99 protein-coding genes, 6 tRNA genes, 1 other RNA gene and 1 pseudogene (2 of these 107 only partly in view) are annotated in these 115,343 nt (G+C 59.8%); 60 read left to right on the top strand and 47 right to left on the bottom strand.

Annotated features, from left to right (window positions below):
* From IM764_RS02055 to IM764_RS02040, 4 genes are all read right to left on the bottom strand, one after another.
* Window positions 1-627, bottom strand: the 5' portion of a protein-coding gene (locus IM764_RS02055) for a LamB/YcsF family protein (protein ID WP_194186688.1). It extends 147 nt beyond the left edge of the window; the window shows 627 of its 774 coding nt (coding positions 1-627); its start codon is at window positions 625-627; its stop codon lies off the left edge, out of view.
* 135 nt (window positions 628-762) lie between these two features.
* Entirely contained in the window at window positions 763-1,443 is a 681-nt protein-coding gene (locus IM764_RS02050) for a DUF3239 domain-containing protein (RefSeq protein WP_312099664.1), read from the bottom strand.
* The gene (locus IM764_RS02045; protein WP_312099663.1) at window positions 1,440-3,170 is read right to left on the bottom strand and encodes a DNA repair helicase XPB; all 1,731 of its coding nucleotides are present in this window, start codon (window positions 3,168-3,170) and stop codon (window positions 1,440-1,442) included. The genes IM764_RS02050 and IM764_RS02045 overlap by 4 nt, the downstream gene beginning before the upstream one ends.
* A 92-nt stretch (window positions 3,171-3,262) precedes the next feature.
* Window positions 3,263-5,545: a helicase-associated domain-containing protein gene (locus IM764_RS02040; RefSeq protein WP_194186687.1), complete on the bottom strand. Its 2,283-nt coding sequence runs from the start codon at window positions 5,543-5,545 to the stop codon at window positions 3,263-3,265.
* Between the two features lie 201 nt (window positions 5,546-5,746).
* Between IM764_RS02040 and IM764_RS02035 the strand changes: the two genes are divergently transcribed.
* Entirely contained in the window at window positions 5,747-5,935 is a 189-nt protein-coding gene (locus IM764_RS02035; RefSeq protein ID WP_099299084.1) for a hypothetical protein, read from the top strand.
* Between the two features lie 201 nt (window positions 5,936-6,136).
* Here IM764_RS02035 and IM764_RS02030 read toward each other — a convergent pair whose 3' ends face one another.
* On the bottom strand, window positions 6,137-6,784 hold the full coding sequence (locus tag IM764_RS02030; protein ID WP_099299085.1) for a resuscitation-promoting factor Rpf1 domain-containing protein: 648 nt from the start codon (window positions 6,782-6,784) through the stop codon (window positions 6,137-6,139).
* A 497-nt stretch (window positions 6,785-7,281) separates the two neighbouring features.
* Between IM764_RS02030 and IM764_RS02025 the strand changes: the two genes are divergently transcribed.
* Complete coding sequence (locus tag IM764_RS02025) at window positions 7,282-7,665, top strand: cold-shock protein (RefSeq protein WP_099299086.1); 384 nt, start codon at window positions 7,282-7,284, stop codon at window positions 7,663-7,665.
* A gap of 5 nt (window positions 7,666-7,670) precedes the next feature.
* On the opposite strand, the gene IM764_RS02020 is transcribed toward IM764_RS02025, so the two are convergent.
* Both IM764_RS02020 and IM764_RS02015 read right to left on the bottom strand, forming a co-directional pair.
* Window positions 7,671-8,282: a DUF2771 domain-containing protein gene (locus IM764_RS02020; RefSeq protein ID WP_234990881.1), complete on the bottom strand. Its 612-nt coding sequence runs from the start codon at window positions 8,280-8,282 to the stop codon at window positions 7,671-7,673.
* A 25-nt stretch (window positions 8,283-8,307) separates the two neighbouring features.
* Window positions 8,308-9,141 (bottom strand): glutaminyl-peptide cyclotransferase, encoded by an 834-nt coding sequence (locus IM764_RS02015; RefSeq protein ID WP_194186686.1) that lies wholly within the window; start codon window positions 9,139-9,141, stop codon window positions 8,308-8,310.
* Between the two features lie 39 nt (window positions 9,142-9,180).
* Here IM764_RS02015 and IM764_RS02010 point away from each other — a divergent pair, with 39 nt between their 5' ends.
* The 4 genes from IM764_RS02010 (at window position 9,181) to thiD (ending at window position 13,430) form a co-directional block, all read left to right on the top strand.
* On the top strand, window positions 9,181-9,918 hold the full coding sequence (locus IM764_RS02010) for a DUF3027 domain-containing protein (protein WP_194186685.1): 738 nt from the start codon (window positions 9,181-9,183) through the stop codon (window positions 9,916-9,918).
* 257 nt (window positions 9,919-10,175) lie between these two features.
* Complete coding sequence (locus IM764_RS02005) at window positions 10,176-11,582, top strand: NCS2 family permease (protein WP_370551512.1); 1,407 nt, start codon at window positions 10,176-10,178, stop codon at window positions 11,580-11,582.
* 76 nt (window positions 11,583-11,658) lie between these two features.
* Window positions 11,659-12,594: an RNA methyltransferase gene (locus IM764_RS02000; RefSeq protein ID WP_194186731.1), complete on the top strand. Its 936-nt coding sequence runs from the start codon at window positions 11,659-11,661 to the stop codon at window positions 12,592-12,594.
* A 2-nt stretch (window positions 12,595-12,596) separates the two neighbouring features.
* Window positions 12,597-13,430, top strand: coding sequence for a bifunctional hydroxymethylpyrimidine kinase/phosphomethylpyrimidine kinase (gene thiD / locus IM764_RS01995; protein WP_194186683.1), 834 nt, complete (start codon window positions 12,597-12,599; stop codon window positions 13,428-13,430).
* Between the two features lie 46 nt (window positions 13,431-13,476).
* Here the strand turns inward: thiD and IM764_RS01990 are convergent, their stop codons facing one another.
* The 3 genes from IM764_RS01990 to serC form a co-directional block, all read right to left on the bottom strand.
* On the bottom strand, window positions 13,477-14,427 hold the full coding sequence (locus IM764_RS01990; RefSeq protein WP_194186682.1) for a hypothetical protein: 951 nt from the start codon (window positions 14,425-14,427) through the stop codon (window positions 13,477-13,479).
* A 12-nt stretch (window positions 14,428-14,439) separates the two neighbouring features.
* The gene (gene sepH, locus IM764_RS01985) at window positions 14,440-15,648 is read right to left on the bottom strand and encodes a septation protein SepH (protein WP_194186681.1); all 1,209 of its coding nucleotides are present in this window, start codon (window positions 15,646-15,648) and stop codon (window positions 14,440-14,442) included.
* A 117-nt stretch (window positions 15,649-15,765) separates the two neighbouring features.
* Window positions 15,766-16,896 carry a phosphoserine transaminase gene (gene serC, locus IM764_RS01980; protein WP_194186680.1) on the bottom strand — a complete coding sequence of 377 codons (1,131 nt, stop codon included), beginning with the start codon at window positions 16,894-16,896 and terminating at the stop codon, window positions 15,766-15,768.
* A 451-nt stretch (window positions 16,897-17,347) separates the two neighbouring features.
* Between serC and IM764_RS01975 the strand changes: the two genes are divergently transcribed.
* Both IM764_RS01975 and fkpA read left to right on the top strand, forming a co-directional pair.
* A complete protein-coding gene (locus IM764_RS01975) occupies window positions 17,348-18,628 on the top strand; it encodes a citrate synthase (protein ID WP_099299095.1) in 1,281 nt (426 codons plus the stop codon).
* Between the two features lie 340 nt (window positions 18,629-18,968).
* Complete coding sequence (gene fkpA, locus IM764_RS01970) at window positions 18,969-19,331, top strand: FKBP-type peptidyl-prolyl cis-trans isomerase FkpA (protein ID WP_194186679.1); 363 nt, start codon at window positions 18,969-18,971, stop codon at window positions 19,329-19,331.
* A gap of 102 nt (window positions 19,332-19,433) precedes the next feature.
* Here the strand turns inward: fkpA and IM764_RS01965 are convergent, their stop codons facing one another.
* Genes IM764_RS01965 through IM764_RS01950 form a run of 4 tightly spaced genes read right to left on the bottom strand, consistent with a single transcriptional unit; the run spans window position 19,434 to window position 22,529 of the window.
* A complete protein-coding gene (locus tag IM764_RS01965; RefSeq protein WP_194186678.1) occupies window positions 19,434-20,723 on the bottom strand; it encodes an ABC transporter permease in 1,290 nt (429 codons plus the stop codon).
* Window positions 20,720-21,601 carry an ABC transporter ATP-binding protein gene (locus tag IM764_RS01960; protein ID WP_194186677.1) on the bottom strand — a complete coding sequence of 294 codons (882 nt, stop codon included), beginning with the start codon at window positions 21,599-21,601 and terminating at the stop codon, window positions 20,720-20,722. Before IM764_RS01960 ends, IM764_RS01965 begins: the two co-directional genes overlap by 4 nt.
* A 52-nt stretch (window positions 21,602-21,653) precedes the next feature.
* Window positions 21,654-22,244, bottom strand: a complete 591-nt coding sequence (locus IM764_RS01955; protein ID WP_194186676.1) for a hypothetical protein — start codon at window positions 22,242-22,244, stop codon at window positions 21,654-21,656.
* Between the two features lie 9 nt (window positions 22,245-22,253).
* A complete protein-coding gene (locus tag IM764_RS01950; protein ID WP_099299100.1) occupies window positions 22,254-22,529 on the bottom strand; it encodes a helix-turn-helix transcriptional regulator in 276 nt (91 codons plus the stop codon).
* Between the two features lie 119 nt (window positions 22,530-22,648).
* Between IM764_RS01950 and IM764_RS01945 the strand changes: the two genes are divergently transcribed.
* On the top strand, window positions 22,649-23,407 hold the full coding sequence (locus IM764_RS01945; protein ID WP_194186675.1) for an enoyl-CoA hydratase: 759 nt from the start codon (window positions 22,649-22,651) through the stop codon (window positions 23,405-23,407).
* A 9-nt stretch (window positions 23,408-23,416) separates the two neighbouring features.
* On the opposite strand, the gene IM764_RS01940 is transcribed toward IM764_RS01945, so the two are convergent.
* Complete coding sequence (locus tag IM764_RS01940) at window positions 23,417-24,250, bottom strand: class I SAM-dependent methyltransferase (RefSeq protein ID WP_194186674.1); 834 nt, start codon at window positions 24,248-24,250, stop codon at window positions 23,417-23,419.
* A 62-nt stretch (window positions 24,251-24,312) separates the two neighbouring features.
* Between IM764_RS01940 and IM764_RS01935 the strand changes: the two genes are divergently transcribed.
* The 3 genes from IM764_RS01935 to IM764_RS01925 all read left to right on the top strand — a co-directional run bounded on the left by IM764_RS01935 (window position 24,313) and on the right by IM764_RS01925 (window position 27,742).
* Window positions 24,313-25,470 carry a CE1758 family FMN-dependent luciferase-like monooxygenase gene (locus tag IM764_RS01935; RefSeq protein ID WP_099299103.1) on the top strand — a complete coding sequence of 386 codons (1,158 nt, stop codon included), beginning with the start codon at window positions 24,313-24,315 and terminating at the stop codon, window positions 25,468-25,470.
* Between the two features lie 7 nt (window positions 25,471-25,477).
* Window positions 25,478-26,146 (top strand): CE1759 family FMN reductase, encoded by a 669-nt coding sequence (locus IM764_RS01930; RefSeq protein WP_099299104.1) that lies wholly within the window; start codon window positions 25,478-25,480, stop codon window positions 26,144-26,146.
* Between the two features lie 168 nt (window positions 26,147-26,314).
* Window positions 26,315-27,742 carry a lamin tail domain-containing protein gene (locus tag IM764_RS01925; protein ID WP_099299105.1) on the top strand — a complete coding sequence of 476 codons (1,428 nt, stop codon included), beginning with the start codon at window positions 26,315-26,317 and terminating at the stop codon, window positions 27,740-27,742.
* Between the two features lie 58 nt (window positions 27,743-27,800).
* On the opposite strand, the gene IM764_RS01920 is transcribed toward IM764_RS01925, so the two are convergent.
* From IM764_RS01920 to IM764_RS01900, 5 genes are all read right to left on the bottom strand, one after another.
* Window positions 27,801-27,873 (bottom strand) — tRNA-Arg (locus IM764_RS01920).
* A 220-nt stretch (window positions 27,874-28,093) separates the two neighbouring features.
* Complete coding sequence (locus IM764_RS01915; protein WP_099299106.1) at window positions 28,094-28,387, bottom strand: hypothetical protein; 294 nt, start codon at window positions 28,385-28,387, stop codon at window positions 28,094-28,096.
* A 189-nt stretch (window positions 28,388-28,576) separates the two neighbouring features.
* A complete protein-coding gene (locus IM764_RS01910) occupies window positions 28,577-29,413 on the bottom strand; it encodes a GDSL-type esterase/lipase family protein (RefSeq protein WP_194186673.1) in 837 nt (278 codons plus the stop codon).
* 327 nt (window positions 29,414-29,740) lie between these two features.
* Window positions 29,741-31,357 (bottom strand): cation acetate symporter, encoded by a 1,617-nt coding sequence (locus IM764_RS01905; protein ID WP_194186672.1) that lies wholly within the window; start codon window positions 31,355-31,357, stop codon window positions 29,741-29,743.
* 11 nt (window positions 31,358-31,368) lie between these two features.
* Window positions 31,369-31,758 carry a DUF485 domain-containing protein gene (locus IM764_RS01900; RefSeq protein ID WP_194186671.1) on the bottom strand — a complete coding sequence of 130 codons (390 nt, stop codon included), beginning with the start codon at window positions 31,756-31,758 and terminating at the stop codon, window positions 31,369-31,371.
* Window positions 31,759-32,202: 444 nt separating this feature from the next.
* Here IM764_RS01900 and bioB point away from each other — a divergent pair, with 444 nt between their 5' ends.
* Window positions 32,203-33,228 carry a biotin synthase BioB gene (gene bioB, locus IM764_RS01895; protein ID WP_288801490.1) on the top strand — a complete coding sequence of 342 codons (1,026 nt, stop codon included), beginning with the start codon at window positions 32,203-32,205 and terminating at the stop codon, window positions 33,226-33,228.
* A gap of 275 nt (window positions 33,229-33,503) precedes the next feature.
* Here bioB and IM764_RS01890 read toward each other — a convergent pair whose 3' ends face one another.
* The 3 genes from IM764_RS01890 to IM764_RS01880 all read right to left on the bottom strand — a co-directional run bounded on the left by IM764_RS01890 (window position 33,504) and on the right by IM764_RS01880 (window position 35,824).
* Window positions 33,504-34,130 carry a dihydrofolate reductase gene (locus IM764_RS01890; RefSeq protein ID WP_194186670.1) on the bottom strand — a complete coding sequence of 209 codons (627 nt, stop codon included), beginning with the start codon at window positions 34,128-34,130 and terminating at the stop codon, window positions 33,504-33,506.
* Window positions 34,130-34,924: a thymidylate synthase gene (locus tag IM764_RS01885; RefSeq protein ID WP_194186729.1), complete on the bottom strand. Its 795-nt coding sequence runs from the start codon at window positions 34,922-34,924 to the stop codon at window positions 34,130-34,132. Before IM764_RS01885 ends, IM764_RS01890 begins: the two co-directional genes overlap by 1 nt.
* 135 nt (window positions 34,925-35,059) lie before the next feature.
* Window positions 35,060-35,824, bottom strand: a complete 765-nt coding sequence (locus tag IM764_RS01880; protein WP_194186669.1) for a 3'(2'),5'-bisphosphate nucleotidase CysQ — start codon at window positions 35,822-35,824, stop codon at window positions 35,060-35,062.
* A 34-nt stretch (window positions 35,825-35,858) separates the two neighbouring features.
* On the opposite strand from IM764_RS01880, the gene IM764_RS01875 reads away from it, so the two are divergent.
* The 4 genes from IM764_RS01875 to IM764_RS01865 all read left to right on the top strand — a co-directional run bounded on the left by IM764_RS01875 (window position 35,859) and on the right by IM764_RS01865 (window position 42,628).
* Complete coding sequence (locus IM764_RS01875) at window positions 35,859-40,775, top strand: DEAD/DEAH box helicase (RefSeq protein WP_194186668.1); 4,917 nt, start codon at window positions 35,859-35,861, stop codon at window positions 40,773-40,775.
* A gap of 30 nt (window positions 40,776-40,805) precedes the next feature.
* Complete coding sequence (locus IM764_RS01870; protein WP_194186667.1) at window positions 40,806-41,690, top strand: Fpg/Nei family DNA glycosylase; 885 nt, start codon at window positions 40,806-40,808, stop codon at window positions 41,688-41,690.
* A 155-nt stretch (window positions 41,691-41,845) separates the two neighbouring features.
* Entirely contained in the window at window positions 41,846-41,977 is a 132-nt protein-coding gene (locus IM764_RS10440; protein ID WP_255510423.1) for a hypothetical protein, read from the top strand.
* Between the two features lie 24 nt (window positions 41,978-42,001).
* Window positions 42,002-42,628 carry a hypothetical protein gene (locus IM764_RS01865; protein WP_194186666.1) on the top strand — a complete coding sequence of 209 codons (627 nt, stop codon included), beginning with the start codon at window positions 42,002-42,004 and terminating at the stop codon, window positions 42,626-42,628.
* 134 nt (window positions 42,629-42,762) lie between these two features.
* Here IM764_RS01865 and pgi read toward each other — a convergent pair whose 3' ends face one another.
* On the bottom strand, window positions 42,763-44,454 hold the full coding sequence (gene pgi, locus IM764_RS01860) for a glucose-6-phosphate isomerase (RefSeq protein ID WP_370551507.1): 1,692 nt from the start codon (window positions 44,452-44,454) through the stop codon (window positions 42,763-42,765).
* 158 nt (window positions 44,455-44,612) lie between these two features.
* Here pgi and IM764_RS01855 point away from each other — a divergent pair, with 158 nt between their 5' ends.
* Window positions 44,613-46,124 carry an NAD-dependent succinate-semialdehyde dehydrogenase gene (locus IM764_RS01855; RefSeq protein WP_099299115.1) on the top strand — a complete coding sequence of 504 codons (1,512 nt, stop codon included), beginning with the start codon at window positions 44,613-44,615 and terminating at the stop codon, window positions 46,122-46,124.
* Between the two features lie 83 nt (window positions 46,125-46,207).
* Window positions 46,208-46,765, top strand: a complete 558-nt coding sequence (locus IM764_RS01850) for an NADPH-dependent FMN reductase (RefSeq protein ID WP_099299116.1) — start codon at window positions 46,208-46,210, stop codon at window positions 46,763-46,765.
* Window positions 46,766-46,786: 21 nt separating this feature from the next.
* Here the strand turns inward: IM764_RS01850 and hisN are convergent, their stop codons facing one another.
* Both hisN and IM764_RS01840 read right to left on the bottom strand, forming a co-directional pair.
* The gene (gene hisN, locus IM764_RS01845) at window positions 46,787-47,608 is read right to left on the bottom strand and encodes a histidinol-phosphatase (RefSeq protein WP_194186727.1); all 822 of its coding nucleotides are present in this window, start codon (window positions 47,606-47,608) and stop codon (window positions 46,787-46,789) included.
* Window positions 47,609-47,725: 117 nt separating this feature from the next.
* Window positions 47,726-48,595, bottom strand: a complete 870-nt coding sequence (locus IM764_RS01840) for an inositol monophosphatase family protein (RefSeq protein WP_228073201.1) — start codon at window positions 48,593-48,595, stop codon at window positions 47,726-47,728.
* Between the two features lie 39 nt (window positions 48,596-48,634).
* On the opposite strand from IM764_RS01840, the gene prfB reads away from it, so the two are divergent.
* Together prfB and IM764_RS01830 are read left to right on the top strand one after the other, a co-directional pair.
* Window positions 48,635-49,762: a peptide chain release factor 2 gene (prfB, locus tag IM764_RS01835; RefSeq protein WP_194186665.1), complete on the top strand. Its 1,128-nt coding sequence runs from the start codon at window positions 48,635-48,637 to the stop codon at window positions 49,760-49,762.
* Window positions 49,763-49,877: 115 nt separating this feature from the next.
* Entirely contained in the window at window positions 49,878-50,987 is a 1,110-nt protein-coding gene (locus IM764_RS01830; protein WP_194186664.1) for an alkene reductase, read from the top strand.
* Window positions 50,988-51,260: 273 nt separating this feature from the next.
* Here the strand turns inward: IM764_RS01830 and IM764_RS01825 are convergent, their stop codons facing one another.
* The 3 genes from IM764_RS01825 to IM764_RS01815 form a co-directional block, all read right to left on the bottom strand.
* Window positions 51,261-54,743 carry a proline dehydrogenase family protein gene (locus IM764_RS01825; protein WP_370551511.1) on the bottom strand — a complete coding sequence of 1,161 codons (3,483 nt, stop codon included), beginning with the start codon at window positions 54,741-54,743 and terminating at the stop codon, window positions 51,261-51,263.
* Window positions 54,744-54,918: 175 nt separating this feature from the next.
* Window positions 54,919-55,089, bottom strand: a complete 171-nt coding sequence (locus IM764_RS01820; RefSeq protein WP_159460971.1) for a hypothetical protein — start codon at window positions 55,087-55,089, stop codon at window positions 54,919-54,921.
* Window positions 55,090-55,267: 178 nt separating this feature from the next.
* Window positions 55,268-57,034: an AbgT family transporter gene (locus IM764_RS01815; RefSeq protein WP_228073200.1), complete on the bottom strand. Its 1,767-nt coding sequence runs from the start codon at window positions 57,032-57,034 to the stop codon at window positions 55,268-55,270.
* A 157-nt stretch (window positions 57,035-57,191) separates the two neighbouring features.
* Here IM764_RS01815 and ftsE point away from each other — a divergent pair, with 157 nt between their 5' ends.
* The 5 genes from ftsE to ssrA all read left to right on the top strand — a co-directional run bounded on the left by ftsE (window position 57,192) and on the right by ssrA (window position 61,093).
* Entirely contained in the window at window positions 57,192-57,881 is a 690-nt protein-coding gene (gene ftsE / locus IM764_RS01810) for a cell division ATP-binding protein FtsE (RefSeq protein ID WP_099299122.1), read from the top strand.
* A 2-nt stretch (window positions 57,882-57,883) separates the two neighbouring features.
* Entirely contained in the window at window positions 57,884-58,786 is a 903-nt protein-coding gene (gene ftsX / locus IM764_RS01805) for a permease-like cell division protein FtsX (protein WP_194186663.1), read from the top strand.
* A 98-nt stretch (window positions 58,787-58,884) separates the two neighbouring features.
* Window positions 58,885-59,436: an SsrA-binding protein SmpB gene (gene smpB / locus IM764_RS01800; protein WP_099299124.1), complete on the top strand. Its 552-nt coding sequence runs from the start codon at window positions 58,885-58,887 to the stop codon at window positions 59,434-59,436.
* A 134-nt stretch (window positions 59,437-59,570) separates the two neighbouring features.
* Window positions 59,571-60,668 carry a hypothetical protein gene (locus IM764_RS01795; RefSeq protein WP_194186662.1) on the top strand — a complete coding sequence of 366 codons (1,098 nt, stop codon included), beginning with the start codon at window positions 59,571-59,573 and terminating at the stop codon, window positions 60,666-60,668.
* Window positions 60,669-60,718: 50 nt separating this feature from the next.
* Window positions 60,719-61,093: a transfer-messenger RNA gene (gene ssrA / locus IM764_RS01790) on the top strand.
* A gap of 146 nt (window positions 61,094-61,239) precedes the next feature.
* On the opposite strand, the gene IM764_RS01785 is transcribed toward ssrA, so the two are convergent.
* Both IM764_RS01785 and IM764_RS01780 read right to left on the bottom strand, forming a co-directional pair.
* Window positions 61,240-62,730 (bottom strand): glutamate--cysteine ligase, encoded by a 1,491-nt coding sequence (locus tag IM764_RS01785; protein ID WP_194186661.1) that lies wholly within the window; start codon window positions 62,728-62,730, stop codon window positions 61,240-61,242.
* Between the two features lie 206 nt (window positions 62,731-62,936).
* Window positions 62,937-64,376: a sodium:alanine symporter family protein gene (locus IM764_RS01780; protein ID WP_099299136.1), complete on the bottom strand. Its 1,440-nt coding sequence runs from the start codon at window positions 64,374-64,376 to the stop codon at window positions 62,937-62,939.
* 207 nt (window positions 64,377-64,583) lie between these two features.
* On the opposite strand from IM764_RS01780, the gene pgm reads away from it, so the two are divergent.
* The 4 genes from pgm (at window position 64,584) to IM764_RS01760 (ending at window position 68,062) form a co-directional block, all read left to right on the top strand.
* Complete coding sequence (gene pgm / locus IM764_RS01775) at window positions 64,584-66,263, top strand: phosphoglucomutase (alpha-D-glucose-1,6-bisphosphate-dependent) (protein ID WP_194186660.1); 1,680 nt, start codon at window positions 64,584-64,586, stop codon at window positions 66,261-66,263.
* A 150-nt stretch (window positions 66,264-66,413) separates the two neighbouring features.
* Window positions 66,414-67,148: a thioredoxin domain-containing protein gene (locus tag IM764_RS01770; RefSeq protein WP_194186659.1), complete on the top strand. Its 735-nt coding sequence runs from the start codon at window positions 66,414-66,416 to the stop codon at window positions 67,146-67,148.
* A 195-nt stretch (window positions 67,149-67,343) separates the two neighbouring features.
* A tRNA-Ala gene (locus tag IM764_RS01765) sits at window positions 67,344-67,416 on the top strand.
* A gap of 430 nt (window positions 67,417-67,846) precedes the next feature.
* On the top strand, window positions 67,847-68,062 hold the full coding sequence (locus IM764_RS01760; protein ID WP_194186658.1) for a hypothetical protein: 216 nt from the start codon (window positions 67,847-67,849) through the stop codon (window positions 68,060-68,062).
* 1,241 nt (window positions 68,063-69,303) lie between these two features.
* On the opposite strand, the gene nadE is transcribed toward IM764_RS01760, so the two are convergent.
* Window positions 69,304-70,212, bottom strand: coding sequence for an ammonia-dependent NAD(+) synthetase (gene nadE / locus IM764_RS01755; protein ID WP_194186657.1), 909 nt, complete (start codon window positions 70,210-70,212; stop codon window positions 69,304-69,306).
* A gap of 193 nt (window positions 70,213-70,405) precedes the next feature.
* On the opposite strand from nadE, the gene ykgO reads away from it, so the two are divergent.
* From ykgO to nrdE, 6 genes are all read left to right on the top strand, one after another.
* Window positions 70,406-70,528 carry a type B 50S ribosomal protein L36 gene (ykgO, locus tag IM764_RS01750; protein ID WP_012732041.1) on the top strand — a complete coding sequence of 41 codons (123 nt, stop codon included), beginning with the start codon at window positions 70,406-70,408 and terminating at the stop codon, window positions 70,526-70,528.
* A 159-nt stretch (window positions 70,529-70,687) separates the two neighbouring features.
* Window positions 70,688-71,257, top strand: a complete 570-nt coding sequence (locus tag IM764_RS01745) for a vitamin K epoxide reductase family protein (protein ID WP_228073199.1) — start codon at window positions 70,688-70,690, stop codon at window positions 71,255-71,257.
* 335 nt (window positions 71,258-71,592) lie between these two features.
* Entirely contained in the window at window positions 71,593-71,823 is a 231-nt protein-coding gene (gene nrdH / locus IM764_RS01740) for a glutaredoxin-like protein NrdH (protein ID WP_099299142.1), read from the top strand.
* Between the two features lie 142 nt (window positions 71,824-71,965).
* A complete protein-coding gene (locus tag IM764_RS01735; protein WP_194186656.1) occupies window positions 71,966-73,309 on the top strand; it encodes an MFS transporter in 1,344 nt (447 codons plus the stop codon).
* A 7-nt stretch (window positions 73,310-73,316) separates the two neighbouring features.
* The gene (nrdI, locus tag IM764_RS01730) at window positions 73,317-73,760 is read left to right on the top strand and encodes a class Ib ribonucleoside-diphosphate reductase assembly flavoprotein NrdI (protein ID WP_099299143.1); all 444 of its coding nucleotides are present in this window, start codon (window positions 73,317-73,319) and stop codon (window positions 73,758-73,760) included.
* 122 nt (window positions 73,761-73,882) lie between these two features.
* Window positions 73,883-76,048: a class 1b ribonucleoside-diphosphate reductase subunit alpha gene (nrdE, locus tag IM764_RS01725; protein WP_099299144.1), complete on the top strand. Its 2,166-nt coding sequence runs from the start codon at window positions 73,883-73,885 to the stop codon at window positions 76,046-76,048.
* A 125-nt stretch (window positions 76,049-76,173) separates the two neighbouring features.
* Here the strand turns inward: nrdE and IM764_RS01720 are convergent, their stop codons facing one another.
* The gene (locus IM764_RS01720; RefSeq protein WP_099299145.1) at window positions 76,174-76,671 is read right to left on the bottom strand and encodes a ferritin; all 498 of its coding nucleotides are present in this window, start codon (window positions 76,669-76,671) and stop codon (window positions 76,174-76,176) included.
* A gap of 318 nt (window positions 76,672-76,989) precedes the next feature.
* On the opposite strand from IM764_RS01720, the gene nrdF reads away from it, so the two are divergent.
* The 3 genes from nrdF to serB all read left to right on the top strand — a co-directional run bounded on the left by nrdF (window position 76,990) and on the right by serB (window position 81,372).
* Window positions 76,990-77,985, top strand: a complete 996-nt coding sequence (gene nrdF, locus IM764_RS01715; protein ID WP_099299146.1) for a class 1b ribonucleoside-diphosphate reductase subunit beta — start codon at window positions 76,990-76,992, stop codon at window positions 77,983-77,985.
* A gap of 190 nt (window positions 77,986-78,175) precedes the next feature.
* Window positions 78,176-79,876 (top strand): cytochrome c oxidase subunit I, encoded by a 1,701-nt coding sequence (gene ctaD, locus IM764_RS01710; RefSeq protein WP_194186655.1) that lies wholly within the window; start codon window positions 78,176-78,178, stop codon window positions 79,874-79,876.
* 191 nt (window positions 79,877-80,067) lie between these two features.
* On the top strand, window positions 80,068-81,372 hold the full coding sequence (gene serB / locus IM764_RS01705; protein ID WP_194186654.1) for a phosphoserine phosphatase SerB: 1,305 nt from the start codon (window positions 80,068-80,070) through the stop codon (window positions 81,370-81,372).
* Here serB and IM764_RS01700 read toward each other — a convergent pair.
* Window positions 81,369-82,946 (bottom strand): AMP-binding protein, encoded by a 1,578-nt coding sequence (locus IM764_RS01700; protein ID WP_194186653.1) that lies wholly within the window; start codon window positions 82,944-82,946, stop codon window positions 81,369-81,371. The two genes, serB and IM764_RS01700, sit on opposite strands and share 4 nt — an antisense overlap.
* A 273-nt stretch (window positions 82,947-83,219) precedes the next feature.
* Between IM764_RS01700 and IM764_RS01695 the strand changes: the two genes are divergently transcribed.
* Together IM764_RS01695 and IM764_RS01690 are read left to right on the top strand one after the other, a co-directional pair.
* Window positions 83,220-85,817, top strand: a complete 2,598-nt coding sequence (locus IM764_RS01695) for a YhgE/Pip domain-containing protein (RefSeq protein WP_194186652.1) — start codon at window positions 83,220-83,222, stop codon at window positions 85,815-85,817.
* Window positions 85,814-88,159 (top strand): YhgE/Pip family protein, encoded by a 2,346-nt coding sequence (locus IM764_RS01690; RefSeq protein ID WP_370551506.1) that lies wholly within the window; start codon window positions 85,814-85,816, stop codon window positions 88,157-88,159. Before IM764_RS01695 ends, IM764_RS01690 begins: the two co-directional genes overlap by 4 nt.
* Here IM764_RS01690 and IM764_RS01685 read toward each other — a convergent pair.
* Both IM764_RS01685 and IM764_RS01680 read right to left on the bottom strand, forming a co-directional pair.
* Entirely contained in the window at window positions 88,149-90,197 is a 2,049-nt protein-coding gene (locus tag IM764_RS01685; protein WP_194186651.1) for an ATP-dependent DNA helicase, read from the bottom strand. The two genes, IM764_RS01690 and IM764_RS01685, sit on opposite strands and share 11 nt — an antisense overlap.
* The gene (locus IM764_RS01680; protein WP_370551505.1) at window positions 90,194-91,540 is read right to left on the bottom strand and encodes a nicotinate phosphoribosyltransferase; all 1,347 of its coding nucleotides are present in this window, start codon (window positions 91,538-91,540) and stop codon (window positions 90,194-90,196) included. Before IM764_RS01680 ends, IM764_RS01685 begins: the two co-directional genes overlap by 4 nt.
* 84 nt (window positions 91,541-91,624) lie before the next feature.
* Here IM764_RS01680 and clpS point away from each other — a divergent pair, with 84 nt between their 5' ends.
* The 9 genes from clpS to IM764_RS01635 all read left to right on the top strand — a co-directional run bounded on the left by clpS (window position 91,625) and on the right by IM764_RS01635 (window position 99,296).
* Window positions 91,625-91,930: an ATP-dependent Clp protease adapter ClpS gene (clpS, locus tag IM764_RS01675; RefSeq protein WP_099299151.1), complete on the top strand. Its 306-nt coding sequence runs from the start codon at window positions 91,625-91,627 to the stop codon at window positions 91,928-91,930.
* An 80-nt stretch (window positions 91,931-92,010) separates the two neighbouring features.
* Complete coding sequence (locus IM764_RS01670; RefSeq protein ID WP_194186650.1) at window positions 92,011-92,649, top strand: DUF2017 domain-containing protein; 639 nt, start codon at window positions 92,011-92,013, stop codon at window positions 92,647-92,649.
* Complete coding sequence (locus IM764_RS01665; protein WP_194186649.1) at window positions 92,649-93,785, top strand: P1 family peptidase; 1,137 nt, start codon at window positions 92,649-92,651, stop codon at window positions 93,783-93,785. The genes IM764_RS01670 and IM764_RS01665 overlap by 1 nt, the downstream gene beginning before the upstream one ends.
* Complete coding sequence (locus IM764_RS01660) at window positions 93,772-94,470, top strand: rhomboid family intramembrane serine protease (protein WP_194186648.1); 699 nt, start codon at window positions 93,772-93,774, stop codon at window positions 94,468-94,470. Before IM764_RS01665 ends, IM764_RS01660 begins: the two co-directional genes overlap by 14 nt.
* Window positions 94,460-95,344, top strand: a complete 885-nt coding sequence (gene murI, locus IM764_RS01655; RefSeq protein ID WP_194186647.1) for a glutamate racemase — start codon at window positions 94,460-94,462, stop codon at window positions 95,342-95,344. Before IM764_RS01660 ends, murI begins: the two co-directional genes overlap by 11 nt.
* 151 nt (window positions 95,345-95,495) lie before the next feature.
* Window positions 95,496-96,293 carry an MBL fold metallo-hydrolase gene (locus IM764_RS01650; RefSeq protein WP_194186646.1) on the top strand — a complete coding sequence of 266 codons (798 nt, stop codon included), beginning with the start codon at window positions 95,496-95,498 and terminating at the stop codon, window positions 96,291-96,293.
* Between the two features lie 71 nt (window positions 96,294-96,364).
* Window positions 96,365-97,111, top strand: a complete 747-nt coding sequence (gene rph, locus IM764_RS01645; protein WP_194186645.1) for a ribonuclease PH — start codon at window positions 96,365-96,367, stop codon at window positions 97,109-97,111.
* Complete coding sequence (locus IM764_RS01640) at window positions 97,111-97,752, top strand: non-canonical purine NTP pyrophosphatase (RefSeq protein WP_194186644.1); 642 nt, start codon at window positions 97,111-97,113, stop codon at window positions 97,750-97,752. The genes rph and IM764_RS01640 overlap by 1 nt, the downstream gene beginning before the upstream one ends.
* A gap of 164 nt (window positions 97,753-97,916) precedes the next feature.
* Window positions 97,917-99,296 carry an amidohydrolase gene (locus IM764_RS01635; RefSeq protein ID WP_194186722.1) on the top strand — a complete coding sequence of 460 codons (1,380 nt, stop codon included), beginning with the start codon at window positions 97,917-97,919 and terminating at the stop codon, window positions 99,294-99,296.
* Between the two features lie 55 nt (window positions 99,297-99,351).
* On the opposite strand, the gene IM764_RS01630 is transcribed toward IM764_RS01635, so the two are convergent.
* Together IM764_RS01630 and IM764_RS01625 are read right to left on the bottom strand one after the other, a co-directional pair.
* Window positions 99,352-99,702 (bottom strand): DUF3817 domain-containing protein, encoded by a 351-nt coding sequence (locus IM764_RS01630; RefSeq protein ID WP_194186643.1) that lies wholly within the window; start codon window positions 99,700-99,702, stop codon window positions 99,352-99,354.
* A gap of 54 nt (window positions 99,703-99,756) precedes the next feature.
* Window positions 99,757-100,194: a hypothetical protein gene (locus IM764_RS01625; protein ID WP_194186642.1), complete on the bottom strand. Its 438-nt coding sequence runs from the start codon at window positions 100,192-100,194 to the stop codon at window positions 99,757-99,759.
* 108 nt (window positions 100,195-100,302) lie between these two features.
* Between IM764_RS01625 and IM764_RS01620 the strand changes: the two genes are divergently transcribed.
* Window positions 100,303-100,387, top strand: a tRNA-Leu gene (locus tag IM764_RS01620).
* Between the two features lie 185 nt (window positions 100,388-100,572).
* On the opposite strand, the gene bcp is transcribed toward IM764_RS01620, so the two are convergent.
* Entirely contained in the window at window positions 100,573-101,076 is a 504-nt protein-coding gene (gene bcp / locus IM764_RS01615; RefSeq protein ID WP_194186641.1) for a thioredoxin-dependent thiol peroxidase, read from the bottom strand.
* A gap of 134 nt (window positions 101,077-101,210) precedes the next feature.
* Between bcp and IM764_RS01610 the strand changes: the two genes are divergently transcribed.
* Window positions 101,211-101,489: a DUF3618 domain-containing protein gene (locus IM764_RS01610; protein ID WP_099299161.1), complete on the top strand. Its 279-nt coding sequence runs from the start codon at window positions 101,211-101,213 to the stop codon at window positions 101,487-101,489.
* Window positions 101,490-102,632 carry an AbrB family transcriptional regulator gene (locus IM764_RS01605; RefSeq protein WP_370551504.1) on the top strand — a complete coding sequence of 381 codons (1,143 nt, stop codon included), beginning with the start codon at window positions 101,490-101,492 and terminating at the stop codon, window positions 102,630-102,632. It begins immediately after the preceding gene.
* Window positions 102,633-102,692: 60 nt separating this feature from the next.
* Here the strand turns inward: IM764_RS01605 and IM764_RS10320 are convergent.
* The 3 genes and pseudogenes from IM764_RS10320 to IM764_RS01595 all read right to left on the bottom strand — a co-directional run.
* Window positions 102,693-102,986 (bottom strand): annotated as a pseudogene (locus tag IM764_RS10320) (M20/M25/M40 family metallo-hydrolase); the annotation flags it as partial.
* Between the two features lie 102 nt (window positions 102,987-103,088).
* The gene (locus IM764_RS01600; protein WP_194186640.1) at window positions 103,089-104,078 is read right to left on the bottom strand and encodes an LLM class flavin-dependent oxidoreductase; all 990 of its coding nucleotides are present in this window, start codon (window positions 104,076-104,078) and stop codon (window positions 103,089-103,091) included.
* A gap of 133 nt (window positions 104,079-104,211) precedes the next feature.
* A tRNA-Lys gene (locus IM764_RS01595) sits at window positions 104,212-104,287 on the bottom strand.
* Window positions 104,288-104,645: 358 nt separating this feature from the next.
* Between IM764_RS01595 and IM764_RS01590 the strand changes: the two genes are divergently transcribed.
* A complete protein-coding gene (locus IM764_RS01590; protein ID WP_194186639.1) occupies window positions 104,646-105,857 on the top strand; it encodes an Ig-like domain-containing protein in 1,212 nt (403 codons plus the stop codon).
* A 78-nt stretch (window positions 105,858-105,935) separates the two neighbouring features.
* Here the strand turns inward: IM764_RS01590 and IM764_RS01585 are convergent, their stop codons facing one another.
* The 4 genes from IM764_RS01585 to cmrA form a co-directional block, all read right to left on the bottom strand.
* A complete protein-coding gene (locus tag IM764_RS01585; protein ID WP_099299165.1) occupies window positions 105,936-106,475 on the bottom strand; it encodes a flavin reductase family protein in 540 nt (179 codons plus the stop codon).
* A gap of 165 nt (window positions 106,476-106,640) precedes the next feature.
* Window positions 106,641-106,716: transfer RNA gene (locus IM764_RS01580), tRNA-His, on the bottom strand.
* Between the two features lie 164 nt (window positions 106,717-106,880).
* Window positions 106,881-107,558 (bottom strand): oligoribonuclease, encoded by a 678-nt coding sequence (gene orn, locus IM764_RS01575; protein ID WP_370551503.1) that lies wholly within the window; start codon window positions 107,556-107,558, stop codon window positions 106,881-106,883.
* On the bottom strand, window positions 107,555-108,385 hold the full coding sequence (cmrA, locus tag IM764_RS01570) for a mycolate reductase (RefSeq protein ID WP_194186638.1): 831 nt from the start codon (window positions 108,383-108,385) through the stop codon (window positions 107,555-107,557). The genes orn and cmrA overlap by 4 nt, the downstream gene beginning before the upstream one ends.
* 270 nt (window positions 108,386-108,655) lie before the next feature.
* Here cmrA and IM764_RS01565 point away from each other — a divergent pair, with 270 nt between their 5' ends.
* Entirely contained in the window at window positions 108,656-109,033 is a 378-nt protein-coding gene (locus IM764_RS01565; RefSeq protein WP_194186637.1) for a helix-turn-helix domain-containing protein, read from the top strand.
* 26 nt (window positions 109,034-109,059) lie between these two features.
* On the opposite strand, the gene IM764_RS01560 is transcribed toward IM764_RS01565, so the two are convergent.
* Window positions 109,060-109,132, bottom strand: a tRNA-Arg gene (locus IM764_RS01560).
* 141 nt (window positions 109,133-109,273) lie between these two features.
* Between IM764_RS01560 and IM764_RS01555 the strand changes: the two genes are divergently transcribed.
* The 5 genes from IM764_RS01555 to IM764_RS01535 all read left to right on the top strand — a co-directional run.
* Window positions 109,274-111,466 carry a cytochrome c oxidase assembly protein gene (locus IM764_RS01555; RefSeq protein WP_194186636.1) on the top strand — a complete coding sequence of 731 codons (2,193 nt, stop codon included), beginning with the start codon at window positions 109,274-109,276 and terminating at the stop codon, window positions 111,464-111,466.
* A gap of 214 nt (window positions 111,467-111,680) precedes the next feature.
* Window positions 111,681-112,283 (top strand): single-stranded DNA-binding protein, encoded by a 603-nt coding sequence (locus IM764_RS01550; protein WP_194186635.1) that lies wholly within the window; start codon window positions 111,681-111,683, stop codon window positions 112,281-112,283.
* 199 nt (window positions 112,284-112,482) lie between these two features.
* Window positions 112,483-114,153 carry an energy-dependent translational throttle protein EttA gene (ettA, locus tag IM764_RS01545; protein WP_099299170.1) on the top strand — a complete coding sequence of 557 codons (1,671 nt, stop codon included), beginning with the start codon at window positions 112,483-112,485 and terminating at the stop codon, window positions 114,151-114,153.
* A gap of 175 nt (window positions 114,154-114,328) precedes the next feature.
* On the top strand, window positions 114,329-114,790 hold the full coding sequence (locus IM764_RS01540; protein ID WP_194186634.1) for a thioesterase family protein: 462 nt from the start codon (window positions 114,329-114,331) through the stop codon (window positions 114,788-114,790).
* A 33-nt stretch (window positions 114,791-114,823) separates the two neighbouring features.
* On the top strand, window positions 114,824-115,343 hold the 5' portion of the coding sequence (locus IM764_RS01535) for a hypothetical protein (protein ID WP_194186633.1). It continues 185 nt past the right edge of the window; only the first 520 of its 705 coding nucleotides appear in the window; its start codon is at window positions 114,824-114,826; its stop codon lies beyond the right edge, outside the window.

Raw genomic sequence — 115,343 nt, 5'->3', positions numbered from 1 at the left:
GCCACTGGTGGCCATGCGCAACACTCGCTCGGCAACCACGGATGGATCGTGGATGACTGCGCCTTCTTCCCGACGGGAAACCAGTGTGCCGTCTGGGTTGTACGCGCGATCCGCGAAGACTTCCTGGATCACCCGCAATCCCTGGGATGTGGCGTACTCGGCCGCATACGCGCCGGGCAGGAGCATGACGGGGAGATCACCGAAAGCCTTGATGCCATCAATGACCGCGCGGGCCTGCTGCTCGTGGTGGACGATGGTGTTATACAGCGCGCCGTGGGGCTTGACGTAGCGCACGGATGTGCCGCGGGACTTGCACAGAGCTTCGAGAGCGCCGATTTGGTACAGGGTTTCATCGGCGAGTTCGGCCGGTGCGTAGTCGATGAATCGACGCCCAAAACCGGCGATGTCGTTATAGCCCACGTGGGCTCCGACTGTCACTTGGTTTGCTTGAGCTGCGGCGATGGTCTGGGAGATCGCGTGTGGGTCTCCTGCATGAAAGCCGCAGGCCACATTGGCGCTGGAGACGATCTTGGCCATCGCGGCATCGTCGCTGACGGGATTTCCCGCGGTGGTTTCTCCCAAATCGGCATTGAGATCAATGCGCAACGGTGAGTTATTCTGAGCCATTGCTTCACTCCTTATGCGGGAATGGTCCCCATGTGGAATTGTTCAACAATCTAAAGCCATGGTAGCCGTTGACTACAGAATGTGTGTACTCCGTCACGTTTTTGGTGGCAGGGGCATGTACGGCACATAACCTGCCTAGTCCCGAGTGCCGTGCTTTTCCGGATCCAGCAGCAACAAATTGCGCTTGGTCTCACACACTTCATCGACCAAGTCCACAAAGCCTTCCAAAGCAGCCCACTGATCAGCAGGAATCGCCTTCTCCGCTGCCTCCCATACGGCCGGATCATCGGTACCCCACGCCACCGGCATGGGCGAAATCTCTTCGAAAAGCCCCTTGGAATGCATCGTCTGCACCCCGGTGACAGCCATCGACGGAACTTTTGCGCCGACCTCGCGAGGAACACCCGGGATAGAAGTAACAGGGCGCGCAGCCAAGGCTGGGCGGGAAGGATTATCGGGATTCGCCGTGGCGTCGACCAAAGAAAGAAGGACCACATCCCGCGCGTTGACTTTGGCCACCACCGCGGGAGCCAGATCGTACATGTTGTAGTAGTGCTGCGGGGCGCCCATCTTTCGCGGCAGGATCGGGATGATAATCAGGCACATCAGCGCAAAAAAGCCGAAGGTGATGCCCAGCGCGAACGAGGTGACGGTGGGGCCGAGGAACACAAACAGCGCAACCACAGCCAGGATCATCAGGGCAGCGAGGATGGCTGCCGAGATCTGGAGGCGCTTGGCGTCGCGGAAGAACTCGTTGTGCTTGCGCGCGTAGTCCTCATCGACGTCAAAGTGGAAGGGGGTCATGAAAGAACTCATGGTAATTCCTTAGCATTGTTTGAATCGGCGGTTTCGGAGGACTCAGAAGACTCAGAAGGCGCAGCTTCCTCGGGCGCATCCGGCAGGTCGAAGGAATCGACGATTCGGTAGCCGTACCCCTGTTCCGCCAAGAACCGCTGGCGATGCGCCGCATAATCAGCATCCAAGGTGTCCCGGGCAACGATCGAGTAGAAGAACGCTCCGCCGCCGTTAGGCTTCGGGCGAAGGATGCGGCCCAAACGCTGCGCCTCCTCTTGGCGGGAACCAAACGTGCCGGAAATCTGGATGGCAACGGACGCGCCGGGCAAATCCACCGAGAAATTCGCCACCTTGGACACAGCCAGCACCGGCACCTCACCGTCGCGGAACTGCTGGTAGAGCTTCTCGCGCGTGGCGTTGCCGGTCTTTCCGTCGATGACGGGAATGTCCAGCTCCTCGGCGATCTCCTGCAACTGATCCAAGTATGCGCCGATGATCAGCGTTGGCTCATCCGGATGCATCGCCATGATCTTGCGCACCACCTTATTCTTGGTGGGTGTGGTGGCGGCCAGGCGGTACTTGTCCGTCTGCTCGGCGGTGGCGTACACCATCCGTTCTGCGTCTGTGAGCTGCACGCGCACCTCGGTGCAATCCGCGGGGGCGATCCAGCCCTGGGCCTCGATGTCCTTCCACGGTGCATCGAAGCGCTTCGGCCCGATGAGGCTGAACACGTCACCTTCGCGGCCGTCCTCGCGCACCAGGGTGGCGGTCAGGCCGAGCCTGCGCCGGGACTGCAAGTCGCTGGTCATGCGGAAAACGGGTGCGGGCAGCAGGTGGACTTCGTCGTAGATGATCAGGCCCCAGTCGCGGGAATCGAACAGCTCCAGCGCCCGGAACTCGCCCTTCGTCTTGCGCGTGACCACTTGGTACGTCGCGATCGTGACGGGGCGAATTTCCTTGCGCTCGCCGGAGTACTCGCCGATTTCATCCTCTGTCAAAGAGGTACGGCGGATCAGTTCGTCCTTCCACTGCCTGCCGGCCACGGTGTTGGTCACCAAGATCAACGTGGTGGCCTTGGCCTTGGCCATGCTGGCCGCGCCCACCATCGTCTTGCCTGCGCCGCAGGGAAGAACGACCACACCAGAGCCACCTTCCCAGAAGCTATCTGCGGCCATCTCTTGGTAATCGCGCAGCTCCCACTGCTCCAGCTCCTGGCTGAGCTCGATGTGGTGCGCCTCGCCGTCCACGTATCCCGCGAGGTCCTCGGCGGGCCAACCCACCTTGAGCAGCTCCTGCTTGAGGCGGCCGCGCTCCGACGGGTGCACCACCACGGTGTCCTCGTCTAGGTTGCTTCCCAGCATCGGCTTGATCTTCTTGTGGCGCTGAATTTCGGTCAGCACCGCGCGGTCCGTGGTCTCCAGAATCAGCCCGTGAGCCGGGTGTTTCTGCAGTTTGAGCCGCCCATAGCGGTCCATCGTCTCGGCGATATCGATAAGCAGTGGCTGTGGCACGGGGAAGCGACTGTAGCGCTCCAGCACGTCCATGACCTGCTCCGCGTCGTGTCCCGCCGCGCGTGCGTTCCACAGCGCCAGCGGAGTGATGCGGTAGGTGTGGATGTGCTCCGGTGCCCGCTCCAGCTCGGCAAACGGTGCCAGCGCGTTGCGGGCCTCGGTGGCCTGCTCGTGGTCGATTTCCAGCAGCACCGTTTTGTCCGATTGCACGATGAGTGGTCCGGTTCCAATGCTCACGCGTGGTCCCTTCTTCCTCTGTTTTTAGGTGTGTGTCTTCTTCTTTTCCGACGCCAGCGCGCCGAAATTTTCACCCAATCTACCAAGTTTACTCACACTGGCACTTCCACGGCGGCCACGCGATGTGGCTGCACAGTGAAGCTTTCTCCGGTGTCCTCCATGACCGCGGAGATCACAGAGGGGCTCATCATGATCACCGAGATCCATTCCTTAGCCCGGGCTCCTGCGTAATCCACGTAGTGAAGGCGCACCTTCGTTCCCGCGGAGTATGCCTGCCGCAGCTCGGTCATGATTTCGCGGGTGGCACGGACAGTGCGGGTATCAGAGTTGTGGGAGCCGGTGTCTGGGTCGTCGTTTTCTGCGGTAGACAGTGCACGACGAAAACCTTCCACCGCTTCCGCGAGTTCCCTCGCGAAGTCTGCGCGCGGGTCCACTGAAGGGTCGAGCTCGTGCCGGCGCGGGGTGGGGACTCGGTGAGGAGTGGAACCGCGACCGCTTCGCTCAGTGGCTCCAGAGATCTCCGGGGCTTGGCTGGAATCTGAAAGGGCGCGGGTGGCGTCGTCGATAAGATAACGCAAGGACTGCGGAACGGACTCGATCCCGCCGGGGGCCATGCGACCGAGGAAATCGGAGATGCTAGCGGGGGTTTCGCCGATCGAGAGGGCGCGGAGGAATGAGCTTTTGCTGACGCGCCACACGCTGGCCATGCCGGTGGATTCCGCGTTTGCGATGCGAGACAGAGCGCGGTGGTCTTCCGCGGTGAGCAACCCGGGCGCCATGATGGTGTGGTCGCCTTGGATGATCAGCATGTCTACGGGGTCGGGGAGAACGGACTCCAGTTGGGTGGCGAGTTGTGCGACCACGTGGCGAAACGGCATAGCCTCGCCCGAGGCAAGGGCGCGGTGCCACTGACTGATGACGGTGCCCAACGCACGGGTGGCCGATGTGGCGGTGACCTCTGGAGAGCCTGTGTGCTCCTGCTTCGGAGGGAGTGACGAGGTAGGTGCGGCGAGACCCAGGTGATGAGCCTCCTCTACAAGTTCCTTCCACGCGACGCGAGTGGCGTGCGTGGCCAAAGCCGGGCGGAGTGCCCAGAGATATGTCTCCGGGTTAGGAGCCGTGAAAACCGCAGGGAAGAAACGACGGAGCTCTGCGGCATACGTGGCATGCAGGTGCGGCTCGAAGGGGCGCTGCTCAGAATCTCGAGTGAGCCAGGACTGGTAGTTAGCGCCGGCCCAACCCAACAGAAGCATGGCCCACTGGGTGGCAAGTGGGGCTTCTGCGAAATCCAAGGCGTGCTCGGTGAGAGCCCAGTAAGTACCGCCGTTGTCTTCTGCCGGGGTGGGCTCGGGAAACTCCCGGGCGAGGAAGTTGCACAGGTACAGGAGGGTGAGCTGGTGGGTCACGGTCTCCGGAGAGGTGTTGAGGCGACGGGCGATCTTGCCGATCTCGCGAGTACCAATGCCTCCACTGGTCAGGGGTTGAATGGGATGGGCGCTAAGGTCCGTGATGAGTGCAGTGAGCTCTTGGATCGTCTGTACCGCGGTGGAAGCGGCTGCGGCATCCGGACGAGCTGAGGCCTGGAAATCGGGGTGTGGGGCGAGCGCATCTTCTGCCGGAATCCAAGGGAAATCGCCTCCAGGCTCGGAGATGAAGCCGCCCTTGAGATGCATGGCAACCCGCCCCGATAGGCGCGCGGTGGATTCGTCCAGCTGATCCAGTACTCCCAGGCGCACCATGGTGGGCAGTGGAGCGGCAGGGTCCGCATCGGGCCGCAGAGAGGCGGAATTCCCGACGCCTCCTGCGCGCGAAAGCGTTCCGAGCAAGCGACGTTGACGAGGGGGAAGACTATTGACTACCTCGGGGAGTTCCGCAGTGGGGATGGGGCAGCGATGGCAATCAGCCAAGCGCCACAGTTCCTCGGTGGCTGGCTCGAATAGGGGAGGAAGGTGTGCGGGGATGCGCAGTTCAGAGTCGCCCTGGGATTCAGAATTAAGACGCAGATGAGGGGAAAACATCAGGCCCCATCGCGCCAAGCTGGCAACCGCGGACTGTTGCTCTTCACGGCTGGGACGTTTGTCCGCAGGGGTGCCTGCGATGTCGAACAGTTCAGTGAGAGTGTCTTCGAGATCTGTGGAACTCACTGGATGAGAAGCTGCGCCAATTTCACAGGCGGCGTGCACGGTGGCGAGCTCCAAGGCGGTGAGCTGGTGGAGTGCAGGTTCGGGAATCGTCGTGCCGCGGAACTGCTCTGCCAGAGCCGACGAACCCTCCGCGTGAAGGCGCCACAGCAAAGCGGCGATCTCTTCATCGGAATGTTGGGAAAGCCACACCGGGTAGGTGAGGGCTGGTTCCGTACTTGCGGAGGTATTCATAACCGTTCTATTTTAGCGTTCTTCGTGGACAGATCTTGCAGCGTGCATTTCCTGCTATGGGATAAAACCCCAGCAGAGGGCGCGGGGCACAGGCGGGTTGGCTATGACGCGGGACCGATGGGGGTTGATGAGGGGTTACTGGGGGATCCAAAAGCCGGCAAAGTATGTGGTTTTGAGCCGTCTTATGCAAAGATGTAAGGCATGTCTAACGTTTCAAAAAAGGGCTACGTCGATGCAGGCTGGCCGACTGATATCCCTGAAGGTAAGCACGCCGTCACGGAGCTGGTGGCTGACACCGCGGGCGCCCTGAGCCCTTATGGTGACGTGGAATTTCCTGTGGATCCTTCCACTTTGAACTACGTGCACCCTTACACGGTGATCAACAAGTAGCTCTTCGGCTATCAATCCCACAGTGTGTGGTGATTCGCCGATTCGGCATATGTCCGAGTGAGGATTTTCATACGCCTTGCGCCGGACCCCGCCTTCACAAGCAAAAGATCCGCCGTTCCAGAAGGTGATTCTGGAACGGCGGATCTTTTATTGATCCAGCTGCATCTAGGCAACCAGGTGGTTGCCTAGATCAGACTGACATTAGCGAGGCAGAACAGCGTTGATCTGTTCCGAGTACTTGTCGGCCTGCTCAGCAGCCTGCTGAACCTGAGCGTCGACGCCCTTGTACTGAGCGTTCAGCTCGGCGCGGTGAGCCTTGTAGTAGTCGGTGACCTGCTGAGGAACTTCGTAGCCCTCTGCTTCAATGCGATCCACGATCTGGTTGTACACCGTGTCGATGGCCAGCTCGTCCTTCTGCTGTGCCAGCTGGCTCACTGCCTGCTGAGGTGCAGGAGCAGGAGTAGCGCCAACGTTGCGTGGGGTTGGAGCGGAGTTCAGACCCAGCTGCTGGGAGCAAGAAGGCCATGCGCCCCAGCCCTGTGCGGCGAGAACCTTCTCGGCAACAGCGATCTGCTGCTCGCGGGAAGCCTGGTTAGCGGTTGGTGCGTACTGCTGGCCGCCGAAGGCGTTCCAGGTGGACGCGGAGAACTGCAGGCCACCGTAGTAACCGTTGCCGGTGTTGATGGCCCAGTTGCCGCCGGACTCGCACTGTGCGAGGCGGTCCCAGTCGGAGTCTGGTGCAGCCTGTGCTGCTGGTGCGAGGATGGCGGAGGCTCCGGCCAATGCCACGCCTGCAACTGCGAGGCGGGAAGAAGTGGAGAAAGAGTTGCGCTTCTGGTGGCGTCCCATGGTCTGTGAGTATTCCTTCCGAGGATTTCTTCGCGATTGTCGCGAGATGTAGATCCTCGATCGTTGGTGTTTCTCTCTGATTTCTGAAACCGCCACCACTGGCTGTGGTGGGGTGTTGGTGTTCGTCCTCAATCTGAAGGCCGAACGGCTTTGTCTTGGCTACGGTAGCGGTTTATTACGATTGAGTCACGTTTATGCCAATTTGTGGCCATAGCGCCGTGGGGTACGCATATGAGGAAATCCCCGCTGGCCTGCCGTTTATCTAAAAGTAACCAAAACGTTATGCTTTTGTGATGTGAGTAAAATCACATTTTGCAGTCAGGGCAATGAGGCGGGTGGGACATTTGGGACTTGCGCCGTGCTTGGGTAATCTAACGATTCACTTATCGCCCGCATGGAAAGTTTTTGACCACAACTACAGCGGTACCCACCACGGAATGCCGCGCCAAGTAGCCCATGTAGACGTACAAAATACGACGGAAGTTGAAGGTGAACTGATGCCTACCGGCAAAGTGAAGTGGTACGACTCCACCCGAGGATTTGGATTTGTATCCAACCCAGGGGATGAGGACGTCTATGTGGGATCCCAAGTTCTGCCCGAGGGAGTTTCAGAACTGGTTCCTGGCCAGCGCCTGGAATACGATTTCGCCGCTGGACGTCGCGGTCCGCAGGCTCTGCGCGTCACCGTCTTGGATGAAGGTCCGCGCCGAGCCAAGCACAAGTACAAGCCAGCTGAGCTGCGCGGAATGGTTCAAGACACCATTACCGTGTTGGACTCTCGGGTGTTGCCTGTCCTGGAGGCCGGTCGCAGGCCAGAGCCGAAGGAAGCACGACAGATCGCAGAGATCCTACGCACGATCGCTCGGGAACTAGATAGCTAGACGGCTCAAGGCTTCGGCGTGATGGACCAGACCGCATTGTATGGGGTCTGGTCCCCATTGCTATCTAGGCCAATGAGCATGGAGTGAATCTCCACCACAGCCACCTGCGGGGTGGTGTTGTCTTCAGCAGTTCGTTCAGATTCCAGCTTGACGGTTACTTCCTGCGCCTCGTCAGCAGCGAAGTACTTCTCCGTATTCGCACCCGGATCGTCGAAGATTTGCAGCATCGCCCAGTCATGGTCGTAGACGTCCTTGGGCAGCTTCAGCGTGAACTCCTTCGCGCCCTGCAAATCCAGTTCGAATGGCTGACCCTCTTGCTGCTGGCAGTCTGCGTCGTCGATCTCGCACGCGCTATACGGCGCGATCTCGGTTTCCTGCCCGTTGACCACAGCGGTGATCCGTTGCTCGGAAGGCAGCGTCTCCACGTGCCCGTCCTTCCATCGGTTGTAGCCGACCACTGCGGCAACCACCACAGCGACCATCGCAACCAAGGCCAGCACGGTCAGCAATTGCCGGCGCTGTGCCTTCCGTCGTTTCTGCTTCTTCGAGAGCTTCTTCGGCGCTGCCGCATCCGGGTTCGGCTTTTCGTTGTTGGTGCTCGCGGAGTCTTCAGTCACGCCCTTCATGCTAGGACACGGACGTTCAGAAGCGAACTTCGTACGCGGTGTCCCAATACTTGCCGGTCAGCAGATAGTGGTCCGTACCTGGGATTTTTGCAATGCCGTTGAGCACGTCCGCACCGGGGCTATCGGCGGCGGGAAAAGCGTCTACGGTGTCTATCATTTCGGTGACTTCACCGGAAGATGGGTCGATCTTGTAGATCAGGTCTGTCTGCCACACATTGGCAAACACTGAACCGTCGTCAGCGCACTCCAGCTCATTGAGCTGCGAAGTGGCCTCGCCGCCGAGGGTGACATCGACAGTTCCCGTGGGCGCGAAAGTTTCTGGATCGCGGAACGTCAGGGTTCCGGAACCGTTGGACATGACGAGTTGCTCGTCGGTGGAGCATATGCCCCACCCTTCGCCCTCGTAGTTCACCGTGCCCTTTTCCTCGAGGGTTTCTAGGTCTCGACGAAAAGCCGTGCCCTTTTTCCACGTCAATTGCCAGACATCATCGCCATGAATTGTGATGCCTTCGCCGAAGTACTCGCTATCCAGCTTCTGGGAATCACTCTGCTGATTATCCAGTGTGGTGCGATAGATCCGCGACTCTCCGTACATTCCCGTACCCACCACCAGCGTTCCGTCCGGGGCCATTTCCACGCCTTGCGTAAACGAGCTGGCATCCCACGGATGTTCGGCCACGATCTCCGGAGTAGAAACCGGTACGGCACGCTCCGACGCGCCAGAGGAGAGTTGATCGCTGGAACCCCCGGGCGAGGCGTCTCCGCAGCCGCTTGCACCCACGGTGACCACCGATGCGAGGGCAAGAGTCGCGATTGTTCGAGCAAGGCCAGAGGACGTCACAGACAACATGTGACCAATAGTGCCTTGTCGATAGGCATAATAGGGTGCGTGAGTAGACAGCAATCCAGAAAAACTAAGGCAGACCCCATCCTCTTTAGCCAGCAAGCGGTGGACATTGCCTTGGAAGCGCTGGGGGAAATTGCTGACGACCCAGCAAGCCTGGGGGAGCACATCGGCGCGTCAAAGGTGGGCGAGCTGGTAATTCATCGCTTCCTCAGCCAAGCAACCGGATATAAGGGATGGGAGTGGATCGCAGCGCTGGCCAGCGTGCCAGGTTCCGGAGCCATCACCGTCAACGAAGTGGGCCTGCAGGCGGGAAAGAAAGCCACTCGGGCACCGGAGTGGATTCCCTACGAGGATCGCGTACGTCCGGGGGATCTGGGCCCTGGCGATACTTTGCCGCCGCGCGTGGATGACGAGCGCCTGACGTCCTGGAAAGACCTGGGCAACAACGATGGGTTCCCACGCAACCCATCGGCTCCACAAACTTTGTCGCAACGGGGTTTGAATGAAGCCCTACAACGTTGGCGCACGGGGGCTTTTGGCCCTAACAGCGAATTTGCGGAGCTGGCACCGATGATGTGTCGCACCTGCGCGTTCTACCTGCCGTTCGGCAACGAGGAATCGAACTTCGGCGTGTGCAGCAATGAATTTTCCGCCGACGGACGAGTAGTGCACGCCACCTACGGTTGCGGTGGGCACGCAGAGACAAAGGACGATACGGAGATCGCGAGCACGCGAGCCTACGGCGCATTCGACGACGAAGGCATCCAGCGGTTCAGCTAGAACTTAGTGTTCTGTTCGGCGAGGCTAACCCCCGTCGGGGTGGCACACGGTTGTAAAAACTCATTGTTTAATGGGAATCTCTATCTGTTCCATCTGTGACGTTTCGCCGTTCCCATACAAAGTAAGGTCTTAACACCTTGGCTGAGCCAGATTCTACGACCACGCCCGCCTCCGCGACTGAGCCCACTCCAACGACTAAGCCCGACTCATCGTCCGCCAGTCCCACTAAGTTCGGCGCTTTCGACCGTTATTTCCACATCTCCGAGCGCGGCTCCACCTTCGCCACGGAAATCCGCGCTGGCGTGGTTACCTTCTTCGCGATGGCATACATCGTAGTGCTCAACCCTCTGATCCTGGGCACCGGCGCGGATGTCAATGGTGACGTGCTGGGTGGCTCTCGCGTAGCGGCGGCCACTGCCTTCGCCGCGGGTGTGATGACCATTTTGTTCGGCGTGATCGCCAAGTACCCATTCGGTATTGCCACGGGCTTGGGCATCAACACGCTGGTGGCTGTGACCTTCGTAGCCACCGAGGGGCTGACCTGGCCGGAGGCCATGGGCTTGGTGGTGATCAATGGCCTGGTCATCGTGGCTTTGGCGCTGACCGGCTTCCGCGAGGCCGTATTTAACTCCATTCCTTCGTCACTGAAGGCCGCCATCGGCGTGGGCATTGGTTTGTTCATCGCGATGATTGGCCTGGTGGACGCAGGCTTTGTCCGTCGAATCCCGGATGCAGCACAAACCACCGTGCCGGTCGGCCTGGGCATCAACGGCTCGTTGGCTACTTGGCCGACGTTCGTATTCGTGATCGGCCTGATCATTTGCGGCACGATGGTTGTCCGAAACGTCCGCGGCGGCCTGTTCATCGGCATCGTGTTGACAACTATCATCGCCATGATCGTGGAAGCGATCACCGGCGCGGGCCCTTCCTTTAAGGACGGCGAGCCCAACCCCGCCGGATGGAATCTCGCTGTTCCATCTATCCCGGACAGCCTGGGTGGAATGCCGGACTTGTCCTTGCTGGGTGCGGTGGATCTGCTGGGCGCGTTCAGTCGCGTCGGCGTGCTGGCCGCGACCTTGCTGCTGTTCACCCTGGTTCTGGCGAACTTTTTCGATGCGATGGGCACCATGACGGCGCTGGGCAAGCAGGCGAAGTTGATGGATGAGCAGGATCGCCTCCCCGGCTTGAAGAAGGCGCTGGTCGTGGAAGGCATAGGTGCTGTAGTGGGTGGTGCGTCCTCCGCGTCCTCGAACACTGTGTACGTGGATTCTGCTGCAGGCATCGCCGATGGCGCTCGCACCGGCTTGGCCAACGTGGTCACCGGCGTGCTGTTCCTGCTGGCCATGTTCCTCACGCCTCTCTATGAGGTGGTGCCTATTGAGGCCGCCGCTCCTGTGCTGGTCATCGTGGGTGCGATGATGATGGCGCAGATCACCGAGATCGACTTCTCCTCCTTCCACGTGGCCCTGCCCGCGTTTTTGACCATCGTGATCATGCCGTTTACCTACTCCATCGCCAACGGCATTGGCGTGGGTTTTGTGGCCTACGTGCTGATGGGCTTGGTGGCGGGCAACGGCAAGAAGATCCACCCGCTGCTGTACGTGGTGGCCGCGCTGTTCGTGATCTACTTCGCCGTTGATCCGGTGATGGACGCGCTGCAGTAACCTGCTACTCATGACCGACGAACCATCCAGCACTGCTTCGGTTGCCACCCAGTTATCTGCTGGTGTGGCACAGCCGATGTCCATCGATGACCCCGCCGATCCGCGCCTCGATGATGTCCGTCACCTCAACTCCTCCGATTCACGCCCTGACCTGCCCGGCGGCAAGGGCTTCGTGATCGCGGAGGGCACGCTGGTTGTGCCCCGCCTGCTGACCTCGCGTTACCCGGTGCGGTGCGTGGTCGGTTTTCCGGAAAAGTTGCGGCTTCTTCTCGATGCCACCTCGCCCGATTCCGCGCATTTCCATCCTGATCTGGCAGAAAACCTTTCCGGGGTTCCCTTGTACGCCGTCAGCCGGGAGACTCTTCGCGAGGTCGCCGGCTTCGATATGCACCGCGGGCTCGTGGCTGCGGCGGATCGGGTAGAAGAATCTAGCGTCACTGAAGTCTTGGATCAGATTGATGCCGACCACGACAATAGCTCTGCTGATCCCCACGTGATCTGTGTGCTCGAAGGTGTGGGGGATCACGAGAATATCGGATCCATCTTCCGCAATGCCGCAGGCCTAGGCGTGCGTGCGGTGCTGTTTGGCGCTGGCACTGCGGACCCGCTGTATCGGCGCAGTGTGCGGGTCAGCATGGGGCATGTGCTCGGCGTTCCCTTTGCGCGCTTTCCCGGGACGCCCACCACCTGGCAGCGAGACCTCACTGAGCTGCAAGAGCGGGGATACACCGTGGTGGCTCTCACTCCGAACACGGACAATGACTTGGCGAGTATCGTGCGTGGCGTCGGGAAAGAAGACGGTACACACACCCATCGCAACAAGGTGGCCATCATGGTGGGGGCGGAAGGACCCGGCCTCACCGAACATGCCATGCGGGCGGCGGACGTGCGCGCCAAAATCCCGATGCAGCCGGGCACGGACTCGCTGAACGTAGCTACGGCGGCGGCCATCGGATTCTATGCGGCCAGCGAGGCCCTACGTACCTCAAATAACAGCAACGAAGGACACTGATCATGGACACAATTCCCCGCGTACTATCGATCGCCGGCACCGACCCTACGGGTGGAGCGGGCGTACAGGCGGACCTGAAATCCATCGGTGCCGCTGGTGGTTACGGCATGGCGGTAGTGACGGCGCTGGTGGCGCAGAATACTCAGGGAGTGCGGGAAATCCACACCCCGCCGCAGTCCTTCCTGGACGCTCAGCTGCAGTCTGTGTTCGATGACGTGCAGGTGGATGCGATCAAGATCGGTATGCTCGGCGACGTGGAAACCACAGAGACCGTGGCCAACTGGTTGCTGCGCGTGGGCGTGCCCGTGGTGGTGCTGGACCCAGTAATGGTCGCGACCAGCGGAGATAGGATGCTCTCCGAGGAGGCAGAGCAGGCCGTGCGGGAGCTCACGCGTTTGGCCACCGTGGTAACCCCCAACTTGCCCGAGCTGGCGATGTTGGTGGGAGAGCCCGTGGCCACCACCGTGCGCCAAGCTGTGGAGCAGGCGCAGCGCTTTGCGAAAGAGATGAACGTCAGCGTGCTGGCCAAGGGCGGGCACTTGAGCTCCAGCCAAGCGGACAATGCGCTGGTTACCCCGGCGGGCGAGGTCTTCAACGTGGCCGTGGAGCGCGTGGAGACAAAGAATACGCACGGCACGGGCTGCTCGCTGTCCTCGGCGCTGGCGACGCGCCTGGCTGCGGGAGATTCTCCGCAGCGCGCCGTGGAATGGGCTAGCGAATGGCTACGTGAGGCCATCGAATACGCCGATGACCTGCACGTGGGCCAGGGCAACGGTCCAGTGGATCACTTCCACCGGCTGCGTCGCCTGGCGCGCAGCAACGGCCGCGACATCTAGCCCGTACAGATCCCGCGCACAGATCTCGTGCAGGGATCCGCGCCAGCTACTTGTCGCGCTTTGCGCGAGGAGGAGTGGGGCGGTCCACATTCCGCGCCCGCTTGCGCACTTCGTCGCCGATCTTGCCCGCCAGCGAGCCGAGTTTCTTCGTCCCCGTGCTGACTGCCCGGCCCGTGGACTTCACGATGTCCTTGGCCAGCTGCTTGTTGCTGGTCTCCGCGCCGGGAGCAGTGGTGCGGGCTTCGGAGTAATCGTCGTAGCCCTGCTCGTCGGAGAACACGGACACCTTGTCCACTGCGGGCCGCACGTGGCGATCCGTAGTCTCTGACTTCGCCTCGGGGCGGCCGTCGATGGCAAAGGCACTCACCGGCACGGCCAACTGGGAATCAGACAGTGCAAAGCCGAGCCACTCTGCTTCCGCAGCGTGGGCCAGTTCCGCGGGAATGAATGGTAGCTGAATGCCCGTCGCCGGGGTGTTGCCGGCCCAGTAGGAGCTTTCGAAGGCGTAGGGCAGGCCTTGATCTTCAAAGACGATCTCGCGGGTGGCAGAGAAAGCCCTCTTGAGGGTGCCACCGGACCAGTGCGCGAAGGCGCCGTATTCAGTGGTGATGGGGTTGTCTACCTCGTCCACAGTCGTGGGAGAGCCCGCGCCGTCCGCCTGCCCCGCTTCAGCTGATACCGCTACTGCATAGACATCCGCGGCGCTGACCAGGGAGCGGAAACGCTCGGGGATCTCGGAGATCTTCGGCATGTCCGTGAACACCGACTGCACCACGGACAGCTCCGGGTAGCCACCGATGTAGAACTCGTCAGTGCCGGGAGGGGCGCTGCGGGACATGTCGAAATCGCCGATATGTGTCAGAGGCCACGAGGGGTTGTACTGCGCCAAGTACTTGCGCGCGAAGCCCCGATCCGGCTGCGGTTCAGCCTCCAGCACCGTGCGTGGCTGGGCTGCGGAAATAAACCAGAGTGTCACCAGGGTTTTTTGAGCCTGCATGACAGTGTCCGCCTACTTCTTCTTCCGTGGGTTGGTGCGCACACCCAGCAGCACGTCTTCCCAGTGCGGGGTGACGGCCTTGCGCTTGCGCTTGGTCTTGCGATCGTCCTGCTCATCGGAAGGGTGCAACAGGAAGTCTTCGCCTTCGCGATCCTCGCCGCTGTTATCCCGTTGGCCGCCGCGGCCGCCCTGGGGGTTGCGCGGGTTGCCGTTATCGTCGTACTCGTCGTATTCGGAGAAGTCGTCCTCGTCCGGATCAGAGCCCAGAAGCGGAGTCACTGCAGAGATGCGACGCACCGGCTGGCCATAGCGCGGATCGATGAGATCGCTGGCCACGGAGTTCAGTGGGTGAGCCAGAGATGGAGCAGAGGTGGATTCTTCGAACAGGAACTCCGCCTCGTGGGCAGCCACCTGACCTGCAGCTTCCTTCTCCCACCGCACTGCAATGACCCACCGGCGGGACGGGTCCTGGTAGGCCACCCACTCGGTATCGCTGACAGTGGATCCGCGCGCAGCCAACGCCGTGGCCAGCACCTCCCACAGGGTTTGCTTCGACGGACCTTCGCCCGTCACAGGGTGCGAGGCTCGCGCCAGCTCTGCGATGCGCGCCCGCTCCTGCAGGATTGGCCACGCGTAGGGCTCGATGCGCGCCTCGTCCGTATCAGCCTCTTGCGCCAGCTCAGCGATGGACGCACCGTGTCGTACGCGGTCCTGGATGGTGCGCGGGCTCATGTTGATGCGGATGCGGTGCCGTCTTTTCTTATCGACGTCATGCTGGGCCACCACACCACTATTGGACCAGTCGGCCCGCTTGTTCTCTGGCTCTGCGTCACCGGTTACAGGGCTGGATTTAGCGTCAGATTCAGTCGTGGCATCGTCGGAACTGGAATCGCTCGTGTCTTCTGCATCGGAAGCGCTTGCCACAAGCTGGGACACGGTGGCCTCTGGCTCGTCAGCAGCAGCCGCAGAATCCTCCGTGTCTTCCTGCTCTGAGGCTGGTTGCACAGCATAAACGGACGTAAGGTGCCCACCCGTGGCTGCCGAGCTGACAGAAGGCAGAGTAGGTACGTCCTCAGAGCTGGATGGCTCGGGGTTGGCGTCGGAAAGAAGAGAACATAACTCCTCGGTCACCGGCAGGAAGAAATCCTCGCCGGATTCCACCCCGCGAAGAACCAAAGAGGCGGAATCGCTCTCGGCAAGGATCAGCTTGAGCTCCTGCAACGGGGGCCTCCTAGGGAAAGTTTTCAGTGGTGGGTATTTGCTACAGCCTAGTAAACGCACAACGCGCGGCGTGGGAACAAGCGTCCCGCACCGCGCGTCGTAAGTCTCAAGAAAAACTTAAGCCTTGGCGTGGCCGCTGTCGATGATGAAGTCGATGGCGCCGGTCAGCTTGCGCACGTCCTCAGGATCGATCGCTGGGAACATGCCGATGCGCAGCTGGTTGCGGCCCAGCTTGCGGTAAGGCTCTGTGTCCAGGATGCCGTTGGCGCGCAGGATCTTGGCGATCTTGGCTGCATCGATGTCATCGGTGAAGTCGATGGTGCCGACCACCAGGGAGCGAGAATCTGCATCTTCCACAAACGGGGAAGCCTCTGGGCGAGTCTCTGCCCACTGGTACAGGATCTGGGAAGACTCGTTGGTGCGCTTGACCATGCCGTCCAAGCCACCGTTGTCATTCATCCACTTGACCTGGTTGTCCAGCATCAGCAGCGTGGCGACAGCCGGGGTGTTGTAGGTCTGGTTCTTCAGGGAGTTATCCACGGCGGTCTTGAGATCCAAGAATGCAGGGATGTAGCGATCAGTAGCGGCGATCTCCTCGACGCGCTCCAGCGCAGCGGGGGAGAAGGCAGCCAGCCACAGGCCACCGTCAGATGCGTAGCACTTCTGCGGGGAGAAGTAGTAGACGTCTGCTTCCTTGATATCGACAGGCAGGCCGCCGGAGCCGGAGGTGGCATCGATGAGAACCAAGGCGTCCGTGTCAGGTCGCTTGACAGGCACCATTGCGCCGGTGGAGGTCTCGTTGTGAGCCCAAGCGACGACGTCAGCGTCCGTGCCATCCAGCTGGGAAGGATCCGGAGCGGTGCCCGGCTCCGCTGCGACAACCTGTGGCTCGTCCAGCCAAGGAGCCTTCTTGGACACGGTGGCGAACTTGCCGGAGAACTCGCCGTACGTCAGGTGAGCAGACTTATTGCGGATCAAGCCGAAAGAAGCGGCATCCCAGAAAGCGGTGGCGCCACCGAGGGACAAGATGATCTCGTAGCCCTCAGGAAGCTGGAAGAGATCAGCGAGGCCGGAGCGGATAGAGCCCACAACATCCTTAACGCCAGGCTGGCGGTGGGAGGTGCCCATGATGTCCGCGTGCTCTTGGATGGCCTGCAGCTGCTCGGGGCGCACCTTGGATGGTCCGCAGCCGAAGCGTCCGTCAGATGGAATCAGTTCGGATGGGATGGTGGGAAATTCGTTGCTCAATGCTCTCGATACTTTCTGTGTGGAGGAACAGAACTCAACTAACAGGATAGACAATGCGCGTCCGTGCACCAGCGGTCGGTGGAAAATACTTCAAAAAATATAAGGAAACATTGGTGGCCGGGGGTAGCGCCTGCCCTTCAGTTCCCGCCAACTCTATGTCGCTCAGCTCACAAGTTCGCTAACATGTGGGGCATCCCACGAATCGTCCGCGCGGAAAACTGCGTGGAGCTGGCGAACTCGTAGCCATACATATGAGCAAACCGGCACAACCGATTCGCCAACCTTGCGCGCAGCGCATCACCGAGAAGTGAAATCAGCGGCCGTGTCTGCGTCGGAAAAAGAAACAACAACGACGCACGGCAGCGAGGTTAGGGAAAACAGGGCTAAGCACTAAGCGCTACACTGGAACGCGCTTAGAGACTTAGCAAGCGAGCATCAGAAAGGGATGTCAATGGCTACCGAAAATCCAGACAAGGCCGTCCTCCACTACCCCGGTGGCGAGTACGAAATGGACATCGTCCGTGCAACCGAAGGAAACGACGGTGTCGCACTGGGCAAGATGCTGGCTGAAACCGGCCTGACCACGCTGGACCCCGGCTACGTCAACACGGGTTCCACCAAGTCCGAGATCACCTACATCGACGGCGGCGAAGGCATCCTGCGCTACCGCGGATACGACATCGCGGACCTGGCCAACAAGGCCACCTTCAACGAGGTCTCCTACCTGCTGATCAACGGCGAGCTGCCAAGCTCCGAAGAGCTGGAAGACTTCAACACCAACATCCGCAAGCACACCCTGCTGGATGAGGACTTCAAGTCCCAGTTCCGCGTATTCCCACGCGACGCTCACCCAATGAGCGTGCTGGCATCCTCCCTGAACATCCTGTCCACCTACTACCAGGACAGCCTGGACCCACTGGACAAGGACAACCAGAAGCTCAACACCTACCGCCTCATGGCAAAGGTGCCAATGCTTGCCGCATACGCATACCGCGCGTCCAAGGGTAAGCCATACATGTACCCAGACAACGGTCTGAATGCGCGCGAGAACTTCCTGCGCAACATGTTCGGCTACCCAACCGAGGAATTCGAGCAGGACCCAGTCCTGACCCGCGCCCTGGACAAGTTGCTCATCCTGCACGCAGACCACGAGCAGAACTGCTCCACCTCCACCGTGCGCATGGTTGGATCTTCCCAGGCCAATATGTTCGTCTCCATCGCCGCAGGCATCAACGCCCTGTCCGGCCCACTGCACGGTGGCGCCAACCAGGCCGTTCTGGAGATGCTGGAGGAAATCCACAACAACGGTGGCGATGCAACCGACTTCATGAACCGCGTGAAGAACAAGGAGCCAGGCGTCAAGCTCATGGGCTTCGGACACCGCGTGTACAAGAACTACGACCCACGCGCTGCCATCGTCAAGGAATCCGCACACGAGATCCTCGAGCACCTCGGTGGCGACCACCTGCTGGACCTGGCCATGAAGCTGGAAGAGATCGCGCTGGCTGATGACTATTTCATCGACCGCAAGCTCTACCCGAACGTGGACTTCTACACCGGCCTGATTTACCGCGCCATGGGCTTCCCAACGGACTTCTTCACCGTCCTGTTCGCCATGGGCCGCCTGCCAGGCTGGATCGCTCACTACCTGGAGCAGGTCAACGATCCAACCGCGAAGATCAACCGTCCTCGCCAGATCTACACCGGATACCCAGAGCGCAAGCTGCCTTAATTCTTCGGTGGCTTGAGCCTGACCGGTTCGGCTGACCTGGCTGATTCGGGTGATTGAACTGGACCGAAGGGCTACTTCGATACCGCGAAATTCGGCTGAGAATTAAAGTCCCGCTGCTCCCTTCTGCATTAAGTTGCAAGGGGAGAGCGGGACTTTTTGTTACCCTTGATGAGATTCGTGTTCACAACTTCAGAACTGCCCGACGAAGCCGACTGGCCATTTCTGGTGGCTGAAGTTGCAATGACGGGTGCCCAGCCTGCTTGATCGAGAATGCATCGAGCGGGGCAAACACGCAGGGTACCGGACGCGTAAAACGTCTTATGACAAAAGGAGTAATCCCATGAGCAAGCCACAGATTGAGCCACAGTCCGGACCCGCCCCAACGGATCTTGTGATCGAAGACATCACCGTGGGCGAGGGTCCAGAGGCTCTGGCCGGTGGCATGGTGGAAGTGCACTACGTGGGCGTGGACTATGAAACCGGCGAGGAGTTCGACTCCTCCTGGGACCGCGGTCAGTCCATCAAGTTCCCGCTCAACGGCCTGATCCAGGGCTGGCAGGACGGCATCCCCGGCATGAAGGTTGGCGGACGCCGTCAGCTGACCATCCCTCCAGAGATGGCATACGGCCCCGCCGGCATGGGTCACCCGCTGTCTGGTCGTACGTTGGTCTTCATCATCGACCTTCTCGACGCCGAGGGCTAGGCCTTCCAATTATTTTGCCGCTATCTGGTTCCCATGTGGACCAGATAGCGGCATTTTTCGTTCTGCGATGCGCATCGTCCTGGGATGCGCCGTTCCCCGACGCTAAGCGCCCTTGATTGCCTTCACCCACGTCAGCTTGGAGCCGTTGTGCAGGATCGCATTGCGGTAGATCCTCGAGACGAACAGCATCACCAGCAGAGTCGCCACCAAGGCGACAGCGAAGGAGGCCAGCACCATCGGCAGGGTCATGTTGCCGCCTGCCATCTGCACCGGCGCCACCGTGAGGCTAAAAGGTGGAACCCATGCGAGCACCTGCATCACCGTGGAATCCAGCATGGACCAGCCGAACAGCGGCGCGTAGACCATTCCGAATACGAACAACATGATCGGTGCCTGTGTGGATTGCAGGTCTTCGGTGCGCGAGACCATGGATCCTGCAGCGGCGTACAGGCTGCCGAAGAACAACAGGCCGATGATGAAGGAGAGCAACATCAGCGGCAGAACTGCCGTGTCCAAGTGGAAGTCCTTGAGCAGACCCGTCGCCGAAATGGCGATTGCGCCCGAGCCCAGGATCAGCAGGCTGGAGACCACACCGAGTATGACGTTGGCGATCAGCTTGCCACCCAAGAAATCCAGCGGGCGCACTGTGGCCAGAATGATCTCGACCACGCGGGAGGACTTCTCTTCGGTTACGCGCGAGCCGATGTTTCCGGCGAACAGCATGATGAAGAAGCTCATCAAGCCCACGGCAATCAGTACTGTTACCACCGCGCCGATGTTGGCCTCGCTGGAATCGTCCTGACTGATGTCCACTGTGTTGTAGGTGCTCGGTGGCATAGCATCCGCGAATTCTTGAGGGTTCACGTTCAGGGATTCCAGCGCGGTGTTCTGCGCATTCGCGCTCAGTGCGGCTCCCACCACGGCGACGATGGAGGGATCGGCGGTGCCGTCGCTGACCAGCTCGTACTTCACATCGGAGCCTTCACCGGTGGCGACAAGGGCGGCGTCGGCCCCATCACGAACAGCCTGCTCGGCCGCATCCCCGGTATCAGCGTCCTCAATCGCGATGCCATCCGTACCACCGAAACCCATGCCGGCGATGGGCCCTGCACCTTCGGTGGCGCCCTCGTTACCTTCCTGCATGAAGGATTCGTTGACGGAGTAGAGAGTCTGGGTGTCCATGCCGGAGACAACAAGAGTTGGTTGACCCTCATCTTTGCCCATGAAGATGCTTGCGGCGATAACACCGCCGACAGTGACTATCAGTGTCAGGATCACGGAAATGATGATCCCCTTGGAGCGCAGGAGCACCGATAGCTCGCGCGCCGCGACGGTCTTGATGGTGTTATTGCTGGAGTATTTTGCGTTGGGAGTGTGCGTGCTGGTGCTCATGCCTGGACTACCTCTCGGAACAGTTCGGTGAGATCGGGAACATTGCGGCCGAAACCGTGGACGGGGCCTGCGTTCAGCGCGGAGTGCAGGAGCTCCTGGTCGCGTTCGGAAGAATCGACTTCTAGCAGCACGGAGTGCTCGGTCTCTCCAACGAGGCGAGCCCATTCCGGGTACCAATTGCGCGCCGGGGTGGCGACCTCGAAGCGCACCGGTCCGCGTGTGCGCAGCTCGTTGACGGTTCCTTCAGCTTTCATTGCGCCATGCGCCACGATGCCCACTCGGTCGCATAGTCGCTGCACCAGGTCTAGCTGGTGGGAGCTAAATACCACGGGCACGCCGGCTCGGGCGCGTTCCTGCAGCATCTCGCTCATCACGTTGACGGCCACGGGGTCGAGTCCGGAGAACGGCTCGTCCAGAATCAGCAGTTCTGGATCGTGGATTAGTGAGGCTGCCAGCTGCACGCGCTGCTGGTTGCCGAGAGAAAGCTCATCGAGTTTGTCGTCCATCCTTTCCGCAAGTCCTAGGCGTTCCAGTAGGCCTTCGGCGTTTTTCTGTGCGCGGGACTTGTCCATGCCGTGGAGCCTGCCGAAGAATGCCAGCTGGTCAGCGAGCTTTTCCTTGGCGTAGAGTCCGCGTTCTTCGGGCATGTAGCCGATGAGGCGGCGAAGGTCGTCATTCATCGGGGTGTCGCCGATGCGCACCGCGCCGGAATCGCTGGAGAGCACACCCAGCGCGATGCGCATGGTCGTTGATTTGCCGGCGCCGTTGGATCCGACGAATCCGTAGATTTGGCCGGGTTGCACGCTAAATGTCATGTCCTTGAGCACGTGCTTGTCGCCGTAACTCTTGTTCAGATGGTCAATGTGGAGGGCTTCCATGGTGGGGAATCCTTTGCGGGTGGAGGTGTGTTTCTTTATTTTAGACGCCACTTCATTGTGGCCCACTGTGGGCCAACCGTGTGGGTTCGTCTTCGGGGTCATCGGCGAAGGTGATGGAGTAACCGATCGCTGGGAGTGCCGTGATAGCCAATAGGACCGTCAGATACAGAAGCGTTATCCAGTAGACCCAGCGCATGGTGTCGTTTCCGAGGATGAGCGCATCTGCGTTGTCCATATACCTGGTGGAGAAGAAAATCATGATGAGAGCAAAGACTGTGCTGGCGGCTGTGCTGAAACCGTAGGCAATCTTGCGCCACGAGTTGACGGTAGCGGCTTCGTATTCGTCGAGCACTTCCAAGGGCGCATCGTCTTTGAGGTGGATGGACCAGCGGAGCATGACCCATGCCACCACGATGATCAGCGTTCCAACCAACCACAAAAGGATGCCCAGGAAGTTGAAAATCGACGCAAGGAGGGCCACTAGTTCCACGGCGATTCCTATGAAGTACCAGCGGATATAGAGGTGGTCCCGGCCGGAGGGTGGGGATTTCTTTTCGATCCAGCGGACGCTTTTATGCCAACGCTCGGCTTTCTTGGCTTCCCTGCGCGCCGCCCAGGAAGCGAATGCGGTGCTCGCGGACATGGCTTCTCCTTAGGAGTTTCTAGCGGAGTGGTGTGGGGAAAACTCGGCGGATAGTGGGCGGAATTCGGTGAGGCTAAAAACTGCCTCAACCGGAAGTTGGAACACTTCACAGATCCGGAATGCGAGGTCGAGGCTGGGGGAGTGATCGCCTCGTTCGAGTGCTCCGATGGTTTGTGGGTTGACGTCCACGAGTGATGCTAATTCGGTGCGAGACATGCCCCGGTCGGTACGCAGAAGGCGCACCCGGTTGTAGATGAGCCGCGAGGGCTTTTTCTTTGGGGACATAACACGAACTGTTGTATAAACCCAACGTTTTGTCAAGAGTTCCTAGCAATAGCGACGTTTTTTAATGATTGCGAACACAAACGCCGCCGTAGCTTCGGACGCGGACTAGCTTTATAACTATGAGCGTGGAATTGTCGCAGCACGGGAATGTGGCTGTCGTGACTTTAGATAACCCGTCCAAGCGCAATGCGCTGACGGCGGAGGTGGCGCGAAGCATCGCCGCGGCGGTGCGAGAGGCTTCTGCAGGCGAGGCTGTGGAAGACCGCGCGGCCCGGGCAATTCTCATTCGCGGAAAAGGACCCGCATTCTGTGCGGGTGCAGACCTTTCGGGCGGAGTGTATGCCGACGATTTCTGGGGCAGCTTGTCTGACATGCTGCAGGCCATTACCGCTTCTCCAGTGCCGGTCATCGCAGATGTGCAAGGCCCTGCGGTGGGTGCGGGATGCCAGCTGATTCTTGCCTGTGATCTGCGTATTTTCGGCGATCGCGGAGAGAGTTGGATTCCTGTCGCACAGCATGCATTTGCGATGGATACGTGGACGATCCAGCGGGCGCGGGAGCTGGTGGGAGGCTCGTTTGCGCGTAATTTGTTGCTCGGTAGTGCCCGCATTTCAGTAGATCAGGCTGTTGCTACTGGATTTGCCATGGCGCGCGCAGCGGTCACTGAGCAGCATGATGAGCCTATGGAGATTGCGCAGGCGATAGCCGCGAGCGCACCGCTGAGTATGGAGCACGCCAAAAGGGTTCTAAATAGTCCGGACCCACATAACGACGAATCGCTGGACAAGCTGTTCTTCGCCGCGTGGGCCAGCGAAGACGCGCAGGAAGCGCGCGCCGCACGGGCCGAAAGGCGGGTGCCTGAATTCAAGGGCCGCTAAACCAGCGTCCTACTGGCTCACGCGCGCGATGACCTCGAAGTGCGGCATGACGAAGATCGCGCCGGGCGTGGATGCCCACTCGTTCCATCCGTCCTGCCCCTGCTTGATGGCCTCCCGTGCCAAATCGCCGGGAGTTCCGTCCTCGCGGACGTCGCCTAGCGCCTCGGCGGCCTTGCGTGCGTATTCCTCGCCGGACATCCGGTCGATCCACACGTCCGCCATGCCCCGGCGGTCCTCGGTGGAGGCATAGGACCAGGTGGACGAGGAAAAGTTGGCGTCGGACAAAGAAGCACGATGGAACCAGGACAACAATTGCCTGCCGGAAGTGGTGTGCAGGCCGTCCAGCTCGGCGATTACCGTGAACACAGCACGCCAGCGGGACATTCCGGGGGATGGCGGGTACCAGGTTTGGGTGCCGAAATCGAGCTCTCGGGCGGCGATGAGGCCACCGGGACGCACGACGCGGGCGAGTTCTCTGAGGGCGGCGATGGGGTCGTCCATGTGATGCAGGGATTGGGAGGCGTAGGCGACGTCCACGGAATTGTCCGGCATGGGCAGCGATTCCGCGCTGCCGGTGATGAAATTGACGGCGAGCCCTGCATCCGCAGCATGAGAGCGGGCCGTGTTGAGGGCCTCTTCGGAGACGTCCATTCCTTGGACTTGGATGGCCTTGCCGCCGAGGGATTCGATGTGGCGCGCGAGGCCGAGCGTGATGTTTCCGGCGCCACATCCGACGTCGAGAATCTCCATCGAGCTCGTGAGGTGCGGCAAAAGGAACGCTGCGGAGTTTTCTACCGTGGGAGTGACAGCCTGATGGTGGGTGTGATCATGGTGTTCATGCATGCCTTATAGGGTAACCGCCCCAGGTAGTTGATGTGTCACCTATTTGGGTGCATAATGAAGTCATGCAGTTCGGAATCTTTACAATCGGAGACGTAACCACCAACCCCGTGACCGGAGAAACTCCTTCGGAACACGAACGAATCATGGCCACAGTAGAAATCGCCAAGAAAGCCGAGGAAGTCGGCCTCGACGTATTCGCAACGGGCCAGCACCACAACCCGCCCTTTGTGGCCCCCGCTAACCCGCCGATCCTCATGGCACATTTAGTGGCGCAGACGGAAAAGCTGCAGTTTTCCACTGCGACCACGCTTATTACCACCACTGACCCCGTGCGTATCGCCGAGGATTACGCCTACGCACAGCACCTTTCCGGAGGGCGCGTTGACCTCATGATGGGCCGCGGAAATACCGGCGCGGTCTACCCGTGGTTCGGCAAGGATATCCGCAAAGGGATCCCGCTAGCCGTCGAGAATTACCATCTGCTGCGTCGTTTATGGCGCGAAGAATCCGTGAATTGGCAAGGCGAGTTCCGCACTCCGCTACACCAGTTCACCTCTGCTCCGCGTCCGTTGGACGGAACCCCGCCCTTCGTATGGCATGGATCGATTCGCTCCCCGGAGGTTGCGGAACAGGCAGCGTTTTATGGCGACGGATTCTTCCATAACCACATCTTCTGGAACGTCGAGCACACCGAACAGATGGTCAACCTCTACCGCCAGCGCTTCGAGCACTACGGCCACGGCTCCGGTGACCAGGCGATCGTGGGACTCGGCGGGCAGTTCTTTGCCGCGAATTCCGAGGCCGAGGCCAAGAAGTACTTCCGTCCGTTCTTCGACAATGCCCCCGTGTATGGCCACGGCCCGTCCTTGGAGGAGTTCAGCGAAATGACTCCGCTGACTGTGGGCACGCCAGAGCAGATCGCCGAGCGCTACGTGGGCTATGCCGATCGAGTGGGCGACTACCAGCGTCAGCTGTTCCTGCTGGACCACGCGGGCCTGCCACTTGATGTGGTGCTGGAGCAGGTGGAGATCCTGGGCAAGGAGATCGTCCCCATCATGCGCAAGGAGATGGATCTGCGCCGCCCATCGCATGTGCCAAGCGATCCGCCAACCCATGCCTCTCTGGTGGCCGCTGGTCCGGATAGCCCGCACCACCTGGTGCAACCTGCTCGCATCCCAGAGCAGGCCGAGCAGACCAACGACTCTGTTTTCGAGGAGTGACGCAACGATGAAGAATCTAGTGGTTCTCACGGCCGGACTGTCTAACCCGTCCACCACACGTCTGCTGGCGGATCAGATTTCCGCCGCGGTGCGCTCTCAGGTCGGCAAGCGTGGGGAAGGCCTGGAAGTGGAGTTCGTAGAGATTCGCGAATACGCCCAGGACTTGGCCAATTTCATGACCTCGCACGTGCCGAGCGCACACTTGCAGGCGGCGCAGGAAAAGATTTCGGCCGCCGATGCGTTGGTCGCGGTGACCCCCGTGTTCTCGGCCAGCTATTCGGGTTTGTTCAAGATGTTTATCGACGCCCTTTCGCCCGACTCGCTCAATGGCATGCCCGTGCTCATCGCGGCCACCGCTGGCACCGCGCGCCATCAGTTGGTGCTTGATTTCGCGATGCGCCCGCTATTCACTTATCTGCGCGCCACCGTGATGCCGACCGGCGTGTTCGCTGCGACCGAGGACCTTGGCGGCGGAGACGGCGGCCAAGGCATGGTTCCGCGCGTGGAGCGGGCAGCGTCCGAGCTGGCGGGATACATCGTGCGCACCGAAGGCGAAGTGGCTGGTTTGGGGCCTGCGGAATATCGCGGCGGTGCGTTGAAGCGGGACGCGGGTACACGCGTGCAGTCCGGAGGGCTGGACTTTGCCTCCATGCTGAAGGGGCACACGGGCGAATAAACGTTTCGGTCCTGCTTCCCGGGGGAGGGCAGGACTGCGACAGGATAAGGAGGGCAGGGCGCGAGTGTGGTGGGTTCTTTCTGAATTCACCTTGTGGCTAATGAGGGTTAACTGAGCCTGGATAGCTTGAGAAGGTCGTTTTCAGGAAAACTTAGGAATGGGAAGCCCATGTCTCGTCGTACCTTCACTGCTGCACTGACGGCAGCTGTCGCCGTTACCGCTTTCGCTGTGCCTGCTCAGGCTCAGGATGCAATTCCTGCCGGTAACCAGGTTGTGATCAACGAGGTGGAATCCAACGGCGATTCTGTTGGTGACTGGGTCGAACTGGCAAACACCAACCCTAACGAAACTTTGGATATCAGTGGTTGGAGCATCGTGGATAACGATCCTGACCACGAGCGCATCGTTTTCCCAGAAGGCACAACCATCGAGTCCGGTGGCTACTACAGCCTGTACACCGATATCGACAATGGCTTTGGGCTCGGCGGCAATGACTCGGTGAGCTTGTTCAATCAGGCTGGGGAACTGGTCGACGAAACCACGTGGGACGGTCACGCAGCAACCACCTGGGGCCGTGTTCCGGACATGACCGGTGAATTCGCGGTCACGGGTGAGCCAACGCGCGATCAAAAGAACGCAGGCGCAGGAGACTCTGAGGATATTGCCACCGAGCCGTGGCCGTTCGATCCGCAAGAGATTCAGAACCTGGACTTGGGGGAAGAGTTCCAGGTAGAGGACATGTCTGGCGTCGACTTTGATGACAACGGACGCGCATGGATCGTGAACAACGGCGAGAGTCGTTTGTTCGTCTTGGACTACAAGGACGGCGAGTACACCCTGGCCGGTTCGTGGGACTTGAAGTACGCCGACGGATCCGGCTTGCCTGATACCGAAGGAATCACGGCGACCGGAGACGGCCTGTACGTCTCCACCGAGCGCAACAATGCGGACAAGTCCGTTTCCCACCCCTCGGTGTTGCGTTTCGATTACCCCACGGAGACTAGCGAGACGCTGTCCGCAACCTCCGAGTGGAACTTGGCTGAATTCTTGCCGGAGAACCTGGGTGCCAACGCTGGCCTAGAGGCCATCGAGGCTGTTCCAGGCGGTTTCGCAGGAGGCGTAGAAGGAACGGGCGAGGTTTTGTTCGTTGACCTTTCCGGAGATCAGCCACAACTGGTGCAGAGCTACCAGTCGCCATTTACCGGCGTGATGGCACTGGATTACAGCGGTTCCCAGTTGCGCGTGATGTGCGACGAAGCATGTGAGGGAGCCTCGATCGTGTTGGAGAAGGGGACTGAGTGGGCACCAGTTACGGGGATCCAGGCGCGTCCAGCGGCCATGGAAAACTTCGCCAATGAGGGCTATGCGTCCTTCAGCGACGAGTGCACCACTCGCTTCCTCTGGGCAGATGACGCAGGTGCCAATGGCACGTCGCTGCGCGCCGCTTCCTCCACGGACGCAGATTGTGGTGTGGATGAACAGCAGCCCGGCGTATTTGGAAGCTCCCGTGAGAGCTTCCTCGTGTGGGCCGGAGCAATTCTCTCTGTCATCGGTGGAGCGGCACTGTTCGGATGGATCGCATCGAACTGGCGCTAGCCGGTGGAGCTGGCCAGGTGGATAATCTGGCTAGGTAAGCGCCAACAAAGAGTAGATGTGCCCCAGGCAGGAATCGAACCTGCGACACCCGCTTTAGGAGAGCGGTGCTCTATCCACTGAGCTACTAGGGCAAAAGTGCAGAACATCGAACAAGCGATGAAAAGCACTTCCAGCAGTCTACTAGGTGGCGGGGTTCACCAGAAAACAACTACCCGTCAGAGCCGGAGTTGTGCGCGAATGATCGCGTGATGCTCAACGATCCCCCGGAAGTGCCACCGAGTTTGGAAACCTGCAGGTCGGGAAACAGGGTGTGGCACTTCCGGGGGATCATTGTGCAGATGAGGCGGTTAGCTAGACGCAGGCTTGTGTGTTGAGCATGCTGCAGACGCTGGATCCGGGGATGAGGGAGATGGCATTAACAGCGAGGAATGCCACCAAGAAGAACGGTGCGACGACCCAAGACAACGGCCCCGTCAGCATGAAGGGGTTGAAGTTGGAGCTGTTGATGTTGACTTCATCCGCAGCGTAAGTGGTGGTTACCGGGGCTGTAGAACTGGTAGCCGCGGACGCTGCGGGAGTTACTGCGCCGATAGTGAGAGCGGCTGCGGTGGCGATGGACACGATAGAAGCGGAGACACGTTTCATGTGAGACACTTTACCTTTTGGTCGGCTATGTATTAGCGCGCCCAGAGATGACGGAGTTTTAGCCCCAAACGAAGAGTGCCCCAAACGGAAACCTTCAACGGAGATGCTCCAACGGAAAGTCCTCCAAACGCAAAGTGCCCCTGCAATTTATTTCGCAGGGGCACTAGCGGAGGAAGAAGGCCAGAACGCTTACTTCTGAGCCGCGTTGGTAGCTAGGGCGCGCAGACCAGCGTTGGTCATGTGCACAATCAGATTGTGAGGCTGAGGGCTGGTGTCCACCGCGCCCATGATCCAGCGCTGGTTCGCAGGAGCGCAGATATCGTGGCCCTGGCTGATTGCCTTGGAATCCACGAAGGTCGCGCCCGCGCGGTTTGCAGCATTGATGCCCGCACGCTGCAGGATGTTCTCGGAATCGCGCACAGCCGGGATAGCGCCCAGGGGCATGGTGTTATCGCCCAAGTTGATAACACACACATCGCCATTAGGTGCGGAGATCTGGCTGTAGCCAACCAACTTCACACGCGCGTTAGGAGCCAGACGGTGCGCATGGTTGATGGTTTTGGCAAAGCCGTTAGTGAGATCGGTCTCGATCTGGTTTAGAGGCACCTTGTTGAGGATGTGCGGGTAGGTGTCATTGGCACCAGCCATGATCACAACCTCACTGGTGGAAGCATTCAGCTTGCCAGCTGCCGCAGCGTGATTGAGCTGAGTGGTGACCAACTCGCCACCAGAGCGGACGGAAGCGCCGGCACACGTGTAATCGAATGTTTGTTTGCCTGCAGCCTGGCCATAAGCGCTTGGCATCTGTCCATCGGAACCGCATCCGTTGGCGTTCACGTGCGTGCCGGGAAGCGGAGAGCCCGTCTTGCCTGCAAGGTAGCTCAACGGCGTGGGGTTGGAGGGGATGGAATCTCCGACAAACACTGTTGTTCCGCCAGGAGCAGCCGTGGCTGCAGGAGCAGCGACAGCCAGGGGAGCGATAGCCGCGATGGCGGCGATGGCCAGGTGGGAGATCTTGCGCTTCATGATTGACTACCGTTTCCGTCGTCTAAGGGTTGCTCTTACTGAAAACCGCAGGTGGGTAGACGGTGCACACCTGCGAAAATCAATCAAACTCAATGAGTCATTTCTTAACCGAAACTTACCTTACGTTAAGTCTCCGGCTTTTGGTACACTTTGTACATCTCGCTGCAAGGTAGTGGCGTTACCGAAAGTTTCCAAATCGCCATCAGTAGCCCTTCCATACGAGAAACCGTGCGGGGCGTTTGAAAATCGGCCCGCACGGTGGCGTCGAACAAAAAACTGTTAGCCTGCAACCAGGCCCCACCAAGGAGATCCTAGTTGGGAAACGAACTAGTGGTCCACGGCAGCTTCCACGCCCACACCAGTCAGGGAGCGAACTTCCATCTCCGCCTGGAGATCATCGAAGTTGTCCGGCTTGCCGATGTAGGTGCCCACGATGCCAGCCAAGAAGCCCAGCGGAATGGTAATCAAGCCCGGGTTGGACAGCGGGAAGATCGCGAAGTCCGCGTTCGGCAGCATGGAGGTCTCGGCACCGGAAACAGCGGGGGATAGGAGGATGAGGATCAGAGCGGAGAGCAGGCCGACCCACAGGGAACATACGGCGCCCGTGGTGTTGAAGCGCTTCCAGTACAGGGAGTACAGGATGGTCGGCACGTTCGCGGAGGCCGCGATACAGAATGCCAGGGACACCAGGAAGGCCACGTTCTGCCCCATCGCGCCAATGCCCAGGACGATTGCGACCAGGCCGATGATGACCACGGTGATGCGAGAAACGCGCACCTGCTCTTCTTCTGTAGCCTCGCCGTTGCGCAGCACGGAGTTATAGAAATCGTGCGCCACGGAAGCAGAAGCCGTAATAGCTAGGCCTGCCACCACCGCCAGCACGGTGGCGAAGGCGACCGCAGAAATCAGCGCCATGAAGATGGGTCCTGCCAGCTCCAACGCGAGCAGCGGCGCCGCAGCGTTAGCGCCACCTGGAGCGTTCTTGATGGTCTCTGGGCCCACCCACGCAGCAGCTGCGTAGCCCAGGAACAGGGTCAGGAGGTAGAAGCCACCGATGAGCACGATGGCCCAGGTCACGGACTTACGAGCTTCCTTAGCGGTAGGCACCGTGTAGAAGCGCATCAGTACGTGTGGCAGACCGGCAACGCCGAGGGCCAAGGAAAGACCCAGCGCGATGAAGTCCAGCTTTGAGGTGTCGGACTCGGCGTACTTCATGCCTGGTTCGAGGATGGCCTCATTGCCACCGTGGGCCTGCACGGCCTCGGTGAGCAACTGGGAGAAGTTACCCTTCACTGCTACGAAGATGATGATCGTCATGATGATCACGCCGCCGATGAGCAGCACGGCCTTGATCATCTGCACGTAGGTGGTGCCCTTCATGCCGCCGATCAGCACGTAGGCGATCATGATGATGCCCACGATGGCCACGACGATAGCCTGGCCCGACTTCTCGTGAATGTCCAGCAGCACGGAGACCAACGAGCCGGCACCGGCCATCTGTGCCACCAGGTAGAACAGGGACACGAAAAGGGTGGCGAATGCTGCCGCCACACGCACGGGGCGCTGCTTAAGTCGGAAAGACAGCACATCCGCCATGGTGAATTTTCCGGTGTTACGCAGTGGTTCGGCGACCAACAGCAAGGCGATCAGCCAGGCAACGAAGAAGCCGATGGAGTAGAGGAAGCCGTCGTAGCCGGTCAGAGCGATGGCGCCCACGATGCCCAGGAAGGACGCAGCGGAGAGGTAGTCGCCCGCGATGGCCAGGCCGTTTTGTGTACCGGAGAAGGACGCACCGCCGGTGTAGAACTCCGATGCGGACTTCTGCGGCTTGCGGCTCACGCGGGTCACGATGGTCATGGTGACCACGATGAATGCCACGAACACCGAGATGTTGAGGATAGGGTTGCCGCCCGTTGATTCAGCGGCGAGGTAATGCAGATTCACGAGTTACTCCTTTATGCCCGCGCCGTGGGGTCGGTCGGCTGGTCGTTCGTGGCTGGGGGCAGGCCCTCGAGCTTTTCGCGCAGGGCGCGTGAGCGGGGTTCGAGTTCCTTGTCTGCGAACTTCACGTAGATCCAGGTGATGGCGAACGTGGTGACGAACTGCAGGAAGCCAAAGGCAATGCCGAGGTTGATGTTGCCGAAGAGCTTGATGCCGAAAAAGCCTGGGGTGTACATGGCCGTGAAGATGTAGATGACAAACCAGACCACGCCGGCGATCGCCAGCGGGAATGTCATGCCGCGCTGCTTGGACCGTAGTTCCTGGAACTCGGGGCTGCGTTGCGCCGCCTTGAATTCTTCAGGAGTGGGGGTGTGCCGCTGCACTGAATGTAAAGGCTGGCTCAACGGTCTCTCCCTTTCTCTTTGTTGGTGTTCTGTTGAAACTGCGGGCGTCCGTGTGTGGACGGTTTCCCGTGAAGATCGTCACAGGCAAGCTGTGATTGCGATTCAACCTACAGAGCAAAACCATTTTATTTTCTAAAGTGAATTAATTGCTCGCGGTTGGCAGGGGTGAGCTGCGGTGGCGTTTGCGGCCTTGAGCTGCAGTTATGAATTTTTTGCAGTCTAGAGGGGAGGGGTGATGCGTTGTGAAGATCGTGGGAGCAGGCTGAGAATTTTCCCACTCTTTATGTATGCGTTCATGTTCTTTTTGTTATCGACGCCAAGCTCGCGGGCTATCGGGGGTGTGGATTCGTACTCACCCGAGGCGATTCTTGCGAAATTGTACTGCGTTCAATTATGGGCACTAAAGTGGAATTGAACACCATTCAATAGACGAAAGATCCCCGCGTGACTCCTTCTTCCTCCTACCTCATCCCCGCAGATCGCCTGCTGCAGATCGCTCAAGATAAAGTCCTCGGTCGCGGAGAGGGGCTCAACTTCCACGAGACCCTCTCCGCGCTGTCCTTAGACGAAGACCACCTAGACGACCTCCTCGAGCTCGCCCACAAAGTGCGGTTGAAGTGGTGCGGAGATGCCGTGGAAGTGGAAGGGATTATTAGCCTGCAGACCGGCGGGTGCCCGGAAGACTGTCACTTCTGTGCCCAATCCGGACTCTTTGAATCCCCTGTCCGCGCCGTGACGCTGGACATCGCCTACTTAGTGGAAGCCGCCAAACAGACGGCCAAGACGGGTGCCACGGAGTTCTGTATCGTCGCTGCGGTCAAAGGCCCGGATGAAAACCTGATGCAGCAGATCGAGGCAGCTGTGGAGGCTATTCGTGCAGAGGTGGATATTCACGTGGCAGCGTCGGTCGGAATCCTGACCCAACAGCAAACCGACCGGCTCAAGGCGGCCGGGATCCACCGCTACAACCACAACCTGGAAACCGCACGCAGCTACTTCCCCGAGGTAGTGACTACCCACACGTGGGAGGAGCGCATCGCCACGCTGCAGCAGGTGGCCGCAGCTGGCATGGAGGTCTGCTGTGGCGGAATCGTGGGCATGGGAGAAAGCCTGGCGCAGCGCGCGGAATTCGCGATGGACCTGCAGGAGCTCAACCCCACCGAGGTACCGCTGAACTTCTTCGATCCGCGCCCTGGCACACCGTTTGCGGACATCGAACCGATGGAGGCAAAACAAGCGCTGCAAACGATCGCTGCATTTCGCCTGGCTCTGCCACGCACCATCCTGCGCTTTGCGGGAGGCAGGGAACTGACGATGGGAGACTTCGGGGCGGAGCGCGGGATGCTTGGTGGCATCAACGCGATCATTGTCGGCAACTACTTGACCACGCTGGGGCGGCCTGCCGAACGAGATATCGACATGCTCGGCAAACTGCAACTGCCCATCAAGGCACTCAATGCCTCGATGTGAGCACAGCGAGGCCAGTGGGCCCGCCCGTTTCGATGTCTACTCCGGCAAGGCGCTCAGCGAGGACGGGCAAGACAGCAGGGGAGCGGTAAAAGCCTCTCGGGGCGCGCTGGCAGGGTTGGAACCACCGCGGTTTTGCGCCCACTGTGGCCGGAGAATGCAGGTCCAAGTTCACCCGATGGGATGGACTGCAACCTGCTCGCGGCATGGCCACTTCAGTAGCGAGGACCTGCCGGACGGGCCACTGTAGCGCTCGGGTTTGTACGGGGTAGCGCGCACTACTTCTTCCGCGTCCACTCCACGATGCGATAGCGCAACGGCTGGTCATCGTCTACGGCGTGACCTTTGGCAGAGGCATTCCACTCGGTTGCGGTGGACTCGAAAATATCCCCGGGGATGCTTGGTGCCTTGACCTGGAACCGCTCCGGGGCGTGCATCTCGATCTCCGTGATGACAATGCGATCCGCCACGTCCATGCACTGCTGGTACACAGTTCCGCCGCCGAGGATCCACACGGTATTGCTCAGCTCATCCGCGGAGTGCTCTTCCATCCAATCGGCCGCAGCACCGATAGCTGTAGACAGCGAGGTGTACACGTGGCCGCCCGGTGCGTCATAGTCCGCGTTGCTGGTCACCACGAAGTTTTCCCGCTTGGGCAGCGGACGGTAGGCATCGCCCAGCGCCTCCCAAGACGTCCGCCCCATCACCACGGCGTAGCCCTCGGTGGACTGCTTAAAGTGCTGCAGATCCTCCGGCAGATACCACGGCATATCGTCGCCATCGCCGATTACGAGGTCGGTGGTCTGCGCCCAGATCATCGCCACTTCCACGCCCTCATCGAGCCGTTCGTGCAGCTCCGCGAGGGTGAGGTTCGGGTAGTCCTTGGCTGGTTGTGCGTCGGCCATTAGACGGCCACCTTTCCCTTGATTACAGGATGTGGGTCGTACCCAACGAAGTTCACGTCGGAGAAGTCATAGCCGAACAGATCTGCGGCCTTGTTTAATTCCAGCTGTGGGTACGGGCGTGCCTCGCGGCTGAGCTGCAGGCGAACTTGCTCCTGGTGGTTGTCGTAGATGTGGCAATCGCCGCCGGTCCAAATGAATTCGCCCACTTCCAGACCTGCCTGCTGCGCAAACATGTGCGTGAGCAGCGAGTAACTGGCGATGTTGAATGGCACGCCTAGGAACATGTCCGCGCTGCGCTGGTAGAGCTGGCAGCTGAGCTTGCCATCGGCCACGTAAAACTGGAACAGCAGGTGGCACGGTGGCAGAGCCATGTTGGAGATCTCGCCGACGTTCCAGGCAGAGACGATGTTGCGCCGGGAATCAGGATTATTGCGCAGCATGTCCAAAGACTGGGAAATTTGGTCGATGTGCCGACCATCGGGGGTGGGCCAGGAGCGCCACTGCACGCCGTAGACCGGGCCGAGTTCGCCGTCCTGATCCGCCCATTCGTTCCAAATGCGGATCCCGTTATCCTGCAGCCACTTGACGTTGGAATCGCCGCGGAGGAACCACAGCAGCTCGCCCACCACGGACTTCACGTGAACCTTTTTGGTGGTCAGAAGAGGGAAAGAATCCGCGAGGTTGTAACGGATCTGGCGGCCGAACAGGCTGGTAGTGCCGGTTCCCGTTCGGTCGCCGCGGTGGGCGCCAGATTCCAAAATCTCTCGCAGCAAATCCTCGTACGGGGTGGGGATGGGTGCGCCCGTGGCCTGTGGTTCTGAGTCCTTGATATCCGCCGTCAACCTCTAACTCCCTAAAACTTATTCCCGGTGGTGATCAGTGTGCCTACAGCCTAGTAGTCAGGGCCTCCGGACCACACAAGGCCTGCTCTAACCTGCGAAGTCGCCGTGCTCTTCTTCGAATTTTGCCGCTGCCACGAGGATGTCGTGGGAGATGTTGGGGCGGCATATCAGCAGATCCGGCATGTAGGGAGACTCGTTGTTGTAGGTGATCGCTGAGCCATCGAGGCGGCTGGTGTGCAGGCCTGCGGCTATGGCGATGCCTACGGGCGCGGCGTTGTCCCACTCGTACTGGCCACCAGCGTGGATGTAGGCATCGTTGTCACCCAAGATCACGGACACTGCCTTGGCTCCGCAGCTGCCCATGGTCACCAACTCCATGCCGAGCGCATCGGCGATGTACTGGCCGATCTTTGGAGGAGAGTTTCGGCTGACCACCAAACGGTTGGTTGCCGGGCCATCGACAGCCTTGACCTCGGCGGTGTGAAAGGACTTGCCCAGGTCTGGGATACCCACGGCGGCGTGGGTGATCTTGCCGTCCTCGGCCAAGGCGATGTGTACAGCCCAATCCTGGCGCCCCGAGGCGTACTCCCGGGTTCCGTCCAGGGGATCGATGATCCACACGCGCTTTTTGCCCAAGCGATCTGGGGTATCAGTGGCTTCTTCGGAGAGCATGCCATCGTCTGGACGATGCAATTCCAGGCAGCGGGCGATCCAGTCCTGTGCCTGCGCATCGCCGGCTGCCCCCAAGTTGGAATCGCGTAGGAGGCCTACGTTTCGTACTCCTTTGAGAATTTCTCCGGTGCCTTGCGCAAGGCGCAGCGCCAAGGTTTCATCATTGAGATCAGCCGTCATAGCACCGATTTTAGCTGTCTGTTTAGATAGGCACATGCCCTGCGAACCCCTAGACAAATTTCATGCCCCCGTATCGGCGTGGTTTAGGGATGTGTTTACGGAACCGACTGTGGTGCAAAACCAAGCGTGGGACGCCATTTCCGAAGGCAACAATGCGCTGGTTGTAGCGCCGACCGGCTCAGGAAAGACCTTGGCCGCGTTCCTCTGGTCACTGTCTGAACTCACTAAACAATCCCTGCTCACGGACACAGCGCAGTCCGGAACGCGTGTGTTGTACGTTTCGCCGCTGAAGGCATTGGGGGTTGACGTCGACCGAAACTTGGCCGCACCGCTGGCAGGCATCGCCCGCACTGCCTCGGCAATGGGGGAGACGGTGGCGCCGGTACGGGTGGGTGTACGCAGCGGTGATACCCCATCCAACGAGCGGGCCAAGATGCTTCGCAACCCACCGGAGATTCTGATTACCACGCCGGAATCGCTCTACCTCATGCTGACGTCCAAGGCAGCGGGGACTCTTCGTGGAGTGGAGACCGTCATCGTGGACGAAGTGCACGCCGTGGCGGGAACCAAGCGGGGAACGCACTTGGCTCTCAGCTTGGAACGGTTGGAGATGGTCACGGGCGCGCCGGTGCAACGCATTGGGCTCTCTGCGACGGTCAATCCGATCGATACCGTGGCCAGCTTCCTCGGCGGTGACCGACCGGTAACGGTGGTGAATCCGAAGATCATGAAGTCCTGGGACGTGCACGTTCGCTCCGTGGTGGAGGATTTCCAAGATCCACCCGTATACGAAGACGTTGCTGCAGCGCGCTACGAAAACGCAGACGAGGAGTTCGGGGAATCCGAGGAAGAGTCGCTCATCGATGAGGCGTTGGTGGGCCCGTCGCTGATGGGCGAGGGGCTGGGTGGAAACACCCAAGTGGGATCCGGCGCCCGCGTGGCCAGCGGCGTGGACAAAGAATCCGCCCTGCCGCAGCAAAAGAGTGTGTGGCCGCACGTGCAGCGGTCGGTCTACGAGCAGGTGATGAACAACCGCTCCACGCTGGTGTTCGTCAACTCGCGCCGCAGCGCTGAACGCCTCACGGGCGCGTTGAATGAGGAGTGGGCCAAGGAGAATGACCCAGACGCGCTGGCCACCCCCACCCGGCGTGATCCTGCTCAGCTCATGGCGCAATCCACGGCTGTCCGCGGGGTGGAACCCATCATCGCTCGCGCGCACCACGGGTCAGTTTCCAAGGACGAACGCGCAGACATTGAAGAGGCGCTCAAGGCAGGGCACCTCAAGTGCGTGGTGGCCACCAGCTCGCTGGAGCTGGGCATCGACATGGGTTTGGTGGATCACGTGATCCAGGTGGGCGCGCCACCGTCCGTGTCTGCGGCGATTCAACGCTGTGGCCGCGCTGGGCATACCGTCGGCGCTACCAGCGCGGCGACCATCTATCCGCTGCACAAGCAGGATGCAGAGGCCGCCACGGTGATTGTGGATCGGCTGCTCAAAGGAGACCTGGAGCCGCTGCACGTGGTGACCAATGCGTTGGATGTGCTGGCCCAGCAGACGGTGGCAGCATCTGTGCAGGCGGCCACCTTGCCTCCGTTGAACAGTGCGGATTTAGATAGCGCAACGGTACAAGACAGCGCTGAAGAATCCGCACATTCTGCCGAACTGGACGTGGAACAGTGGTGGCGGATTGTTCGTCGCGCGCACCCCTTCGCAGCTTTGCCGCGCGAGGCTTTCGACGCCGTGGTGGAGCTCATCAGCGGGCACTACCCATCCACTGACTTCGCAGACCTGAAGGCACGCGTGGTCTACGACCCCACAGAAGGAACCCTTATAGCACGGCCCGGTACCCAGCGCATCGCCGTGACCAGCGGCGGAACCATCCCCGACCGCGGAATGTTTGGCGTGTTCCTTGCCGCCGGATCAGAAACCGGCGCGCGGAGAGTCGGCGAGTTGGATGAGGAAATGGTCTACGAATCCCGCGTCGGGGACGTGTTCACGCTAGGTGCGTCCAGCTGGAGGGTGCTGGAGATCACCCGTGATCAGGTCATCGTGGCACCCGCCGCCGGCCATACCGGCCGTCTTCCGTTTTGGACCGGCGACGCAGAGGGCCGGCCAGTCGAACTAGGAAAAGCGATCGGCGAGCATCGGCGAAGCTGGGGTAAGCAGACGTTGGAAGACCTCCGCGGAGTGGACTTCATCTGCCCAAACACCAGAAGTAACCTCGATGCCTTCTACTCTGATCAACGCGAAACCGCGGGCATCGTCCCAGATGAGAAAACCCTGCTCATCGAGCGCTTCCGCGACGAGATCGGGGACTGGCGCGTGGTGGTGCACACGCCGTTCGGCAGGGGAGTCAACGCCCCGTGGGCCATGGCACTATCCGCTCAGCTGCAAAGAGATACAGGCATCGACGCGATGGCCGTGGCCGGGGATGATGGAATGGTCCTACGTTTGCCGTACTCCGAGGAACCGCCGGGGTTGGAATTGCTCTTGGCGTCGGAAAAACAACAACAAGGACCCCGCAACGACGGTGAGGTGGCGGATCACATCGTGGCTGATGTGATGGACAATGTGGGCTCATCAGCACTGTTCGCGGGCCGATTCCGCGAGTGTGCCGCGCGCGCTCTGCTGCTGCCACGGCGCACACCCGGCAAGCGGCAACCGCTGTGGCAACAGCGGCAACGGGCCGCGCAGCTATTGGACGTGGCGCGCAACCATCCGGAGTTTCCCGTGATGGTGGAGACGATGCGCGAGTGCCTGCACGATGTGTATGACCTGGACTCATTACGCGCGGTGATTCGCGGGGTGGAAACGCGCGGCGGGGCGGAAGCCATCAAGGTCGCCGAAGTCACCACGGAAGCACCCAGTGCGTTCGCTGAATCCTTGCTGTTCACGTACACCAGCGCGTTCATGTACGAAGGGGACTCGGCGGAGCGGGCGGCGGCGCTGGCCGTGGATCCGGCGCTTCTGGCCAAGGTGCTGGGGACCTCGGGCGAGGGCTTGCTGCTGGATCCCAAGGTCATCGACTCCGTGGTCAGTGGTGCACAGTGGCTGGCGGAGGGGCGCCGAGCAGTGCACGTAGAGCAAGTGGTGGACATGCTGCGCATGTTGGGGCCGCTGACTGCAGAGCAGATTGTGGACAGGCGTGAGGTGCCCATTGATCCGGAAGCGCGCACGGCAGATCCGCTGGCCGATGTACGCGCGCTGATTCCGCAACGGATCGCGGAGGTGAACTTCGGCGGCGGGCGAAAGCTGGCCGTGGTGGAGGACTTGCCGCTGTTGCGCGACGGGCTAGGTGTGCCTGTGCCTCCCGGTTCGCCCGCGGATCCGAAGCAGGTGCCAGATGCGATGGACCAGCTGATCCTGCGATGGGCGAGGAATCGTGGCCCGTTCACCGCAGCCGAGGCGGCCGCGGAGTTCGGCTTGGGCGTGGCGACCTCGGAGATGCTGCTGCGCCGTTGGGTGGATCAGCGCCGCTTGGAATCCGGCACGTTTGTGCTGGCAGAAGGGGTGAAAGCGGAGGAGGCTCCCACGCAGTTTTTGGACGTGGGCATGCTACGCAGGTTGCGCTCGGCCACCCTGGCCGCAGCTCGTGGCGCTTTGGAACCCGTGAGCCGCCAGACGTATGCCACGTTCTTGCAGGCCTGGCACGGCGTGGGTGAATCGGAGCGCGAGGATCTGCTCAGCGTGATTGAGCAGCTGGCAGGCATTCCGCTTCCGGCCAGCGCGTGGGAGACGGTGGTGCTGCCTTCGCGTATCCCGAACTACCGTCCGGAAGATTTGGACGAGCTGCTGAGCACTGGCGAAGTGCTGGCCGTGGGCGCAGGTTCGGTGGGGAGCAATGACCCGCTGGTGACACTGCTGCCCGCGGAGTTGGCTCCCGTGTTGCTGGATCCCGCCGAGCAGGGCGCCGTGACCAACCTGGTGGCCGAGCAGATTCTGACGCACGTCAGTCACGGTGGTGCCTTCCTAGCCAGCGAGTTGGCACAGGTCACCGGGGCCGATCACGCGGATGTGGATGCGGCGATGTGGGAATTGTTCGACGCCGCCCTGCTCACCCCGGACTCCTTCGCGGCCATTAGGCGCCGCCTTGTCGAGGCGGGGTCCGGAGGCAAGTCCGCGCACCGTGCTCCCCGCAGAGACCGAGGTCGCGGCTCCCAAAGGCGACTCCGCATGGGCCGCACCTCCTTCGCGCAGGCAGCGAAGAGTGAGCAGGCCCGCGCGCGCCGGGCAGCGCTAAACGCTCATGCCTCGGTGCCCGGACGATGGGCGGCGCTGCCTCTCAGCGAGGCCACTGCCGCCGATCGTGCCGTGGCCAAGGGTGAGGCCTGGCTGGATCGCTATGGCGTGGTGACCAGGGGATCCATCGTCGCGGAGAAATCCGCGGGCGGCTTCGCGGAGGCGTATCGCACGTTGTCTGCCTGGGAAGATTCCGGCGTGGTGCTGCGCGGCTACGTGGTGGAGGGACTCGGCGGAGCGCAGTTCGCGCCCCGCGGAGTGATCACGCAGCTGCGGCGCATGGAGGACGGTACCGTTGCCGCCGCCCCGCCCGTCCACTCCGTGTTGCTTGCCGCTGCAGACCCAGCCAATCCCTTCGGCGCCGCGTTGCCGTGGCCGGAGCTGGATGAGGGAGTGCACACGCCACACCGCGGCGCGGGCGCGCTGGTGATTCTGCGTGGCGGCAAGCCTTTGGCTCACTTGACCCGCGGCGCGCGCAATCTAACCGTGCTGGGGGACAAGCAGGCTACGAGCTTTGGTGACGAGGAGACGAGTGTGGCGTCGAACATTATTTCCCACATCGTGGATGCCCTCACGGCGGCGGTGCGGTCCGGAAGGCTGGCGCCGGTGGTGATGGAACGCATCGACGGCCACGGCGTGATGGAGACCGATACCCGAGCATGGACGGCCGCCGGTGCCCGCCTGACTCCCAAGGGGCTGAGTATCAAGTGATCCTGACCTGTGGAAAGGGGAGGCGAGATCATGCCTGAGGGCGATTCCGTCCTGCAGCTATCCAACCGCCTGCAGTGGATGACCGGACGCACAGTGACCCACACGGACATCCGCGTGCCTCGCTTCGCCACGCAGTCCCTGACCGGACAACCGGTCCACCGCGTGTGGCCCTACGGCAAGCACCTGTTCATGCACATCGGCGAGACGGTGGTGCACACACACCTGAAAATGGAGGGCGTGTGGGCCATCCACGCTGCGGGTACGCGGTGGCGTCGGCCAGGGTTCACTGCGCGCATCGTGCTGCGTTTTAGCCCGCAGCACCCGGGTGGGCAGGACATTGAGATCGTCGGTCATTCGTTAGGGTTCGTGCGTCTTCTTCCTGAGTCGTCTTACGACGCCACGATTGAACATTTAGGGCCAGACATCCTAGATCCCCAGTGGCCCCAATCCGGGCATGATCCCAGGTGGGGAGGGATATCCGGGCGTGATGAGGCCGTGCGCAGGATCATGCAGCGGCCGGAGCGCAGCCTCGGGGCGGCGTTGCTGGATCAGAAGAACGTGGCTGGAATTGGCAACGAGTACCGTGCGGAGATCATGTTCCTGTTGGGCTGGCACCCGGCTGTGCCCGTGGGGCAGGTGGGTGCCCGGGGCGTGGAGAAGGCAATTGATCTGTCGCGGCGCGTGATGTGGGAAAACCGCTTAGAGACCCACCGCATATTCACTGGCGATAAGCGGCCAGGAATGGGCAACTACGTCTTCGGGCGGGCCAGCAAAGCGTGCCGCAGGTGCGGGGAGGCGATCGAGAAGTCCTCGCTGGGCGGCCGCTTTGCAGGCGGTGATCCGGATGTTGATGGCGGCGAGCTGGAGCGGATCATCTGGTGGTGCCCGAACTGCCAAGAGTTGGAGCTGGGGTAGGCGGCCGAAACGCCGCGTACCTCCAGCGTTGAACGAGCTGGAGTTTTTCTGTGAGCCATTCACAGGTTTAAAGAAGCATGACGGGCGCTTTGAGGTACGGACCGGAGTAAAATTTCGCGGTGGAATGAACGTTATTTTGCTTCCGCACCATCCACATGACCGGTACCCAGCAGTACTGCAAGTCCAACGGAACCTGGTCCACCTCGACCTTCTGGTCTGCACTGAACCCAGTGAAGAACGAAGTTCAGGTTCGCTTGTACGACAACCCAGCTGATTCCAACAAGTAACTCGCAACAGAAGGAAAGATCATCATGACTCTTCGCAAGATCTCGTTCCGCAGCGGCTTGGCAGCAACTCTGCTGGGCGCAACCGTCTTCACCGCTGCTCCAGCTATCGCCGCTCCTACCGCGGAAACTCCAGCTCAGGCCGATGAAACCCAGGGAAATGAAACCCAGGGCAAGGACGTCCTCGATCTCAAGCCTGAGATCCGCGTGGCAGCAGGTAAGGTTCCCGGCTATGCAGGTCTCGTGTCCATCTCCGCGACCAATGTGGGCAACACCACCTACTACCAGGAATTCCCTCTGACCACTTTCCGTATTGAGGTCAAGACCGCTGAGGGACCTAAGGGCGTGGATCGCCTGATCACCCCAGGTTGGTTCAATGGCGCGTACACCCGCGACCTCGGCTTTGACCGCGCGACCTCCACCCGTACCTTTGAGACCACCCTGTCTAACCCCATCCGTGAGGGCGACGGCAAGCTCATCGCCAACTTGAACTTCGGTGATGGCAAGACTGACCGTGGCCGTTTGGTCAACTACATCAAGGTCACTCAGGTGGGACGCCCAGAGGCTGATACCTCCACGCATAATGATCAGAACGTCGATTCCCGCGATGTCACCCTGACTGACGGCGGCCGCCCGAACGCTGGCCTGTTTTGATTCTCTCCTTCATGGGTCCTGGTGGGTTCGTGATGGGAAAATCCCGGTTGCTTCCTCGTTTCTGGAAGCAACCGGGATTTGTTGTTTTTTCCCGACGCCAACCTTCTCCCAGTCAGCGCCTCCGGCCCAGCTGCCTACTTCTCCCGCAGGCTGCGGTAGTAGGTGATCAATGCATCTGTGGAGGAATCCCCGGCATCGCTGCTTTCCTTACCTTCCACGGAGGCGAGCAGTTCATTGGCCTGCTTCTTGCCCAGCTCTACGCCCCACTGGTCGAAGCTGTTGATGCCCCACACCACGCCTTGGACAAACGTGATGTGCTCGTACAGAGCGATCAGTGCGCCGAGGATACGCGGACGGAGCTTCTCCGCGAGGATCGTGGTGGATGGGCGGTTGCCGGGCATGACCTTATGCGGAATCAGCTTTTCATCCACGCCCTCTTCGCGCAGCTCTTCGGCAGTTTTGCCGAAGGCCAGTACGCGGGTCTGCGCGAAGAAGTTGCTCATCAGCATGTCGTGCATGCTGGTCTCTCCATCAGCAGCCTTCTTATCATCGTGGCTATTGATGAAGCCGATGAAATCCGTGGGGATCAAGTGCGTTCCTTGGTGCAGGAGCTGGAAGAAAGCGTGCTGGCCGTTGGTGCCGGCCTCGCCCCAGTAGATTTCACCGGTGTTCAGATCCACTTCGCTACCGTCGAGACGAACACTCTTGCCATTGGATTCCATGGTCAGCTGCTGCAAGTAGGCAGGGAAGCGGTGCAAATCTTGGTTGTATGGCAACACTGCGTGCGATTGCGCGCCAAAGAAGTTGGTGTACCAAACACCCAGCAGACCCATGATGACGGGAACGTTCATTTCCAGTGGCTCGGTGCGGAAGTGGTCATCCACCGCGTGGAAGCCTTCCAAGAATTCCATGAAGTCCTGTGGGCCGATGGCCGCCATGAGGGATAGGCCGATGGCGGAGTCCACGGAGTAACGTCCGCCAACCCAGTCCCAGAAGCCAAACATGTTGCGGGGATCGATGCCGAACTCGCGCACCTTCTCCTCGTTGGTGGAGACAGCCACGAAGTGCTTCTCGGTGATCGCCTGGATGTCTTCCTCGGACTCGGTGGCGATGCCTTCCTGAGACAGCTTCTTGAGCAACCAACGCTTAGCGGCGTGAGCGTTCGCCAGGGTTTCAGACGTGGTGAAGGACTTGGAGGCCACCACAAACAGCGTCGATTCAGCGTCGAGTCCATCGAGGGTGCCCGCGACATCGTTGGGGTCAATGTTGGAAATGAAGTGCGGGATAATCCCTGCCGTGAGGTACGGACGCAGTGCGCGGGCGGCCATGCATGGACCCAGGTCTGAGCCACCGATGCCGATGTTGACCACGTTCTTGATGGTGTGGTTGCTAATGCCGCGCCATGCGCCGGAGCGCAGGGAGCGGGCGATATCGCGCATGCGCCCCAGCACGTCGTGCACGTCCGCGGCGATGTCCTGCCCATCGACGCTGAACTCATGCTCGGCGGGGATGCGTAAAGCCGTGTGCAAGGCAGCGCGATCCTCGGTGACATTGACGTGCTCGCCGTTGAACAGTGCCTGGCGGTATTCCTCGATGCCCATATCGCGGGCGACATCAGTCAGCGTCCGCAGAGCGTTATCGTCGATGAGGTTCTTGGACAGATCGACGCGCAGCGGGCCGACATCGTAGGTCATATCCGCCGCGCGCCCCGGCTGATCAGCGAAGAGCTCACGAAGCGTGGTGGCGCGGAGCTGTGCGGCATGCTTTTCCAAAGTAGCCCAGTCTCGAGTATTGGTTACTGAGCTGGAGTTCACTGGAACGTTCACGGTCTATCCTCCTGGCGCACCACGGACGGGTCGGCTGTTTTTGTGACCTCGTCCCCGGATCGCCTGTGCATTGTTGTCAAGCGGCTAGGGATGTTCTCCGCTCTAGGCTAGTGAAATAATTCTGCACACGTTGGGAAGTCGGTGGCAGAGTGGGGCGTATGACTAATCAACAACTCACCACCACCATTTCCGCAGCGGATCGCGAGATCACGGTACCGACCGGTCTCTTCCTCGGCGGAGAATTCGTCACGGCAAGCAATAAGGACACGCTCAGCGTGGTGGATGCCGCCACCGGCGCAGAGTTCGTGGACATCCAGAGCGCCACGGAAGACGATGCCCGTCGCGCGATGGATATCGCCGCAGATGCGCAAAAGGAATGGGCTAAGTCCACCCCCATGCAGCGCAGCGAGATTCTCTACAAGATCTTCCAGCTCATCACGGACAACACCGAAGACTTGGCGCTGCTGCAATCCAAGGAGCTCGGACGCGCATTGCCTGATTCCACCGGCGAGGTGGCCTACGGCGCAGAGTTCTTCCGCTGGTTCTCCCAGCAGGCCATGGCGATCAGCGGTGAATACCGCACCGCTCCCAAGGGCGATAGCCGCGTCGTGACGCACCACGTGCCGGTGGGCCCAGTGCTCGCCATCACCCCGTGGAACTTCCCGCTGGCGATGATCGCCCGCAAGGTGGCTCCAGCGCTGGCCGCTGGCTGCGTGTCCATCGTCAAGCCTGCGCAGATGACTCCGCTAACCGCCCTGTACCTGGGCAATCTCATGCGCGAGGCTGGAGTTCCAGAAGGCGTGGTGCAGATCCTGCCCACCTCATCTGCCAGCAATGTCTCCGCCATCCTGGATGACGATCGCCTACGTAAGTTCACATTCACTGGCTCCACTGAGGTGGGCCAGGAGTTGGCGGCGAAAGCAATGAAAAAGACGATGCGCGTGTCCCTGGAACTGGGAGGAAACGCACCGTTCGTAGCACTAGAAAGCGCGGATCTAGACAAGGCAGTGGACGCGGCCGTGACGGCGAAGATGCGTGGCGCTGGTCAGGTGTGCATCGCGGCCAACCGCTTCATCGTCCATGACTCGCTGGCCAAGGATTTCACCGCGGCCGTGGTCAAGAAGGTCGAGGAGATGAAGATCGGCCCAGGCACGCAAGAGGACGTACAGGTCGGCGCGATGGTTAGCGAGAAGGAGCGCGACAAGGTTCGCGATCTGGTCGCCAACGCTGTCCAAGAAGGCGCCACGGTTGAGTTGGGTGGTGTGGAAGCGCTGGAGAAGTTCCCGGAAACGCACCCGGAGCTGGATCAGAACGGTTTCTGGTTCCCACCGACAGTGCTGACGAACGTCTCTCCGGATTCGGAGATTGCCAACACGGAGATCTTCGGTCCCGTCTTCGCTATCCAGACCTTCAGCACCACCGACAAGGCACTGCGCGTGGCCAATGACACCCCATTTGGCTTGGCCGGTTACGTCTGCGGTGAGAACCTCGCCGAGACCTTGTCCTTCGCGGAATCCATGGAGTGCGGCATGGTTGCGGTCAATCGTGGTCTTCTTTCCGACGCCGCCGCTCCCTTTGGTGGTGTCAAAAGCTCTGGTATTGGCCGTGAAGGCGGATTCGAGGGGCTGGGGGAGTACCTCGAGACTCAGTACATTTCCGTGGAGGGCTAGTAGCCACCGTTTCAGGTAAGGTTTTTAATTGACTTATCAACTATATCTCGCTGTGGGACGTGGCGAGTGACGAAAGGACAGGCATGAAGATCACCGCTATCGTCGGTTCTGTACGCAGGAACAGCGCTGGACATCAGATCGGCGAATGGGTCGCTGAACAGGCAGAATTCGCCACCAGTGAGCTCACCGATGTGCAGCTGGATGTCCAGTACCTCGAGGATTTTGACCTCCCGCCGGTCACCTCGGAGGTTGTGCCTATGGCGCAGAACAAGCAGTACGACGACGAGCGCGTGGCCCGTTGGTCTCAGGTGATTGATTCCTCCGATGCGTTCCTGTTCGTCACCCCCGAGTACAACCACAGCGTCCCCGGAACGTTCAAGAATGCCGTGGACCTGCTGGGTTCCGAGTGGGTCGGCAAGGTCGTAGGCTTCGTGGGATACGGCTTCACGATGGGCGCTCGCGCGGTGGAGCACTGGCGACAGATCGTCTCCAACTTTGAGATGCATGACGTGCGCAGCCAGGTGGGAATCGATCTGGCTACCGCCCTGGATTCCGATGGCAAGGTCGTGGTTCCTGAAGGCGCAAACGCGCAGCTAAAGGGCGTGGTGGAATCCATCGCGAGGGCTGCACAGAAGCTGTAAAACTAGCGTCCAAACAATTGGCTACTGAGCGGCCAGCTTAGAAACGGTCTCCTCATGTAGGAGGCCGTTTGTTGCGATTGCTGAGCCGCCGTGTGGTCCGTCAACGCCGGTGATGTCCGTGAAGCGCCCGCCGGCTTCCTCGACGATGGGTGCCAGTGCGGCCAAATCCCACAGGTTTACTTCCGGCTCTGCAGCGATATCGACTGCACCTTCGGCTACCAGCATGTAAGACCAGAAATCTCCGTATCCGCGCAGGCGCCACGCGCGGTCAGTTAGGGAGAGCAACTGCTCGCGCAAGCCGCGGTCTGCCCATCCGGACAGTGAGCTAATTGCCACTGAAGCATCTTCGATCTTGCCCACCTTGGACACTGACAGCTGACGAGGTGCGGCAGACGGTACCTGGCCGCCTACGGGAACCGCGGGAGTAGCGAAGCTGCGCCATGCGCCGGTGCCCTCAGCTGCCCACCAGCGGCGGGACAGGGCTGGTGCGCTGACCATGCCCAAAACCGGCTTGCCGTCTACCAGCAGACTGATCAACGTAGCCCACACGGGAACGCCACGAACAAAGTTCTTGGTGCCATCGATAGGGTCGATGACCCACTGACGGCCGGTCAGAGTGACGTCGCCACCAAATTCTTCCCCTAGAACGCTGTCCTCCGAGCGATGGGTGGAGAGCATGGACCGGATTTCTTTTTCCACCGCGGTATCGGCATCGCTGACGGGCGTGAGATCAGGCTTGGATTCCACTTGGAGGTCGGTCGCTTCGAACCTCGCCATGGTGATGGTGTCAGCGGCATCGGCGAGGGCGAGAGCCAGCGTGAGATCGTCGGCATAAGGCGAGATGGTGGGGGAGGACTGGGAATCCGTCATGCATCGAAGTGTAACCCGCGAACGCGGGCTAGGGGAAGTGGAAAACGGCGCATTTTCCCATTTCGCTGTGAAAGCAGTGAAAAATGTTACCTATGTGAGGCTCGCACGAACCGCTTCCACACAGTCCTTCGCACCCGCAATGGACCACTGCGTGCCGCCGGACTCCACTCGCACAGACGCGCCACCGGCCCCCTCGATCAGCGCTCGGCCCGGCAGCCAATCCCAAGAGGCGACGCTGCGTTGCATCCAGCAGCCGTGCCGACCCGAAGCCACCCCAGCCATGTCCACCGAGGCGCTGCCCAGCATGCGGACCGTAGCGAATTGCTGAGTCACGCCCGTCCACGCCGCGGTGACATCCTCGCGCTTCAGGTCCGTGGGGTGCAGGTAGGTGGCCAAGCAGGTTTCCTCCGGCGTTACCGCAGAGATCGTCACGGGCTTGCCATCCTCCGTGGTCGCAATGTTTGGACCCCCAAACCACGTCTGGCCCATGGCCGGACGGTGCACCGCGCCGAAGATCACGCGGGTCGGATCCTCCGGCTCGCCCTCCACCAGAGCCAGCGCGCTGCACCAGTAGTCCGAACCAGTAGAGAAGTTGTACGTGCCGTCCACCGGATCCACCACCCAGGTCCGTCCAGACGCAGAAGGTTTGCGGGTTCCCTCTTCGCCGAGAAGGCCGTCGCGAGGCCGAATCACGGTGAGGGCCTGACTGATGAACTTCTCCGCAGCATGATCAGCCGCAGTAACCACGTCAGACACGCTGGTCTTTTGCTCCGTAGTGAGGCCGGACTCGCGCATTCTCCACGCCAGTCGCCCTGCGTTGTACACCAGCGCCTGCGCGAGGTGCTCGTCCGCGTCATCCACGTGGGCCACGATGAACGTCTTGATGATCGCGTCCAGCATCTCCTCGGGGATTGGGGAGTTCGGTGAAGTCTGGGAAGAGGTTGAGGATTGTTGAGCCATGCATTCTATTGTGCATGCTGGCAGGTAGACTTGCGCATTATGCAACCGGAAGTTACTGCAGATCTGAAGGAACTGGACGGCACCCTCACCACCATCGAGAAGGTGCTGAACCTCGAAGACCTCGCGGATAGAGCGCGCGAGCTGGAGGACCAGGCTGCAGACCCCTCGCTGTGGAACGACCCGGATTATGCGCAGACCGTGACCAGCGAACTCTCGCGCGTGCAGGCCCAGCTCAAACGTGTCCGTGGGCTGCGCCAGCGCTTGGAAGATCTACCGGTGATGTATGACATGGCGGAGGAAGAGTCCGCGGATTCGCCGGAGGAGGCCAAGGAGGCCATCGTCCTGGCTGATGAGGAGCGTGGCGAGCTGCGCAAGGAAATCGAGTCGCTCGAGGTCACCACCATGCTCTCCGGCGAGTACGACCAGCGCGAGGCAGTGGTCAACATTCGCTCCGCTGCGGGTGGTGTGGACGCGGCAGACTTTGCCGAGATGTTGCTGCGCATGTACACGCGGTGGGCGGAAAAGGCAGGTCACAAGGTGGATCTGTATGACGTTTCCTATGCCGAGGAAGCCGGCATCAAGTCCGCAACCTTGGTGGTGCATGACGAGTACATGTACGGGACGTTGTCGGTGGAGCAGGGCACACACCGTCTGGTCCGTATCAGTCCGTTCGACAACCAAGGTCGACGCCAAACTTCATTCGCAGAAGTTGAAGTCCTCCCCGTGGTGGAGCAGACGGACCACATTGACATCGATGAAAACGATATCCGCGTGGATGTGTACCGATCTTCTGGCCCGGGTGGACAGTCCGTGAACACCACCGATTCCGCGGTGCGCCTGACGCACACTCCCACCGGCATCGTGGTGACGTGCCAGAACGAGAAGTCGCAGATTCAAAACAAGGCCTCTGCTATGCGCGTTCTGCAGGCCAAGCTGCTGGAGCGTAAGCGTCTGGAGGAGCGTGCGGAGATGGACGCGCTTAAGGGCGACGGCTCCAACTCTTGGGGTAATCAAATGCGTTCTTACGTGCTGCACCCGTACCAGATGGTCAAGGATTTGCGGACGAACTTTGAGGTCAACGACCCATCTAAGGTGCTCGATGGCGATCTGGACGGTTTCCTCGAGGCTGGTATCCGCTGGCGGATGGCGGAGCAGCAGGGATCCTAGCTGGTCGTGGTAGCTTTTGTTGCTGCGCGGAATAATCTGCGTGCCTGGTGCCTTGAACCTTGCACGTGGTCCTGTACCGGACCTCAAGAAAACTTATTTCACTGCAGGAGGAACTATGTCTCGATCGTCAGCCGCGCTATTTCAGCCGTTGGAACTTGGCCGTTATCAGCTGCATAACCGCGTGACCATGGCTGCGCTGACGCGTCAGCGCGCCGGGCGGTCCGGGATTCCCAACGATTTGCACGTGGAGTACTACTCACAGAGAGCTTCTGCAGGTTTGGTCGTCACCGAGGGTACGTTTCCTGCGGTGAGTTCTCGCGCATTCCCTGGCCAAGCAGGAATCGAAACTCAAGAGCAGCAGGATGGCTGGCAGAGGGTTGCCGAGCAGGTGCACCACAACAACGGTCTGATTTTCATGCAGATTATGCATGGTGGTCGGATGTCCCATCCTGACTTGCTGGGAGGCAAGCAGCCAGAGGCTCCCAGCGCGCTGGCTAGTGGGTCGGCTGTGCACACTTTCGAAGGGAAGGCCGAAGCGCCAGTTCCACGTGCGTTGGAGACGGAAGAGATCCCTCGTATCGTCGAAGAGTTCCGGGCCGCTGCACGCCGCGCGGTGGATGCTGGCATTGATGGTGTGGAAATCCACGGAGCCAACGGTTACTTGTTGCACGAGTTCCTCTCGCCTGGTTCCAACCACCGCACGGACGAGTTTGGTGGCAGCGTTGACAATCGAATTAAGCTGCCGGAAATGGTGATTCGCGCTGTTGCCGAGGAGATTGGCGCAGACCGAGTGGGCGTGCGATTTTCTCCCGAGCACAACGTGCAAGGCGTGCTGGAGACGGATCCTGAGGTCACGCGAGAGACTTACCTAGCTCTGCTGAATAACCTGGCTAAGCTGAACCTCGCATATGTCTCTGTTCTGCACAAGGATTCGACGAGCGGTGAGCTAATCGGGAAGATGGTGGAAGCTATCCGCTCCAACGGAACTACCAAGACTCTATTGAACACTGGCTTTGGCACAATTACGGACTTGGATGGGGCGGAGAAGCTGATGGACAGCGGCCGCGCCGATGCCGTATCCGTGGGTCGTCAGCTAATCGCCAACCCGGATTTGGTGCGCCGATGGAAGGACGGCCTGGAGCTTAATGAACCGAACGCGGAGACCTTCTATGGCGGTGGGGAAGTGGGCTACACGGACTACCCATTCGCCGACGAAAGCGTTTAGCAAATTTGGCGGAACGGAATTTTAGTAGAGTCGTTGAAGCTTAAGCGAGCATAAGCGTTACGAAGTTTTTGAACTCTTGGCCCCCAAGGACAGTTTCGGCATCGACTGGGGGTTTCAACGTCTAGGTTTCCAAGGAAGGCTAAGCGACTGCGGTCTCTGTCAGCATTGGACGAGCGAGTTGGCAGGCGATCCAGCTAGCGCGCACAAAGGCCCTCGGTAAGACACGCGTTGTGCCTTACCGAGGGCCTTTTCGCGGCCTAAATTGTGCGAACCTTAAGGGGTTAGGCCGTGGATGTAGCCGAAGCGGTGCTCGGTGGTGGAGACCGCCTGCTCGAGGAGCATGGGCAGCAACTCACGGCGTCCTTCAGCCAGAATGTCCTGATCCAGGATCACGCTGCCGGAATCAGCGGCGGCTTCGTAGAGCTCGTCCGGTGCCGAGCCCACCACTCGCACGCGGACGGACTGGGCGGTAGAAATCTCTTCAGCGAAGTCGGAATCGCTGATGATGCGCATGCTCTGTCCCAGCTCGCCGAAATCGGTGGACACGTCGTGATCAGCGGAAATGTCCAGGTCCGTGCCGGTGGCCGCGGCACCCAAGCGCAAGCGCAGGATGTCGCGAGGGTTGGCATCGGCGTGCACTCGAACACGGAGTGGCTCCAGCAATGGCTTGTAGCGGAACACGTTGGATTCCACGATCAGCGCCGTCTTATCATGTTCCACGCCGAACTCGGTCTGCATGGCGTAAGCATCGGATTCCGCCGCCTGGCGTAGCCATGCGTGATCTGCCCTGGACAGCGCAGGGGAGCCCAAGCCCAAGATCTCCCGGAGCATCTGCGTGATGTGGGTAGGCAGTGATGCGGAGACCAGCTGATTGAGATCGCCCTCGGTCCATCGACCCTGCTGGGAGACGTAGTTTGGACCGCCAGCCTTGGCACCATTGCCGATGCTGGAGTTCTTCCAACCGCCGAAGGACTGGCGGCGAACGATAGCGCCGGTGATGCCGCGCTCCACGTATGCGTTGCCCACCTCGACCTTCTCGCGCCATAGGGCGGTCTCGTCCACGTCGATGGTGTGGATGCCGCCGGTTAGGCCGAAGCCCGTGGAGTTCTGCCACTCAATGGCTTGTTCCAGGGTTTCGGCGTGCATGATGCCAGCCACAGGGCCGAAGCACTCGTGGGTGTGGAACCAGCTGCCGGGCTTGACGTTATCGCGCAGGCCAGGGGACCACAGGGTGCCTTCATCGTTGAGCTTTTCCGGCTTGACCAGCCACTTTTCGCCCTTTTCCAGCTTGGTAAGTCCGCGCATCAGTTTTTCACCTGGCTCGGCGATCACGCCGTTCATCCAGGTGGATATGTCGTAGCCCGGTCCCACCTTGATGGACTTCACAGCGTCCACCAGCTGGCCGACGAAGCGCTTGGACTCTCCGATGGAACCCACGGTGATGATCAATGATGCCGCGGAGCACTTCTGGCCCGCGTGACCGTACGCGGACTTGTAAATGTCCGCCACGGCCAAGTCAGGATCCGCCGCCGGGGTCACGATGATGGCGTTCTTGCCGGAGGTCTCTGCGTTGATGACCATCTCTGGCTTCCATCCGCGGAACAACTTCGCGGTTTCGGAAGCGCCGGTGAGGATCACGGATTCCACCTCAGGGTGGCTGATCAGGCGCTGGCCTGCATCTGCCTCGTCCGCGTTGACCAGCTGCAACTGATCTTCGGTGACTCCCGCTTCGCGCATGACATCCACGAAGACCTCAGCGATGCGCAGCACCTCAGGTGCAGGCTTAAGGATCACACAGCCGCCTGCTGCCAGTGCAGCCAGGCAACCGCCCACGGGAATAGCGATGGGGAAGTTCCACGGTGGGGTCACAACCACGGTCTTGTATGGCGTGAACATGCTGCTGCGCTGACGATCCAATTCGCGGGCGCACTCGGCGTAGTAGCGTGCGAAGTCGATGGCCTCGCTGACCTCGGGATCAGTCTCGGCGATGGTCTTACCGGCCTCGAATACGGCCGCCGAGATCAGGCGGGAACGGTTGTTGGCCAGGGCGTCTCCCACCTTGTCCAGTAGTTCAGCGCGTTCGTGCCCGGTCTTCTGAGACCAGGATTCGCCGGCTTGCTTGGTCCGCTCGACTATGGCGTCGATCTCCGAAGGATCGGTGACCAAACGAGACGTTGGCTCGCCGGGGTCGGAGGAGGGGTCCACGATCTGGCGCGCCCACGCGCGGTTGGCCGGCAACGTTGGGTCGGTGTCCGGCTCGTTGACGAAGTTGCCTTCGGTGGCCCCGCTACGGCAGCCGAGTTTCTGTTCTTCTTCCTCAAGGCGGTTTTGTTGCCGACGCCGACCTGCAAACGTATCCCAACGGTCGCGCACGGAATTGCGGAAACGCATTTCCTGGGACTCCATGGGGGACATGCCCGGTGTATCCGAATCAGAACTATCGTCGCTGAACAGGGCGTAGAGGAAGTTCTGCTTGGCGCCGTTCTCCTCGAGTCGGCGGACCAGGTAGCTCACGGCCACGTCGAAATTCTCCTTCTTCACCACGGGGGTGTACAGGATGACCTGGCCGGTGACCTCGCGCACGGCAGCAGCCTGCGCGGGAGCCATGCCCTGGAGCATTTCGATGTCTAGTTGTGATTCCACACCGCGAGCGACAGACAGTTCGTGAGCCAACCCCACGTCGTAGAGGTTGTGGCTGGCCACACCGATGCGCAGGCTATCTGCATGCTCGGGGCGCAACACCCAGTCCATGAGGCGGACGTAGTTGGCATCCACCTCGGCCTTGGTGAGGTAAGGAGCCTGCGGCCAGTCGTGCACCTCTGCGTCCACGCGCTCCATGGACAGGTTGGCGCCCTTGACCAGGCGGACCTTGATGGGCGCGCCACCGCGAGCAACGCGCTCCTTGGCGAACTCGGCCAAGTGCTGCAGGGCACCCAAGGTGTCTGGCAGGTAAGCCTGTAACACGATGCCGGCCTCCAGCTCGAGGAATTCTTCCTCGCCCAGCAGTTCGGTGAACAGCTTCAGCGTGAGCTCGAGATCCTTGTACTCCTCCATGTCCATGTTGATGAAGGGGTGCGGGTTGCGGTTCAGCGCTTGGCGGTACAGCGGGCGCAGGCGATCCTTCAGGCGCTCGGTGGAGCCATCGATATCCCAGTGGTTGAGCTGAGAGACCACGGCGGACGCCTTGACGGAGACGTAGTCCACCTTGGGGTTCTTCAGTAGATCCAGAATGTCATCGAGGCGACTCTGCGCCTCGGCCTCGCCCAGCACGGCCTCGCCCAGCAGGTTCAGGTTAAGGGTGAAGCCATCTTCCTTGGCCTTGTCCAGCATGTCGTCGAGCGCCTGAGATTCGGCATCGAGCACCAAGTGACCCACTGTTTGTCGGAGGTAGGTGCGGGCGATGGGCATGACGACGTTGGGCAGCAGGGGAGCGGCGATGGAACCGGCCGAGACGAGGAAAGTATCCAGTAGACCCATGAAGCCTGGGGTCTCTGACTTCTTGTTCAGTGGGCTGGCGATCTTGGCGAACTCGTGTGCTGCGACCTTGTTGTCTTCTGGGCGAGCCACGCGGTCGACGAATGCGAAGGTGAACTCCACGCCGTTCGGATCGTGAACCATGTCTGCCAGCTGCTGGGTGGACTTGGAAGTTTCCTCCACCTCCAGCCACTTTTCAGCGCGACGAATCGCCGCACCTACGGACGCTTCGACATCCTTCGAGAGGCGGTCAGTGTGTGGATCCAACGTTTCGGTAGGCACGGAACGGTCGGTGGCAACCGTGTGTGAATTGTTCTCTGAAGCAGACAAGGTCTGTCCTCACATTCTTTTTCGGTGCTTGAGAAAGCTCCGCTGGGTCGCAGGGGAGTGCTCAATGCGGATTGTTTTGTTGGTGAAGTACGGGTGAGTGAACCCGAAGAGTGGTTAGTGAGCTGCGTTAGCCGACGGGCGGGCGGTCACCGTCGAGGCGAACGAAGTGGTGAGCACCCGCGATGTCGATGGTTATTGGCCAGTAGGCCGAGTGGTGCGGGAGGGGGTTAATGGTGCCAGCATCTGGAGACAGCAATGCACCCCGCGCACAGCGTGCGGTGCGGGGTGCATTGCTCATCTAGCGCTCCTGGTGGGTGGTGGGCTGTGTCTGCCAAAGTGGCAGCGTGGCATATGTGGCCAGCCTACATATCACCTGAGATCCGGGCAGAAAGTTTTACATTTTCTGCAAATTCCTTCAAGGCTAAGCCGCTAGAATGTGCGTTTTCCGCCATGCGGCCAATAGATTCGATGCCTGTCTACTGCGGCAGCGTGTAATCCATCGGCGTTCCTGGACCCAACGGTAGGCCGGTGAACCACCACAGGCAGAAGAACAGGAACCAACCCACGAGCATGGCCACGGAGTAAGGAATGGCCAGTGACATTAGTGTGCCGATGCCGGACTTGCTGTAGTAGCGCTGCAAGAACGTCAACGCCAGAGCAAAGTACGGGCTCATCGGAGTGATGATGTTGGACGGCGAATCGCCGATGCGGAACAGCATCTGGGTGACTTCTGGGGACACGTTGACGTACATGAACATCGGCACCACCACGGGTGCCATCAGCGCCCACTGTGCCGAACCGGAGGTGATGAACAGGTTCACCACGGCCACCAGCAGAACAAAGGCGCCGAACATCACCAGTGGTGGGAGGTCCCAGCGCTGCAGCAGCTCGGCGCCGCGGATCGCAGTCCAGTTGCCCAGGTTGGACCACTGGAACCATGCGAGGAACTGGGAAACTGCGAAGAACAAGACCATCATTGGCAGCAAGGTCTTTAGTCCTCGAGCCATGAACTCCGGAATATCGCCTGGGGAATTGATGGTTCCGGCAATTACGCCGTAGACCAGTCCAAGGAAGAAGAATGCCAGGGTGATCGGTACGGCTACGTCCTTGATCAGTGGCGATTCCATGACCTCGCCACCTGGTCCCTGCAGAGGGGAGCCACTGAAGAACAGTAGCGCGAAGTAGGCTGCGAGCATGACGATGGATGCAATGCCCGTCCATACCAGCGCCTTAACCTCGCGGGGGCTAAGCTTCAGGCTCTCTTCGAGCTCTTCGTCGCTCTGTTCCTTGGATTGTTGCTTGTCAGATTCCGCGCCGTCGGAACTGTTCTCTGCCGTGTCGAACAGGTCATCGTCTTCGGAGTTGTTCGCGCCGGCCGCACGGTCAAAGCTGAGCTCTTCGTAGTTGATCTCATCGTGGTTGACCAGCTCGTGAGCCTTCTTGTTCATGTATAGCTCGGTGACCGCGGTGATGATCAGGGCTAGCACGATCGCGGAGAAGAAGACGAAGAAGTAATTGGCCAGCGGGGAAACCTCGTAGTCCGGCTCAACGATGCCCGCCGCCGTGGAGGAGATTCCTGCCAGGAGAACATCAGTGATGTTGAGCACCAGCGAAGAGTTGAAGCCTGCCGAGGATGCGGCAAAAGCCACCATGGCTCCCACGATGGGCGAGCGTCCCATCGCGCGGAAAGACATGGCTCCAAGCGGGATGAGAATCACGTACACGGCGTCGGAGGCAACAGAACCTGTTACACCTGCGAGGGCGACGGCGAACGTGAGGGTACGCGGGCCGACCTTGGCCACCATGGCGCGGATCACCGCGCTGATGAGGCCGGTTTGTTCGGCCACGGCCACACCCAGCATGACCACGATGATCAGGCCCAATGCGGGGAACGTTACGAAGTTCTCCACTGCATCGCCGACCATCATGCTGATGCCCTCGGTGGAAAGCAGGGACTTCACCAGGATCGGGTCGCCCGTGGCTGGGTCGGTGGCCTGCATGTTGAACAGGGTGCCGATCCACGAGGTCACGGCTACGAGTCCGCCAATGATCACGAACAGCCAGAAGGGATCCGGCAGCTTGTTGCCCAACTTTTCAACGAAGCCCAGGAAACCGGATGCGTTTTCCTGGTTATTCTGGCCGGCCTTTTTGGGGGTCTTGCTCTTGGCCTTGTTGTTGGCTGCGTGTTTTTTCGACGCCATGCCGGTGGCGGTGTCTGGATCTGTAGATGCCGAGCTACTCATGTCTGTTCGTGTCCTGTAGTTCCTCGAGGCGTCATGTGATGTGGCTCATTGAACCACACCGGAATGCATTTATGTGCACTGATCGCGAAATGCACCAAGTGCAACGTGAGTCACATTGGTTACAATAGTCACACTATTGTGGCTACACTGACGGGTTGTGATCACATTCGACAAAGTATCCAAGAGCTATCGGACGTCCACTCGTCCGGCGCTGGACGGTGTCTCCGTAGATATCGATAAGGGAGAGTTCGTCTTTCTCATCGGCCCGTCCGGTTCCGGTAAGTCCACGTTTCTGCAACTGATGCTCCGCGAAGAATCACTAGATTCCGGAGATCTTCACGTGGCTGACTTTCATGTCAACAAGCTGCGCGGACGCGAGGTGCCCAAGCTGCGGCAGCGCATCGGGTACGTCTTTCAAGATTTCCGCCTGCTGCCCAAGAAGAACGTCTTCGATAATGTCGCCTTCGCCCTCGAGGTGATCGGCAAGAAGCGCTCAGAGATCGAGCGCCTAGTGCCGGAAGCGCTCAAGACCGTGGGTCTGGAAGGCAAGGAGCGCCGCTTCCCGCACGAGCTGTCCGGTGGTGAACAGCAGCGCGTGGCCATCGCCCGCGCCTCCGTGAACCGCCCGCTGGTGCTGTTGGCCGATGAGCCCACCGGCAACCTGGATCCGGACACGAGCTCGGAGATCATGCTCCTGCTCAACCGCATCAACCAAAACGGCACCACCGTGGTGATGTCCACGCACGATAACGTCGCCGTGGACTCCATGCGTAAGCGTGTCATCGAGCTGTCTAAGGGCCGAGTCATCCGCGACGATGCGCGCGGCCTGTACGGAGTGGGGCGTTAATTATGCGATCAAATTTTGTTATCCGTGAAGCCTTCACAGGTTTGCGTCGAAACGCCACGATGACCATCGCGATGATCATCACCACCGCAATTTCCCTGGCGCTGCTAACCACCGGCCTGCTGCTCACGCAGATGACCGAGCGCACCAAGGACATCTACATCGACCGCATCGAGGTCATGGTGCAGCTGGATGATTCCATCTCTGCACAAGACCAGGATTGCTCCTCGCCAAAGTGTGCAGAGCTGCTGAATAAGCTGCAGTCCGATGACACGGTTAAGTCCGTGAACTACCGCAACAAGCAGCAGTCCTATGACCGCTTCGTGGATCTTTTCAGGGATTCTGACCCGCGCTTGGTGGAGCAGACCAGCAAGGATGCCTTCCCGGCCGCGTTGCACGTGCACTTGGAAGATCCCACCGAAGACGAGGCAATCGACGGCATCCGTGATGCACCGGGTGTGCTGAACGTGGTGGACCAGGGCGATGACCTGCGCGCCGCGACGAACAACCTGGACGCGATCCGTAACGCCGCGTTCCTGGTGGCAGCGATCCAGGCCGTGGCTGCCGTGTTCCTGATTGTGAACATGGTCCAGATCACCGCGTTTAGCCGCCGCAACGAGATCTCCATCATGCGTATGGTGGGCGCTTCGCGCTGGTACACCCAGGCACCGTTCGTTTTGGAGGCAGTGGTCGCCGCCGTCATCGGTGCGCTACTGGCCTTGGGAGGCATGTTCGCTGGCAAGTTCCTGGTGGCAGATAACGCGCTGCGTTCGTTGTACGACGCCAACCTCATCGCTCGCATCACCACGGCCGATATCTGGCTGGCAGCACCGTTCATGGTGATCGTTGGCGTTCTGGTTGCCGCGGTAACTGCGCAGGTGACCTTACGTTGGTACGTGAAGAACTAAGCGCTGAGCTCTTCATCGCTTAGTTCTGCTGTGTGCAGTTCGCGCAGTGACGAGCATTTTCGATCCCCCCGCAGGTAGATGCTAGGATTCCTTGAATCATGGCGAAAAAGGCAGCACCGGTTGATTCCGGTAAATCGAAGGCAAAGTCCAAGAATAAGGGCAAGGACGGCTCCGGTAAGGGACCCGGCCCATTAGTCGTTGCCACTAATCGCAAGGCACGCCACGAGTACTCCATCATCGACACCTTCGAGTGTGGTGTGGTTCTAGTGGGAACTGAGGTCAAGGCCCTGCGGGAGGGCAAGGCGAGTTTGGTCGACGCCTACGCCACCATCGATGAAGGTGAAGTCTGGCTGCGTGGTTTGCACATTCCGGAGTACACCATGGGCCACTGGACCAACCACTCGCCGCGACGAGTCCGCAAGCTGTTGCTGCACCGCGGGGAGATCGATTCCCTTATGGGTAAGGTACGCGACGGCAACTCCACGTTGGTTCCGCTGCAGCTGTACTTCGTCAACGGCAAGTTGAAGGTGGAACTGGCGCTTGCCCGAGGCAAGCAGGATTACGACAAGCGCCAGGACATCAAGCGTCGCACGGAAGAGCGCGAAGTGACCCGCGAGCTGGGGCGTCGCATCAAGGGCATTAACGCTTAAGCACGCTTTACCGAATTCAGACTTTGGGATCATTCCCCCGCAGCACCACTACTGCTAGCGTGCAATTCTGACGCGCGGTCTGCGCGGTGGCAGTTTCATGTGGCTCAATTTCAGCGATGCGGGAGGTCTGGTTCATGGAGCGCTGGAGTGCCCAGCACGCCAAGGTGGGTTTGGTCGAGGTATTCGTTGGCACATTCGCTGAGCTGCGCGAAGTGGATCCGGATTTTCCTCAGAGCACGGTGGGAAAGCTTGCCGAAGATTTCGATGACGGGGCGGATGTTGAACAGGAGACGGAAGCAGCATCGTCAAACGTGAGCGCGTCGGATCGGGCGAGTGACCTAGAGAAGCTCAAGGCGAAGAACGCAGAGAAGCCCACCATCATCGGGAAAATACTGCTCACGGTGAGCGAGGCGATGGAGGACCACCCCTACCTGGTGAAGGTCAATGACCAGGTCATCGCACGCCAAGATTCGCTCAAGGAGGTCAAGCTCGACCTCTCCCAGAAGGAAGACGAAGACGGGAACAAGCGCTTCAAGAAGGGCGACGAGGGAGCACGTGGATTCCACCGCGAGCTCGCCGTGGCGAAACCGTATCTGAAGCTCGAACCCGGAGTGACGAACTCGTTCCTGCGCCTGGCCACCATTGAAGCGGGCGGTGTGACCCTGGAGATGAATGCCCCGCCGGGCTCGAAAGGCGCCCAACGCCTCCAAGCGATGGAAGAAAGCCCGTTCAAGCGCTGGTTCTATCCGCTGCTCACCGGGTTGGGGAAATCCGGATGGGCCATCTTTGCCCTGGTTGTCCTGCCCCTACTGGGAAAGATCATCGAGCCCATCATCCGCTGGCTCGCGCAGTTCATCCCCGATTGGGATATCAACATCCCCTGGCCGCACATCAACTGGCCTCACATCGATATCCCCTGGCCACACATCAACTTGCCGAGTATTCCCTGGCCAGACTGGCAACTTCCACACTGGGACTTGCCGTGGATCGTGGAGTTGGCACTCGAATATCCCAAAGTCTGGATTCCAATTGTCCTTGGCATCCTCTTCGGCATCTCCTCTGTGAAGCGCGGAAAGAAGTCCCGAGAAGCCAAGCTGAAAACAGAACGACAGCGGCTCGCCACAGCCATGCACGCTCGGATTCAGCACATGGAAACCCAAGCACCGACCACAGGCGTGCAGGAAGAATTAGCTGGTGAGGGGGAAGTGGCGTCGAGAAAAGAAAAAGAGTAACCTGAACCTTCCTGCTGGATGAACACGTTCCCACAGCAGGGATTGCACAAGGGGTCGATTTGGTTTCGACTTCGTGCATTGAGCCAGGGGAAGCGTGCCGGTGAAGGCGATCGACCACCGTAAGCGTCGACGCAACCCTATAAGCGCCGAGAACACTCAGCGCGACTACGCCCTCGCTGCCTAAGCAGCGACCGCGTGTCTGTCGGCCTAGGTTTGTCTCTGACCTAGCAACCGGCATCGACTAAAGAGACTTGCTGCACGGCCGGGTTGCTCGGGCCGTGCGGGACTCCTTAGAGCAACTGGGCTCATCATCCGGACTGGTTCGCAAGATCCGGAGGGCCGAGTAGAGATAACTGCGAACTGCGCACGGAGAAGCCCTGGCGAGGTCGCGAAGGACCCGGGTTCAATTCCCGGCGGCTCCACAGAAAGAAAAGTTCCCCTCACTTGTTTATGCAAGTGAGGGGTTCTTTTTTCGTTGATGAGTGCTTGGTGGGGGCAGCCGGACGCACGTGGGTTTCGGGTCCGTTGATTCGACGCAACCCTTGCGCCGGATAAGCGAGTGAGGCCAGGATTACTGCATCGTCGTGGGCCAGGTGTGCACAGGCTCGCCCGTTTCCTGCAGCTCGAGGTAGCGCCGTAGAACCTTGGCGATAGCTTCGCGTCGCTCCGGGGAGTCGGGAGCTGTCATCTCTCCGCCAGCCTGGCGCAGTGCCGCGACCTGCCAAGACGCGCCGTTCTGATGATTGCGCATGCGCCCTTCGATGATGCCCAGGTACTTGTCGATCAGCTCCGCATCCACATTCAGCGCCTCCAATCCCTGACGGGCCTGATCCAGCAGGTACTCAGAAATCAGCTTGGTCACCGGAATGCGTCCCAGGGTGGGCCACACCATCTCCGCGTTCAGACCATCACGGGCTCCCGCGTTGAAGTTATCGTGAGCATCAGTAAACGGCAGGCGGGACCACACAGGCCGAGCCTGGTTGCCCAAGTACTTCACCAGTCCGTAATAGAAAGCAGCATCCGCAACGATGTCCGCCGGGGTGGGGCCCGCGGGCAGCAGACGGTTTTCGATACGAATGTGTGGCTGATCCGTGCCCGGATCGTAGATCGGACGGTTCCAACGCCACACCGTGCCGTTCTGCAGGTTCAGGTAGTGCAACGCCGGGTTCTCGCCGTCCAGAATCGGCGTGCCCGCATCCGAGCGATCCTCCGGCAACAGCGGTGAGAAGTAGCGGACGTTTTCCTCAAACAAGTCGAACACGCTGGTGATCCAGCGTTCGCCGAACCACACGCGAGGGCGCACACCTTGGTTCACCAGCTCATTCGTGCGGGTATCGATGGCTTGATAGAACAGCGGAACGCGGGACTCGTGCCACAGTTGGTGACCAGCGAACAGGGGAGAGTTGGCACTGGCTGCCACCTGAATGCCGGCGATGGCCTGGGACGCATTCCATGCATCCGCAAACCGGTTCGGCGCCACCTGCAAGTGCAACTGCATCGACGTGCAGGCGGATTCCGGAGCGATGTCTTCGAACTCGTGGCCGTAGTGCTCGTCTCGCGAAATGTCGATCCGCACCAGCTCGCCGCGTGCCTCGATCACGGAGTTGCTCAGTGCTCGGTAGCGGTTCTCGCGAGTCATCCACGCAGGGTCAGTGAGAAATTCCGTGGTCAACGAGGGGAGAGTGCCGATCATCGCGACGCTTGCGTCGGCCTTGCTTGCGGCCTCCTTGACCGCGCCCAACCGCGCGGTTAATTCCTCCTGCAACTGGCTGAGACCAGTGCCGTTGATGGTGTGTGGAGGGAGGTTGAGCTCGACATTGAATGAGCCGATCTCCGATTGGTACTCGTCGGACAGCTCGGCAAGAACAGCCTCGCCACTGCGGCTCGGCTGCATCTGCTCATCGACGAGGTTGAGCTCCAGTTCCAAGCCGATGGTGCCTTCATCGATAAAATCCGCGGTCTGCAAGAGGCGATCGAAAACCTCGAGGTCTCCCATCAGGCGCTGGCGGTAACGCGTGCGCTGTTTTGGAGTGTAAGTGTCAGAGGAAACTGCATCGCCCATAAAGTTCAGAGTAGAGCAAAGTGGGGCGAATGATGTGGTGCAACTGTGCCATGAGCGGATCCGGCCGAGGTTCCTACCGAGACCACCGGTGACGTTCCTGCTGCTGAGTAATCCTCAGCAACCCTAAATAAAGGGCACCGCACACACTGTGCGATGCCCTTCATTTTTGTTTTGGTGCTGCCACTTGCTCAGCTCAGGAGCAAAGCCTACGTACGCCACGGGTTCTTGGTTTCCACCAGGAACTGGTGAACGTCATCCGGGCGCGCCCGCAGCTTCGGGTCAAACGCTAGGTAAGCCTTGGTCTCGCGAACCACCAGGCCGGATAGCAGGATCAGGCCAATCAAGTTTGGTAGCGCCATCAGGCCGTTAGCCAAGTCCGCGAAAGTCCACGCCAGCTCCAGCTCGGTTGTGGCGCCCACGAACACCACGCAGGTAAAGATCATGCGGTAAGGAAGCGAAGCCCACGCGCCAAACGCACGCTCCGCGTTGCGCTCACCGTAGTAGGACCAACCCAAGATGGTGGAGAAGGCGAAAAACACCACGGATACGGAGACGATTGTTCCGCCCCATTGGCTGCCGATGCCAGTGCTAAACGCCGTGGCGGTCATCGTCCCCGCAGCTTCCTTGCCTTCTTCCCACGCGCCCGTGGTCACGATCACCAGACCAGTCATGCTGACCACGATGATCGTGTCGATGAAGGTCTGAGTCATGGACACCAGTCCCTGGCGGACCGGGTGCGTGGTCTTTGCCGCAGCAGCCGCAATAGCCGCCGAACCCATGCCGGACTCATTGGAGAAGATGCCGCGAGCCACGCCCATCTGCAGCGCCATGATGATGCCGGAGCCCAAGAAGCCACCCACTGCAGCGGTACCGCTAAAAGCATCGCTGAAGATCAAACCCAGTGCGGAGGGGATCTTGGAGACGTGGATACCTAGGACGATGAATCCACCGATCAAGTAGATGATGATCATCAGCGGCACGAAAGCACTGGTCACGCGCCCGATGGCCTGCACGCCACCCAGCAGAACTGCACCCACGAACACGAACATCACCACGCCACTGATCCACGGCTCGATGTTGAACGTGTCATGCAGGCCAGCAGACACGGCGTTGGCCTGCGTGAGGTTGCCGATGCCGAAGGAGGCGATGATGGCTGCGATGGTGAAGAACCACGCGAGGAACTTGCCGAAACCGCTCGACAGCCCGTTGGCCAAGTAGTACTGCGGACCACCATTGATATTGCCGCGGGAATCACGGGTGCGGAAGCGCACACCCAGGAATGCCTCGCTGTACTTCGAGGCCATGCCGGCCAGGCCCGTGATCCACATCCAGAACAAAGCGCCCGGTCCTCCCACACCAATCGCCGTGGCCACGCCCACGATGTTGCCCACACCCACGGTGGCAGCGAGAGCGGTGGTCAGAGCCTGGTACTGGGAGATGTCACCCTCGCCGCCGTCGTCGTTGCGGTCGATCAGACCGTGGCGAAGAGCAACCGCGAGATAGCGGAATTGGATACCGGCCAAGCGAATAGTGAGGAACAGCCCGGTGCCCAGCAACAGCGGAATGAGTAGGAACGGACCCCACACAATCGAGTCGATAGCGCTGAGCTTCTCATTGAGGCTTTCAGCAAATGAAACGTCAGTCATGGGAAAAACGTACTAGGAAAATCTCACCTCGAGAACTTATTTGGACAACTTCCCCGTGGTTTCTCGGTGAAGGGGGTGGAAAAGGGGAGGTGGTTGGCGTCGAGAAAACAACACCACATCAACGCACGCATTTGGGGGAGAGTGCCCGCGACACCCGCCGCAAACTAGGGCAGTCTGGAGACATAACCCACAACAAAGGAGCACGTCATGCACCCACGCGCCGGGCAGCCTGCCCTCCCAGAAGACCTCACAGACATCCCCGCCCTCCTAGCGGCGTACAAAGGCATCCAGCCGGATCTCACGGATGCGGGCCAGCGAGTCTCCTTTGGTACCTCGGGTCACCGTGGCAGTTCTTTCGATGGTGCGTTTAATGAGGCGCATATTTTGGCGATGACGCAAGCAATCGTCGATTATCGCCGCGAACAGGGCATTAATGGCCCTCTGTTCATCGGCAGGGATCCACACGCGCTGTCCGAACCTGCTCATGCCACCGCACTGGAGGTGCTGGCCGGCAACGGTGTGCGCACTTTTGTGGATGCCGAGGATGGCTTTGTTCCCACCCCGGCGATCTCCTTTGCGATTCTGGAGCACAACAAGCAGCTGCCGGGTGGACCGGAGGGAACGGATCAGGGGCGCGCGGATGGCATCGTGATCACGCCGTCGCACAACCCGCCGCGCGATGGCGGCTTTAAGTACAACCCGCCCACGGGTGGACCTGCGGATACGGACGCGACCTCGTGGATCGCAGACAAGGCGAATGCCTACCTGGATGCGGGGCTGGAGGGCGTGCAGCGGGTGGATTCTGCTGGTGCGAGCTCTGTAGAAAGCGCGGAGGGCATCGAGAAGTTCGATTTCCTCAATACCTATGTCAACGCGCTGCCCGAGGTCATAGACCTCGACGCGATTCGGGAGGCAGGCGTCCGCATCGGGGCCGATCCGATGGGCGGTGCGTCCGTGGCGTATTGGGCCCGCATCGCCGAGGTTCATAATCTGGAACTGACAGTGGTCAATGATCAGGTAGATCCTGCTTTCGGCTTCATGACTTTGGATACGGATGGAAAGATCCGCATGGACTGCTCCTCACCTTCGGCCATGGCGAGCTTGGTCAACACGGTGGCAGGGCAAGAGTCCAGCTCCTATGACATCGCCACGGGTAACGACGCAGACTCCGACCGCCACGGCATCGTCACCCCGGATGCCGGCTTGATGAACCCCAATCACTACTTGGCCGTGGCCGTGGACTACTTGTTCTCGCATCGCGAACAGTGGCCGGTGGAGGCGGCCGTAGGAAAGACACTGGTCAGCTCCACGATGATCGACCGCGTAGTGGATGGTTTGGGGCGCCCGCTCAACGAGGTCCCCGTGGGCTTCAAGTGGTTCGTTCCCGGGTTGGTCAACGGCAGTGTGGGTTTCGGTGGCGAAGAGTCAGCCGGGGCATCCTTCCTGCGTAAGGACGGCACAGTGTGGTCCACGGATAAGGACGGTATCATCGCAGACTTGCTGGCCGCGGAGATCCTCGCTGTGACGGGGAAGACCCCGTCCCAGCGATACGCGGAGCTGGAGGAGACCTATGGTGCACCGGTGTACTCCCGCATCGATGCGCCCGCGAACCGTGAACAGCGCGAGACGCTGAAGAAGCTCTCCGCTGCTGATGTGACGGCCGAGGAACTGGCAGGCGAGCCCATTACCGCCATTCTCACGGAAGCTCCGGGAAATGGTGCTGCCATTGGCGGATTGAAGGTGACCACAGACAATGCGTGGTTTGCAGCCCGTCCGTCCGGCACGGAGGATAAGTATAAAATCTACGCGGAGTCCTTCAAGGGTGAAGAACATCTGCAGCGTGTGTTGGAGGAAGCCCAGGCTGTGATTGACCAAGTGCTGGCCTAATAGTTTGCTGGCAATTGGGCTCTGACCGGGGAAGTCATTGGAGACGAGGCCCCTTCAAGGGTTAGGGTTGATTCATTATCATGCGCGTCGCGCGCAAAATCGTGCGCGAGCGGTGCACGTTGCTGACAACTCCTGAAAGGATTCACGTCTGTGAGCCAGAAGATCAAAGCCCCAAACTCTAAAGCTGGAAGTGGCTTTTTGTGGATTATCGTCGCGATTCTCGCGATTGCCGCAGTAGTAGTTTTCCTGGTGGTGCGTAACAACACCGGTGGGAATCAGCTGGCAGCTGAGATGCCGCAGGAAGATGTGAACTTCACTGTGGCGCGCGAGGGTAACTCCGTGGTGTTGGCTTCCCAGGACCTGAAGGCGGACGCTCCCGTGGTGGAGATCTTCGAGGACTTCAGCTGTCCTCACTGTGCTGGGCTGGCGGAAGCGGATCACGAGGATTCCCTGCAGGCTCTGAACGAGGGCAAGGTCAAGATCAAGTTCAACTTCCTGAACTTCTTGGACGGCGAGGCCACCGGTTCTTCTACCCGCGGTGCGGCTGTGGCCTTAGCAGTTGCTGAGACGGGTAACGCGAAGGCGTTCTGGAACGCACACACCGCGTTTTTGACCAACCAGACTGAGGTTGCCCGCAAGTGGGATTACGAGGAGTTTGGTCAGGCTCTGCAGGCGTACGACCTAGACCAGTCCGTGATTGATTCCATCTCCAGTGGTGAGGTTCAGGATGCTGTGCTTCCCGTGGTCAAGGCCAACGCCGATGACCTGACCGAGCGCGAAGGCTCCGTATCTTCTCCGTTGGTTTACGCAGACGGCAAGCGGGTAGAGCTGAAGAAGGGACCGGACAACAAGGTGCAGTCCTGGGTTCCGGACGTGGTGAAGTAGGCCCTGTGAATTCCTGACGTTGAGGTGCCCAGTCGCAGTGAGGCGGCTGGGTTTCTTTTTGGCCGACGCCATGCTCCCCACAACCCCTTGCGAACTGGCGATTTGTTTGGCTGCAAGCTGTTCGGGTAGCTTTAAGGACGTTCAATTCGCAGTTGAGATTCGGGTCTTTGGACTTGATAACCAGCCGAAATGTACGGGGCTATGGCGCAGCTGGTAGCGCACCACACTGGCAGTGTGGGGGTCAGGGGTTCGAGTCCCCTTAGCTCCACGGAAAGAATTTCAACCCGGTCTTTTGACCGGGTTTTCTCTTGTTTTGATGCGGGGCTGGGGAAGCGGTGGCGGGTAGCTCTCGACCCTTCAATGTCTTTTGCCTGAGCCTGTTATCAGGCCGCAAATGGATAGATGCGTTTACGGGGAAGCGTAAATTTCCGGGGGATTGAAACCGGTGCGGTGTTGGCGCAGCTAGGTACTCAAACTTTGCTATCGCCAAGCAATGGCATCGATATAGTGACCGCGGGGGAACCATAATGGGTGTTGCTACCTCTGAGGGTATTGGTGTGGTGTGCGCCGAGAATGTGAACAGTTGGGAAACGAGGCTCGGTTGGTCAGAGGCGAAGATGAGGCACTAGGTATGGCTACCTGCGTTCTACAAATCGATATCGCAGGGGAAAAACACTTTCATTGTCTGGTCTCGCCATGTGGAATGTGCCATCCCGGCGTTCGGAGGGCGCCAGGTTCAGCAAGGCGATAGGTACTTCAAGGTGGAAGTGCTCAGCCAACTGGCGTCTGCGGGTCATGACCTCTTGGTCTTGAACCGACAGCAGATCAGTGACGACATCGTTGATTGTGAGGGTGCAGGCATCGAGGGGATCAACGAGGATCGCTCGGGCGCCAACGGGGGTAATTTTCGGTAGTTTCGCACTACTATAAAAATGCTGGTGAGCGCATCTAGAGATCACAAAACGTTATACGCAGACGGGGTTGATTTTCCGGCGCGTGTAACTAATGCCAGAGGCGAACGATTGTCTACGTGAAGGCGCCGACACCAAAACATTGTCCCCGCGGCGCCGCTAACTGAAAGGATTATCTCATGATCGAGATCTTCGCTACTTTTGCATCCACCATCGTCGAGCTGCTCTCCGGCGGCATCCAGACGTTCGTCCAGGCTGTTGCTAACGTGTTCAACGGTTAGTAGTAGTCTGACCTGACGTTTTATGTTCTAAACGTCTAAACCCGGCCGCTACGGCGGCCGGGTTTTTTATGCCTTTTTTGCACCTCATGAGAGTGATTTTGCTTGGCAGTGCAGCGGTTCAAAGGCTAGGAATTTTCAATTTTGCAATGGTGGAGGTTGTTGAACTGAGGTTCCCAATTTGCCGCGAAGGGTTTGCCTTAGGGGGCTGTTCGAGCGCGCAGGGGATTGCTCAACCTGTTTGATGCTTGCGATGTAGTTATTATAAAGTTTCACTTCAGTGCATATTTCCCCGTGCTGAACCAGGATTGGCGGGGGTATCTATAGATGTGCGGGGTGGCGCCGGAAACGACAGGTGGGGCTCACTGATGGAAGACAACATGCGTTTGGGGCGGGGTAGTTTCTCCCCCCGGTGTAACTAAGTGGGGAGCCTGACGATTGTTTAAGTAACGGCGCCGAAAACAACACCCACTGTCCCCAAGGCGCCACCAAGAGAGAGGATCTGTCATGATCGACATTTTTGCAACCTTCCTGAGCACCCTGGTTGGCCTGGTTTCCGGAGGCCTCACCGGCTTCGTCGAGGCTGTTGCTGGCCTGTTTGTCTAAGCCTCGAAAAATCCCAGCCTCCATGGGATAGAAAGACCCCGCCCTTGGAGGCGGGGTTTTTCAGTGCCATAAGGTGAATTCGAGGAAACGTAAGTTAAGAATTGGTCTCACGTTTGCGGTGCATGAATGCCCGAGGCAAAGTTTCCTTTCGTTTAAAATTTGAAAATAGATTCTGCGAAACCTGTGGATGCTTCTTTTATTCTCAGCATTGAACGCTAATTGTTAAGGGTCTCAACCTATGATGGCGCCGTAACTTGTGCCAGTGCCTCGAATAATGGCAGCTGCCACCGTTGACCCTTTGCTAGGAAGCATGGTTCTGCAGGATTACCCGGCTGCTTTGGTTGCGGCTCACAGCGTGACCTAGTTGCCCAGCGAGTTCTTGGTCTCCAACCACCACTGGTCATCAGGGGTGGCGGGCAGCGCGCGCTTGTGCCTACTGCGGAACCAGAGGTCTTCAATGCGCTGCGCGGATTTCCCCGGCACGTCATCTCCGTTGTGTGTGCTCTGCAGGTAGCCGTCGATATCGCGGTAGGTCACGCCGAGCGCCTGTTCATCCGCCAGCGCCGGACGGTCCTCCTCCAGATCTGCGGTGGGCACCTTCTTCCACGTGGATTCCGGCGCGCCCAGGTACTCCAGAATGGCCGCACCCTGGTTCTTCGTCAGGCCGGCCAAGGGAACGAGGTCCGCCGCGCCGTCGCCGTGTTTCGTATAGAAACCCGTCACTGCCTCAGCTGCGTGATCCGTGCCGACGACAAGCCCACCGACTTCCCCGGCAATGGCGTACTGTGCCACCATGCGCTGCCGAGCCTTGATGTTTCCCTTGTTGAAGTCTGAGACTTCCTCAATATCCATTGCTAGGGTCACCGCCGCCGCTGCCGCGTCAGTAGCTTCCTTGATGTTGACCACCACGGACTGCGAAGGCTCGATGAACTTCAGTGCAGTCTGTGCATCGTCTTCGTCAGCCTGCACGCCATAGGGGAGGCGTACCGCGATAAAGCGGTAGCGAGTGTCAATGGCGGTGTTCGCTACGGCGAGGGAGACGGAGGTGGCGTCGGTCTCAGAGGAATTTAGACGTTCCACCGCAAGCTGGCAGAGACGACCAGCCAGGGTGGAATCTTGCCCTCCCGAAATGCCCAGCACCAAGGCGCGGGCGCCGGTGGATTTGAGGTAATCCGCGATGAAGGAGATGCGGCGTTCGGCCTCGTCGGCGGGGTCGATGGACGGCTGTGCGCCGAGTTCATTGATAATGCGGTTATGCAGGGAAGTCATGGTTTGATGGTAGCGCGATGCGCGGTTGTAGTGCTGGGGTCAGCAAGCATTTGGTTCAAGGGCGGAATGTGGGTAAACTTAACCCTTGTGTTTGTGCCCGGTGCGTGGAAGGTGCCACCGGGTCGCTGGAAACTGGCGGTGTAACTGCTCCGTTGACCAGCTAAAAAGTCGCCGATGAAGAAAGGAGCGCCCGATGAAGGTTCGTAAGTCGCTTCGGTCGCTAAAGAACAAGCCGGGTGCCCAGGTTGTGCGTCGCCACGGTAAGGTCTTCGTGATCAACAAGAAGGATCCACGTTTTAAGGCTCGCCAGGGCTAAGCCCCTCGTGCCCGCGTAGGTTCCTACGCTTACTGAGCCCCTCGTCACATTCTGTGTGGTGAGGGGTTTGGCGTATGTGGGGAAAGTTTCTCGCGATAGGATGAATTGAGACCGCGCGTCTGAAATTGCCTCGATTGTTGCCTCTAGGGAGTGCCCGCCATGAAGACTATGCCCGCCAGTAAAGCGTTTGGAATCGCCATGTTTGTGCTGGCGACGATCGGGCTGGGGTTCTCCACGCTGATTATGTATGACAAGATCCAGCTGATGCTGGATGCCAGCTTCAGCCCTGCCTGCACGCTCAATGAGGTGATTTCTTGTACGGATGTGATGCAGTCGGATCAAGCCTCCGCGTTTGGTTTTCCTAATCCCTTCCTGGGGATGATCGGGTTTCCCGTGGTGATGACTCTCGGCGTGCTGATTGCTAGTGGCGTGACGCTGCCACGGTGGATCTGGTACTCCACGGCTGCGGGGTTGGGGCTCGGCGTGCTGTTCGTGCACTACCTGGCTTATGCGGCGATTTACGAGATCGTGGCTTTGTGTCCGTACTGCATGGTGGTGTGGTCCGTGATGCTCCCGCTGTTCGTCATGACGGTGGCGCACATCGTCAGCCAGGGTCGAAAAGAGCGTGACGGCGCGTCTGCTGCCAGGGTTGTGATGCCTGCGACGGTGATTCTGGTGGCGTGGTACCTGGGCTTTGTTGCTGTAATCCTGGAGCAGTTCGTCTTCTAGAGTTTTTTGGGGCCCCTGAACTGCGCTGTCTCATACGGTGGGCAACGCACGGGCAACGCGGTTGAAATTACAAGAATGTTTTTTAGCGACCAATATCTAGTGGCAGGGTTTTCAACCACCTGCAGGTTCGCTCTTCAAAACCACTATATGCAGTGCTTACATGCATGTAACTGCCCAAAATATTGTGTTTATTCGGGTTGTATCACAGCGGTTTGATGTGTAATCTCAGACAAGTCACGCGGACATAGGAGCTCACCGCTAACAGCCCTAGCGCCCGCGCCTGAACCGCCACACTTCATCCGGCGAAACGCCAGATCTTCCCAAGGAGCAGCAGAATGATCACCCTTTACACCAAACCAGCTTGCGTTCAGTGCACCGCTACCAAGCGCGCTCTCGATAAGGCCGGCTTGGAGTACACCATGGTGGACATCAGCCTGGATGATGACGCTCGCGATTACGTCATGGCCATGGGCCACCTGCAGGCACCTGTTGTGGTTGCCGGTGAGGACAACTGGTCCGGCTACCGCCCAGACCGCATCCGCGAGCTTTCTTCTGCAGCTGCGTAACTAGCTCGCACCGCGCTACAAAAGAGCGGGCGGCGGCACACCACGTTGCCGCATCTTTCGCGCTGATTTACAGCGCTCTTTCCAGTCGGTATCTCTGCTCAATCCGGCTGGCTTTTCTTATGGTCGCTTAAAGGAATGTCTCATGGCTTTGCGCTCGCTGATGGCGGATACCGCCCCGCTGAAGCACGATGATTTCCGCCATCTCTGGCTAGCTAACATCGTCACTGTCATCGGTGCACAGCTCAACATCCTCGCCGTTCCCGCCCAGATTTACGCCGTCACTGGCAGCTCCGGTTATGTCGGTTTGTCCGGCTTGTTCGGCCTCGTGCCGCTCGTCATTTTTGGCCTCTATGGCGGCGCACTCGCGGATGCGATGGATAGGCGCATCCTTCTGCATATCACCACCATCGGCATGATCGTCTCCGCCGCTGGGTTCTGGGCACAGGCCGCAATGGGTCTAAACAACGTGTGGCTCATCCTGAGCCTGTTCGCTGTGCAGCAGGCCTTCTTCGCGATCAACCAGCCCACCCGCACCGCGATCATCCCCAAGCTGGTGGGCAAGGAGAACATCGCCGCGGCCGTCAGCCTCAACATGACGGTTATGCAGCTCGGCGCGATCGTGGGACCCCTCGTCGGCGGCGCGTTGATCCCCGTACTGGGCTTTTCCTGGCTCTACTTCCTGGATTTCCTCGCTCTGTTCGCCACCCTGTGGGCCGTGCACCGTCTGCCTTCGTTGCGCCCTGATTCCTCTTCTTCCGACGCCACCACTCAGCGCCCCGGCTTCCGCTCCGTAGCCGAAGGTTTCGCATTCCTGCTGACCCAGCCGATTATTCTCATGACTTTTGTCGTGGATCTGATCGCGATGATCTTCGGCTCCCCGCGCGCACTGATTCCGCAGATGTCCCACGTGGACTTCGGCGAGGGCACGGACGGCGGACTCATGTATGCCCTGCTGTTCGCAGCACTGCCCATCGGTGCTGTGCTGGGCGGCGTATTCTCCGGGCGCGTCACCGCCATCGCGCGACGCGGGTTGGGCGTGACGTTGGCGATCCTGGTGTGGGGCGCCGCCATCGTGGTGATGGGACTGGCGGTGTCCCAGGCCGACGGCACAATCGGCCTATGGGCGTGGATCGCGTTCCTCGCCTTCGCCGTGGGTGGCACCGCAGACATGTTCAGCGCCGTCCTGCGCTCCACCATGCTGCAAGAGGGAGTCACGGATTCCATGCGCGGCCGCTTGCAAGGAGTGTTCATCGTTGTGGTGGTAGGTGGCCCACGCTTGGCAGACATCGTCCACGGCGCGGCGGGCACGCGCTTCAGTGCGGGCACGGTCACCGCAGCCGGGGGAGTGCTGGTGATCATCGGCACGCTCATCGCCGTAGCCCTCGTACCGCGCTTTCTCACGTGGACACCAGATCAGCCCATCGCTGCAGACGATGGGGAGAGTGCAGATATTGACGAGTTTGGCGTCGAAAAGGAAAGGACGTAAAACAACCATGTTGGTGACATATTTCTCCTCCACCTCGCTCAACACCCACCGATTCGTCCAAAAACTAGACGTGGAATCCCGCCGGATCCCACTGCGAAAGTCCGAAGGCGAACTGGTGGTAGACCAGCCCCACGTGCTGATCGTCCCCACCTACGGCGGAGGAGCGGGCATGACCGGTGATTACAGCCGGCCCGTACCTAAACAAGTGATCAAATTCCTCAACAACGAGCAGAACCGCTCACTATTGCGGGGAGTTGTCGCCTCGGGCAACCTCAACTTCGGACCAGATTTCTGCAAGGCTGGAGACATCGTGGCGGCCAAATGTGGGGTGCCATACCTCTACAGATTTGAGCTCATGGGCACCGACCACGACGTTCGTCGAGTTCAAGAGGGGCTCGAAGAATTTGAGCGCACGTTAAGGCACAACGGGCGATGGGAATCCGTAGCATGACATAGGTATGCCATCGGGGCCACGCGCACACCGCGCTCGCTAACACGGACACAAAAAGACAGCACCCGCCAGCCACCCACGTGGTGACCAGGCAAGAAAACAATCAGGAAAGAGCAAGGCCGATGACCAGCACGACCGAACTTGGCAAGAACGTGGCAGAGCCCGTTAGCCAGGCAGATCAACTAGACTTCCACGCCCTCAACGCGATGCTGAACCTGTACGACGATCAGGGCAACATCCAGTTTGATAAGGACCGCGAGGCGGCCAACCAGTTCTTCCTTCAGCACGTCAACCAGAACACGGTCTACTTCCACGACCTGGAAGAAAAGATCGACTACCTGCTGGAAAACAAGTACTACGACCCAGCAGTGCTGGAGAAGTACGATTTCGCCTTTATTAAGTCCCTGTTCAAGCGTGCCTACGCCAAGAAGTTCCGCTTCCAGAGCTTCCTCGGTGCGTACAAGTACTACACCTCGTACACCCTGAAGACCTTCGATGGCCGCCGTTACCTGGAGCGCTTTGAAGATCGTGTGTCCATGGTGGCACTGGGACTAGCCGACGGCGACCGCACGCTGGCTGAGGCCCTGGTGGACGAGGTCATGGACGGACGCTTCCAGCCCGCCACCCCGACCTTCCTCAACATCGGCAAGGCCCAGCGCGGTGAGCCCGTGTCCTGCTTCCTGCTGCGTATCGAAGACAACATGGAATCCATCGGCCGTTCCATCAACTCCGCGCTGCAGCTGTCCAAGCGCGGCGGTGGTGTGGCGCTGCTGCTGAGCAACGTGCGTGAGCACGGCGCGCCGATCAAGCACATCGAAAATCAGTCCTCCGGCGTGATCCCCGTGATGAAGCTGCTGGAAGATGCCTTCAGCTACGCCAATCAGCTGGGTGCGCGCCAGGGTGCAGGTGCTGTCTACCTGCACGCCCACCACCCGGACATCCTGCGTTTCCTGGATACCAAGCGCGAGAATGCGGATGAGAAGATCCGCATCAAGACGCTTTCTCTGGGCGTGGTTATTCCGGACATCACCTTTGAACTGGCCCGCCGTAACGACGACATGTACTTGTTCTCCCCGTACGACGTGGAGCGCATCTACGGCAAGCCTTTCGCGGACGTTTCCGTGACCGAGCACTACGACGAGATGGTGGAAGACCCACGCATCTCCAAGAAGAAGATCAACGCGCGTCAGTTCTTCCAGACGCTCGCCGAGATCCAGTTCGAGTCCGGTTACCCGTACATCATGTTCGAGGACACCGTGAACCGCGCGAACCCCATCGAGGGGCGCATCACGCACTCCAACCTGTGCTCCGAGATCCTGCAGGTCTCTACCCCGTCCGTATTCAATGACGACCTCACCTACGACACCGTGGGCGACGACATCTCCTGCAACCTGGGCTCCATGAATATCGCCCGCGCGATGGATTCCGAGGACTTCTCCCGCACCATCGATACCGCCATCCGTGGATTGACCGCCGTGGCAGACCAGACGAGCATCGATTCCGTGCCGTCCATTCGCCAGGGCAATGACAACTCTCACGCCATCGGCCTGGGCCAGATGAACCTGCACGGCTACCTGGGACGCGAGCACATTCACTACGGCTCCGAAGAGGCGCTGGACTTCACCAACGTGTACTTCGCCGCCGTGATGTTCGAGGCCATCAAGTCCTCCAACGCCATCGCTAAGGAACGCGGCGAGAAGTTCAACGGCTTCGAAAACTCCGAGTACGCCACTGGCGAGTTCTTCGACCGCTACAACGTGGAGGAATTCCAGCCCACCACGCAGCGGGTCAAGGAACTGTTTGACAACTCCTCCGTGCAGATCCCTACCCAGAAGGAATGGGACGAGCTGCGCGCATCCGTGCAGGAGCACGGCCTCTACAACCGGAACCTGCAGGCCGTTCCTCCCACAGGATCGATCTCCTACATCAACAACTCGACCTCCTCGATTCACCCGATCGCCTCCCGCATTGAAATCCGCAAGGAAGGCAAGATCGGCCGCGTGTACTACCCAGCGCCGTACATGACGAACGACAACCTCGAGTACTACGAGGATGCCTACGAGATCGGCTACGAAAAGATCATCGACACATACGCGGTGGCAACTAAGTACGTGGACCAGGGACTGTCCCTGACCCTGTTCTTCAAGGACACCGCCACTACCCGCGATATCAACCGTGCGCAGATCTACGCATGGCGCAAGGGCATCAAGACCATCTACTACATCCGTCTGCGCCAGACCGCGCTGATGGGCACTGAAGTTGAGGGTTGCGTGAGCTGCATGCTGTAACGGCAGCTAAAAGGCCGGGCCCGGAAGTTTTCTTCCGGACCCGGCCTTTTTAATGGGGTGGTTAGTGTGCGGTGCACTACTTGTGGTGAAGAGCTTCAGAGCATTGCAGCTCTGAAGCAGTTTTTTTACTCTGGGTCGCGCTGTCCCAGCTCACCATCGATGCGCAGCAGACCAGCGCCATCGTTGCCGACCAGCTTGATGCGCTCGATGATCTCCTCGACAGAAGCCTCTTCTTCGATCTGCTCGGAGAGGAACCAGTTCAGCACGGAGCGAGAATCGATATCGCCGACCTGATCAGCAGTGCGGACCAGCTCGCGGATCATCTCAGAGACCTTGCGCTCGTGAGACAGTGAGTGCTCGAAAGCCTCCAGTGCGGATCCTACCTTCAGCTCAGGAACGTCGATCTCCTTGAGCAGGACGCGCTCGCCGCGATCCAGCAGGTGATCCGCGAACTTCTGTGCGTGCTCACGCTCTTCAGCAGCCTGGGCGAACATCCAGTCGCGCATGCCGACAAGGCTCAGCTGATCCAGCTCGTAAGCCAGCTGGGTGTAAATCAACGCTGCCTGGTGCTCAGCGTTTACTTGGTGGTTCAGTTGCTCGGAAAACTTCTCGTTGATAGCCATGCCATGAAGTTTAAGAGCAAAATTCCAGCTGCGCTAGGATTACTAGCCTTGCCTAATGAAAGGTAAGGCAAGGATAGGCGCGATCAATTAATGGAAATATAACCAACCGGAGTGGGTAGAAAAAGCTGGTGAGGGAGGGGTTTGGCGTCGGGCAGCAAAGAGGTGACGGACAGCATAGGTGACGCCCTAGACCAACAGGTAACATGGCTCCCAGTGCCTGAACAGGCTGCAATGCCATGAAGGTAAATTACACAAAATAAGTACTTCAACTGCGCAAACCGTCAAGATTTAGCGCGGTAGAAAATAAGGGGTTTTTCAATGAGCGATCATGCTCCGAAGTCGCCTGCGCACCACGAGGTTGGCAGCCCAGTATCAGCCATCAACTGGAACGCCATCACCGATGACAAGGACCTCGAGGTCTGGGATCGGTTGACCGCCAACTTCTGGCTGCCAGAAAAGGTGCCGCTGTCCAATGACGTGCAGAGCTGGCACACGCTCAACGACATCGAACGACAGACCACGATGCGCGTGTTCACCGGCCTGACCATGCTGGACACCATCCAAGGCACCGTGGGCGCGGTCAAGCTCATTGAAGACTCGCAGACCATGCACGAGGAAGCCGTGTTCACCAATATCTCCTTCATGGAGAGCGTGCACGCGAAGTCCTATTCTTCCATCTTCATGACGCTGGCCAGTACCCCGGAGATCAACGACGCATTCCGCTGGTCCGAGGAAAACGACAAGCTGCAGAAGAAGGCAGACATCATCCTCGGCTTCTACGAGGGCAACGATCCGCTCAAGCGCAAGATTGCCTCCGTGCTGCTGGAAAGCTTCCTGTTCTACTCCGGCTTCTATCTGCCGATGTACTGGTCCTCCCACGCGAAGCTGACTAACACGGCAGACATCATCCGCTTGATCATCCGTGATGAGTCCGTGCACGGTTACTACATCGGCTACAAGTACCAGCGTGCGCTCGAGCAGGAGACCCCAGAGCGCCAGCAGGAGCTCAAGGATCACACCTTCGAGCTGATGTTTGACCTCTACGACAACGAAGCCCAGTACACCGAGGACCTCTACGACGACTTGGGATGGTCTGAGGACGTCAAGCGCTTCCTGCGCTACAACGCGAACAAGGCTCTGAACAACCTGGGTTACGAAGGGCTGTTCCCAGCCGAAGAGACCCGCGTTTCCCCGGCGATCCTGTCCGCGCTGAACCCTGGTGGCGACGAAAACCACGACTTCTTCTCCGGCTCCGGCTCTTCCTACGTGATCGGCAAGGCGGAAAATACGACTGACGACGACTGGGCTTTTTAAGCACCCCCAAAAAGAACAAAACATTCACACAGGCCGCTGCCAGACTATTGAAATCTGCTGCCAGCCATTACGATGAAGATGTTCCTGCCCTCAGAAGGACATGCGTGACGATCAATGCCCTCTGAGCAGCAGAGAAAAAAAATTGATGATGTGCAAGACGAGTACATCATTGCGTAGTCAGGAGGAACCAATGACCGCAGTAGCGCCACGGGAGACCCACGAGGTCGCTCCGAGCCGCCCGGCGCCGCTCAACGAGCAAGGTCGACGGGGCAGCAAAGCATGGCTGATGCTGACCACGACCGACCACAAGCAGCTGGGCATCATGTACATGATGATGTCCTTCAGCTTCTTCATGATCGGTGGCCTGATGGCCCTGCTCATGCGCCTCGAGCTGTTTAAGCCAGGACTTCAGTTCCTGTCTAACGAGCAGTTCAACCAGCTGTTCACCATGCACGGCACCATCATGCTGCTGCTGTACGGATCCCCGATGGTGTTCGGCTTCGCTAACTACGTGATGCCGCTGCAGATCGGTGCCCCAGACGTGGCGTTCCCACGTCTGAACGCATTCGGCTTCTGGCTGACCACCGCCGGTGGTGTCATCATGCTGACCGGCTTCCTCACCCCAGGTGGTGCGGCTGACTTCGGCTGGACCATGTACCAGCCGCTGGCTAACGCCATTAACTCCCCAGGTGTGGGTTCTGACCTCTGGATCCTCGGCGTGGGTGTCGGCGGCGTGGGTACCATTGCCTCTGCAGTCAACATGATCACCACCATCCTGTGTCTGCGTGCACCGGGTATGACCATGTTCCGCATGCCGATCTTCACCTGGAACATCCTGGTGACCTCCCTGCTGGTTCTGCTCATCTTCCCACTGCTGACCGCAGCTGCCCTGGGCGTGTACTACGACCGCAAGCTCGGTGGCCACATCTTCGACAGCGCCAACGGCGGCGCCATCCTGTGGCAGCACCTGTTCTGGTTCTTCGGACACCCTGAGGTTTACATCTTGGCTCTGCCATTCTTCGGCATTGTCTCCGAGATCTTCCCAGTGTTCTCCCGGAAGCCAATGTTCGGCTACGTGGGTCTGGTCTTCGCAACGCTGTCCATCGCTGCACTGTCCACGGCCGTGTGGGCTCACCACATGTTCGTGACCGGCGCCGTGATGCTTCCATTCTTCGCGTTCATGACCTATCTGATCGCCGTGCCAACCGGCATGAAGTTCTTCAACTGGCTGGGCACCATGTGGAAGGGTCGCTTGACCTTCGAGACTCCGATGATCTTCTCCATCGGCTTCTTCGCTACCTTCCTCTTCGGTGGTCTGACCGGTGTCATGCTGGCTTCCCCAGCGCTGGACTTCCACGTCTCTGACACCTACTTCGTGGTGGCTCACTTCCACTACACCCTGTTCGGTACCGTGACCTTCGCATCCTTCGCCGGAATCTACTTCTGGTTCCCGAAGATGACCGGCCGCATGATGGACGAGAAGTTGGGCAAGCTGCACTTCTGGCTGACCACGATCGGCTTCCACACCACGTTCCTGATCCAGCACTGGGTTGGTAACAAGGGCATGCCACGTCGCTACGCGGACTACCTGCCAACGGATGGTTTCACCATCTACAACCAGGTATCCACCATCGGTACCTTGATCCTGGCAATCTCCGTGCTGCCATTCCTGTGGAACGTGTTCAAGTCCTACCGCTACGGCGAGGTTGTCACCGTGGACGATCCATGGGGCTACGGCAACTCCCTGGAGTGGGCAACGTCTTGCCCTCCTCCACGCCACAACTTCACCTCCATGCCACGTATCCGCTCCGAGCGCCCAGCGTTCGAGCTGCACTACCCACACATGGTCAAGCGCATGCGCGACGAAGCTCACGTGGGACGCCACTTCTAAGCAGCACCTGCTTCCGGCGCGCACGAAAGTCCACAACTGCAGTGCACTGCTTGTGAGCTAGCAAGACAAAAGCCACACCCTAACTACGCAGGGTGTGGCTTCTGCTATGACGTAACCTAGTCAGTGATTGGTAATTACTTCCGGCGGACACAACGCGCCACACATAAGCACATACAAAGAACCTAGGGACAATGACTTCTGACACAAGCCCCGTATCCAACCCACACGCTGATTCGCAATTCGAAGGCACCGTGACTGACACCCTCGAAGACGGACTCGTGCCGGCACTACTGACCGTCACCGGCCCGGACCGCCCCGGCGTGACCGCAGCGTTCTTTAGCATCCTGTCTGACTTCCAGGTGCAGCTGCTGGATATTGAGCAGTCCGTCTTCCGCGGCAATCTGTCCTTGGCTGCGCTGGCCGGCGTGGGGAAACAAGACCTCGATTCACTTCGCGACGGCATGCAGGCCACGCTGAGTTCCTATGGCATGGGCGTGCAGGTGCAAGCCGACCGAGACCTGGAATCGACCCGTCCGCGCTCTACCCACGTCATGGTGGTGATTGGGCAGCCGGTGACCGCGGCGCACATCTCGCAGATCGGACAGACGCTCGCGGATTACGGTGCCAACATTGATTCGATTCATGGCATCGCCGATTACCCAGTCACAGGGTTGGAGCTGGAGCTGACCGTGGCCAATGCGTCTCCCGGGGGCGGTGTGCCTCTTCGTAAGGCTCTGGCGGAGCTCACCGGCGAGATTGGCGTGGACATCGCCATCGAGCGCGGCGGCTTGGCGCGGCGGGCGAAGCGTTTGATTTGTTTCGACGTGGACTCCACGCTGATTCAGCACGAGGTCATCGAGATGCTGGCCGCGTACGCAGGGAAGGAAGCGGAGGTTGCCGAGGTCACCGAGCGCGCGATGCGCGGCGAGCTGGACTTCTCGGAATCCCTCCACGAGCGCGTGAAGGCTCTGGCCGGACTGGATGCCTCCGTGGTGGACAGCGTGGCGCGCGATATCAAGCTCACCCCAGGTGCACGCACCACAATCCGCACGTTGAAGCGGTTGGGTTACAAGACGGGCGTGGTGTCTGGCGGGTTCATCCAGGTGATTGAGCCGCTGGCGCGGGAGCTGGAGCTGGACTTCGCGCGAGCCAACACCTTGGAGATCAAGGAGGGCAAGCTCACGGGACGGGTCATCGGCCCGGTTATTGACCGTCGTGCCAAGGCGGAGTCCTTGAAGGAGTTCGCGTGGTCAAACGGAATTCAGCTGTCCCAGACCGTGGCCGTGGGCGATGGCGCCAATGATATTGACATGCTCTCCACGGCCGGCCTGGGTATTGCCTTCAATGCCAAGCCTGCTCTGCGTGAGGTGGCGGACGCTGCAGTGAACCACCCGTTCCTCGACCAGGTGCTGTTCCTGTTGGGAATCTCGCGCCACGAGATCGAGGACGCGGACCTGCGCGACGGTACTTACCGCCGCGTTCCGCTGGAGGACTAGCGTTTGGTTTCGCGTTCCTTTAATTCTCGACGCAAAATTTTGCCGGTCGCAGACTTCGGGATGTGCTCCAGGAATTCCAGTTCCCGGATTTTCTTGTAGGGCGCGACGCAATCGGCCACATGCGCCATGATCGCGTTCTTCTCTTCCTCAGTGGCTTCCACGCCCGGTTGTAGAACCACAAATCCCTTTGGGATCTCCTCGCCCTCGCGCTGCACGCCAATGGCGGCGGAATCTGCCACGTTATGGTGGGTGAGCAGGGCGGCTTCCAGCTCTGCTGGCGGTACTTGGTAGCCCTTATACTTTATCAGTTCCTTGAGCCGATCCACGATGAACACGTGCCCTTGCGCGTTTTGCACTGCCAGATCGCCGGTGCGCAGCCATCCGTCCTCTGTGAGGGTGGCGGCGGTTTCCTCGGGCCGGTTGAGGTAGCCGCGCATGACCTGAGGCCCCTGGATCCACAGTTCGCCAACCTCGGAGAGCTTCTCGCCATCCGGCAGGTCGATTTCCTCCAACGTCTCTGGATCCATCAGCTTGTGCGAGGTGTTGGGCACTGCCTCGCCGATGGCGCCGCGGTCATACTCTGGCTTGATGTTGATGTGCGTCATCGGGGAGGTTTCCGTCATGCCGTAGCCCTGCTGCATGTGCACGCCCAAGCGATCTTCCACCGCAGCTGCGAGGTCCGCGTTCAGGCTGGCAGCGCCGGAAAATAGCGCGCGCAGCGAGGAGAGGTCGTAGTTGTCCACGGCTGGGTGCTTGGCGAGCACCACTGCGATGGGCGGGGCAATGAAGGAGAACGTGACGTTGAATCGTTGGTGAGCGCGCAGGAAGCTGTCAATTTCGAAGCGCGGCATCGTGACCAGAGTGGCTCCTGTAGCCAGGGCGAGGTTGACCAGCGCAGTGAGTCCATAGATGTGGAAGAACGGCAGCACGCCGAAGACCACATCATCCTTCTTCACCAAGCCCATGGATTTGGCCTGCATGACATTCATCGCCAAGTTCTCATGGGTTAGCTGGACTCCCTTGGGCAAAGCAGTAGTGCCAGACGAATAGGGGAGTGCGGCCAGGTGAGACGCGCTGTTGATCTTGACTTTAGGAGCGGTGCGGCGCTCGGCGAACCACTGTTGCAGCCCGTTGTTGGCGTCGAGGAAAATAACCTGCTCCACACCGACCTTTTTGGCGGCGTTGGCGGACGTCTCACCGAGGGCGGCGACGGTGAGCAACATGGACGCGCCACTGTCCTCGAGTTGGGCGGCGATAGAATCTTCGGTGGCCAGCAGGGACACGGGGCTCAGTACAGCGCCGAGTCGCCACACAGCGTGCGCGGCGACGATGAAGCCGACGGAGTTGGGGCAGTGTAGCGCCACCACATCGCCGGGTTGAACGCCCAGGTGGTACAGGCCTCCGGCGGCGGATTCGGTGTAAGTCCGCAGCTCGGCGTAGGTGGTTTCGGTGCCATCGGCCACATCGATGATAGCTACTTTGTCCTCTAGTTCGGAATCGATATCACCGTAGAGGAGGTCGAAAAGTCCGAGTTGTGGGGACTCGATATCCGTTTGCTTGCTGGCGATTGGCATATGGTTCTCCTTGGTCGGGATCCGTGAAGCCCCAATCATAGTTTGTATCGGAAGGCAAATAGTCGCAATGCGGTAAATGAGACCTCGCGGTCACGTGGCGAGGGGTGATGGTTCGTTTTGCGAGCCGACGCCAAGCTCCAACAAGCGCAAGCATTACAAAAATATTTCTACATTTAGAACTAGCATCGTTGCTAGAGGGCGTAGCTCAAGGTGCTAGCATGATGAACCGTGAGAACAACGTGGACCGTACTGCTAAGGGACATCGCCCGCCTAATGAGGGTTCCTCAGGTATGGGTGATCCTCATCGGCGTGATGGTTACCCCGGCTTTGTACTCCTGGTTTAACGTTGCGGCCTTCTGGGATCCTTACGAGAATGTGGAAAACATTCGGGTGGCGGTTGTTAATGAGGACACGGGGGATACGTCTTCTCTGACTGGTCCGCTGGATGTGGGCGGCCAACTTGAGGACAACCTCAAGGAGAATGACCAGCTGGGATGGACGTTCATGGATGCCCAGGAGGCCGACGACGCCTTGCGTAAGGGCGATGTCTACGCCTCCATCACCATTCCTCCCGCGTTCACCGGGGATATTCTCGGCATTTTCGAGGGCAAGTACTCGGAACCTGAACTGAAGTATCAGGTCAACGAAAAGAACTCCGCGATCTCTCCCAAGATCACGGACACGGGCGCAAACAGCCTGGATGCCGTCATCAATTCGGTGGTCAAGGAAAAGGTCGCTGACGCGGTGACCAAGGAGCTCAAGAAGCAGGGCGGTCGCCTGGAAGATCAGTTGGATAGCGCGCAAGGCAATGCGATCGATGCCTTCGATGAGACCTCACGGACGCTGGATAATGCCAGCAATGAGCTGGCTGGGGTGCAGCAGAAGATAGCGGATGCGGACCCGACTATCGTCGCGGCTCAAGATACCTTGCGTTCGGTTGATAGCTCCCTGGATACAGCGCAGCAGTCTTTGTCAGAAGTTCAATCGATCATGACGGACGTGCAAGGTGAGATCTCTACGTTCGCCACGGAGACTTCCGGCGCCTTCGTGGATGGCACGGGTGCATTGGCTGATGGAACGGCATCTGCGAACTCGGCGGTGGCCTCAGTCGCCGGAGAGCTGGAACGAGCCAACTCCACCGTGGGAACCGCACGCCGTGATGCCTCAGATGCTCTGAGACAAGGCGAGCGGACAGTGGAACAGCTGCAGGGAATGCTGCGTGCCACGGCGCTGGCTCCGGGTGCTACGCAGCCATTGCAGGACGCTCTCAACGGTTTGGAGGAGCGTAACGCGGAAAACCGGGCCATCTTGGATGACCTTGATGCGCTGGGCACCAATACTTCCGAATCGCTGACGGCTCTGAATGATGCCAGCGATGCGCTGGAACAAGCAACTGGGCAGGCGAATGATTCCGCCGAAGCGTTGCACAAAGCCACGGGAGAGACGCTGCCTAAGGTCCAAGCGGCCATCACCCGATTGAACAACACTGCCGGCGGGTTTTCCGGCGCGATTGGTGCTACCCGAAACCAGGTCGGAAGCTCGATCACGCTCCTGGATGGAGTGCGTGAGCAGTTGGGAAAAACCGGCAATGTGCTGGGCACTTTTGAGAGCGAACTCGAGGAGACGGCCGATGGTCTGAATACCGCGAAGATGGATGTGGCGGCTTTGAAGTTCGCCGAAGATGGCAGCTTGCTGGATACCGTGACATCTTTAGATTCCGTGGGAATTTCCCGCTTCGTCGCCTCACCTGCTGAGGTCAACAGCCACGCTGTCTACCCCGTGAGCTCCTATGGCTCCGGTATGGCGGCATTGTTTACCAACCTGTCGCTGTGGATCGGCGCCTTCATGTTGACGATCATCTTCCGCGTGGAGGTGGATAGGGAAGGCCTCAGGAGGCTGTCTGTCAGGCAGGCCTTGAGCGGGCGATTGGCATTGCTCGGCATATTTGCTGTTTGTCAGGCTGTGATCGTATCGATCGGCAACCTCATCATTGGCGTGCAAACCGTAAACCCGTTGGCCTTTATCGGCACGGCGGTGTTCATCGGTATTAGCTACGTCACGATCGTCTATAGCTTGGTCGCTACCTTGGGGCACTTAGGCCGGGGAATCGCAGTGGTGCTGGCTTTCCTACAGATCACGGGGGCCTCGGGCTTGTATCCGATTGAAATGACCCCAGACTTCTTCCAACTGATCCACCCGCTATTGCCGATTACGTATGGTGTGGATGCGCTGCGTGAAACCATTGGTGGCTTTTATGGCACCTTCTACTGGAAGTCCGTGGGAGTTTTGGGATTCATGGCTCTGATGGCCTACGTGGTGGGAGTGCTGCTGAAGCGCGGACTAGCCAATGTGATGCGCTTGGTCAACGAACAGCTGGACGGAGGCGAGCTAATCGTTAGCGACCGAGTGGAAGTTGCGGGGCATGGATATCGCCTGCGCGATGTGCTCATCGCCGTGCGCGATCAGGATGCTTTCCGCGATACGCTCGACCATCGATGGAAGACGTTGCGCACAAACTACTCGTTCTTGCTGCGTTTAGTGGCAATCGTGGGACTCGTTGGCAGCGTGGTGATCGCGCTGTTGGCACAGTTCCTCCGAGATCAAAGCGACATCCTATTCGGATTGCTGTGCATATGGTTCTTCCTGATCATTGCCTTTGTGGCCGGATTGGAGTACGTCAAGCAAAGCTACCGGCACGCTTACACCTTGTCTGAATTGCCGTCGAAGGAGCTACGAGATGAACTCTCTACAACGATGTCTGCCAACTCAATGCCAAGAGAGTCCAGCGAGCCAGAATCCACCCCCACCGTGAGTAGCCACATCGAATCCCATCAGGATTCCACGAACGACGGCCAAGGTAGTCCATCATGATGAGCGCGCGAAAAGTCTTCACACAGGATATTCGGTCCATTAGACGCAACGTCATGACTGCACTAGTGGTGTTTGGCCTAGTTATCATTCCCATGCTATTTTCCGTGTTCAATGTTCTGGCTAGCTGGGATCCGTTCTCGCGCACGGACGAGCTGAAGATCGCAGTTGCCAGCACCGACGAGGGATACAAGAGCGATCTGGCTGCGCTGGATGTCAACGTCGGTGATCAGGTTCTGGCACAGCTGAGCCGGAACCGTCAGATCGATTGGGTCATCACCAGCAAGGATGAGGCCATTGAGGGAACTGAATCTGGTGAATACTACGCCTCGATCGTCCTGCCGCCAGACTTCAGTACTTCACTGCTGAACTTCTATGTCACGGGTACCGAGCCCACAAAGCTCGATCTGTATACCAACCAAAAGAAAAATGCCTTGTCCACGATAATCACCTCTCAGGGCGCTGACGGTGTAATCAACCAGATCAATGCGAACTTCACCAAGACGGTGAGCTCGGTTGGTCTTGGTGTGGTTTCTTCGCTGGACGATTACCTCAATGAGGCCGATACTCAAGTCGCCCTCGAACGCATTCAATCCCGCGTGGGAAACGTGAGCGTGCGGCTACATTCCGGAGCCCAGACCGTGCGCTCCTTCGCGGATCTTTTGGACACGTCCCGGCCCCTGATTCAGAGCGCGGGCGGTATCGCTTCTGCGGCGGGTGCACAGTTCGATGATTCCAACACGAGTATCGGCGGTGCCACTGCTGATGCCTCTGGATTGGAAGCGACAGTTGGCGGCGCCTCGGATTCGGTCGAGGCCTCGCTGAATGCGACGTCGAATAGCTATGACCTCGTGGGGCAGCGCCTAGATGCGCTGTTCGAGAATGTAGACAGTACCGGAAACTCCACTGCGGACACCTTCGATTCCATCGCGCAGCGAGTGCAGACGCAGACTGACGGCCTGCAGAAGTTGCGAGATACCCTTGACCAGACGGTTGTGCAGCCCACCCCAGCTCAGGCGCAGCCCGATATCGAGCGAGCGCTGGCTGGTCTGGATGCTGCCATCGGACGCAGCCAGGACCTGCACGATCGCTTGACTCAGACCAGTAGCGATATCCGTGCAGGGGGCGCATCGGCGCAGGAATCCAGCCAAGGCGTGCGTGATGCGATCGAGAGGGCGCGCAACGCCGTGGAGAATGCCCGCAATTCGTACAACACGAATCTCCGCCCTCAGCTCCAGCAATTGGGCGGCACCCTCAACCAGCTGGGCGATGACATCGCTGCTGTTCGGCAGAACTTGGACACGGTCAAAGGCCAGCTGGGCGATTCGCCGGGATCGTTGGACCAGAGTCTCGCCAGTGCACAGTATTCGGCTCGCACAATGGCGGACAAGCTCGATGAGCAGAGCCAGCGCTTCTCTGATCTGGAAGGTGAGCTCGCCAATGCGGGCAAGACCGGAGATCTCTCTCGTCTGGCCCAAATCACGGGGGCAGACCCGGAGGCCCTGGCTAGCCAGTTGGTTTCTCCTGTTTCGGTAGCGCGTGAAGAGGTCTACCCCGTGGTGAGCTTCGGCGCCGGCATGCTACCTCTGTACACAACGTTGGCGCTGTGGATTGGCGCGCTGCTCACCGCTGTGTTTGTGCGCCCAGCGGTCACGTACACCAAGCGGCAGATTATGGGCACGGATTCTGAGTCCGATGCCGAACTCGCCGATGAAGACGCTGAGGACGAAGACGAAGCTGAGTACAACGACGAGAATGCAAGAGCCGAAGACGATCTTGACGAAGAAGCAGGCAAGGAGGAGTCCGAAGACGAAGCCTCCTACGCCGACGAGCTAGCTTTTTCTCCCACTCAGAGCTACTTCGGCCGATATGGAATTTTCGCTTTGATCGGTTTAGTGCAGGCCACTTTGGCTGTCGTGGGTCTACTTGTCTTCACCCACGCAGAACCAAAGCATCCATTTCTGCTCCTGCTCACGTGCATGGTGACGAGCCTGGTGTTCATGCTCATCGTCTACACACTGGTGCTGTCTTTCGGTAATGCGGGCAAGGCCATAGCGGTGCTCATACTAATTATCCAGGTCTCAGGCTCTGGCGGCGCCTATCCGCTGCCGCTGCTGCCTGACTGGTTCCAACACATTAGCCGCTGGCTGCCCGCCACCCACGCGATCAATGCGATGCGCTCCGCGATGGCGGGAATCTACCAGAACGATATTTGGATTCAGCTGGGCACCCTGTTGCTGTTCGTGATTCCAACCTTGTTCTTGGGCCTGGTATTACGACGCGGACTCACCAGCTACAACCGTCGCGTTAACGATGGCATCGAACGCACCAGGATCATGGCTTAAGACGGCGCAGCGCGCCCAGCGCCGTCTTCTGCGAGTTGGTCTCCCAGAAGTCCGGCATCGAATTACGCAGAAAGCTGCCATAGCGTGCCGTCGCTAAACGTTGATCCAACACGGCGACCATCCCGCGATCATCCACCGAACGCAGCAACCGTCCCGCGCCTTGGGCCAGCAGTAGTGCGGCATGGGTCGCGGCAACCTCCATGAAGCCATTGCGGCCAGCCTTCGCCGCGGCTTCCTGCCGCGCCTTCATCAAGGGATCATCAGGGCGTGGAAACGGAATGCGATCGATGATCACCAGGGACAAGCTCGGCCCAGGCACGTCCACGCCCTGCCATAGGCCCAATGTGCCGAACAGACACGTGGACTCGTCCTCACGGAACTGCTCGACCAGCGAGGACATGGAATCCTCGCCCTGCAACAGAATCTTGTGCGGGACCACTCCGCGGAGCTGATCCGCCATCTCCTCCGCGGCGCGTCGGGAAGAAAATAGCCCGAGCGTGCGCCCACCGGCAGCGTTGATGAGCTGCGCGGTCTCGTCGATGGCATCGGCGGAAAGCCCCTCGCGCCCCGGCTTATCCAAGTGCGTGGCCACGTACAGGATGCCGTGCGTGCGGGCATCGAAGGGAGTGCCGACGTCCAGGGTGGTGGCGTCGGAAGAAAGACCCCACTGGGCCATCATACCGGTGAACTTGCCTCCGAGGGCGAGGGTCGCGGACGTCAAAATGACAGTGGACTGGGAGAACAATCGCTGGCGAAGCAGATCGGCAACGCTCAACGGTGCCACGAAGATCTGTTTGCGCTTGAGGTCCGAAGACAGCCAGACCACGTCTTCGCCCAGCAGGTCAGCGGGCTTATCGGCGGCATCAGGGGCAGAGGCGGACAGCACGCGCTGGGCGGTATCGTGCAACTCCTCGGTGGCGGCGATAAGAGCCTGGCGTTCGGCGGCTTGGGCGGGATCGTTGCTGAACTCGCCCGCGGGGATCCCACTGATGGTGCGGTTAGCTTTCCACGCGGCATCGCGGAGGGATGCCAGCGTGACGTCCAAACCAACGGGCACCCCGGTCCACCTGCCGATGATGGAACCTGGACGGCCCACGGGTTCAGAGGCGGCGATGGCGGAATCCAAAGCCTTGGTCCACGCATCCCCGGCGTCCTCGAGCTCGGAGCCAGCGTCCTTGCCACCCTCGCCCGCCTTGGGCGCGAGCTTTTCCACGCGCTTGGCCAGGATGGCGATGGCGGTGGGGGACAGCTCAGCGGTGGCAGCGGAGGTGATCCGCGAGACCAGCTCGTGGGCCTCATCGACCACCACCACGTCGTGCTCCGGCAGCACGGGCGCATCGGCCATCGCATCGATGGCCAGCAGCGCGTGATTGGTCACCACCACATCCGCCTGCGCGGCCTTGGCACGCGCGAGCTCCGCGAAGCACTGTTCGCCGAACGGGCACCGCGAGGCACCCAGGCACTCGCGAGAAGCCACGGAGACCTGGCGCCAGGCTTGATCGCTGACACCGCGTTCCAGGTTGTCGCGGTCTCCATCTTCGGTCTCATTGGCCCACTCGTGCAGGCGTTTGACCTGCGCACCGGTGTGGGAAATTTCCTCGGGGGAGAGCAAGGCTTCGGCATCGGGATGCACACCCGTATCGCTGTTGGCCTCCTTCGCGCCGCCGTGCACCTTGTTGAGGCACAGATAGTTGTTGCGGCCCTTGAGGATCGCGGATTCCAGCGGCCGGGGAAGCTCATCTTTGAGGGCCTTGCTCAGCCGCGGGAGGTCGCGCTCCACCAATTGGCGCTGCAGGGCGATGGTGGCGGTGGAGATGATCACTGGCAGGTCATCGCCCATGGCGCGCTGAATAGCCGGGATCAGGTAGGCCAGCGACTTTCCCGTGCCCGTGCCCGCTTGAACTGCCAGGTGTTTGTGCTCTGACATGGCGGAATGCACCGCATCGGCCATCTTCTGCTGGCCCGCGCGCGGGGTGCCGCCCAGCGAATCTACAGCGGTCGCGAGCAGCTTCTGTGTGGAGTTCTGCTTGTCCGTCACTGGGAAATGTGGCGCACAGTCAGTGCAGGTTCGTCACGAGTCAGCGCCAGGCCTTCCCACGGAAGGGTGACCAGCTGTGCGGCCAGGTAATCGCGGGATTCTTGCAGGGTGGGCAGGTTGTCCACCAGCTTGCCGTCGCGAACCAAAGGCACGGTTAGCGCGCGGGTGGTGAAGCCGTTCGACGCAGGCTCCTCGCCACCAAATGGGTACGTCAGTTCTTCCACTGCTGTGCCCGTTGCTCGGCAAAGGCGGACCGCGGCCTTGGCCCCGCCCTGCGAAGCCTTTCCGCGGGCGCGCTTGGCCACGGGGTGGCCTTCTACCTCGACCAGCTTGTAGACCAAGCCGGCGGTAGGGGCATCGGAGCCAGTGACCACGGAGGTGCCCACGCCGAAGGTATCGACGGGCTCGGAGCGCAGTGCTGCGATGGTGAATTCGTCGAGGTCGCTGGAGACCACGATCTTGGTCTTCGTGGCACCCAGCTCATCGAGTTGCGCCCGAACCTCGCGGGTAAGAACACCGAGGTCGCCGGAATCGATGCGCACGCCGCCGAGCTCCGGACCAGCGACTTCCACGGCATTCTTCACACCCTGGGCGATGTCGAAGGTGTCTACCAGCAGCACGGTACCCACGCCGAGGGCATCGATCTGTGCTTGGAAAGCGGCCTTTTCATCAGGCATTCCGTTGTCATCCACGTGCAGGAGCGTCCACGCGTGCGCAGCGGTTCCGGAGGCAGGGATGCCGTAGCGACGAGCGGCTTCCAGATTCGAGGTGGCGTCGAATCCCGCAAGATACGCAGCACGCGCGGCGGTGACGGCGGCATACTCGTGCGTGCGCCGCGACCCCATCTCGATGATGGAACGCCCCGCGGCGGCGGTGACCATACGGGCGGCGGCCGAAGCCACGGCAGAATCGGAGTTCAGGATGGACAGGATCACCGTCTCCAGGATCACGCATTCGGCAAACGTGCCGCGCACGGAGAGAATCGGGGAGTTAGGGAAGTACAGTTCGCCTTCGCGGTACCCATCAATCTGCCCGGTGAACCGGTAAGTGCGCAGGTACTCCAGCGTTTGTTCGTTGAGGAAGTCCAAGTCCTCCAGCTGCTCTTCCGTGAACACGAAGTCCTGCACAGCTGCCAGCACGCGTGCGGTGCCCGCGACCACGCCATAGCGGCGCTCGTTAGGCAGGCGCCGGGTGAAGACCTCGAAGGCACACTGGCGGTGCGCGGAGCCATCAGCAAGTGCTGCTTCCAGCATGGTGAGCTCGTATTTATCCGTCAGCAAGGCAGAAGAGCGCTGACGAGTACTGCGGGCGTTCGCGGATTCACGGTTCTCAGTGGAAGTCACCCGTATCACTCTAGTACCCCGTTCGGACAGCATGCGTCGGTTGGGCAGGGACACAGCAGGGGAGAGGTCGGTATGGTGTAGGTCATGACGTCTCCAGCAGCACCAACAGCAACGCCAGTAGAGGAAAAGGTTCCGGACACACTCACGGAAGCCAACCTGCCCTGGTTGTGCATCTGCTGGGATGATCCCGTGAACCTGATGAGCTACGTGACCTACGTTTTCCAAACCACCTTGGGCTATTCGCGCAAGAAGGCCACGGAGTTGATGATGCAGGTGCACAACGAAGGCAAAGCCGTGGTCAGCTCTGGGGAGCGCGACAAGGTAGAAGCAGACGTGAAGAAGCTGCAAACTGCCGGTCTGTGGGCCACGATGCAGCGCTCGGACGGTTAACTTTTCCCTGGTTGGTTCTCTAGATTTCACTCTCTAGGTTTCATTACGACCCACCCGCTTCGAGGAGGAAGCTAGCACCCATGGATGCATGGTCGAAGAAAAAAGGCATGATGCGTGGCACACGGTATGTGACCAGGCTGGAGCCGTTGGAGCGGGAAATGCTGGGGGAGAGTGCATCCACCATCGCCGATGCGCTGATGGACCGAGTGCGCAGCGCACCAAAAGATGAGCTGGCCGAGCTGACCGGCATGACCTCGGGGCACGCCGATGCCCCGGACAACCCCGCGCTCGCCCGCTTGCTGCCGTCCTTCTTCAAAGACGGCGCGGAGGAAGTCGAGGGCGATGCCTCCCTGATGCGTCAGCTCAACGAGACGGACATCATTCGCAATAAGCTGTTGAGCCTGCGCGTGGTGGCCGATGCCCTGGGACCAGATGGCTCGGTGAACTTGACGCTCTCCGAGTCCGAGGCGCGGCTATGGACTAACGCAGTCAGTGATATCCGCACCTATCACCACCAGCAGCTGCAGACGCTGATCGCGCGTCACGGCGAGGACGACGAACGCTGCGTGGCCGCCCAGCAGTACATGGATTGGCTCGGCGGGCACTTGGATTCCTTGATGTTTGCGATGATGGGGGACCTGGATATCGATGACTCCTTCGGTGATGATTTCGGTGATGAGCCAGGCAACCCCGAGGATCGTCCTGACGGGTCGCGCTAATGAGCGTGGAGTTATTCGGTTGTACGCCCGGCGCGCGCAATGGCTTGTTGGATGTGCCGGGGTTGGGTCTGGGCCATGCGATCTGTGACGAGGGCCAGGGCGATTCCGGCGTAACGGTGGTTGTGGCCCCGGAAGGTGCCGTGGCCAGCGTCGATGTTCGTGGGGGAGGCCCCGGAACCAGGGAGACGGATTTGTTGTCTCCGGAAAACACCGTGGGTGCGATCCATGCGGTGGCGCTGTGCGGTGGGTCCGCATTTGGTCTCGACGCCATCGCGGGCGTCATGTCCGAGTTAGAGTCCCAGGGCATTGGTTTTCCCGTTCTCGGAGAGCTCGCTCCGGAGTTAAAGATCCCGATTGTTCCGGGAGCGGTCATTTTCGACCTGCTGTTGGGTCAGTGGGAATCCCGCCCCACTCAAGCCACGGGAGTGGAGGCTGCCCGGTGCGCCCTAGAGACTTACCGCGCCGGGAATGAGGACACGACCGCTGTTCACCAACAGGGCAACGTGGGCGCGGGTTTGGGTGCTGCTGCTGGAGCGCTCAAAGGCGGCTTCGGCCAGGCCAGCGCAGTATTTCCGGAAGGCACGCTTTTAGCTGGATACACCGTCAGCGCTGCCGTGGTGGTCAATCCTCAAGGGACCGTGTTCAACCCAGCAACAGGGATGTTGTGGGGAGCGGAGGCGGAACTCGGCGAGGAGTTCGGAAACCTGAAGGATGTCACGGTGCCTATGGACAACGTGGAGAAGATGGCAGCGATGAACGTGCTGGGAACCAAGATCTTGCCGGAGATGGTGGGCTTTTCTGAGCTCAACACCACCATTGGCGTGGTGGCCACGGATGCGCCGATCAGCAAAGCGCAAGCCAAGCGGCTGGCGATGTCTTCACACGATGGGCTGAGCCGAGCCATCCGACCAGTGCATATGCCGATGGACGGCGATACGCTGTTTGCATTGTCCACAGCCCAGCAGCAGGAGGGTCCCTCGGACAAGGCCACGAGCGTGGATCCGATTGGCATGAGCATGCTCTCTGCAACGGGAGCCAACTGCGTGGAGCGCGCGATTGTCCACGCAGTGTTGAACGCCACCACTGCCTATGAAACTCCCTCGTGGAAGGAGGCCGCCGGTTATGACAGGTCCTAGCTACGGCGGGCCTCACTACGGAGGCTCTCAGTTTGGCGGTCCCAACTTTGCAGGCACTCCTCCAGCGAAGAGAAAGCAGAAGCCTAACCGTTTCGCCTCTGCCGGGCTGACCACGTTTACCTTCTTGGTGGTGCTGTGGGTCGTGCACATCGTCAATGCGTTCATGCATCACCGGCTGATCTACTACGGAATTCGTCCCGGCGATACCGACGGACTGTGGGGCATCCTGTTCGCCCCCTTCATTCACGTTGATTTCACGCACCTGGTGATGAATTCTTCCGCCGTGGCAATACTGCTGTTCGTCCTGGCTTTGTCCGGGCAGCGAGAAGTGTGGATTAGTTCCATCATCATCGCGCTGGTGGCAGGCGGTGCCGTCTGGTACTTCGGCAATCCGTACACCGTCCACGTGGGTGCCTCGGGACTCATCTATGGGTGGATGGCTTATCTCATCGTCCGCGGGTTCTTCACCCGCAACGCCACACAAATCATGCTGGGCATCATCATCGGCTTTACGTATGCGGGATCGGTGTGGGGCATGCTCCCCGGCCAAGAAGGCGTTAGCTGGCAAGGGCACTTGTTTGGAGCTATCGGCGGAGTAATCGCCGCGGCGAGCGGGGTGGCGTCGAACAAAAAGAACAATGACCAACTGCTTGCGCCACAGAGAGGAATCAACCATGGGCGATGACCAGGTGACGAACAACGTTGACCTTGCCGACATCGGACCGGAGACGTTCAACAACGCACCCATCGGCGTATTCGATTCCGGCGTGGGCGGGCTGACCGTGGCGCGCACGATCGTGGACCAGCTGCCGCACGAATCGCTGATCTACATCGGCGATACGGCGCACTCGCCCTACGGGGATAAGTCCCTGGACGAGGTGCGCACGTACGCGCGGGCGGTGGCGGATGACTTGGTGGCTCGCGGCTGCAAGATGATCGTGATCGCGTGCAACTCAGCGTCCGCGGCGTTTGCAGACATTGCGATCGAGGACTACGACGTGCCCGTCATCCCCGTGATCCTGCCCGCGGTAAAACGGGCCACGTCGACCACACACAACCGCAAGGTCGGCGTGATTGGAACGGCCGCTACCGTCGCCTCGGGCGAATATGCGCGCACCTTCGAGCGCTACATCGCGGACGAAGGCCTGGCGGAGGTGGACGTGTACTCCGAGGCATGCCCGCTATTCGTGCCCTTCGTGGAGCGGGGAATCACCACCGGACGGCAGATCCTGGGCATCACGGAGAACTACCTGGAGCCGTTGAAGGAAGCCGGGGTGGACACAGTGGTGCTGGGTTGTACCCACTATCCGCTGCTCACGGGCGTGGTGCAGCTGGTGATGGGCGATGAGGTCACGCTGGTATCCAGCGCGGAGGAGACCGCGAAATCCGTGTACCGCACCTTGAGCGAATCCGGTCAGCTCGCGGATACGGATCCCGATCGCGAGGTGAGCCTGAGCTTCGAATCCACGGGCGATCCGGCGCGCTTCGCCTCCTTGGCCACGCGGTTTTTGGGCCCGGCGATTACGTCCGTGTCTCACATCCCGGAATTGTTCCGCTAAGTTTTTCGGGGATTTATGCGCGTTAGGCGCCTTCACCGGGGCAAAAGTGCACAAGTGAGGAAGCAGGCAACGGCGCACCCCGTGTGACGTTTCCTAACTTATGGAGTTTTCCTTAGGGCAAAATGCCCAATCCATGTGACAATGTGCTTCTATGGAACTGATTGTCTTGGGCTGTTCTGGCAGCGTAGCGGGCCCGGATTCCCCCGCGTCTGGGTACTTCGTGCGCGGTTCCGGCCAAGAGAGCGTGTTGCTAGACATAGGCCCGGGAGTGCTGACGGCCATGCAGGCCACCGAAGGCATCGAGCCGTCCGAGTGCCACGTGGTGTTCTCCCACATGCACGCCGACCACTGCCTAGATTTCCCATCGTTGCTGGTCTGGCGGCGTTTCCACCCCACGGCCGCGGCCACGCGCACGCACACGTTGCTGGGGCCGGCGATCGCTCAACAGCACCTGTCCATGGCCGGCGCGGATTACCCAGATTCTCCAGACGACATTTCTGACACCTTCGACGTCCGTGTTCATGAGGTGGGTTTTGGTGTTTTCGACGCCAACTCCTGGCCATCCCACACCGTTGGCGATTTCCAGGTTTTCGCCGCCCCCGCTGTGCACACAACGGAGGCCTACCTCACGCGTATTCACGATGCCCAGGGCAAGAGCTTTGTGTACTCCGGCGACACCGCTGCCACGGATACTTTGGCGCAGTTTGCCCAGGGAGCGGACCTGCTGCTGTGCGAGGCTGGATGGGGCGAGACCTCCGAGGGCAAGCCCACGGGCATGCACATGTCTGGGCAGGAAGCGGGGCGTGCGGCCGCAGAAGCTGGGGTGACCACGTTGGTGCTGACCCACGTACCGCCTTGGGGTGACAAAGACGCAGCGCTGCGGGGTGCCCAGCGAGAGTTCGATGGGGAGATCATCGTGGCGCACGCCGGAATGGTGCTCAACTTCTAGGAAGTTAATTGAGCGGTTGTCCGAATTCGCCGCTCGGAGAGTTGTCCTGACCGCCTTGTAAGGTGGCAGACATGGCTAACGACACAACCTTTACCCGCGCGGACGGCCGCGCCACCAACGAACTGCGCCCCGTGCGCATCACCCGAGGATTCACATCCAATCCCGCCGGCAGCGTGCTGGTGGAGTTCGGCAACACCCGCGTGATGTGCACAGCTTCCGTGGAATTTGGTGTTCCACGCTTCAAGCGCGATTCCGGCGAAGGCTGGCTGACCGCCGAGTACGCCATGCTTCCTTCCTCCACCCATGAGCGCATGCCGCGCGAGTCCATGCGCGGCAAGGTCAAGGGACGCACGCACGAGATCTCTCGTCTAGTTGGCCGCTCCTTGCGCGCAGCTGTTGACCTGCGCGAACTGGGCGAAAACACCATCGCCATCGACTGCGATGTGCTCCAGGCAGACGGCGGCACCCGTACCGCTGCCATCACTGGCGCCTACGTAGCACTGGCCGATGCGCTGGCATACCTGCAGGAGCAGGGCGTGGTTCGGGGCCAGCCACTTCGCAGCCCAGTCGCCGCTATTTCCGTGGGCCTCATCAACGGCGTGCCATGCCTGGACCTTCCCTATGAGGAGGATTCCCGTGCGGACGTCGACATGAACGTGGTCATGACCGAGGAAGGCCGCTTCGTGGAGATCCAAGGCACCGGCGAGCACAACGAATTCACCCGAGACGAGCTGAACCAACTCCTAGACCTCGCCGAAGGCGGCCTGCAAGAGCTCATCGCAAAACAAAAGGAAGCACTCGCAGGAGAATTGAACTAATGCGGGTGCTGGTGGCGTCGAGAAACGAAAAGAAACTCAAGGAACTCAACCGGGTCCTCAATAACGCGGGGGTGACCGGCATCGAGCTGGTGAGCCTGCGCGACGTGGCCGAATACCCGGAGACTCCGGAGACCGGCGCGGATTTTGTGGACAACGCGCGCATCAAAACTGCCGACGGAGTGCGCCACAGCGGGCTGGTCACCATCGCCGATGATTCCGGCATCGCTGTCGACGAGCTGCGTGGCATGCCCGGTGTGCTGTCCGCACGGTGGTCCGGTGTGCATGGCGACGACGCCGCGAATAACCGTTTGCTGCTGGGACAATTGTCCGATACTCCCGACGAACGACGCGGCGCGCACTACGTGTCTGTGTGCGTGATGGAACTACCCCAGGAGATTGCTGTAGCTGCTGGCATGGATACGGTCAACGTGGCAGAAGGCCGCTGGGAGGGGCGCATCGCCCGGGAAGAGCAGGGCGTGGGTGGCTTCGGCTACGATCCGCTGTTCCTGCCTGACGAGGAACCAGGCAAGTCCGTGGCGCAGCTATCCGCCGAAAGGAAGGACGAACTTTCCCACCGCGGAAAGGCTTTGGCGAAGTTAGTACCGCTTTTGGAAAGGCTCAGTAGACTAGAGACAGCCTGAGTAAAACGCCTTTGGTGGCTTTTGCTCCAGTAAGTACATAAGCACTCTCACTCTGCTGAAAGGAACATCAGTCCGTGACCGCCGAAACGGGATCCACATCAGGTCGCACCCTGAGCCCTCGAGGACATTTGGCCGCTAGCCCCGCGGAAATCGTCGAGGATTACATGGGCCCGCTGTACGGCGGACGGTTCGACAAGGAAACGGTGGCCGACGGAGGCCAGCTGGACTTGGAGTGGCTGGAAGAAACCTACAAGGAATTCCACCGCGAGCCGGAACTCTCCACGGCGGAGGAAAGGACCGCAGAACGCATCATCCGCGAGCTCGGCTACTTCAAAGATTGGGACGTGACCACCGGAATTGGTGGCTACGGCATCACCGCAGTGCTGGAAAACGGGGAAGGCCCCACCGTGCTGTTCCGTGCGGATTTCGACGGCCTGCCAGTGGCAGAGAAAACAGACGTGGACTACAAGTCCAAGCACTCCCAGCTGGATGCACAAGGGCAGCGTGTTCCCACGATGCACGCCTGTGGACACGATCACCACACCATGTCCCTGCTGGGTGCCATGCGAGTGCTGGATGGAACCCGGGATCGCTGGTCGGGCACAGTGGTGGCATTGTTCCAGCCCGCCGAGGAGGCTTCGATCGGTGCCAACGGAATGATTTCCGATGGACTGGGCACCAAGATCCCGCGCCCGGATGTGTGTCTTGCGCAGCACATCATCGCTGGGCCTGCAGGGCGCGTGTTTACCGCGCCGGGACCGGTGATGACCAGCTCCACCACCATCGAAATCACGCTGTACGGTCGCGGCGCTCACGCCTCCATGCCACACCGCTCTGTGGATCCCGTGGTGCTAGCTGCATCCACGGTGATGAAGCTGCAGACCGTGGTTTCTCGCGAGGTTCCGCCCAACCAGTTCGCCGTGATCACCGTTGCCTCGGTGGAAGCGGGCAAGGCGAATAACGTGATTCCGGATTCCGCGAAGATCTCGCTGAGCTGCCGTTTTTATGATGAAGCGCTGCGTAAGAAGTGCGTGGATTCCATTAAACGCGTGGTGCGCGCCGAGGCGATGTCCATGGGTGCCGAGCGTGAGCCGAGCTTCAAGTTCGTGGGCATGTTGGGAGCGACCAACAACTCCGAGGAAGTTTTCACCACCATTCGTCAGAACTTCGACCAGGCATTCGCTGCGGAATCCGTGGACATGGAGCCATGGACGGCATCCGAGGATTTCCCCGTGCTCCCCAGGGCGTTTGGCGCTCCGTACATGCTGTGGACGGTGGGCATTACGCCACGGTGGCAGTGGGACCGTGCGGACAAGGCTGGTCGGTTGGATATCGACATCCCGACCAACCACAATCCGATGTTCTTGCCGGATCTGAAGACCCTTCCAGTGGGCGTACGCACGGCGGCCGTGGGCGTGCTCTCTTGCCTGCAGCGCGCTTGGGAACGTCCAGAGGATCAGGCCGATGATTCCACCTACCGGCCCACCGCGCCGACCGATCAGGACATCGACGAAGTGGCAGTGGAAACTGCCGGCGCGGATTAAAACTGCCGGCGCGGGTTGAGGGAGCTGGCGCTGGGGTTAGGGAAATTGGCAGGGGTTAAGGAAGCTGGAAGGCTTCCTTAACTTCTAGGCGACGCTTGCGCTCCACGTAGAAGCTCAAGAACGGCACCACACCAGCGAGGATGGTGGTGAGCCACTTGGCTGGCTCCCAGCGGGCCTTCGTTCCGAGGTCCAAGCAGGCGATGCAGTAAATGATGAAGAAAAAACCGTGGGCTTGACCGATGTACTGGAACCATGCCGGTGCCTCATCGAGGATGAGGTACTTCAAGGACATCTCCACGACCAGCACCAACAGCCAAATACCGGTGATGATCGCGGCGATGGAGTAGAACTTCAGGCTCTTGGCCACGCGCTTTTGACGCTCGGGGTGGATAGTGGCATTAGTCATTATTTCTGTGCTTCTTTCTAGAAAACGAAGACTAGGGGTTGTGAAGGACTGGGGTTATTTATCCCGCGGGACCGTGCGGGAGGAGCGCCGTCGATCATCGACTAGGGCGTTGGATTGAAGATCCGTACCGGAACTGTTGCCCGGCAACTCGATGAAATCATCTGGGATCTCGCGCATGGACTCGCGGACCTTTTTTGGAACGGCGGCCATGTCCTCGCCCTCGAGGCGTTCGCGCTCGTACTGCATGTACTTGTAATAGGCGAACACCATGAAGCTGCCGAAAATTGGCCACTGCAGGGCATAGCCCAAGTTCTGGAAGTCTCCGGAGGCGGACGTGAAGCGTTCCCACTGCCAGAATGCGAGTCCAATGGTGGCTAAAACGGCCACGACGAGAAAGCAAATTTGGATGATTCGAACCCGCAGCGGGAAGGGCTGAGCCTTCTTAGCGTGCTGGTTGGCGGGGAAATCGTCCCGATGCTGCTGGGTGCTCACAGTGAAACACTCTACCTACCTGCGGGTTGAAGAATCCAACCGCTGTCTTGCTAGGATTAAGCTCGGTGTTGCCTTAGCGTGCGAACGTGAAAGTGAATGCGACACGATGCGCCTGTGGCGGAATTGGCAGACGCGCTGGATTTAGGTTCCAGTGTCTTATGACGTGGGAGTTCAAGTCTCCCCAGGCGCACCACACCCCATCTAATTGCTTAGATGGGGTTTTTCCATGCTCGCAGAATTCTCCGATCCCGCCAGAATCCCGCTCGCCACGGCAATCCCACTTCCGGGGATCATTGTGCAAACCATCCCGGAAAACTACTCAATCCCTAACCGGGGAGCCTTTCGAACCCGGTGGCGAGGATTTAAGAAACCGGAAAACTACTTCTCCAGCTCCTTGATGATGCGCGCCACGTGGCCCGTTGCCTTCACGTTGTACTTCGCCAGGGCGATGTTGCCCTGCTCATCCACCACGAAAGTGGAGCGGATAACTCCCTCCACGACCTTGCCGTAGTTCTTCTTTTCTCCATACGCGCCGTAGGCTTTCATGACGGACTTGTCAGCATCGGAGAGCAACGGGAAGGTTAGCTCGTACTTATCGGTGAACCTCTTCAGCGCTTCCGGCTTGTCGGGAGAGATTCCTACGACCTCCACGTCCTGGCCGTTGAGCTCAGTCAGTGAATCGCGGAAATCGCAGGCCTCGGTGGTGCAGCCCGGCGTATCAGCCTTGGGGTAGAAGTACACAATGACTTTCTTGCCCTTGTAATCGCTCAAGGAAACGGTCTCGCCGTCCGCGTTGAGCAGGGAAAACTGCGGTGCAGCCTGACCCTCCTCAAGACGCACGTTGGGGTTGTCAGTGTTCTGAGTATCAGTGTTTTCAGCCATGTTTGCCAGTGTACCGAGCCTCGCACCATGGGATAGTCGCCCCCGAACTGCTGTCAGCTTCCCCGTGATCCTTTACAATGGATCGAGTTAATTAGTTTGTGAAGCCTGCCGTACATGTACAAGGGAGAATTTCCGTGGCCCGTAGCATCGATGCCATCCAGCGCGATATTGAGCGCACCCGCAACCAGCTTGCCCACACCTTGGATGAGTTGTCTGTGCGTGCAGCTCCTAAGAACCTGGCTAACGATGCCAAGTCTCAGGCTTTCGGCGCTGCCAAGGAGCCAAAGTTCCAGATGATCGCCGGTGGCGTGGCTCTGGGCGTGGTGACTTTGGTCGCTCTGACTGTCTCTTCCAAGCGCAAGGAAAAGAAGCAGATCAAGGAGATCCAGCGTTTGCTGGCTGCTACTCGCTAAGTGAGTAAGCTTCGTTTCTTCCGACCCCGGACTGCCGCTGAGGCATCCGGGGTTGTTGCACGTTGGGGTGCAATTGTTGCCCTGATCGTGGTGGCCGGGCTGGGTGGCATTTTCGGTACCAGGGCCGGTGTTCCGGCCGCGTGGATCTTCAGCTTCCTGCTGGTCTTCGGCATCTTCGCAATCTTTGGCGACCGCAAGATTCAGCCCGTGAAGAAGGCGATGATCCCCGCCCAGGTCATCATTTCTTTGCTGTGTGCCGCGCCGCTGGCGACCGTGGGGATGTCCTCCGCGTTGAGTTACACGGGCGCGGTGGTGCTGTCCCTGGCCACCACCTTCGCCGTCTGCGCCCTGGGTGCTTGGTTGTTGGTGCGGTTTCGCCGGGTTACCCCGGCCACCTCGATTCTTTCGGTGATGGCCGGTGGTGCCAGCGCCATGGTCATGTTGGCTCGCGATATGGACGACGCAGACATGCGCTTTACCACCTTGACCCAGTACCTGCGCCTGTCCATTGTTGTGCTGACGCTGCCAGTGATGGTGCATGTTCTCGGGGGAGTGGGAAGCTCTGGGGGCTCCGGTGGCGCAGAGCAGTCCGGCCCGTGGTGGGCGACCAGCTGGGAACCCATCGTGGGCGTGGCTTTGACTATCGCTGTAGTGTGGCTGTTCACCAAGCTCACGCACCGTTGGTTCAGTGTGTCCTCGCCTTACTTGCTGCTCGGGGTGGCCTTTGCCGTGATCGCGAACCTGCTGGGTGCGCCAGAGGCATTTCTGCAGCCCGATGGCCTTCTGGTGAACGCGGCATACGCGCTGATTGGCATCCAAGCCGGAGGCACACTGACCAAGAGTTCATTGCGTCACTTCGCCGGGGCGCTGCCGATCATCATCGGCGTGGTTCTGCTAATGATCATTAGCTCTTTGGGAGTCGCGCTAATCATCAGCGGGGTATCGGACCTGCGAGTGCTGGATGCTTACCTAGCAACCGTTCCGGGCGGAATCTACGCGGTACTGGCATTTGCCCACGAGGCAGGCTCCGACCCTGTGGTGACAGTGGTGCAGGTCATGCGGATGATCGCCATGCTCGTGGTGGGGGCGTATGCGCCGCAGATTATTGAGCTGTGGCGTCGGAAAGCAAACACCTCCACCTAACGATAAGGCCGGCACAGCCCCACCACGGTGACCTACTTGGAGGTCGCCAACCAACACGCCCGCGGCAACCACCGCGGCCTCGGCACCGCGATCCAACGTGGGCTGAAGATCCGCTGCGGAACCGGGATTGTGGTTGGCAGGGGCGCTATCCATGTCCGCGAAGCCGCCTAGGCCCCAGTAGACGTAGGGGACGCCGAGCTCGTCGGGGATGTAGGAGAAATCCTCAGAGGCGGGAAGGGGATTGATGACCAGGGAATCCTCGCCGAAGTGCTCGTCGAAAGCGGCGTGGACGGCCTCGGTGGCATCGGCATCATTGTCCGTCAGGGGGTAGATGTCGTAGTACTCAAAGATCGGCTACTTGGGGCAGGGCTTCGGTGAGGTCGAAAAAGTTGTAGAGGTGGGAGATCAGCGGATCGACATCGCTCGTGTCTTCTCCCAACTCTCAGTTCCGTGTGGCTATAGCTCCCAAGCCTTCGCCAGCAGTTCCATCGAGCGTAGCGATTCTTCAGTGGACGTGGAGTTCAGCGAAACCATCAGCTCGTCTGCATCCGCGTGCTTGGCGAAATCGTCCAGGTAGGCGCGCACTTGGTCTGGCGTGCCCTGTGCCCAGTACTGCAGCATGCCGAGGATTTGCTCGCCGGCCGGGGAGTCCACCAGCATGTCCAACTCTTCTTCGGACAGTGTGCGTCCGCGGCCAGCCATGGCGCGAACGCGAGAGCGCTTCACGTGCTCAACTTGGCGGGCGGCCTCCTCTTCCGAATCGGCGGTGGTAACGTTCACCGCGGCGATGACGTAGGGCTCCGGGTGGCGCTCCGAGGGCTGGTAATTCTCGCGGTAGACGCGAACCGCTTGCTGGAGTGCAGCCGGTGCGAAGTGCGAAGCGAAAGAGTACGGCAGTCCCAAGTGTGCAGCCAATTGCGCACCGAACAGGGAAGAGCCCAGGATGTAGAGCGGAACGTTGGTGTTCTTGCCGGGTGTTGCCTCGACGCCAGGGATTCGCGATTCCGAACCCAAGTAGCCTGCCAACTCGGCGACATCGTTGGGGAAATTCTCTGCGGCCGAGGGCTCTCGGCGCAGTGCCCGCAGCGTCATCTGATCCGTGCCGGGGGCACGGCCTAGACCCAAATCAATGCGTCCAGGGTGGAGCTCTCCTAGGGTGCCGAACTGCTCAGCGATAACCAGAGGCGAGTGGTTGGGCAGCATCACGCCGCCTGCGCCCAAGTTGATGGACTCAGTATTGGCTGCAACGTGAGCGATCAGCACCGCTGGGGCAGCGCTGGCGATGGACTTCATGTTGTGGTGCTCGGCGTACCAGATGCGCTTGTAGCCCAGCTCCTCCGCAAGCTGAGCCCACTGGACGCTGCGCCTATAGGAATCGGCGGGTCGCTCGCCACTGTAGACGTTGGCAAAGTCGATCAGAGAAAGTGGAATGGAAGGTGAACTCATACTCCCTACAATGCCTGCGCGGAGGAGTTCATTCCATGAGAGGTGGTTTGATGTGAAAGTTATGCTGCAAAAGGCATGGAAAAACCCCCGATCGCGATCCCGCGGGGATGCGATCGAGGGTGATCAAGATAACTGGTGGGCTAACAGGGACTCGAACCCCGAACCCGCTGATTAAGAGTCAGCTGCTCTGCCAGTTGAGCTATTAGCCCAGTTACTGATGAGTGCAGCGGAACCGCGCTGTGTTCTCTGCAACGAAGAAAAACTATATACGCACTCTCTGCAAGCGCCAAATCGCCTGCTCGCAGGGCTTTAGGGAATCATCTGGCAAGCTTTGTGGAGGCTGCGGGTGAGTCTGCGTCGGGCTTCCGAGAACAACCATCACCAACCTCAGCGAAACCGAAGAAGACTCGCTGATTCTCATAAGATAACAGTTGAGTTTCGTTTGGCGTTTCCATATAGTCATTGCGGGGACGGGGGAGTAGAGTCTCAAAGAATATGCCCCGCTTGAGGGCCATGATGGCGCAGGTCTGCGTCTATTTTCACAAGCTATATGTTGTTCGGAGAGCAATGCGTTTTCACACCACAACTTCGGTTGCTTCCACTCTGCGTCGCGTGACTGCAGCGGTCGCGGCAGTGGGTCTTACCCTCACCGTTGCAGCCTGCACCATCAATACGGGCGAAGGTGAAGAATCCCAAGGGACAGCGGATCAAGTCGCCCAGAGCGAGGAAGCCCCCAAGGACACAATCACTGCCAACGTTGAAGACGGGGATGATTCCACTCCTGTCGCGGATATGGTGGACGTGAACTCGGATTCCAAGCTCACCGAAGTGACCCTCACCAACGAAGCCGGTGGGGAAGTGGAAGGCAAGAAGTCCAAGGACGGCAAGAAGTGGACCGCCAGCGAAAAGCTGGGCTACGGACGGACCTACACCTTGGAAGCTAAGGACAAGGATGAGACGTTCACTGCAGAGTTCACCACCGAATCTCCTGCTGGTCAGACCAACGCGGCGCTCTCGCCCTTGGATGGCTCCACGGTCGGCGTGGGGCAGTCCGTGAGTTTCCAGTTCGATACCGCGATCACGGATCGGAAGGCTGTCGAGGACCTCATCAGCATCAAGACCACCCCGCACGTCGAAGGTGCGTTCTACTGGATCTCCAACCAGACGCTGCGCTGGCGCCCCGAGGAGTACTGGGCACCAGGAACCAAGGTTGATGTTGAGGGCGATTTCTACGGCCACGATCTCGGCGGCGGTGTCTATGGCGAGGCAGACCGTTCGGCGAGCTTCACCATCGGCGATGCGCTGCGAGCTGTCGTCGACGATTCCGATAAGACCATGACCATCTACCAAAACGGCGAGGTCATCAAGACCATGCCCGTGTCCCTTGGGCGCGATGGTGGCCGCTGGTCCACGCCCAATGGCGTCTACCAGATCGGCGATCAGTACGACCGCCTGACGATGGACTCCAACACCTTCGGTTACTCAGAGGCTGAGGGCGGCTACATCACGGACGTGGATTACGCCACGCAGATGAGCTACTCGGGCATTTACATCCACTCGGCACCGTGGGCATCGTGGGCGTTCGGCAACACTAACCAGTCGCACGGATGCATCAACGTCTCGCCGGCGGATGCGAAGTGGGTCTACGAAAACTTCAAGCGCGGCGACATCGTAGAGGTCAAGAACACCACAGGCGAGCAGCTGGATGGACACGACGGCCTCGGCGATTGGAACATCCCGTGGGAGACCTGGAGCGCCGGCAACGCTGATCAGGGCTAGGTCAGCGCCCGCTCCGGTCAAATAATTCAGACCCCCGACCGAAAATGGTCGAGGGTCTGTTCTTTTTGTTGCGGCTGGTCAGGGGTGTTTGTGTTCTTCTTCCGACGCCAAAGGCAGCGCATTTTCAATGCTGTAGAAGCGATGCCCCTGGTAGAGAAGAGCCGAAGTTTCCTGCAGATTGTGGACCTCCAGCACCTCTGCGGCCACGAGCGTGGCCGAACCAGAGTGCGCGGTATCCGCGACCTTCACGCGGATCACTGCCCGCGCTCCGGGCAGGTAAGGCTCGCCCGTGGGGGCGGTCACCCAGCCCTGCTGCGCGGAAAAGCGCTCCGCGGTGGAGGAGGCAAAGGCTGCGGCCACGTCGGCGTGGGCGTCGGAAAGAAAATGGATCAACAAGGAATGGGCGCGCAACAACCGCTCTGCGGACCCGGTGGGCTTCATGAAGGAGAAACTGACGGCGAGCGGGTCGAGGGAGAGGGAGGACACCGAGGTGGCGGTGATGCCTACCGGCTGGCCGTCGACGGTTCCGGTGATCAGGGTGACTCCAGCGGGATGTCCACGGAAGACGGTGCGAAACGCGTCCTGGAGTTCCGGGGATGCGGGAAGGTGCTGATTCACCGAATGTCCTTTCTTTAGCTCGCGATTGGTGTGCGCTTAGTCAAGGTCCCTAACCGGCGTGCGGACGCGCGCAGAGTGAGGAAATGTACTGACCAGCGTACTAGGGTGCGCACAATGCAAAACGGCGCCCCGTGCACTAATGCGCGAGACGCCGAAATGAAGCTTTGGGGTGACTGACGGGACTCGAACCCGCGACACCCAGGATCACAACCTGGTGCTCTACCAACTGAACTACAGTCACCATTTGTGCTCGTTGCTTTGCAGCACGGTTTCAAACCGCCGTACGAGCAGCGAAGTTCATGTTAGACCACGGCTGCGCGCAATCCAAAAAACCTAGTTACGCGGGGGTTATTCCACCGTGGTCGTGGTCGTGATCAGGGCCGGGGCCGGCCGCGGGCAACCGGGCTAGTCGATGGGGAACTGCTCGGTGACCCGCTGAGCCGCCTGTTTGACCTGCTCGGAATCAGGAGACTGGCTCACAAACATAGCCTCGCGGTAGAAGGCCAGCTCGCGGATGGATTCGCGGATATCTGCCAGCGCGCGGTGGGACATTCCTTTGTCCGGCTGCCCGTTGTAGATCCGTGGGTGCCAGCGACGGGCGAGTTCCTTGATGCTGGAGACATCAATCATGCGGTAGTGCAGGTAATTGTCCAGATCAGGCATGTACTTAGTGATGAAGGTGCGGTCCGTGGCGATGGAATTTCCCGCCAGCGGCGCCATGCCGGACATGGGCACGAACTGCTTGATGTAGTCCAGAACCTGCGCTTCGGCCTCTGCGACGGTGATGGAGGATTCGCGGATCTGCTCGGTCAGGCCAGAGGAGCCGTGCATCTTGGTGACGTAGTCATCCATTTCCGCGAGCTCGTCCTCGGAGGCGTGGATGACTAGATCGATGCCCTCGTCCAGCGGGTTGAGCTGTGAATCGGTGACAATCACCGCGATCTCCACCAGCACGTGCCGGTCCGGTTCCAGGCCGGTCATCTCGCAATCAGCCCAAACAATCCGATCCTGCTTTGAAATCTGGTTCGGAGTGGTTGCGGTGCTGGTACGCGCGGTGTTCTCAGTGTTCAAATCTTCGCTCACTTCTTCTCAGCCTCCTCGGCTGCCATCTTGGAGTAGAACTTGCCCATGATTGGGGCGGTGACGCGGCGGGGGACGTAGGTGGAGACCAGGTTCATCACCTTGGACAGCGGCCCGGGCACAACGCGCAGCTTGCCCTTGGCCAGTGCGTCGAGGGTGTCCAGTGCGCAGTCTTCGTACGTGGTCCACAGGAAATCCGGAACGGCATCGTCAACCTCGGTGAGGTCTTCGCCTTCCTTGCGGGCTTCGCGCACGGGACCTGGGGCCAGCAGGGTGCAGTTCACACCCGCGGGCTTGAGCTCGTAGTGCAGCGCCTCCGTGAAGGTGTTGACCATGGCTTTGGTGCCCACGTAGGTGGCGTTGCCGGGAATCGCCATGTTTCCGGCCGCGGAGCCCACGTTGACGATGCCGCCCTCGCCTCGTGCGACCATTCCAGGAATGACGGCAGCGGTGAGCTCGAAAAGGGCAGTGGCGTTTAGCTCGAATTGAGCGCGCTCGTAGCTGTAGTCCAAGTCGATGAAATTGCCGAAGGTTGCAATTCCTGCGGAGTTGATGATGATGTGCACGTCCGTATTGCGCAGTTCGTCCAAGAACGGCAGGCGCGCCTCAGCCTGGGAAAGATCCACGGAGCGAACCTGAACATCCACGTTAGGAAGCTCTGCGGCAATCTCTTCCATGGGTCCCGTGCTGCGGGCGACCAGAATGAGGTTGTGTCCACGCTTGCCGAGCTCCAGCGCGATGGCCCGCCCGATTCCGGACGAGGCACCCGTCACCACCGCGTAACTTCCGCTGGTAGGTGCGGGAATGGCCGGGGAGCCTTCGTGTGACATGCCGTTTCTCCTTGGTTGCGCGAGCAGTGTTTGTGAGGCGTTCGGTGCGGTGAGTTGTTGTTGTTTCTCTTCGTCCGACGCCACTTTCGTCTATCCCACGTTACCTGTACCCGAGACAGGTTCCCTCCCCGTTGAGCGCAAAGGGTAGTTGAAGTGTCATACTCCTTAAGAAGTTTGAAGCAGTAGAAGGTTCACGCTTTGCAATGCTGCCTGATAATGAAGAATCTTATAATCTGCATCTGCATGCTCATAAAATGTTAGGGTTTTCTTATGAACGAACCAGCCGTGGTCGTACGAGGACGCGAAAATGATCCTCTTGCCCTCCTGAAAAGCAATGAAGCTAGTAGGAAACTGCTGAAAGCAGTCGCGGACAAATGGGTGATCCTCATCTTGCTCACCCTGGATCAGGAGCCCAAGCGCTACAGCGAGATTCTCAACAGTGTTGAGGGGATCTCCCAGAAAGTGTTGTCCCAGCGCCTGACCATGCTCACGGACAGTGGAATGATGACCCGCACTTCTTATCCAGAGACCCCACCCCGCGTGGTTTACACCCTGACAGACCTGGGCCGTTCTGCGGTGCCAGCAGCTGAGACTATGGCTCTGTGGGTGCACGATAACGTCGCTACTGTGATGGCAGCGCGCAGCTAGCTTCGCTAGCTTCCACATCTAATTTGTGCCCCCGGCAGGAATCGAACCCGCGACACGTGGGGTAGAAACCCACTGCTCTATCCACTGAGCTACGGAGGCGCGGAACCCTCCAACACGCGGACGCTCACTGGCGGGAATTACAGTGCCCTATCACAAGAGGCGTACATCTGGGGGATCCGCATAAAGTATGCCACGGCACACGAAGGTGGAATTCATTGGGGCGAGCGGTACGGTAAGACTATGTCTGATCAGACCTCCAATGCGGCACGGACGGACAACCCCGAGCCACAGCCAGCGGATTCGCCTATAACTTCCACCTCGGCATCGCCGGAAAAAATGAGTTCCCCGGCTTTGGTTTACATCTTGGCCACGGTGGTGGCGGGACTCGTGGGCGGGCTCATCGGGTACTCGTTCACCTCGGATTCTTTGGTTGCTCTGGGCATTCCTGATCCCGGCGAGGCCACCACGCTGGGTCTGCCGTTGGTACGCGCGATGGGCACTTTCGTTGCTTGTCTCGGTGTCGGCGGATTCTTGATGTCCGCCCTGGGCACCCCGCCGCGTAAGGACGGCTACCTAGACTTGGACGGCTTCCGCGCAGCTCGCACGGGAACGTGGTCGATGTTCCTGTGGGCCATTTGTGCTGTGTTCATGATTCCACTGAGCTTGTCCGATGTGTCCGGCTCACCGTTGAATGAGGCGATCCAGCCGGACTACTGGGGCGTGGCGCTGGAGCAGGTCTCTGCGGCCAAGGCGTGGCAGTGGGTGGCCATTTTTGGATTCCTGGCCGGATTCGTTTCTCTGCTGACGAGGCGGTGGATCTGGCAACCAGTCTTTTTGGCTTTGTCCATCCTGTCCCTGGTGCCGATCGCCTTGGAAGGCCACTCGGCCAGCGGAGGTAATCACGATTTCGGCGTGAACTCCCTGCTGTGGCACATCATTTTGTCCGCACTGTGGGTGGGTGGTCTGCTGGCCTTGATTGCTCATGCCAAGCGTCGCGGACCGCACCTGGCGGTCATCACCCAGCGCTATAGCTTCTTGGCGCTGTGCGCGATCATAGGTGTGGCCATCTCTGGTCTGATCAACGCCTCCCTGCGTGTGAAGTTCTCCTCCTGGTTGACCACCGATTATGGCCTGGCCATCACCGCGAAGTTCGTACTGTTGGTGATCCTGGCGGGCTTCGGTTGGATGCACCGCTCCAAGATCATTCCGCAGTTGGAGGCGCTGTCCGGTCCGGATGGCAAGGGCGACAAAGCCCAGCGCAAGCCGTTTATTCGCTTGGCCATCGGCGAAGTGCTGTTCATGGCTGCGGCCGTGGGCGTGGCTATTTCCCTGTCTAGGATCCCGCCTCCGCTGCCGGAGCAACTGGATCTCACTCGCCAGGACGTGCTTCTGGGCTATACCTTGACCGAGCCACCCAGCCTGGGCGTATTTTTGACTAACTGGCGCTTGGACCTGGTCTTTGGCGTGGGCGCCATCTTGCTGCAGGCCATTTACATGTGGGCCTACTTTGTGGTGCGCAAGCGTGGCGTCGAGTGGCCGATCTCCCGCCTGCTGTGGTGGACCGCCGGCAACATCTTGCTCTTCGTGTGCACCAGCTCCGGGTTGGGCATGTATTCCATGGCGATGTTTGCCCCGCACATGCTGCAGCACATGATGCTGTCCATGACCGTGCCTATTTTCTGGGTGCTGGGCGGGCCGATGACCCTGCTGCTGCGCGCCCTTCCTCCCGCCGGACGCAACGGGGTGCCCGGGCCTCGCGAGTGGCTGGTGGTGTTCATTAACAACCCGGTGTCCCGCTTCCTGACCAATCCCATTGTGGCGGGTGTGCAGTTCACGCTTGGTTTCTACTACCTGTATCTCTCGCCGTTGTTCGATTGGATGGCGCCGCAGCACGGCGGCCACCTGTTCATGATGTTGCACTTCATCATCTCTGGTTACTTGTTCTACTGGGTGATCGTGGGTGTGGATGCGGCTCCGCGTCAGTTGTCGCCGTTTGTGAAGATGTTGACGTTGTTTGCGGTGACTGCGTTCCACGCGTGGTTTGGTATCGCGATGATGCAGATGAGCGAGCCCCTCAACGAGGAGTTTTATAATTCGCTGGATCTGCCATTCCACGTAGATCTGTTGCATCAGCAGCTGGTGGGTGGCGGCCTGGCGTGGGCCATCGGTGAGGTGCCGCTGGTCATTGTGTCCGTTGCGCACGGTATTCAGTGGGCGCGTTCGGATCGTCGTGAAGGCGAGCGTCATGACCGCAAGGAGGAGCGTTCCGGCGAGCAGGACTTGGAGGCCTACAACCAGATGTTGGCGGGCTTGGCCTCCGGCAATGCGGATGCTTCCACGCGGGATTACTACACCTCCGATTACCAAAAGAACGAGGTCCAGGGCGCACTGCACTCGGATAAGCACAAGCGTCAACAGCGTCACCGGGAGTAGGTGTAGGTGTTGTTTCCTTCCCGACGCCATACTCCCCACCGCCCAGTCAATCCCCATTTCTTCGCCTGTGAATAACGGGCAATCCACACTGGTCGTCTCCACAGGCGTGATCTGATGCGGCCTCGTATTGTCCTGAGCTCGTGACACAGTGAGTGGCACAACCGCATCGGGACAAGCCTGGCGCGGGGTATCGATAGGGCGGGGAGGCCACGTCATGAGTACGGACCAATCACAAATGTTTATTGCTGGGCGCATCGCCAGCGACTTCAAAGAAAAGACCTTTGGGGAAAATTCGCGGGTGGTGGAGTTTCGCATCGCCACGAACCACAGCTTCAAGGACCGCGATGGCCAGTGGAAGGACGGCGATACGTCGTTTTTCCAAGTTCAGTGCTGGGATCGCCTGGGTACCAATGTGCTGGCTACCTTGCGCAAGGGAATGCCAGTGATTGTCTACGGTCGCTTGCTGCAGTCCACGTGGACCGTGCAGGAAGGCCCAGAGGCGGGAACGGTACGCAGCATGCTGCGCCTGCGTGCCTCACACGTGGGACCGGATTTGAATCAGCGGGAGGCTCGTGTCTGTGCGGATCAGCACCGTCGATTGCAAGAAGAAGAGCAGAAGAAAGCGGAAGCACAGGCTCAAGCGGAGCAGGAAGAGCAGTCTCAGTCGAAGGACTCATATTTTGTGGGAAGTGCAAATGGCCAATCGGGCACGGCCAATACGCAGGGATATGGAAACTCGTCTGCCTCCGCGCAGCCAGGCGGCAGGGAATTGCCCGTCGATGATTCTGCCTTCGCCGGTGCTGTCGCAGGGCACTAGTTCGGTAGGTGTTGCTTAATTCAGGACTGCCTGAGTAGAGGACGTACACTGAAAGGGGAAATTCATGCACGTCGTCACTGGAGCTGGAAAGAGCTCCGGTGAGTTCCCGCTGGATGCTGCAATTTCAGCGTTTCGCTAGTTCAGCGTTCAGCGGGTACAGACGGCATACACATACGTCGAAAGGTAAGAAGAGTTCACCGTGGGCGAGTTCATTTACACGATGAAGAACGTGCGCAAGGCGCACGGCGATAAGGTCATCCTCGATAACGTCACTATGTCGTTCTACCCGGGAGCCAAGATCGGCGTGGTGGGTCCGAACGGCGCTGGTAAGTCTTCGATCCTCAAGATCATGGCGGGCATTGATCAGCCGTCTAATGGCGAGTCCTTCTTGGATCCCGGAGCAACCGTGGGAATCCTGTTGCAGGAGCCACCCCTGAACGAAGAAAAGAACGTTCGTCAGAACGTGGAAGAGGGCATGGGCGAAATCTTCCAGATTCGTCAGCGGTATGAGGAAATCGCCGAGGAGATGGCGACCAATTACACCGATGAGCTCATGGAAGAGATGACCACTCTGCAGGAAAAGATTGACGCTGCAGATGCATGGGAGCTCGATTCTAAGATTGAGCAGGCCATGGATGCGTTGCGTTGTCCTCCTGCTGATGCAGACGTCACCAAGCTCTCCGGCGGTGAGCGTCGCCGAGTTGCACTGGCTAAGCTCCTGCTCAGCGAGCCAGACCTGTTGCTGCTCGATGAGCCTACGAACCACCTGGACGCCGAGTCCGTGTTGTGGCTGGAGCAGCACCTAGCGAACTACCCAGGCGCCGTGCTGGCCGTGACACACGACCGTTACTTCCTCGATCACGTCGCAGGCTGGATCTGTGAGGTCGACCGCGGCAAGCTCTACCCCTACGAGGGCAACTACTCCACCTACCTGGAGACCAAGCAGAAGCGCCTCGAAGTGGCTGGCAAGAAGGATCAGAAGCTCCAGCGTCGCCTGAAGGAAGAGCTCGCGTGGGTTCGTTCCGGTGCGAAGGCTCGCCAAGCTAAGAACAAGGCTCGTCTGCAGCGCTACGAAGAAATGGCTGCAGAGGCAGAGCAGTTCAAGAAGCTAGACTTCGAAGAAATTCAGATTCCTACCCCTCCACGCCTGGGCAACCAGGTGGTGGACGTGCGGAACCTGACCAAGGGCTTCGGCGACCGTGTCCTGATCAAGGACCTGTCCTTCACCTTGCCGCGTAATGGCATCGTGGGCGTGATCGGTCCCAATGGTGTGGGTAAGACCACCCTGTTCAAGACCATCGTTGGCTTGGAAGAGCCAGACGCCGGAGAGGTCAAGGTGGGCTCCACCGTTGAGTTGAGCTACGTGGATCAGAACCGTGCGAACATCGATCCGGAAAAGACCGTGTGGGAAGTCGTCTCTGACGGATTGGACTACATTGTCGTCGGACAAAACGAGATGCCATCCCGCGCCTACCTGTCCGCCTTCGGATTCAAGGGCCCAGACCAACAGAAGCCATCCAAGGTGCTCTCCGGCGGTGAGCGCAACCGACTGAACCTGGCGTTGACCCTCAAGCAGGGCGGAAACCTAATCCTGCTGGATGAGCCGACAAACGACCTCGACGTGGAGACCCTGGGCTCCCTCGAAAATGCGTTGGAGAAGTTCCCCGGCTGTGCTGTGGTGATTTCCCACGACCGCTGGTTCCTGGACCGCACCTGTACCCACATTCTCGCGTGGGAGGGCAACGTGGAAGAAGGCCAGTGGTACTGGTTCGAGGGCAACTTCGAAGACTACGAGAAGAACAAGGTGGAGCGCCTCGGCCCAGATGCGGCACGCCCACACCGCGTGACGCACCGTAGGCTGACCCGCTAAAACCCTGCGCAGCAATCCCCATTTCTTGAACATTGGTTCAAAAAATGGGGATTTTTGCATGCCGGAGGCGCATAACGTCTGAAAATGTTGTTAACTAAAACAGTCTTGTTGTAGATAACATGACTGGAAACACCTCAACAACGCGACTCCTGTATGGAAGGACGTTTCATAAGCAATGCCTTTTGTGAAGCACGAAGAACTCGGAACGCGGTGGCACACCTGCCATCGCGAATTGCGATGGACTGACTTCGACCAGTACCAGCACGTCAACAACGCCAAATACCTCGAGTTCGCTCAAGATGCCCGCATGGTCTTCCTGCGAGACGTGCTCACAGAGATGGACATCGCCGTACCGCCCTTCTTCGTCCGTCACACCACCATCGACTACCCACGCCCGCTCTCTCCCGGAGAGAACGAAGTAGCGGTCCGCTCCTTCGTCACCCAAGTGGGAACCAAATCCTGCATCATGCGCCAAGAATGCCGCGATTCCAACAGCCGCATCGTGTGCACCGTGGACACCGTCATGGTGGGAGTGGACATGATGACCGGCAAGTCCCGCGAATGGTCGGAGCAGGACATCGCCAACCTCAGCCTCTTCCTCATCCCAGTGGAGGAAGAGCAAGAGGCATACAGCTGATTCAGTTATAGGCTCATTGCCTACACTGGGGGAATGACTGCTCAGCTGACTGTCCCCACCGCGAACGATTCCCAGACCGCACAGAAAATTGCTGGCCCTTACCAGCGAGCCGCCCTCAGCGTGGAACGCGCGCTGTCCATGGATGACAACGCGCTGGCTCGCATTCGCCCCTCGGTGACCGAAGGAGCCGTGGACATTTTCGTCACCACACCGCTGCACAGCGTGCTGGTACAGCGGGTCCCGGGAACCATTAGCTCTGAGACGGTCGTGGCTGCCCGCGACCTGCCCGCGAAGCTTCGCGAGATAACAGGTGAGGCCGCCGCGGAGGAATCCATCCCACTGACCGGCGGAATGGACTTCATGTGGACCGGCGCATTGCCACCGCACGAGGGGTTTACCGTGGTGGACTTCGTACCAGCAGGAGAGATCCGTTCGGCGCACGCTGCAATGGGCAAAGAGAACGCCGACGCAGCAGCACCCGGGGGAGTAGCGCGATCTTTGCTGGAGCAGGATGTGGTGACGTTGGCGTCGGAAAAAGAACAGGTCGCACTGA

Source organism: Corynebacterium sp. ED61 (genome assembly GCF_015233855.1).
Taxonomy (GTDB): Bacteria; Actinomycetota; Actinomycetes; order Mycobacteriales; family Mycobacteriaceae; genus Corynebacterium; species Corynebacterium dentalis.
The sequence above is the reverse complement of the archived record's forward strand: the minus strand, read 5'-3'. Positions and strand labels throughout refer to the sequence as shown.

Coding starts and splice junctions, on each gene's coding strand:
- IM764_RS02050 (WP_312099664.1), bottom strand. CDS start 1,443: ATGAGTTCTTTCATGACCCCCTTCCACTTTGACGTCGATGAGGACTAC.
- IM764_RS02040 (WP_194186687.1), bottom strand. CDS start 5,545: ATGAATACCTCCGCAAGTACGGAACCAGCCCTCACCTACCCGGTGTGG.
- IM764_RS02035 (WP_099299084.1), top strand. CDS start 5,747: ATGTCTAACGTTTCAAAAAAGGGCTACGTCGATGCAGGCTGGCCGACT.
- IM764_RS02030 (WP_099299085.1), bottom strand. CDS start 6,784: ATGGGACGCCACCAGAAGCGCAACTCTTTCTCCACTTCTTCCCGCCTC.
- IM764_RS02025 (WP_099299086.1), top strand. CDS start 7,282: ATGCCTACCGGCAAAGTGAAGTGGTACGACTCCACCCGAGGATTTGGA.
- IM764_RS02015 (WP_194186686.1), bottom strand. CDS start 9,141: ATGTTGTCTGTGACGTCCTCTGGCCTTGCTCGAACAATCGCGACTCTT.
- IM764_RS02000 (WP_194186731.1), top strand. CDS start 11,659: ATGTCCATCGATGACCCCGCCGATCCGCGCCTCGATGATGTCCGTCAC.
- thiD (WP_194186683.1), top strand. CDS start 12,597: ATGGACACAATTCCCCGCGTACTATCGATCGCCGGCACCGACCCTACG.
- IM764_RS01990 (WP_194186682.1), bottom strand. CDS start 14,427: ATGCAGGCTCAAAAAACCCTGGTGACACTCTGGTTTATTTCCGCAGCC.
- IM764_RS01975 (WP_099299095.1), top strand. CDS start 17,348: ATGGCTACCGAAAATCCAGACAAGGCCGTCCTCCACTACCCCGGTGGC.
- fkpA (WP_194186679.1), top strand. CDS start 18,969: ATGAGCAAGCCACAGATTGAGCCACAGTCCGGACCCGCCCCAACGGAT.
- IM764_RS01965 (WP_194186678.1), bottom strand. CDS start 20,723: ATGAGCACCAGCACGCACACTCCCAACGCAAAATACTCCAGCAATAAC.
- IM764_RS01960 (WP_194186677.1), bottom strand. CDS start 21,601: ATGGAAGCCCTCCACATTGACCATCTGAACAAGAGTTACGGCGACAAG.
- IM764_RS01955 (WP_194186676.1), bottom strand. CDS start 22,244: ATGTCCGCGAGCACCGCATTCGCTTCCTGGGCGGCGCGCAGGGAAGCC.
- IM764_RS01950 (WP_099299100.1), bottom strand. CDS start 22,529: ATGTCCCCAAAGAAAAAGCCCTCGCGGCTCATCTACAACCGGGTGCGC.
- IM764_RS01945 (WP_194186675.1), top strand. CDS start 22,649: ATGAGCGTGGAATTGTCGCAGCACGGGAATGTGGCTGTCGTGACTTTA.
- IM764_RS01940 (WP_194186674.1), bottom strand. CDS start 24,250: ATGCATGAACACCATGATCACACCCACCATCAGGCTGTCACTCCCACG.
- IM764_RS01935 (WP_099299103.1), top strand. CDS start 24,313: ATGCAGTTCGGAATCTTTACAATCGGAGACGTAACCACCAACCCCGTG.
- IM764_RS01930 (WP_099299104.1), top strand. CDS start 25,478: ATGAAGAATCTAGTGGTTCTCACGGCCGGACTGTCTAACCCGTCCACC.
- IM764_RS01925 (WP_099299105.1), top strand. CDS start 26,315: ATGTCTCGTCGTACCTTCACTGCTGCACTGACGGCAGCTGTCGCCGTT.
- IM764_RS01915 (WP_099299106.1), bottom strand. CDS start 28,387: ATGAAACGTGTCTCCGCTTCTATCGTGTCCATCGCCACCGCAGCCGCT.
- IM764_RS01910 (WP_194186673.1), bottom strand. CDS start 29,413: ATGAAGCGCAAGATCTCCCACCTGGCCATCGCCGCCATCGCGGCTATC.
- IM764_RS01890 (WP_194186670.1), bottom strand. CDS start 34,130: ATGGCCGACGCACAACCAGCCAAGGACTACCCGAACCTCACCCTCGCG.
- IM764_RS01880 (WP_194186669.1), bottom strand. CDS start 35,824: ATGACGGCTGATCTCAATGATGAAACCTTGGCGCTGCGCCTTGCGCAA.
- IM764_RS01875 (WP_194186668.1), top strand. CDS start 35,859: ATGCCCTGCGAACCCCTAGACAAATTTCATGCCCCCGTATCGGCGTGG.
- IM764_RS01870 (WP_194186667.1), top strand. CDS start 40,806: ATGCCTGAGGGCGATTCCGTCCTGCAGCTATCCAACCGCCTGCAGTGG.
- IM764_RS10440 (WP_255510423.1), top strand. CDS start 41,846: ATGACCGGTACCCAGCAGTACTGCAAGTCCAACGGAACCTGGTCCACC.
- IM764_RS01865 (WP_194186666.1), top strand. CDS start 42,002: ATGACTCTTCGCAAGATCTCGTTCCGCAGCGGCTTGGCAGCAACTCTG.
- IM764_RS01855 (WP_099299115.1), top strand. CDS start 44,613: ATGACTAATCAACAACTCACCACCACCATTTCCGCAGCGGATCGCGAG.
- IM764_RS01850 (WP_099299116.1), top strand. CDS start 46,208: ATGAAGATCACCGCTATCGTCGGTTCTGTACGCAGGAACAGCGCTGGA.
- IM764_RS01840 (WP_228073201.1), bottom strand. CDS start 48,595: ATGGCTCAACAATCCTCAACCTCTTCCCAGACTTCACCGAACTCCCCA.
- prfB (WP_194186665.1), top strand. CDS start 48,635: ATGCAACCGGAAGTTACTGCAGATCTGAAGGAACTGGACGGCACCCTC.
- IM764_RS01830 (WP_194186664.1), top strand. CDS start 49,878: ATGTCTCGATCGTCAGCCGCGCTATTTCAGCCGTTGGAACTTGGCCGT.
- IM764_RS01820 (WP_159460971.1), bottom strand. CDS start 55,089: ATGAGCAATGCACCCCGCACCGCACGCTGTGCGCGGGGTGCATTGCTG.
- IM764_RS01815 (WP_228073200.1), bottom strand. CDS start 57,034: ATGAGTAGCTCGGCATCTACAGATCCAGACACCGCCACCGGCATGGCG.
- ftsX (WP_194186663.1), top strand. CDS start 57,884: ATGCGATCAAATTTTGTTATCCGTGAAGCCTTCACAGGTTTGCGTCGA.
- smpB (WP_099299124.1), top strand. CDS start 58,885: ATGGCGAAAAAGGCAGCACCGGTTGATTCCGGTAAATCGAAGGCAAAG.
- IM764_RS01795 (WP_194186662.1), top strand. CDS start 59,571: ATGGAGCGCTGGAGTGCCCAGCACGCCAAGGTGGGTTTGGTCGAGGTA.
- IM764_RS01785 (WP_194186661.1), bottom strand. CDS start 62,730: ATGGGCGATGCAGTTTCCTCTGACACTTACACTCCAAAACAGCGCACG.
- IM764_RS01780 (WP_099299136.1), bottom strand. CDS start 64,376: ATGACTGACGTTTCATTTGCTGAAAGCCTCAATGAGAAGCTCAGCGCT.
- pgm (WP_194186660.1), top strand. CDS start 64,584: ATGCACCCACGCGCCGGGCAGCCTGCCCTCCCAGAAGACCTCACAGAC.
- nadE (WP_194186657.1), bottom strand. CDS start 70,212: ATGACTTCCCTGCATAACCGCATTATCAATGAACTCGGCGCACAGCCG.
- ykgO (WP_012732041.1), top strand. CDS start 70,406: ATGAAGGTTCGTAAGTCGCTTCGGTCGCTAAAGAACAAGCCGGGTGCC.
- IM764_RS01745 (WP_228073199.1), top strand. CDS start 70,688: ATGAAGACTATGCCCGCCAGTAAAGCGTTTGGAATCGCCATGTTTGTG.
- nrdH (WP_099299142.1), top strand. CDS start 71,593: ATGATCACCCTTTACACCAAACCAGCTTGCGTTCAGTGCACCGCTACC.
- IM764_RS01735 (WP_194186656.1), top strand. CDS start 71,966: ATGGCTTTGCGCTCGCTGATGGCGGATACCGCCCCGCTGAAGCACGAT.
- nrdI (WP_099299143.1), top strand. CDS start 73,317: ATGTTGGTGACATATTTCTCCTCCACCTCGCTCAACACCCACCGATTC.
- nrdE (WP_099299144.1), top strand. CDS start 73,883: ATGACCAGCACGACCGAACTTGGCAAGAACGTGGCAGAGCCCGTTAGC.
- IM764_RS01720 (WP_099299145.1), bottom strand. CDS start 76,671: ATGGCTATCAACGAGAAGTTTTCCGAGCAACTGAACCACCAAGTAAAC.
- nrdF (WP_099299146.1), top strand. CDS start 76,990: ATGAGCGATCATGCTCCGAAGTCGCCTGCGCACCACGAGGTTGGCAGC.
- ctaD (WP_194186655.1), top strand. CDS start 78,176: ATGACCGCAGTAGCGCCACGGGAGACCCACGAGGTCGCTCCGAGCCGC.
- serB (WP_194186654.1), top strand. CDS start 80,068: ATGACTTCTGACACAAGCCCCGTATCCAACCCACACGCTGATTCGCAA.
- IM764_RS01700 (WP_194186653.1), bottom strand. CDS start 82,946: ATGCCAATCGCCAGCAAGCAAACGGATATCGAGTCCCCACAACTCGGA.
- IM764_RS01695 (WP_194186652.1), top strand. CDS start 83,220: ATGAGGGTTCCTCAGGTATGGGTGATCCTCATCGGCGTGATGGTTACC.
- IM764_RS01690 (WP_370551506.1), top strand. CDS start 85,814: ATGATGAGCGCGCGAAAAGTCTTCACACAGGATATTCGGTCCATTAGA.
- clpS (WP_099299151.1), top strand. CDS start 91,625: ATGACGTCTCCAGCAGCACCAACAGCAACGCCAGTAGAGGAAAAGGTT.
- IM764_RS01670 (WP_194186650.1), top strand. CDS start 92,011: ATGGATGCATGGTCGAAGAAAAAAGGCATGATGCGTGGCACACGGTAT.
- IM764_RS01665 (WP_194186649.1), top strand. CDS start 92,649: ATGAGCGTGGAGTTATTCGGTTGTACGCCCGGCGCGCGCAATGGCTTG.
- IM764_RS01660 (WP_194186648.1), top strand. CDS start 93,772: ATGACAGGTCCTAGCTACGGCGGGCCTCACTACGGAGGCTCTCAGTTT.
- murI (WP_194186647.1), top strand. CDS start 94,460: ATGGGCGATGACCAGGTGACGAACAACGTTGACCTTGCCGACATCGGA.
- IM764_RS01650 (WP_194186646.1), top strand. CDS start 95,496: ATGGAACTGATTGTCTTGGGCTGTTCTGGCAGCGTAGCGGGCCCGGAT.
- rph (WP_194186645.1), top strand. CDS start 96,365: ATGGCTAACGACACAACCTTTACCCGCGCGGACGGCCGCGCCACCAAC.
- IM764_RS01640 (WP_194186644.1), top strand. CDS start 97,111: ATGCGGGTGCTGGTGGCGTCGAGAAACGAAAAGAAACTCAAGGAACTC.
- IM764_RS01635 (WP_194186722.1), top strand. CDS start 97,917: ATGGGCCCGCTGTACGGCGGACGGTTCGACAAGGAAACGGTGGCCGAC.
- IM764_RS01630 (WP_194186643.1), bottom strand. CDS start 99,702: ATGACTAATGCCACTATCCACCCCGAGCGTCAAAAGCGCGTGGCCAAG.
- bcp (WP_194186641.1), bottom strand. CDS start 101,076: ATGGCTGAAAACACTGATACTCAGAACACTGACAACCCCAACGTGCGT.
- IM764_RS01600 (WP_194186640.1), bottom strand. CDS start 104,078: ATGAGTTCACCTTCCATTCCACTTTCTCTGATCGACTTTGCCAACGTC.
- IM764_RS01590 (WP_194186639.1), top strand. CDS start 104,646: ATGCGTTTTCACACCACAACTTCGGTTGCTTCCACTCTGCGTCGCGTG.
- cmrA (WP_194186638.1), bottom strand. CDS start 108,385: ATGTCACACGAAGGCTCCCCGGCCATTCCCGCACCTACCAGCGGAAGT.
- IM764_RS01565 (WP_194186637.1), top strand. CDS start 108,656: ATGAACGAACCAGCCGTGGTCGTACGAGGACGCGAAAATGATCCTCTT.
- IM764_RS01555 (WP_194186636.1), top strand. CDS start 109,274: ATGTCTGATCAGACCTCCAATGCGGCACGGACGGACAACCCCGAGCCA.
- IM764_RS01550 (WP_194186635.1), top strand. CDS start 111,681: ATGAGTACGGACCAATCACAAATGTTTATTGCTGGGCGCATCGCCAGC.
- IM764_RS01540 (WP_194186634.1), top strand. CDS start 114,329: ATGCCTTTTGTGAAGCACGAAGAACTCGGAACGCGGTGGCACACCTGC.